Raw genomic sequence first — 112362 nt, 5'->3', positions numbered from 1 at the left:
GCCGCATTGCCCGGCATGGTGCCGGGCCGCGATGATCGCCCGTCCGGGTGCCTGTTCGCGCCGCGCTGCAAGTACGTCGTCGACGATTGCCGCAAGGCGCGGCCGGCGCTCGACACGCTGGTGCCGGCCAACGATGCGATGCGCGCACGCTGCATCAAGCCGCTCAACGTTTCCAACCTCGACCTGACGGGAGGTGCACGATGAATGCAGTCAATCAAACGCCTCGCGTGGCGCACGACGAGGAAGCCGTGCTGGTGGCCGACGGCCTCGCGAAGCACTATTCGGTGAAGCGCGGGATGTTCGGGCAGGGCACGGTGAAGGCGCTGAACGGCGTGTCGTTTTCGCTCAAGCGCGGCAAGACGCTCGCCGTCGTCGGCGAATCGGGCTGCGGGAAGTCGACGCTCGCCCGCCAGCTGACGATGATCGAGACGCCCACCTCGGGCAGCCTGACGATCGACGGCAAGAACGTGGCCGGCGCGAGCCGCGAGACGGTGGCCGACCTGCGCCGCCGTGTGCAGATGGTGTTCCAGAACCCGTTCGCGTCGCTGAATCCGCGCAAAACCGTCGAGCAGACGCTGTCCGAGCCGCTCGAGATCAACGCGAACCTGACCGCCGCCGAACGCGCGCAGCGCATCGCGCAGATCATGCGCACGGTCGGCCTGCGGCCCGAGCACGCGAAGCGTTATCCGCACATGTTCTCGGGCGGCCAGCGCCAGCGTGTCGCGATCGCGCGCGCGATGATCCTCGATCCGCGCATCGTCGTGGCCGACGAGCCGGTGTCCGCGCTCGACGTGTCGATCCAGGCGCAGATCCTGAACCTGTTCATGGATCTGCAGGAACAGTTCAAGACGAGCTACGTGTTCATCTCGCACAACCTGTCGGTGGTCGAGCACGTCGCGGACGACGTGATGGTGATGTACTTCGGCAGCGTCGCGGAGCTGGGCGACAAGGCGACGATCTACGCACGGCCGCGCCATCCGTACACGCGCGCGCTGATGTCGGCGACGCCGGCGATCTTCGAGGAAGACCGCCGCGTGCAGATCAAGCTGCAGGGCGAACTGCCGTCGCCGCTCAATCCGCCGTCGGGCTGCGCGTTCCATCAGCGCTGCCCGTATGCGGTCGAGCGCTGCCGGGTGGAGGAGCCGCAGCTGCGCGAGGTCGACGGCCGGCGCGTGGCCTGCCATCGGGCCGAGGAGGTCGGGGAGGAGAATGCCTGAAGCGTTGGCGGCGCGCGCGTCCGGCGTGCGCCGTGCGGGGGCAAGCAGCGCGCGCGTGATGCGCGCGTACCGCTACGCGCGGCGCTGGAGCGTGCGTACCGTCACGGGCGCGGCGCTGGCCGGCGCGTGCGTGGCGGCCAGCCTCGTGGTTCCCGTCGAATCCGCGCGCGCCGAAGGGCGCGCGCCGGCCACTTCACCGATCCATCCGTCGCAGGTCCCGCCGCCCGGCATGAGCCTGCCGGGCTTCCACGCGCCTGCCGTGTCGAACGGCACGGTTTCAAGCGGCTCCGTGCGGGTACAGCCCGCGCGCATGCCGTTCTATGTCGCGACCAAGGGCAAGGTCACGCTCTACGTGCTCGGCACGCTGCATACCGGCGACCCGTCCGACTACCCGAGCGCGCAGCCGTTCCGGCCGCGCATCCTCGCGGCGCTCGCCGCGTCGCCCACCCTGGCGCTCGAACTGTCGCCCGACGATCTGCTCGAATCGCAGGACGACGTGTCGAAGTACGGCGTCTGCCGCTACCCGTGCCTGCAGCGCCTGCTGCCCGAGCCGCTGTGGCAGCGGCTCGCGGCGCGCCTGCGCGGCAACCCGGCGGCGCTCGTCGAGATCCGCAAGATGCGGCCGTGGCTCGCGGCGCTCGTCGTCGAGACCTACGATTCGCTGTCGGCCGGCCTGCAGACGGAATACGGCACCGAGGCGCAGCTGCAGAACGTGTTCCTGAAGAAGAAGGGCGGCCGCGTGATCGGGCTCGAGACGCTCGCCGAACAGATGCGCGCGTTCACCGGGCTGACGCTCGCCGAGCAGCGCGAGATGCTCGCGCAGGACATGGTGCAGACGCCCGCGCAGAACGCCGACGACATCAAGGCGCTGCATCGACTGTGGCGAATTGGCGACGCCGACGCGATCTCGGCATGGGCGGTCGCGAAGAGCGAACGGCTCGCGCGTTCGAAGGCATTGTCGGACGCGATCGACAACAAGATCGTGTACGAGCGTAACCGGCGCTTCGTTGCACGGATGACGACAATCGCCGCCCCGAACCGGCCGCTGTTCGTCGCGATCGGCGCGCTGCACCTGGGCGGCCCGCGCGGCGTGCTCGAATTGTTGCGTCAACAAGGTTACAGCGTCGACGCGAACTGATCGCCGTCACCGCGCCCGAACCGATCCTCCCCTGTTTGATCGACGCCGTGCGAGCGGCTCGAACGCCTGGTTGGGCATGCGATTCGATAAGGAAAACCCTCGAATCGTCAGAAAATAGCGTTTCAAACGATTGACATCCCGATCTGCCAATATCTATTCTTCGATCCACAAGTTGAAAAAATGAAAAGAATAGAAAAAGTTCTACGGGGTAGCAGAAAATAAAGCGCGGGGTTAGCGCGTTGCCGGCACGTGGTGCACGTGCCGGCCGCGGAAGTGTCTGCATGTACGGCGGGGCCAATCATCGTCGGACAACAACAAGGCATGCAGGCCGACTTGCGGGATAAGCAACGTTCCGTCGTCCCACCGGGGAAAGGCAGTGATCGGGCGGCGGCGGACGTTTTTTAATCCGGAATAGTTTTCCGGTCACCGTCGCAAGACGGTTTCGGGGGGCGAATCGACAGACGGCGAAGCCGCAGCGATTGCGCCAACGGAAAAGCGCCACGAGGGCGCTTTTTTCTTTGGTGCGACGGATCGTGTGTGCGCCGGCGCGATCGGCCGGATCAGGCGCGTTCGTCGGCCTGCAGCATGCCGGGCGCGACCACGTCGACACCCACCGCCTCGAGCGCGGCGCGAATCCGTTTCGCGAAGACCAGCGCGTGCGGCCCGTCGCCGTGCAGGCAGACGGTCTGCGCATTGAGCATCACCCATTCGCCGCCGATCGCCCGCACCTGCCGGCTGCGCACCATGTCCAGCGTGCGCGCGATCATCGTGTCCTCGTCGTCGATCAGCGCGCCGGGCTGGTTGCGCGGCACGAGCGAGCCATCGGCGCGGTAGCCGCGATCGGCGAACACTTCCTCCACCGCGGCGAGCCCCGCGTGCCGCGCGGCCGCGACGAACACGCTGTTCGCGAGCCCGAACACCGCGAGCGACGGATCGAAATCGCGGATCGCGGACACCACCGCATCGGCGATCATCGGGTCGCGCGCGGCCTGGTTGTACAGCGCACCGTGCGGTTTCACGTGCGCGATGCGGCCGCCCTCGGCCTGCGCGATCGCCGACAGCGCGCCGAGCTGGTACAGCACGCCCGCGTAGATGTCGCTGGCCGGCAGCTGCATTTCCTTGCGGCCGAAATTCTCCGGATCGTGAAAGCTCGGATGCGCGCCGATCGCCACGCCTTTCTGCACGGCCCAGCGTACGCAGTCGCGCATCGCGTTCGCGCCGCCCGCATGCCACCCGCATGCGATGTTCGCGGACGTCACGAGGTCGAGCAGCGCCTCGTCCGAACCGCATCCTTCGCCGAGATCGGCATTCAGATCGATTTGCATGATGTTCCTCGTCCACTGGTTGCGTGGCCCGTTTTCTCTACGACGACTGCCTTCGGTACCGCTACCGCCATTGTCACGCCGCACGCGACTCGGCGCGGCGGCGCGCTTCCTCGCGCAGGTCGATCGCCACGTCGATCTGCCGCAGATACGCACGTTCCGCGGCCAGCGCGGCGCGCGCGGCGTCGGGTGTCGTGCGCACGAAGCGGATCGGCAGGTTGAGCCGCGCCTGCGCGAGTTTCCACAAGTCCGCACGGATCACCGTGCCGATCTTCGGGTAGCCGCCGGTGGTCTGCGCGTCGTGCATCAGCACGATCGGCTGGCCGTTCGGCGGCACCTGGATCGTGCCGGGCAGCACCGCGTGCGACAGCAGCTCGGCCGGCCGCTCGCGCACGAGTTCGGCACCGGCCAGCCGGTAGCCCATGCGGTTGCTGTTCGCCGTGACCAGCCATTCCTCATCCCAGAACGCCTGCTGCGAATCGGCGGCGAACGACGCGTAGTCGGGGCCCGGCAGCACGCGCACCGGCATCGCCCACGGCGCATGCGCGGGGCGGTGTCGGCGCGGCGGCTCGTCGACGCGCACGAACGCGCACCACGCCGGCGCCTTGACGCCGAATTCGGGCGCGTCGGCCGCGAGGCAACCCATCCCGGCCGGAAGCACGCCGACCGGAAGCCGATCGCCGTCGCGCAGCGCGCGGCCGCCGAGGCCGCCGAAGCGCGACGCGAGATCGGTGCTGCGCGAGCCGAGCATCGGCAGCACGTCGATGCCGCCGGCGATGCACAGGTAGCCGCGCATCCCGCGTTTCGCGGCGGGCAGCACGAGCGTCTGCCCGGCCTCGACCGGCAGGCTCCACCATGAATATACGCGCTGGCCGTCGAGCGTCGCACCGAACTCGGTGCCGGTGATCGCGATGCGGGTCGCGCGCGTGAAGCGGAAAGCGGCCGGGCCGATCGTGATCTCGACGGCCGCCGCATCGGGGCGGTTGCCGACCAGCCGGTTGCCGACTTCGAGCGCGAGGCCGTCGAGCGCGCCGCCCTGCGCGACGCCGAGATGGCGCGCGCCGCGGCGCCCGAGATCCTGCACGGTGGACAGCGGGCCGGCCCGCACCACTTCGATGGTGCCCGGTACGGTGCTCTGGGTCATCGTGCGTCGACTCCGGCAATGGTGAAGCGTACGCGGTCGCCGGGCAGCAGCAGCGTCGGTTGCGGCCGCGCAGGATCGAACAGCACGTGCGACGTACGGCCGATCAGTTGCCAGCCGCCGGGCGACGTGGCCGGGTAGATGCCCGTCTGCGCGCCGCCGATGCCGACCGAGCCGGCCGGCACCTCGAGGCGCGGTGCCGCGCGGCGCGGCGTGTGCAGTGCCGTGTCGAGCCCGCCGAGATACGCGAAGCCCGGCTGGAAGCCGACGAAGAACACGACGTAGGCGCCGGCCGCGTGGCGGGCGACGACCTCGTCGACCGGCAGGCCGGTATGCGCGGCGACAGCGGGGAGATCGGGGCCGGCGGCGCCGCCGTATTCGACCGGGATCTCGACCTCGCGGCCGTCCGCGTGCTCGACGTCGGCCGTCTCCCACGCGTCGCGCAGCGCGGGCGTGAGCGACTCGGCCGTCGTGGCGAGCGCGTCGAACACGATCGTCAGGTTGTTCATGCCGGGCACGACGTCGATCACGTCGGGCCACGCGCGCGCGGCCTCGGCAACGGCCCAGACGCGGCGCTGGCAATCGAGCGTGGCGGGCGGCGGCACCTCGCAGACGAGGGCGGCATCGCCGAGCGGATAAAAGCGGGGTTGCGTCATCGGACTGGCACGGTTCGGACGGCAATGTTAGCGCACATTGTCAATAAAATATCGACAACTTCCCAATAAGCGTTTTCGCCTAGCCCGTATGTCGGGGCTTCTGGCGTACACTCGGCACACCCTGTCATCCGGCTTGCTCCGCCTTTCCATGAAGCGTCCTGCGACCAAGATCGTGTCATCCGAACACCTCGTTTCCGATTCGAGCGCGGAGCTGTCGGAGCTCGAATACGGCCTCATCATGGCAGGCAATGCTTTCAATCGGTGGATGGTGCGCTGCATGTCGGCGGCCGGCGCGAAGGACATGACGGCGGTCGAGGTGTCGCTGCTGCATCACGTCAGCCATCGCGAACGCAAGAAGAAGCTCGCCGACATCTGCTTCGTGCTCAATATCGAGGATACGCACGTCGCGACCTATGCGCTGAAAAAACTGATCGCCCGCGGCTATGTGAAGAGCGAGAAGAACGGCAAGGAAGTGTTCTTCTTCGCGACCGACGCGGGCCGCGACCTGTGCCTGAAGTACCGCGAGGTGCGCGAGCACTGCCTGATCGAGACGCTGAAGGACAGCGGGCTCACCAACGAGCAGATCGGCGACGCGGCGCAGTTGCTGCGCAACGCATCGGGCCTGTACGACACGGCCGCGCGCGCGGCGGCGTCGCTGTAAACGGTTGCGCCGCGGGTGGTGCGAGGCGGAGTGCTGACGGGCGTGCGACGATGGGTGCGGCGCCGCCCGCCGCGTCATCCGGCGGCCGGGTATAGTGCGCCGTCGGTCACGATCCAGTGCAGCGCGAGATCGTGCGCTTCGGCCGGCAGCGCATCGACGCGGCACGCTTCGTACGCAATGCCGACGGTTACGGGCAGCGCGCTGCCCGGCCACGCGGCGAGCGTGCGGTCGTAGTAGCCGCCGCCGTAGCCCAGCCGGTAGCGCTGCAGATCGAATCCCACACAGGGAATCAGCAACAGGTCGGGCACGACGACGATTCCCGACGCCGGTTCCGGAATCCGGTGATGCCCTTCGCGCATCGGCGTGTGCGCGTCCCACGCATGGAACTCGAGCGGCGTGTGCCGTTCGTCGATCACGGGCAGCGCAGCCTGCCTGCCGGCGCCGGCCGCGCACCACGCGAGCACGGCCTCGCGCGCATCGAATTCACCCGGCAGCGGCCAGTAGAACCCGACCGTGCGCGGCGCGAGCCGGTCGAGCAGCGTGCGCAGCCGCGCGTCGAGCGCGGCGTTCGCGGCGGGTTGCGACGCGGCGTCGCGACGCGCGCCGGACAGCGTTTTGCGTAGCGCAACCTTCGGGTTCGGCACAGGGTTGCGTGCTATGCTTTCGCTCACTTCGTGCTCCATTCAAAACGATGTCGAACAGCCTTTTCCGAGTATATCGCGCGGTGGCGCTCACACTTTCGGCCGCCGCGCTCGTCGCGGGTACGGCTGCGTGCGCCGCACCGAACGACGATACGGTCGCCGGGGACGACCAGACCTTCGTGCAGCTTCGTGAAGCCGCGCGTCGCAACGACGCCGCGAAAGCCGCGCAGCTCGCGTCGATGATCCCGAACTATCCGGTACCGTCCTACGTCGAGTATTTCCAGATCAAGCCGCAGCTGTTCGATTCGACGGGCCGCGCGCGCGTGGACGCGCCGGACGCGCCCGTGCAGTCGTTCCTGCAGCGCTACGACGGCCAGGCGATCGCCGACCGCCTGCGCAACGACTACCTGCTCGTGCTCGGCGCGCGCCACGACTGGCGCAACTTCGACGAGCAATACAAGCGCTTCGTGCTCGACGACGACACGCAGGTCAAGTGCTATGCGCTCGAATCGCGCGCGGCGCGCGGCGAGAACGTCGCCGAAGCGGCGCGTGCGCTGCTCGTCGAGCCGAAGAACTACGGCGACGCGTGCGTCGACCTGATCACCGCGCTCACGGTCAACCAGCAGTTCACGAGCGACGACGTGTGGCAGCAGGCGCGCCTCGCGTACGAGCAGAACTACACGACGCTCGGCGGCAAGATCGTCGATGCGCTCGGCCCGCGCCCGGTCGGCTTCGACCAGGCGACGAGCGCGCCGCCGCTGTACCTCGCGCGCGGCGTCGGCTCCGACGCAACCTCGCACCAGCTCGCACTGATCGCGCTCAGCCGCATGGCGCGCAACGATCCGGACGCCGCCGCCGGGATGCTGACCACGGTCGCGCCGTCGCTGACCAAGCAGGAGCAGGCGATCGCGTGGGGCGCGATCGGCTACCAGGGCGCGATCAAGCGCTCGCCGCTCGCGTCGGTCTGGTACGCGAAGTCGACGAATGCGCCGCTGTCGAACCCGGGCTACGAATGGCGCACGCGCGCCGCGCTGCTCGCCGGCAACTGGCCGATGGTGCGCTGGTCGATCGAGCAGATGCCGCCGTCGCTGCGCAACGATCCGGCGTGGATCTACTGGCATGCGCGCGCGCTCAAGCAGAGCGGCGACACGCTGCAGGCGAACCAGGAATTCGAGCAGGTCGCGGGCCAGTTCAACTTCTACGGGCAGCTCGCCGGCGAAGAGCTCGGCCAGCGCACGACGATCCCGCCGCGCACGAAGGTGAGCGACGCCGAGATCGACGCGATGAGCAAGATTCCGGGCTTCGCGCTCGCGCAGCGTTTCTACGCGCTGAACCTGCGCCTCGAAGGCAACCGCGAATGGAACTGGCCGCTGCGCGGGATGACCGATCGCCAGCTGCTGGCCGCGGCCGAATACGGCAAGCGCGTCGAGCTGCTCGACCGTACGGTCAACACGGCCGACCGCACGAAGGCCGAGCACGACTTCACGCTGCGCTACCCGTCGCCGTACCGCAACATCGTCGAGCGCTATGCGCAATCGACGGGCCTCGACATCGAATGGGCGTACGGGCTGATCCGCCAGGAATCGCGCTTCATCATCAGCGCGCGTTCGTCGGTGGGCGCGGGCGGCCTGATGCAGCTGATGCCGGCCACCGCGCAGATGGTCGCGAGGAAGCTCGGCATGGGCACGATCTCGCGCGCGCAGATGCACGACATCGATACCAACATCCAGCTCGGCACCTGGTATCTGGCGGACATCTACAACAACTTCGACAGCTCGCCGGTGCTCGCCACGGCCGGCTACAACGCGGGCCCGGGGCGGCCGCGCCAGTGGCGCCAGGTGTTGACGCAGCCGGTCGAAGGCGCGATCTTCGCAGAAACGATTCCGTTCAACGAGACGCGCGACTACGTGAAGAACGTGCTGTCGAACACCGTCTATTACGCGGCGCTCTTCGAGGGCAAGCCGCAGTCGTTGAAGAAACGTCTAGGCATGATCTCGCCCTGATACGCAATCTTCACACTGCCGCGCGAGACGCGGCAGTGTTCTTTTGAGGCTCACGACATGGATCGCCAGACCGTTGCTCTGCTGGGCGGCACCGGCTTCATCGGCAGCCGGCTCGTCAATGCACTGATCGAATCCGGCAAGCAGGTACGGATCGGCACGCGCCGGCGCGACCACGCGCGCCACCTGCAGATGCTGCCGGTCGAAATCGTCGAGCTCGACGCGCTCGACACGCGCACGCTTGCGCGCTTCGTCGCCGGTGCGCACGCGGCGATCAACCTGGTCGGCGTGCTGCACGGCGGCCGCGGCACGCCGTACGGGCCCGGCTTCGAGCGCGCGCACGTCACGCTGCCGGCCGCGCTCGCGACCGCCTGCACCGAGGTGGGCGTGCAGCGCGTGCTGCACATGAGCGCGCTCGGCGCCGATTCGCACGGCCCGAGCATGTACCAGCGCTCGAAGGGCGACGGCGAGGCCGCGCTGCATGCGATCGCGGCGACCGATTCGCTCGCGCTGACGATCTTCCGCCCGTCGGTCGTGTTCGGCCCCGGCGATGCGTTCCTCAACACGTTCGCGAACCTGCAGCGCTCGGTGCCCGTGCTGCCGCTCGCGATGCCCGACGCACGCTTCCAGCCGGTGTTCGTCGGCGATGTCGTGCGCGCGTTCGTCAACACGCTCGATCTCGTGGCCGCACACGGCAAGACCTACGAACTCGGCGGCCCGACCGTCTACACGCTCGAGCAGCTGGTGCGCTATTGCGGCACGCTGGTCGGCCGCCAGGCACGCATTGTGCGGCTGCCCGACGCGCTCGCGCGGCTGCAAGCAAGCGTGTTCGAATGCCTGCCCGGCGAGCCCGTGCTCACGCGCGACAATCTCGCGACGATGTCGGTGCCGAACGTGCTCGCGGGGCCGCTCGCCCCGGAACTCGGGATCTCGCCCGCGAGTCTCGAAAGCATCGCGCCCGCGTATCTCGGCCAGGCCGCGCAGCGCTCCCGGTTCGACTGGTTCCGCTCCCGCCGCTAGGCCGGCAGCGTCTTCCTTTTCACCTTCGCGTTTTCCGGATCACCGTCATGAAACTCGTCATTGGAGACAAGAACTACTCGTCATGGTCGATGCGCCCGTGGCTGCTGCTCGCGCATTTCGGCATCCCGTTCGACGAGATCGCGATCGAGCTGCGCCACGATGACACGGCCGCGCGCATCCGCGAGTATTCGCCGTCCGGCAAGGTGCCGTGCCTGATCGACGACCACGGCGTCGCGATCTGGGATTCGCTGGCGATCGCCGAGACGCTCGCCGAACGCTATCCGCAGTTTCCGATGTGGCCGGCCGATCCGCTCGAGCGCGCGCATGCGCGCTGCGTCGCGGCCGAGATGCATTCGGGCTTCGCGGCGCTGCGCACGCAGATGGGCATGAACGTGCGCGCGTCGATGCCGGGGCGCGGCGCCACACCCGACGCGCTCGCCGATGTCGCGCGCATCGATGCGCTGTGGAGCGCGTGTCTCGAGGCGTCGGGCGGCCCGTTCCTGTTCGGCGAATTCGGCATCGCCGATGCGATGTACGCGCCCGTCGTGATGCGCTTCAACACGTACGCGCCGGGCCTGTCGCCGGAAGCGGCCGGCTATGCGGCGCGCGTGACGGCGCTGCCGGCCGTGCAGCGCTGGATCGACGCCGCGCGCCGCGAAACGAACGTGATCGCCGAATACGAGCCGCAGCCATGAACATCTACGCAGTAGGCGGCGCCATCCGCGACGAACTGCTCGGCGTGCCCGTGCAGGACCGCGACTACGTGGTGGTGGGCGCGACCCCCGAGCAGATGGCCGCGCAGGGGTTCCGGCCGGTCGGCAAGGATTTCCCGGTATTCCTGCATCCGCGCACGCAGGAGGAGTACGCGCTCGCGCGCACCGAGCGCAAGACGGCGGCCGGCTATCACGGCTTCCAGTTCCACTACGCGCCGGACGTGACGCTCGACGAGGATCTCGCGCGGCGCGACCTGACGATCAACGCGATGGCGCGCGAGGTGAGCCCCGAGGGCGACCTGGTCGGGCCCGTGATCGATCCGTTCGACGGGCAGGCCGACCTGCGCGCGCGCGTGTTCCGGCACGTGAGCGACGCGTTCGTCGAGGATCCGGTGCGGATCCTGCGCATCGCGCGCTTCGCCGCGCGGTTCGCGGATTTCACGGTCGCGGACGAAACGCTCGCGCTGATGCGGCGGATGGTCGACGCGGGCGAGGTCGACGCGCTCGTGCCCGAGCGCGTGTGGCAGGAAATCGCGCGCGGGCTGATGGAAGCGAAGCCGTCGCGGATGTTCGCGGTGCTGCGCGAGTGCGGCGCGCTCGCGCGCATCCTGCCGGAAGTCGATGCGTTGTGGGGCGTGCCGCAGCGCGCCGACTACCACCCGGAGGTCGACACGGGCGTGCACGTGATGATGGTCGTCGACTATGCGGCGAAGCAGGGGTATTCGCTGCCGGTGCGCTTCGCGGCGCTCACGCACGATCTCGGCAAGGCGACGACGCCGGCCGACGTGCTGCCGCGCCACGTTGGCCACGAGGGCCGCAGCGTCGACCTGCTCAAGCCGTTGTGCGAGCGGTTGCGCGTGCCGAACGAATGCCGCGATCTCGCGCTGGTCGTCGCGCGCGAGCACGGCAACCTGCATCGCGTGATGGAGATGGGCGCGGCCGCGCTGGTGCGGCTGTTCGAGCGCAGCGACGCGCTGCGCAAGCCGGCGCGTTTCGCCGAGATGCTGCAGGCGTGCGAATCGGATGCGCGCGGGCGGCTCGGGCTCGACACCCAGCCGTATCCGCAGGCCGAGCGGCTGCGCGTCGCGCTCGCGGCCGCGCGCAGCGTCGATGCCGGCGCAATCGCGCGCGGCATCGGCAACGATACGGAGAAGATCAAGGACGCCGTGCATCGCGCACGGATCGCGGCCGTCGCGCAGGCGCTCGAGATCGGCGAATAGGGCCGGCGAATAGGGCGGCGGGATGGGCGCACGCCTTGCGTCCGCCGCCCGGCAACCGTTACGACTTCTTCTTGCGCGCCGGCTTCGCGGCCGCCGGGCGTTTGCCGGCGGATGCGCGCGGCTCGGCCGCGGCCTTCTTGTCCTTTCCCGCCGCGCCGGCGTCGCGATCGCGCTTCGCCCGCCCGGGCGCCGGCCCGCGGCGGCTCACGCGCGGCTCGCCCGGCGTCGCACGCGCGGCGGGTGCCGGTTTCCCGACGTCCATCGTCGCCGACACGAACCCCGTGCCACGGTCGTCGAACAGCGGCAGCGTGCCGACCGTGATCACCTCGGCCGGCCCGTCGCCCACGTTGGCGACCCGATGCCGCTTGCGCGCGTCGAAGTGCAGCGAGTCGCCGGGCGACAGCGGGTAATCCTTCTTGCCGACCGTGTAGCAGATCCGGCCGGCCAGCACGTACACGAATTCGTCGCCGCCGTGCGCGACCCATTCCGAGCGGTAGCCTTCCATCATCTGCACCTTGACCGCATTGATCTGGCTGCCGTCGAACGTGGTGGAAAGGCGTTCGTACCACTGCGACCTGGCGTCGAGTGCGTACGGCTTGCGGCGGCCCTCGTACGAATCGGGCTGGGCCTGGCGCGGCTGGTCGATCAGCGCGCCGAGCGGCACGCCGAGTGCCTTCGCGACGTTGACGAGCGACGACAGCGAGATGCCCGTGAGGTGGCGCTCGACCTGGGACAGGAACCCGACCGACAGCTTCGCCTCGGTCGCGACTTCCAGCAGCGTCTTCTTCGCTTCCCGGCGCAGGCGGCGAATGCGCTGGCCGATACGCATGATGTCTGAATCCATGAATCTCTTTCGTGACAACGAGTCGGGAGGCGAGCGGACGGGCGGTGCAGTCGCCGGACGGTGATTTCCGCGCCTCGCACGAAGCACGGCCGTCGGGACGGCGATGCCGGCGCATTGTACCGCGCCGTGTCGCCGGGCGAATTCATGCGGCGTTGTGCCGGGATACGCAGGTGCCGCGCCGATTTTAGCCCTACGAAAATTTTAGCTTGACCTCAATTTCGGCGTGCTCTAGATTCTGTCGCGCGTATCAAAAAAAGTTAAGTGGGACGAAAATTTTTTCAAGGACTGCTGCCGGAACGGCACGGCGGTCCGGCGCCGTGCCGCGCCGGGCCGAACGTCCACCTGCAGCGGCGCCGTGCCGCATCAGGCCTGCCCCGGGCCTGCACTCCGCTGCGTCACCGCCGGCCGCCGACAACAATGCATAACGGGCTTCCGATGATCGATCGACTGAAATACAGCTTCTCCGACCTTCCCCCGTACGACGCATCCGTCGTCGACACGCAGGCGGGCCTGTCGCGCCTGCTCGACGCGGCGCGGCTCGACGCGGTGCTGGTCACGTCGCAGGACGAATACGTGACCGAGTACCTGCCGCTCGCCAACAATCCGCGCTATGCGGTGTCGGGTTTCAACGGCTCGGCCGGCTGCGGGATCTTCCTGAGCGCGGCGACCGCGCAGGCGCTCGATCTGCCCCCGTTCGTGCTGTTCGTCGATGGCCGCTATCACCTGCAGGCCGAGCAGCAGTGCGATCCGGCGCGCGTGCGCATCGAGAAGCTCGGGATGAACGTGACGATCTGGCAGGCGATGGCCGACTGGCTGGTCGCGCACGGCAGCCGGCTCGCACGGGTCGGCTACGACGCGCGGCGGATCAGCGTCGCGCAGCGCGATCGGCTGTTCGAACGGACGCAGGCCGCGTCGCTCGACTGGACGAGCCTCGTCGACCGCGAGATCGATCGCGCGATCGCGCTGCCTGGCTGGGTCGTCGAGCGGCCGATCTTCGAAGTGCCGGAATCGGCGACCGGCCTGAGCGTCGCGCAGAACCTCGACACGCTGAACCGCCAGCTCGCCGCGCATACCGGCGCGCCGGACGGCAAAACCGCGTTCTTCACCTGCGCATCGGACGATCTCGCGTATCTGCTGAACAGCCGCGGCTATCACATTCCGAATGCGTCGTCGCACCTCGGCTTCCTGTTCGTGGTCGGCGGCGAGGTGGCGTTGTTCCTGCCGGAAGGCTGCGACCGCTGCGAGGTCACGCTCGCGTCGTATCCGGCGCTGCACGTGATCCGGCGCGATGTCGCGGCGCTCGAACGCTTTCTCGCGCAGTTCGACGTCGAGCACGTGTGCTACGGCTTCGAATCGGTGAACTGCGCGCTCGTCGACGCGGTGAAGCGGGTGTGGCCGCACGCGCGGCAGGCCGACTTCAACCCGGTCGAGGCGATGCGGGCCAGCAAGACGCCGGCGGTGCTCGACCAGTTCCGCGACGCGTTCGCGCGCAGCTCCGCGGCGATCGCCGAGACGATGCGCTGGGCGAAGGCCGGCGAGCCGGGCGCGCGCCACACCGAATACGATCTGGCGCGCAGGATCAACGACGCGTACGGCGCACGCTCGGCGGTGGCGCTGACGTTTCCGTCGATCGCGGCGAACGGCGCGAACAGCGCGTTCGCGCATTACACGGCGGCGAGCGCCGACGTCGCGCTGACGGAGGGCGAACTCGTGCTGCTCGACAGCGGCGCGTACTACGAAGCCGGCTTCGCGACGGACTGCACCCGTGTGGTGCTGCGCCGGACCCGGCCGGAAACGGTCGCGCAGCCGTGGCAGCGCGAGATCTACACGGTCGCGCTGAAGGCCTGCATCAAGGGGCTCGTCACGCGCTTCCCGAGCACCGCGAAGGGCGGCGACGTCGATGCGCTCGTGCGGCAGGTGTGCCGCGACCACGGCCACGATTTCGGCCACGGCACCGGGCACGGCGTCGGGATTCACGTGCACGAGGGCGGCGTGCGGTTCGCGCCGGGCGCGCAGTACGGGCTCGTGCCGAATGCGGTGATTTCGGTCGAGCCGGGCATCTACGTGCCGGGCAAGGGCGGCGTGCGGATCGAGAACATCGTGATCATCCACCGGGACGACGCGCAGCCGGACACCGTCACGTTCGAGAACATCGTGACGGTCGGCTACGACTGGGACCTGATCGATCTCGACCTGCTGGACGACGACGAGCGCGCGTACCTGCGCGACTACGAGCGGCTGTGCGTGGAGCGCGGCACGCAGGTCACCGCGTGTCCGCTGCTGTAGGCACGGCCGGGCGCGCCGCTCAGTTCAGCAGGCGTGCGCGCACGAACGGCGCGATCCGCTCGGCGAGCCACGCGTGCGTGCGCGTGGTCGGGTGCAGCGTGTCCCAGAACACGAAGCGCGCCGGATCGCGGCAGTCCGCACGCGGCGTCTGCGCGCTCAGGTAGGTGAGCGACGTCGGCTTCGGGATGTCGAGGCATGAACGCTTCGCGTCGTCGAAGCCGTACTGGGCCGGGTGGCTCAGCAGGTCGTCGAACAGCGCATACGCGTCGAATACCTCGAGCCGCAGCGTCGCGCCGTAGCGGGCGCGCAGTGCGGCGGCCGCGTCCGCGAGGCGCTGGTTGTAGTCCTTCACCTGCGCGGCGACGCTCGCGGTGTCGGTGCGGGTCGCGAACACCGGCGCGCGCGACACGTCCGGCAGCGTGACGAGCATGATCCGCGTCGCGCCGGCCGCGGCGAGCCGCTCGAGGCTGTCGCGCACCGCATTCGCCGCCTGCTCGGGCGAGCGCCCGTAGTTCACCAGGTCATTGCCGCCCGCGAACACCGCGAACAGCGTGTTGGCGGGCCGGTAGTCCGGCGCGCGATCCATGTATTCGCGCCACGAGTCGATCTGCTGCACGAGGCCCGGCACGACGAGGTACTGGTCGGTCGCCGCGCCGCCGATCGCCCAGTTGTAGAACGGCAGCCGCAGCGTGTTGGCGAGATATTCGGCCCACACCGGGCCGTTGCTGAAGCGCCCCGCATTCCAGCTCGTGCCGTTCGGCAGCTTCCACTGGCTCGCGTTGAACATGTTCTGCGTGTCGGACAGGCTGTCGCCGAACACGATCAGCTTGTTGACGCGCGCGTCCTGCTGCGCGGCGTCGATGGTCCATACCGTGTAGTTGAACGACAGCGCGTTGTTCGCCGCGACCGCCTGCACGAGCTCGGTCCTGATGCCTTTCGCGGCCAGCGTCTGGCGGCACACGTCGGCGAGCGTGTCCTGCGGCGTCGTGCTGTAGAACATGTTCTTCCACTGCGTGATGCCGTCCGCCCACCAGTAGCCGGACACGCGATACCAGTCGCCGCCGGCCGGGTTGCGCGCCCATTCGTAGGTCGCGGCCGGCTTCAGCGGGTCCGCGTCGAGCCGGTACCAGCAGCGCAGGTACGTGTAGGTGTCCGATCCGCGGCGGGACGCGCGCGGCGTGGCGCCTCGCGGGCTCGAGGCGGCCGGCGGCACGACGTCAGGGCCGGCCGGCGACAGCGACATGTCGCCCGTCGGAGTGGGCAGCGGCGCGGGGCTGGCGGCGTGGGCGGCGGGGAGCGTCAACGCGGCGCCCAGCGTGGCGACAGCGCAAACGGCAGCGACGCGGGATGAAAACGGAATGCGGACAGTTGGCATGCGGCCCTCTTCTGATTGTTGTGACGGGACGGCGCGCGGCTGCGCGACCGTGTATCGGAAGGGACCGTGGGTGCCGGGCTCGGGCCCGGTCTGTCGAAACGTGACGTGCCGCGAACGGCGGGGGAAGGTACGGTGGCGGCGCGGCCGCCGATCAGTCAGTCAGGCAGTCAGTGCTTCAGCGCGTGAGGGCCGACACGCGGCCGTCGGCGCCGTAGATGCCGGCCGGCGCGGGCGCCGAGCGCAGTACCGCGAGCGCGCGCTCGTTGTAGTCCATGCGGATCCGGATCAGCATCCCGTTGTTCGCGTTGGCCTGGCGCGCGCGTTCGGCGGACTGCTGCAGCAACTGCCAGCGGCCGGCGAGGCGGGCATCGCGCTCGGCGGCCTGGTCCATCCCCTTCTTGCCGGCCGGAAAGCCGAGTGCGGAAAGCTGGGTGTCGCGCGTGCGTTCGAGCTGCGCGAGCCGGTCGATCAGCTCGCTTTTCTTCTCGACGATCCCGGGCAGCATCTCGAGCGGCTGCGCCATCGTCAGCGCCTTTTCCTCGTACGCGAGCAGGGACGCGAACGCCTCGACCGTCGCGTGTTCGTCATTGACCGTGGCCAGCAGCTCTTCTCTCATCGCGTCATGCTCGTCGCGCCGGCGCGGGTCGCGCCGGCAAACCGGGGGGGCGGGCCTCGCGAGGCCCGCTTCAGTTGCCCGGGCGCTGCTGCTGCAGCAGCTCTCGGGCGGTATTCAATACGCCGTCGGCGATCTTGTTCGCGTCGATCGTCAGCGTGCCATTGTTCAGCGCGTCCTTGATCGACTGGACCAGGCCCGTGTCGATATCGCCGTTGCCGGACGCGGTTACCGAGCGCAACCGCCCGGACAGCCCCGACAGGTTCACGCTCGGGTCGCCGCCGGTCGACCCCGCATCGGCCGCCTGCGCGGACGAGGACGAGGCCGCGCCGGATTGCGCACGGGTCGCGCCGTTGCCGGTCGGCGCCAGGGGGCTCGGGTTCGGAGTGGAATCGATCTTCACGATGGGTTTCCTGTTCGGTTTGACCCAGATAACGGCCGGGTCGGCCCGAACTTTAGCATCGCGAGCCCGAAATGCCCCGAATAAACAATTCTTTACATTCTTGCTGGCAGATCCGTCCCTATAGCGGAATTTCCACGGTCCCGGCGTCCTTGACGATCGCCGTGACGATCTGGCCCGCCGCCATCCGCACCCGTACCGACTGGCCGGGCGCGGCATTCGCCAGCGCGCTGCCCTCGGCCGAAATCGTGAAACCGGGCCCGGCCGCGACCACCCGCACCGTCTGGCCGGCCGACACCGACGCCGCGCTCTTCAGCAGGTCCTGCCGCAGCGGCAGCCCGGCCGAGATGCGCGCGAGCGCGGTCGCGCCGATCGCCTGCGCCGGATCGGTGATCACCGCGAGCGGCAGCACCGTCAGGTCGCCGTCGCGGGCGACCAGGTCGGCTGCGGAAAGCGGCTCGCCGGGCGCGATCTGGCGCGCGGCGACGTAGTAGGTGGCCTGCACGGTGACTTTCGCCTGCAGGTAGACGGTCCACGGCCGCTCGCCCGCGCAGCGCACGCCGACCGTCGTGCGGCCCCACAGGCGCGCGCCGGTCGGCATGAACGGCTCGAGCGTCGTGCACGCGGCGAGCCCGCGCGGAAACGCGGTCGTGACCGTCGTGGTGGTCTTGCCGGGCAGGCCGGCGACCTGCTGCTGCAGGAACGCGAGGGCCGTGCGGCGGATCGACTCGGGATCCTGCTGGCCGGGCGGCGTCGCGGGCTGGGCCGCGGTGGCGGCATTGGCGGAATTGGCGGCATTGGCCGCCGGGGCCGGGTTCGCGGAAACCGGGATGGCGCGCGGCGCCGCTGCGGCTGACGCGGCGCGGGCCGCCGCCAGGCGCGCGGCCATGGCTGGCTGTGCGGTCGATCGTGCGGGAATCGACGCGGGTTCGGCCGTGCCGGCGACGACGGTCGCGATCGCGTTCGGATCGGCGGCGCGCGGCGCACCATATCCGGTTCCGGCGGTCGTGCGGGCGGCCGCGTAGACAGGGCGCGGCGCTGGGGCTGGCGCAGGAGCCTGCGGCGGGACGGTCGTCACGACCATCGTGCCGGCCGGTTGCGCTGCGTAGCCGGTGCCGGACGCGCCGGCGGCGACTTCCGCGCTCCCACCCGCGCTGCTCGCCGCACGACCCGTGTCCGGCGCCAGGCCCGAACCCGGCGCCGTCGCCGCATTCCCGCCGAACTGCCCGCCGCTTGCCGCATTGGCATGCGCGAGCGCGGTTTCGGCCGTCTCGCCGCGCCCCGGAATCACGATCATCGCGTCGTCCGCGTGCGCGGCCGGGGCGGCGATCCACAGCGCCGCGATGAGCGCGAACGGCGCAAACGCACGCCGGACGTGCGTGAGCCGCCCGTTCCTTCCGCGAAGTGCGCTGCCAGTCATCGCCGTATCCCCGATCCGTTGCTCCGCTTCGCATTCTAGGGAGCGGGGCGGTCGCGCAAACGATGAATAGAGGGGGCCTTTGCCGCGTTATTCGCCCGATTGCCGGTTGCGTCGGACGCCTACCATCGCTGTCATGGAAAAAAGCCTCTCGCGTCGCCATCCGGCATGAGGGGCGTGCAGCGCTTCATACGGAGAGACGCACACATGCTGGACAAACTCGATGCGGAATTCGCGTTCGGCCGACAGGCGCTGGACGTGCGCGCCTACCGGCAGGAACTGCTGTCGTCGAACATCGCGAACTCCGACACGCCCGGCTACCAGGCCCGCGACGTCGATTTCGCGTCGACGCTCGCGCGCTCGCTGAAGCAGGCGGGCGGCGGCCTCGCGCCGAGCAACGCGGCGCAACTGCCGATGGCCCAGCCGGCCGGCGTGACGAACGGGATGTCGATGGTGTCGACGGCGGCGGGCCACATGGCCGGCACCGCGAAGCTGATCCCGACGGGCGGCCCGTCGGACGACTACGGCCGTGCGCAGTACCGGATGCCGCTGCAGCCGTCGCTCGACGGCAACACGGTCGATCTCGACGTCGAGCGCGTGCAGTTCGCGAACAACGCGCTGCACTACCAGACCGGGATGACCGTGATGACCCAGCAGATCAAGGCGATGATCGCCGCGATCACGTCGAACCAGTGACGGCGCGCACCGCCGCCGAATCCGAGCAAAAGGAGCTTCCATGCCTTCGTTGATGAACATCTTCGGCGTCGCCGGCTCGGCGCTGTCCGCGCAGTCGCAGCGCCTGAACGTCACCGCGTCGAACCTCGCGAACGCCGACAGCGCGACCGGCCCCGACGGCAAGCCGTACAAGGCCAAGCAGGTCGTGTTCGCGACCGACCCGATCGGCGGCGCGCGCACCGCGTCCGGCCAGGGCGTGGGCGGCGTGCGCGTGACGAAGGTGATGGACGACCCGTCGCCGATGAAGTCGACCTACGACCCGTCGAACCCGGCCGCCGATTCGAACGGCTACGTGCAGATGCCGAACGTCGACCCGGTGCAGGAGATGGTGAACATGATCTCGGCATCGCGCTCGTACCAGGCCAACGTCGAGACGCTGAACACCGCGAAGACGCTGATGCTCAAGACGCTGACGATCGGCTCGTAAGCCGCGCGTCGCCCGATCTTACCGACCCGACAGTTCCGACAGAAGGCCACCCAGGATGACTTCCTCCAGCACGACGATCGGCAGCAACGGCACCAACATGTCGACGCTGCCGACCGACACGATGAACACCAACAACGTGTCGTCGACCAACGGCACGTCGGCGAGCGACCTGCAGGCGACGTTCCTGAAGCTGCTCGTCACGCAGCTGCAGAACCAGGATCCGACCAGCCCGGTCGACAGCTCGCAGATGACGTCGCAGCTCGCGCAGATCAACACGGTGAGCGGCATCGCGCAGCTGAACACGTCGCTCACGTCGCTGTCCTCGCAGCTCACGGCCGGCCAGCAGACGCAGGCCGCGCTGCTGATCGGCACGAACGTGCTCGCGCCGGGCAACGCGGTCGCGGTGAAGAGCGGCGCGGCGTCGCCGTTCGGCGTGTCGCTCGCGAGTTCGGTGTCGAACCTGACGATCACCGTGAAGAACGCGGCGGGCACCGTGGTGAACACGATCAACGCGGGCGCGCAGTCGGCCGGCACCGTGCCGTTCAACTGGACGCCGACCGACGCGGCGGGCAACGCACTGCCGGACGGCAAGTACACCGTCAGCGCGTCGTACACCGACAGCAACGGCACGCCGCAGCCGGCCACGACGCTCGCGGCGTCGACCGTGCAGAGCGTGATCAAGCAGGCGGACGGCACGGCGGGGCTCGTGCTGTCGAACGGCACGACCGTGGGGCTGACCCAGGTCGCGTCGATTTTCCCGAACACCACGTCGTCCGCGTCGAATTCGTCCGGCAGCGGCACCTCCTCCAACTGATACTGATCGAGCAATCTCGAAACGGAGACCGAAATGGGTTATCAACAGGGTCTGAGCGGCCTCGCGGGTGCATCGAACGCGCTCGACGTGATCGGCAACAACATCGCGAACGCGAACACGGTCGGCTTCAAGTCGAGCACCGCGCAGTTCGCCGACATGTATGCGAACTCGGTCGCGACGTCGACCAACACGCAGATCGGTATCGGCACGTCGCTGAACGCCGTGCAGCAGAACTTCGGCCAGGGCACGATCAACACGACGAGTTCCTCGCTCGACGTCGCGATCAACGGCAACGGCTTCTTCCAGATGTCGAACAACGGCGTGACGACCTACTCGCGCGACGGCACGTTCCAGCGCGACAAGAACGGCTTCATCGTCGATTCGCAAGGCCGTAACCTGATGGGCTATGCGGCCAACGCGGGCGGCGTGATCAACACCGCGCAGACCGTGCCGCTGCAGGCGCCGACGACCAACATCGCGCCGACCGCGACGACCAAGATCGGCGCGCAGTTCAACCTGAATTCGCAGGACGCGGTGCCGGCCAAGACGCCGTTCAGCGCGACCGACAACACGACCTACAACTACTCGACGTCGATCCAGGTGTACGACTCGCTCGGCGGTTCGCAGGCGGTCAACATGTACTTCGTGAAGTCGGCGGCCGGCACGTGGGAAGCGTACGCGGGCGTGCAGGGCGGCGCCACGGCGGATCTCGGCACGGTCACGTTCGACGCGTCGGGCGCGATCAAGAGCACGACGACGGGCACGCCGCCCACGCCGACCACGTCGGTCGGCCAGTTCCAGTTCACGGTGCCGAACACCGACGGCTCGGCGACGCCGCAGAACCTCACGCTCGACCTGACCGGCACGACGCAGTACGGCGGCAAGAACGGCGTGAACAACCTCACGCAGGACGGCTACGCGAGCGGCACGCTGACGACCTACACGATCGGCACCGACGGCAAGCTGACCGGCAACTACTCGAACGGCCAGACCGCCGTGCTCGGCCAGATCGCGCTCGCGAACTTCAACAACCCGAACGGGCTGGTGAGTCTCGGCGGCAACCAGTACGCGGAAAGCTCCGCGTCGGGCGTGCCGCAGATCTCGGCGCCGGGCAGCACGAACCACGGCAAGCTGCAGGGCAGCGCGCTGGAAAACTCGAACGTCGACCTCACGTCGCAGCTCGTCAACCTGATCACCGCGCAGCGCAACTACCAGGCGAACGCGCAGACGATCAAGACGCAGCAGGCTGTCGACCAAACGATCATCAACCTGTAAGCGCGGATAACGGGCAGCCATGGACCGACTGATCTACACGGCGATGACGGGTGCGTCGCAGTCGCTCGACCAGCAGGCGGTGGTCGCGAACAACCTCGCGAACGCGTCGACGACGGGCTTTCGCGCGCAGCTCGCGACGTATCGCGCGGTGCCGATGAATTTCGGCGACGGCAGCACGAGCGACCCGACGACGACGCGCACCTACGTGCTCGCGTCGACGCCGGGCGCCGACTACACGCCGGGTCCGATCACGCGCACCGGCAACCCGCTCGACGTCGCCGTGCAGGGCGCGGGCTGGCTGGCGGTGCAGGCGGCCGACGGCAGCGAGGCGTACACGCGCGCCGGCAACCTGCACGTCGACGAGAACGGCCAGCTCGTCAACGCGAGCAACCTGCCGGTGGTCGGCAACGGCGGCCCGATCTCGGTGCCGCCGAACGCGGAAGTGACGATCGGCAAGGACGGCACGATTTCCGCGCTGATGCCGGGCGACCCGCCGACGGCGGTCGCGATCGTCGACCAGATGAAGCTCGTGAACCCCGACCCGGCCACGCTCACGCGCGGCAACGACGGGCTGTTCCGCACCGCCGACGGCAATCCGGCCGACGCCGACCCGAACGTGGTCGTCACGCCGAATTCGCTCGAAGGCAGCAACGTCAACCCGGTGACCGCGATGGTCGCGATGATCGACAACGCGCGTGCGTTCCAGCTGCAGTCGAAGCTGATCCAGACGGCCGACCAGAACGAGCAGACGGCGAACCAGCTGCTCAATTTCAGCTGAGCGCCCGCGCCAGCCTAGCAGGAGAACTGACAAATGAACCGTTCGCTCTACATTGCCGCCACCGGCATGAATGCGCAGCAGGCGCAGATGGACGTGATTTCGAACAACCTCGCGAACACCAGCACGAACGGCTTCAAGGCGTCGCGCGCGGTGTTCGAGGATCTGCTGTACCAGACCATTCGCCAGCCGGGCGCGAACTCGACGCAGCAGACGGAACTGCCGTCGGGCCTGCAGCTCGGCACCGGCGTGCAGCAGGTCGCGACCGAGCGCCGGTACACGCAGGGCGGCCTCACGCAGACCGGCAACGCGAAGGACGTCGCGATCAACGGCGCGGGCTTCTTCCAGGTGCTGATGCCGGACGGCACGAACGCGTACACGCGCGACGGCGCGTTCCAGACCAACGCGCAGGGCCAGCTCGTCACGTCGAGCGGCTACCAGGTCCTGCCGGCGATCACGATCCCGCAGAACGCGACGTCGCTGACGATCGGCAAGGACGGCGTCGTGACGGTCACGCAGGCGGGCTCGACCAATTCGGTGCAGATCGGCTCGCTGCAGGTCGCGACCTTCATCAACCCGGCCGGCCTCGAGGCGCGCGGCGAGAACCTGTTCTCCGAGACGACGTCGTCGGGCGCGCCGAACGTGTCGCAACCGGGGCTGAACGGCGCGGGCACGCTCAACCAGAACTACGTCGAAGCGTCGAACGTGAACGTCGTGCAGGAGCTCGTCAACATGATCCAGACGCAGCGTGCCTACGAGATCAACAGCAAGGCCGTGACGACGTCCGACCAGATGCTGCAGACCGTCACGCAGATGAAGAGCTAACCGGAACACCCGTCGTCGCCATGAAGCAGGTTCGCCTCCTCCCGTCAGCCACCGTCCGCGCCGCATGCGCGGTCGCGGTGGCGGCGCTCGCCGCCGGCTGCGCGCAGATTCCGCGCGATCCGATCATCCAGCAGCCGATGACGGCGCAGCCGCCGACGCCGATGTCGATGCAGGCGCCCGGCTCGATCTACAACCCCGGCTACGCGGGGCGGCCGCTCTTCGAGGATCAGCGTCCGCGCAACGTCGGCGACATCCTGACGATCATGATCGCGGAGAACATCAACGCGACCAAGTCGTCGGGCGCGAACACGAACCGGCAGGGCAACACCGACTTCAACGTGCCGACGGCCGGCTTCCTCGGCGGCCTGTTCGCGAAGGCGAACCTGTCGGCGACCGGCAACAACAAGTTCGCGGCGACCGGCGGCGCCAGCGCGGCGAACACGTTCAACGGCACGATTACGGTGACCGTCACCAACGTGCTGCCGAACGGCAACCTCGTGGTCAGCGGCGAGAAGCAGATGCTGATCAACCAGGGCAACGAATTCGTGCGCTTCTCGGGTGTCGTGAACCCGAACACGATCTCGGGCGCGAACTCCGTCTACTCGACGCAGGTCGCCGACGCGAAGATCGAATACTCGGCGAAGGGCTACATCAACGAAGCCGAGACGATGGGCTGGCTGCAGCGCTTCTTCCTCAACATCGCGCCGTGGTGATGACGATGCAGAAGACGCTTCTCGACCGCCTGTCTGCCCGCGCGCACGCCGCCGCGCGGCTCGCCGTCGCGCTCGTGGCGATGGCCTGCGCATTCGGCGCGGCGCCCGCGCACGCGGAACGCCTGAAGGATCTCGCGCAGATCCAGGGCGTGCGCGACAACCCGCTGATCGGCTATGGCCTCGTCGTCGGCCTCGACGGCACGGGCGACCAGACGATGCAGACGCCGTTCACCACGCAGACGCTCGCGAACATGCTCGCGAACCTCGGCATCTCGATCAACAACGGGTCGGCCAACGGCGGTGCGTCGCAGCTGAGCAACATGCAGCTGAAGAACGTCGCGGCCGTGATGGTGACCGCCACGCTGCCGCCGTTCGCGCGGCCGGGCGAGGCGCTCGACGTCACCGTGTCGTCGCTCGGCAACGCGAAGAGCCTGCGCGGCGGCACGCTGCTGCTGACGCCGCTGAAAGGCGCGGACGGCCAGGTCTATGCGCTCGCGCAGGGCAACATGGCGGTCGGCGGCGCCGGCGCCAGCGCGAACGGCAGCCGCGTGCAGGTGAACCAGCTCGCGGCCGGCCGGATCGTCGGCGGCGCGATCGTCGAGCGTTCGGTGCCGAACGCGATCGCGCAGATGAACGGCGTGCTGCAGCTGCAACTGAACGACATGGACTACGGCACCGCGCAGCGGATCGTGTCCGCGGTCAACTCGAGCTTCGGCCCGGGCACCGCGACGGCGCTCGACGGGCGCACGATCCAGCTCGCCGCGCCCGCTGATTCGGCGCAGCAGGTCGCGTTCATGGCGCGGCTGCAGAACCTCGACGTCAGCCCGGACAAGGCCGCGGCGAAGGTGATCCTGAACGCGCGCACCGGCTCGATCGTGATGAACCAGATGGTCACGCTGCAGAGCTGCGCGGTCGCGCACGGCAACCTGTCGGTCGTCGTCAACACGCAGCCGGTGGTGTCGCAGCCGGGGCCGTTCTCGAACGGGCAGACGGTGGTGGCGCAGCAGTCGCAGATCCAGCTGAAGCAGGACAACGGCGCGCTGAAAATGGTGACGGCCGGCGCGAATCTCGCCGACGTCGTGAAGGCGCTGAACACGCTCGGCGCGACGCCCGCGGACCTGATGTCGATCCTGCAGGCGATGAAGGCCGCCGGCGCGCTGCGCGCCGACCTGGAGATCATCTAAATGGCAGCCAGTCTCCCGAACGCGAACGACCTCACGCAGCGCTTTGCGCTCGACGTGCAGGGTTTCGACGCCCTGCGCGAGCAGGCCAGGCAATCGCCTCGGGCCGGCGCGAAGGCGGTCGCCGGCCAGTTCGACGCGATGTTCACGCAGATGATGCTCAAGAGCATGCGCGACGCGTCGCCCGACGGCGGGCTGTTCGATTCGCATACGTCGAAGATGTACACGTCGATGCTCGACCAGCAGCTCGCGCAGCAGATGTCGACGCGCGGGATCGGCGTGGCCGATGCGCTGATGAAGCAGCTGCTGCGCAATGCGGGGCAGGGCGCGGGCAGCGATTCGGCAGCCGGCGTTGGCGCGGCCGGGCTGGGCGCGGACGGCTTCGGCGCGTCCGGCAACGAAGGCGGCCTCGCCGCGATGAACGCGATGGCGAAGGCCTACGCGAACTCGGCCAACAACGGCGGGCTCGCCGGCACGCGCGGCTATTCGGCCGGCAGCGCGCTGACGCCGCCGCTGAAGGGCGCGAGCGGCGTGCAGGACGCCGACGCGTTCGTCGACCGGCTCGCAGGCCCCGCGCAGGCGGCCAGCGCATCGACCGGCATCCCGGCGCGCTTCATCGTCGGCCAGGCCGCGCTCGAATCGGGCTGGGGCAAGCGCGAGATCCGCGCGACCGACGGCTCGACGAGCTACAACGTGTTCGGCATCAAGGCGACCAAGGGCTGGACCGGCCGCACGGTGTCGGCGCTGACCACGGAATACGTGAACGGCACGCCGCGCCGCGTGGTCGCGAAATTCCGCGCGTACGATTCGTATGAACACGCGATGACCGATTACGCGAACCTGCTGAAGAACAACCCGCGCTACTCGGGCGTGCTGAGCGCGAGCCGCAGCGTCGAAGGCTTCGCGCACGGGATGCAGAAGGCCGGCTACGCGACCGACCCGAACTACGCGAAAAAGCTGATCTCGATCATGCAGCAGATCGGCTGACGGCCCCCGTCGGCTCCCGCCTGTTGCACCCTCTGGACCGCGCCCGGCCGCCCGCCGCGCGCGGTTTCAACGTTTGCGCGAAAAAAATCCCCAATTCGATCTAAACTTTCGGTCAGCACTGCCGCTAAGTGTGAGAGACCTGCGACCGGGCCCCCGTTCTGGCCCGGTTTTATTGCGCACCGGTTGCCCGGGCGCCCATGACAAGAATGACCGGCTAGCCATGAATATCGAAACGTCGACGGACCCCAGCCTGGATGCAGGCCACTCCGGGCCCGACTATGCCCGCCGCAATCCGCTGGAAATCGGCGTGCAGCTGCGCAACCTCGTCAACCGCGGCGATTTCCTGACCGTCCAGTACCCGGGCGGCCAGCTCGTCACGCGCCTGCTCGAGGTGGATGTCGGCGCGCGGACGTTTACGTTCGACTGGGGTGCGCTGGCGGAGCAGAACGCCGGCATCCTCGGCGCGTCGCACTGCACGTTCGCGGCCGCGCCGGAGGGCGTGCGCGTCGAATTCTCCACGGGCACGCCGCGCGAGACGCGCTACGAGGGGCTGCCCGCGTTCGTCGCCGATTTCCCCGACGTGCTGATGTGCATCCAGCGGCGTGAATATTTCCGCGTCGATGCGCCGATCGTCGATCCGTTCCTGTGCCGCGGCAAGCTGCCGGACGGCGAAAGCTTCCTGTTCGAGGTGCACAACCTGTCGCTCGGCGGCGTGGGGCTGCGCACGGCCGACGAACGCGTCGAGGCGCTCGAGGTCGGCACGCTGCTGCCCGACGTCGAGCTCGAGCTGACCGGCCACGGCAAGCTGTCGCTCGACCTGCAGCTCGTGTCGCAGCGTTCGACGCAGATGCCGAACGGGTCGCGGCGCTTCCAGCTCGGCTTCCGCTACATGTCGTTGCCGGGCAGCGCGGAAAACACGCTGCAGCGGCTGATTACGCAGCTCGAGATGAAGCGCCGCTCGCTCGCGCGGGCCTGACGCGCAAGCGGCGGCCGGCCCCGCCCGGGGCGGCCCGCACGGTGTTTGCGGCCCCTCGGCCGCACGCCTGAACCGGCGACGCGCACGTGCGCGTCGCGCGCGCATTTTTTCCTCAATTTTTTCGATCGGCGGCCGTTATACCGGGAGTCACGCAACCCGGCGGCCGCGACGCGCGGCCGGCTCATCAGGATCGCGCATGTCCAACACACTCATGAACCTCGGCGTCAGCGGCCTGAATGCCGCGCTCTGGGGCCTCACGACGACCAGCAACAACATCAGCAACGCGGCGACGCCCGGCTATTCGGTCCAGCGGCCCGTGTATGCGGAAGCGAGCAGCCAATACTCGGGCAGCGGTTACATGCCGCAAGGCGTGAACACCGTCACTGTGCAGCGGCAGTACAGCCAGTACCTGAGCGACCAGCTGAACACCGCGCAGACGCAAGGCGGCGCGCTGTCGACGTGGTACACGCTCGTCGCGCAGCTGAACAACTACATCGGCAGCCCGACGGCGGGGGTCTCGACCGGGATCACGAACTACTTCACCGGGCTGCAGAACGTCGCGAACAACGCGTCCGACCCGTCGGTGCGGCAGACCGCGATCAGCAACGCGCAGACGCTGGCCAACCAGCTCAACGCGGCCGGCCAGCAGTACGACGCGCTGCGCCAGAGCGTGAACACGCAGCTCACCAGCACCGTGTCGCAGATCAACACGTACACCGCGCAGATCGCGCAGTTGAACCAGCAGATCGCGGCGGCGAGCAGCCAGGGGCAGCCGCCGAACCAGCTGCTGGACCAGCGCGACCTCGCGGTGTCGAACCTGTCGGGCCTGGCCGGTATCCAGGTCGTGCGCAACGACAGCGGTTACAGCGTGTTCATGTCGGGTGGCCAACCGCTCGTCGTCGCCGACAAGAGCTACCAGCTTGCGGCCGTCACGTCGCCGTCGGATCCGAGCGAACTGACCGTCGTGTCGCAGGGGATCGCCGGCGCGAAGCCGCAGGGGCCGAACCAGCCGTTGCCCGATTCGTCGCTGTCGGGCGGCACGCTCGGCGGCCTGCTCGCGTTCCGCAGCCAGACGCTCGACCCCGCCCAGGCCCAGCTCGGCGCGATCGCGACCAGCTTCGCCGCGCAGGTCAACGCGCAGAACGCGCTCGGCATCGACCTGTCGGGCAACAAGGGCGGCAACCTGTTCACGACGCCGTCGCCGACCGTGTACGCGAACCAGGGCAATACCGGCAACGCGTCGCTGTCCGTGTCGTTCGCGAACGCGTCGCAGCCGACCACGAGCGACTACACGCTGTCCTTCGACGGCACGAAATACACGCTGACCGACCGCGCGAGCGGTGCGGTGGTCGACCAGAAGGCGGGGCCGATGCCGGTTTCGCTCGGCGGGCTGAATTTCTCGACCCCGTCGGGCTCGATGAGTGCCGGTGACAAGTTCACCGTGCTGCCGACGCGCGGCGCGCTGAACGGCTTCGGCCTCGCCACGACGAGCGCGTTGGCGATCGCGGCAGCCTCGCCGGCCGTCACGTCGGCGGCGAGCACCAACACCGGCACGGGCAAGATCACGCTGGGCGGCGTCACCGCGGGCTATCAAGTGCCGACGACCAAGCTGACCTATGACGCGACGGCGAAGACGCTGACGGGTTTCCCGGTCGGCACCACGGTGACGATCGGCACCACGCCGCCGACGTCGGTCACGATCAACAACCCGACGGACACCGTCCCGTACGACCCGGCGGCCGGCGCGACGATGACGATGTCGGGAACGGCCGCGGGCGCGCTCAACGGCGTGAGCGTCACGCTGTCCGGCGCACCGGCGACCGGCGACTCGTTCACGATCGGGCCGTATGCGGGCGGCACCAGCGACGGCTCCAACGCGCTCGCGCTGTCGAAGCTGGTCAACTCGAAGGCGTTCGGCAACGGCACGACGACGCTCACCGGCGCGTATGCGAGCTACGTGAACGGCATCGGCAACACGACGACCCAGCTGAAATCGTCGAGCGCCGCGCAGACCGGGCTGATCGGCCAGATCACCCAGGCGCAGCAGTCGGTGTCGGGCGTGAGCACGAACGAGGAAGCGGCCAACCTGATGCAGTACCAACAGTTCTACCAGGCGAACGCGAAGGTGATCCAGACGGCGGCGACGCTGTTCCAGACCGTGCTCGGCCTGTTCAATTGACCGGATTCGAGGGATAGAAGCGATGCGGATTTCCAGCGCCCAGTTCTTCCAGCTGAACGTTTCACAAATGAACGATCAGCAGGCCCAGCTTGCGCAGCTGTATCAGCAGATCTCGAGCGGTGTGAGCCTGCAGACCGCGGCGGACAATCCGGCCGGCGCGGCGCAGGCCGTGCAGCTGTCGATGACGTCGGCGACGCTGTCGCAGTACGCGACCAACCAGACCGCGGCGCTCGCGTCGCTGCAGGCCGAGGACCAGACGCTGCAGAACGTGAGCACCGTGCTGACGAACACGCAGTCGCTGCTCGTGCGCGCCGGCGACGGTTCGATGTCCGACAGCGACCGCTCGGCGCTCGCCACGCAGTTGCAGGGTTACCGCGACCAGTTGATGACGCTCGCGAACACCAACGACGGCGCGGGCAACTACCTGTTCGCCGGCACGAAGAATTCGGCTGCGCCGTTTTCGACGACGCCGAGCGGCAGCGTCGCCTATGTCGGCGACACCGGCACGCGCCAGGTGCAGATCGCCGATTCGAGCACCGTGTCGCAGGGCGACACGGGCGCGGCCGTCTTCATGTCGGTGCCGGCGATCGGCAGCTCGCCGGTGCCGTCGGCCGGCGCCAGCAACACGGGCACCGGCACGATCGGCGCGGTCACGGTGACGAACCCGGCGATCGCGACGAACGGCCATCAGTTCTCGATCACCTTTGGCGGCACGGCCGCCGCGCCGACCTACACCGTGACCGACAACTCGGTCAGCCCGCCCACCACCACGCCGGCGCAGGCTTATTCGTCGGGCTCGGCGATCTCGCTCGGCGGCGGAATGACGGTGGCGGTGTCGGGCACGCCGGCCGCCGGCGACACGTTTGCCGTTGCGCCGGCGCCGCAGGCGAGCGGCGGCTCGGACGTGTTCTCGACGCTCGACGCGATGATCGCGGCGCTGAAGACGCCCGTGACGGGCAACGCGGTGGCGGGCGCGGCGCTGAAGAACGCGTTGATGACGGGCTCGACCAAGCTGGGCAACACGATGCGCAACGTCACGACGATCCAGGCATCGGTCGGTGGCCGCGAGCAGGAAGTCAAGGCGATGCAGGCCGTCAACCAGACTGCGTCGCTTCAGGTCACCAGCAACCTGTCCGACCTGACGAGCACCAACATGGTGACGACGATCAGCCAGTTCCTGCAGATGCAGAACGCGCTGACGGGCTCGCAGAAGGCGTACGCGCAGTTGCAGAACCTGTCGCTGTTCCAGTACATCAACCCCTGATGTCCGCCGCGCCGGCCGCGATGTGAGCGCACGCTTGCGTTGCGGCGGGCGTCGATCGCCGCCCGCGCAGGTTCCCGCGCGGGCGGGCGCTTCGCCGGGGCGTGCCATCGTGCCCCGTTTCGCACACGCGGCAAGCCGCGCAACGTGCTCGCTGGCCCCACTCGGCGGCCCGCTTTTCCGCCCTGTTGTCGGCCTGCTTGCCAGCCCCATTTCCGCTCCGTAAACTCGCGCCAGATTCCAGACCGGCGCATCCTCCGCAGCCGGCGACCGACAGGAGCCCTTTTCCCCATGTCCGATTCCTACTTCCCGCGCTGGCGGGTGCAATCGACCGGCGCGGCCTCGCGCGTGGTCGGCCCCGACGAGCGCCTCGCGTGGCCGCAGATGGTCGCGATGGGTGTGCAGCACGTCGTCGCGATGTTCGGCTCGACCGTGCTCGCGCCGCTGCTGATGGGCTTCGACCCGAACCTGTGCATCTTCATGTCGGGCGTCGGCACGCTGCTGTTCTTCGTGCTGGTCGGCGGCCGCGTGCCGAGCTACCTCGGCTCCAGCTTCGCGTTCATCGGCCTGGTGATCGCGGTGACCGGCTACGGCGGCAGCGGCCCGAACCCGAACATCCCGGTCGCGCTCGGCGGCATCGTCGCGTGCGGCGTCGTGTACGTCGCGCTCGGCCTGCTGGTGCAGGCGATCGGCACGCGCTGGATCGAGACGCTGATGCCGCCCGTCGTGACCGGCGCGGTGGTCGCGGTGATCGGGCTGAACCTCGCGCCGATCGCGGTCAAGGGCGTGTCGGGGTCGACCTTCGAATCGGTGATGGCGCTCGTCACGGTGCTGTGCGTCGGCGGCGTCGCGGTGTTCTCGCGCGGCATGGTGCAGCGCCTGCTGATCCTGGTCGGGCTCGTGATCGCCTACGCGATCTACGCGGTCGCGACCAACGGGATGGGGCTCGGCAAGCCGATCGATTTCTCGATCGTCGGGCAGGCGGCCTGGTTCGGGGTGCCGAGCTTCCGCGCGCCGGTGTTCGATCCGCACGCGATGCTGATGCTCGCGCCGATCGCGGTGATCCTGGTCGCCGAAAACCTCGGCCACATCAAGGCCGTCAGCGCGATGACGGGTACCAGCCTCGATCGCTACGTGGGCCGCGCATTCATCGGCGACGGGCTCGCGACGATCGTGTCGGGCAGCGTCGGCGGCACGGGCGTGACGACCTACGCGGAGAACATCGGCGTGATGGCCGTCACGCGGATCTACTCGACGCTGGTGTTCGCGCTCGCCGCGGTGATCGCGATCGTGCTCGGCTTCTCGCCGAAGTTCGGTGCGGTGATCCAGACGATTCCGGGCCCGGTGCTCGGCGGCGTGTCGATCGTCGTGTTCGGGCTGATCGCGGTGACGGGCGCGCGGATCTGGGTCGTCAACAAGGTCGACTTCTCCGACAACCGCAACCTGATTGTCGCGGCCGTCACGCTGGTGCTCGGCGCCGGCGATTTCTCGCTGAAGATCGGCGGCTTCGGGCTCGGCGGGATCGGCACCGCGACGTTCGGCGCGATCATCCTGTACGCGATCCTGCGCAAGGAAAAGGAACCGGGCCCGGTGGTCTGAGCTTCCGGCGGGCGGTGCGCTGCCGCCCGCGTCATCTTGTGCGTCGAACGTCGACGCGCTACGCGCCGACGTTCGACTGCGTCTGCAGCCACGCGCAGAACTGCGCGACGAGCGGATCGTCCGCCGGCGCGCGCGGCGCGATCCACCAGTAGCTGCGCGTCGCGATGCGCGGCCCTTCCAGCGGCATCACCAGCCGGCCGCTCGCGAGCTCGTCGTCGATCAGCGGCAACGGGCCGAGCGCGACGCCCAGGCCGTCGACGGCCGCCTGCAGCGCCAGGTAGAAGTGGTCGAACGACTGCCGCTTGCGCCCCTTCATCGCCACGCCGGCCGCCGCGAACCAGTCGCGCCAGCCTTCCGGCCGCGTATCCGAATGCAGCAGCACATGGCGCGCGAGATCGTCCGCGCGCGCGATCGGCGCGCGCTTGAGCAGCGCGGGGCTGCAGACGGGAATCACGCTTTCGTCGAGGAAGTGGCCGCTCGTGCAGTTCGGCCAGTGGCCGGGGCCGCGGCGGATCGCGACATCGAAGCCGTCGAGCGTATCGAGCGGCGCATTCGACGTCGACAGCTTCAGCTCGACGTTCGGCACGTCGCGCTGGAACCGCGACAGGCGCGGCAGCAGCCATTTCATCGCGAAGGTGGGTAGCGCATTGATGCGCAGCACGCGTGCCGCGCCCGTGTTGCGCAGCTGCTCGGTCGCGAGCGCGATGCTGTCGAACGCCGCGCGCACGGTGTCGAGGTAGCGGCGGCCTTCGTCGGTGAGCTTCACGCGCTTGCCGTAGCGGTGGAACACCGGCTTGCCGAGCCAGGCCTCGAACCCGGCGATCTGCCGGCTGATGGCACCGTGAGTCACATGCAGCTCGTCGCCGGCGGCGCTGAAGCTTTCATGTCGTGCCGCGGCTTCAAAGGCCCGAAGCGCGGAAAAGGGTGGGAGATCGCGTGCCATGCTTGTGATTCTAGATCACAAGGGCGCGCCGATAAAATCGTTTTGCCGGTATGCCGAACGGCGGTAACCTCGGGTCACCGTTTGATAAGGAACCCCATGCAATCCGCTTCTCCGCCGGCCGCCCCGCCGCCGGCCGCCTCACCCCGCGGCGTCGGCCTCGCCGAGCTGTTCACCGGTTTCCTGTCGCTGGGCCTCATGTCGTTCGGCGGCGCGCTGCCGTTCGCGCGGCGCACCATCGTCGAAGAGCGCCAGTGGCTCTCCGCCGATGAATTCACCGATCTGCTCGGGCTGTGCCAGTTCCTGCCGGGCGGCAACGTGATCAACCTGTCGGTGGCCGTCGGCATGCGCTTTCGCGGCGTCGCCGGTGCGTTCGCCGGCATTCTCGGGCTGATCGCGGGCCCGACGCTCGTCGTCGTCGCGCTCGGCGTGCTGTACGCGAAGACGCAGAACGATCCGCGCGTGCAGCATCTCTTTGCGGGGCTGGCGGCGGCGGCGGCCGGGCTGCTCGTCGCGATGGCCGTGAAGGTCCTGAAGCCGCTGCGGCATGCGCGCGCGGCGGCCGGCATCGCGGCGCTCGCGTTCGTCGCGATCGCGGTGCTGCGCATTCCGTTGCTGACCACGATGCTCGTGCTGACGCCCGTCAGCGTGTGGCTCGCGTCGCGCCGTCGCGACGCAGGCACGCCGCAGCCGGCGCCGGCCGCCGCACGCGACACGCAGCGAGGGGGCCGACCATGAACGACACGCTGATCGCCATCGCGACGATCTTCAGCCAGTTGTCGCTGCTCGCGTTCGGCGGCGGCAACACGATCCTGCCGGAGATGCAGCGGCAGGTCGTCGACGTCCATCACTGGATGAGCGCGCACGCGTTCACCGCGCTGTTCGCGCTGGCCCAGGCGGCGCCCGGGCCGAACATGATGATCGTGTCGCTGGTGGGCTGGCACGTGGCCGGCTGGAGCGGGCTGCTGGTCGCGTCGCTCGCGAAGTTCGGGCCGTCGTCGATCGTCACCGTGCTCGCGCTGCATGCGTGGGAGCGCTTTCGCGACCGGCCGTGGCGCCGCCATGTGCAGCAGGGGATGATGCCGGTCACCGCCGGGCTCGTTGCGGCCAGCGCGGTGCTGATCTCCGAGGCATCGAACCGCACCGCGATCCAGTGGGGCATCACGGCCGCGTGCGCGGTGCTCGCGTGGCGCACGCGCATCCATCCGCTGTGGCTGCTCGCGGGCGGCGCGCTGATCGGGCTCACCGGCATCGGGCAGTGACCGGCGCACGTTGACCGCTCGTGCGCCATACTGGCGCGAATCTTCACGGGAGGCTCGATGGATCTCGACGGCGCCAGCCGCAATCTCACCGTCGCCGCGTTGCTGACGCTGTCCGGCGGCTACCTCGACGCGTACACGTATGTCGGCCACGGCCACGTGTTCGCGAACACGATGACCGGCAACGTCGCGCTGCTCGGCATCAACCTGTCGGCCGGCGACTGGGCCGCCGCGCTGCATCACGTGCCGCCGCTCGTCGGCTTCACGATCGCGGTGTTCGTCGCGCACCTGCTCGGGCTTGCCGCGCAGCGCGGCTGGATGAAGCACACGGCGTTCGCGAGCCTGCTCGTCGAGATCGCTTTTCTCGGCGTCGCCGCGAGCGGCCTCGTCGGCGCGTCGAGCGCGTGGCTGATTCCGGGCATCTCGTTCGTTGCAACGCTGCAGACGCTGTCGTTCACCCATCTCGAGGAGTTGTCGTACACGTCGGTGATGACCACCGGCAACCTGCGGCGCGCCGCGCAGAAGCTGTTCGTCGGGCTGATCCCGCGCTACGACGCGGGAGCGCTGCACGACTCGGCGCTGCTCGCGACGATCAGCTTCTGCTTCCTGGCCGGCGCGGTGGTCGGCGGCCTCGTCACGCGGCTCGCGCCGGAGGTCGCGCTGTGGGGCGCCGTGCTGCTGCTCGTCGGCGCGTTCGCGGAAATCGTGCGGCGCGCGTGGCGCCGGCACTCGGCCGACGGCGGGCCGGCGACGGCGTGACCGCGCATCCCGCGGGCGCGCCTCCGCGCGTGCCCGTTGCGCGGCACCTGCTGCGTGATCCTTACAGATCCGACGTGCCGTAAGCCGCGCGCGGTCGCTGCCGTGCGGCACCCGCCGCCCGCCGGGCAAGCCTCGCGCGCCGCAACGTTGTGCGCGGACGACAGTTCCGGCGTTACCGCGCATTTCAATTTCTTTCGGCGATTGCACTCGTCATATGATTCAGCCCACATCGCGCGCGCCAAGAACGTGAGCGATCGCCACCCGGCTGCGCACGCGGCCGGCCATGAATGGAGACACCTACAAAAGGGAAAGCTCATGAAGCAGACCACCCGACTCGCAGCCATCGCAGGGTGCGCCGCGCTCGCATTTGCCAGCCAGTATGCGGCCGCACAAAGCTCGGTCACGCTCTGGGGCGTCGCCGACGCCAGCATCCGCTACCTGACCAACGCCAACGCCAAGAACGACGGCCTGCTGTCGATGACCAACGGCGCGATCACGAACAGCCGCTTCGGCATCTACGGCACGGAAGACCTCGGCGGCGGCCTGAAGGCCGTGTTCAACCTCGAGAGCGGCGTGAACCTGCAGAACGGCGCGTTCGCCGACAGCGGCCGCCTGTTCAACCGTGCAGCCTACGTCGGCCTGCAGAGCCCGTACGGCACGGTGACCCTCGGCCGCCAGAAGACGCCGCTGTTCGACCTGCTGTCGGATACCTACGATCCGCTGACGGTCGGCAACTACCTCGAAAACGCGTGGCTGCCGGTCGCACTCGGCGGCGGCCTGTATGCGGACAACCAGATCAAGTACACCGGCAAGTTCGACGGGCTGACCGCGAAGGCGATGTACTCGACCGGCACCAACTACGAATCGACCGGCGCGGGCGGCTTCTCGGGCCAGATCCCGGGTTCGCTCGGCAAGGGCAATGCGTGGGGCGTGTCGCTGTCGTACGTGATGGGTCCGCTCAGCATCGCGGCCGGCGCGCAGCAGAACAGCGACAACTCGGCGCGCAAGCAGACGATCTACCACGCGAACGTCGTGTACGCGTTCAGCAAGGCGAAGATCTACGCGGGCTACCTGCGCTCGAAGGACGACACGGGCTTCGTCGACAGCCTGCTCGCACAGCAGACGATTCCGGTCGCGAAGGGCACCGGCCGGATCGACGACGGTCCGTTCGCGGGCGTGAGCTGGCAGGTCAGCGCGCCGCTGACGCTGACGGGCGCGTTCTACTACGACCACATGCGCAATGCGATGACCACCAACGGCACGCTCGCGAGCGGCAACCGCTGCGCGATCGTCGGCATCGCCGAGTACGCGCTCAGCAAGCGCACGGAAGTCTACGGCACCGTCGACTTCAACAAGACGAACGGCGCGGCGAATGTCGAGCTGCCGGGTCGCAGCAACCAGACCGGCATCGCGATCGGCCTGCGCAATATCTTCTGACGAACGTCGGAACGCATCGGCCGGCAGTCGTCCGGCCTGCATCGAAGGGGCGCCGCGAGGCGCCTCTTTTTTTTCGTCACGCGACCTTCATACGCGCGCACGACTATTCGGCGAATGCTTCATCACGAGACCCCCGCGCCGTAAGGGTTTCGTCGGCAATCCAGAACATACTTTTACAGTGCGCGCGCATGCTTTCCGCTACGCTGCGTGCATCGCCCGTTGCGTGCCGCCCGGCGCGCGCGTGCGTCGTTCCGGTTGCGCTCGGCGAGTGCGGCCGGCCTGGTGCGTAACTTGTGTATCCGGTGATGACAATCGCGGTCTGCCGGTTTTTTTCGTGGGACGATGCGCTCACGATTTTCTTGAAAGGGGATGACGATGGGTATCCTGAACACCGTGGGTGAAATCGCTGGCGCAGTCGCCGCTGTCGAAGGCGCGGAAAAGCTGGATCCGGATGCGGGCCTGCTGACCAAGGCGGCCGCCGCCGTCGCCGGCTTCAAGGGTGCGGAAGCGATCGAAGGCATGCTCGAGAAGAAAAAGGAAGACCAGCCCGAACAGGCTGCGGACGACACGCAGGCGACGGACGGCAGCGACACGTCGCAGGCATGAGCATGGCGGCCGGTCCGGCCGTGGGCGCGCCCCTCGCGCGCCCGTCGGACCGGTGCTGCGCAGCCGGCAGGTCGGGCATGCGGTCGATCGGTGACGCATGACACACCCGGCAGCTGGTTTGACCGGCGAGAGGCAACGTCTCTCGCCGTTTTTTATGGGGCGCGCGCCGGGCTGCACCGTGCGCCGCAAGCATCCCGGAATCTTGCTATCGTGCCGTCATCCGAACTGCGATGAGGGAATGCGATGGATTTCGACTACGACCTGTTCGTCATCGGCGCCGGCTCGGGCGGCGTGCGGCTCGCACGCATGTCCGCGTCATACGGCGCGCGTGTCGGCATAGCGGAAGAAGAGCAGATCGGCGGCACCTGCGTGCTGCGCGGCTGCATTCCGAAGAAGCTGCTCGTCTATGCATCGCACTACCCGCATGAAGTCGAGGACGCGAAGGGCTTCGGCTGGACCTTCGGCGCCGGCACGCTCGACTGGCCCGCGCTGATCGCCGCGAAGGATCGCGAGATCAACCGGCTCAGCGACATCTACATCAACCTGCTGCGGCAATCGGGCGTCGAGATGCACGCGGGGCGCGCGACGCTCGTCGATGCGCATACGGTCGCGATCGGCGAGCGCACGATCCGCGCGCGCCACATCGCGATCGCGACCGGCTCGCGCCCGGCGATGCCGGCGCGGCCCGGCATCGAGCATGCGATCACGTCGCGCGAGGCGCTGTCGCTTGCCGCGCTGCCAAAACGCATCGCGGTGGTCGGCGGCGGCTATATCGCGGTCGAGTTCGCGGGCATCTTCAACGGCTTCGGCAGCCACGTCGACCTGTTCTATCGCGGCGAGAAAATCCTGCGCGGCTTCGACGACGACGTGCGCCAGTTCCTGACCGACGAGATGACGAAGCAGGGCGTCACGATCCATGCACGCTCGGTGATCGAGTCGATCGAGCGCGCGGACGACGGCACGTTGAGCGTACGCGTCGGCGCTGCGCGGCACGGGCCGTACGACCAGGTGCTGTATGCGACCGGCCGCGTGCCGAACGTCGACGGCCTCGGGCTCGAGCAGGCGGGCGTGATGCTCGACGCGCGTGGCGCGATCGCCGTCGATGCGTATTCGGCGACGTCGGTGCCGTCGATCCATGCGATCGGCGACGTCACGTCGCGGCCGCAGCTCACGCCGGTCGCGACGCGCGACGGCGGGTTGCTTGCCCGCACGCTGTTCGGCGGGTCGCGCGTCGCGGCCGATCACGAATGGGTGCCGTCGGCGGTGTTCAGCCAGCCCGAGGTCGCGACGGTCGGGTTGACCGAGTCGACCGCGCGCGACCTGTACGACGGCGACGTCGATATCTACCGCACGTCGTTCAAGGCGCTGCGCCACACGCTGTCGGGCCGCGACGAGCGCACGCTGATGAAGCTGGTCGTCGCGCGCGACAGCCAGCGCGTGGTCGGCGCGCACATGGTCGGCCGCGATGCGGGCGAGATCATCCAGGGCATCGCGATCGCGATTCGCGCGGGTGCGACCAAGGCGCAGTTCGACGACACGATCGGCATTCACCCGACCGCGGCCGAGGAGTTCGTGACGATGCGGCAGAAGGTGGCGGATTAGCGGGGGGCGTCAGCGCACGGCGACAACGGAACGGCTGCGTGTCGGCGCGGCCGTTTGTCGTCGATGTGACCCGCTCAATGCACGCCGAACGCGTCGAGCAGCCGGTACCAGCTCATCGCGAGCACGAGCGCCGGCGTGCGCAATGCCTCGCCGCCGGGGAAGTCGCGATGGCGGATCTTGTCGAACAGGTCGAAGCGGCTTGCCTGTCCGTTGATCGCCTCGGCGATCAGCTTGCCCGCGAGCGCGGTCGTGTTCACGCCGTGCCCCGAGAACCCCTGCGCGAAATACATCGTCGGCGCGATGCGGCCGAAGTGCGGCGCGCGGTTCATCGTGATGTCGACGAAGCCGCCCCACGCGTAGTCGACCTTCACGTCCGCCAACTGCGGGAACGTCTTCAGCATGTCCGCGCGCATCGCCGCCGCGAGATCGCGCGGCTCCCGCGTCGAATAGCTGACCTTGCCGCCCCACACGAGCCGCGTGTCGGGCGCCGGCCGGAAATAGTCGAGCACGAAGCGGCTGTCGCAGATCGCCGCGCGAGCAGGCATCAGCGCGGCGGCGCGCGCGTCGCCGAGCGGCTCGGTCGCGATCACGTAGGTGCCGACCGGCATGATCTTCTTCGACAGCGCGGGCGCGAGCGTGCCGACGAAGGTGTTGCACGCGAGCACGACGAAGCGCGCGCGCACGTTGCCGCCGCTCGTCTCGACGACATGGCCGCCGGCGACGTCGCGCACGCGGGTCACGCAGCTGTCCTCGTGGATGCGCACGCCCGCGTCGGTCGCCGCGCGGGCGAGGCCGAGCGTGTAGTTCAGCGGATGGAGGTGGCCGCTGTCCGGGTCGTACAGGCCGCCGCAATAGCGCTCGGACTGCACGTAGTCGCCGAGTTCGTCGGCTTCGACGAAATGGAAGCGGTCGTAGCCGAAGCGCTTCGCGGCTTCATCGCGCCAGCGCTTCAGGCCGTCGGCGTCGCGCTCGGTGTTCGCGGCGGTCAGGTAGCCGGGCACCAGCGCGCAGTCGATGTCGTGCTGCGCGATGCGCGACTTCACGAGCGACAGCGTTTCGAGCCCCATGTCCCAGATGCGCTTCACGTCGCCTTCCGGCATGAACTGCCCGAACGTGTCGATGTCGCACGCGAACCCGCCGATCAGCTGGCCGCCGTTGCGGCCGCTCGCCGCCCATCCGACCCGCGACGCTTCGAGCACGGTCACCGAATGGCCGCGCTCGGCGAGGTTGAGCGCGGCGGACAGGCCCGTGAGGCCCGCGCCGATCACGCACACGTCGGCATCGATCGTGCCGGCGAGCGGCGCGTGGCGGGTCGTATCGTTGGCGGTCGCCGCGTAGTAGGACGCGACGTGCGGCTGGTTGGCGAATGTCTGCATGGTCAGGATAACGGAGGAGTTTGACTCAGAATAGCTCGCGCACGCGGTGATACAGCATCCCGAGTTCGAGCGCGGGTTGCCGCCACGCGTCGCCGCCGGGGAAGCGCCGGTGACGCATGCGCGCGAACAGGTCGAACGCACGCGTGTCGCCCGCGATCGCGCCGGCGACCGCGCGCCCGGCGATGCCGGTGAGCGCGACGCCGTGACCGCTGAAGCCCTGGACGTAGAAGAAGTTCGGATCGAGCGCGCCGAAATCCGGCGCGCGGTTGCGCGTGACGTCGACGAAGCCGCCCCACGCATGGTCGACGCGCACGTCGCCGAGTTGCGGGAACACGCCGACCATGCGGCGCCGGATCGTCTCGGCGAGCGTGGCGGGCGACGCGCCGGCCGAATTCGCGCGGCCGCCGAACAGCATCCGGTGGTCGGCCGACAGCCGGAAATAGTCGAGGAAGAAGTTGTTGTCGCACACGGCATCGCGCTGCGCGATCAGCGCGTCGGCGCGCGCCTGGCCGAGCGGCTCGGTCGCGATGATGTACGACGCGATCGGTGCGATGCGGGCGGCCGTCGCGGCCGGCAGCACGCCGCCGGGGCCGGCGTTGCAGCACGACACGACGAAGCGGCAGCGCACGTCGCCCGATGGCGTGCGCACGACGGGTCGCTCGCCGCGCACGACGTCGAGCGCGGGCGTATGCGCGTACAGCGCGACGCCTTCACGGCGCGCGGCATCGGCCAGGCCGAGGCAGTACTTGAGCGGATGCAGGTGGCCCGACAGCGGATCGTATACGCCCGCGAGATAGCGCGTCGATGCGATGCGCGCGCGGATCTCGCCGGTGTCGAGCCATGACAGCGACGGGTGACCCCAGCGCTGCGTTGCGGCGTCCATCCATGCGTGCAGGTCGTCGATGCGGCGCGGTTTCGTCGCGACCGTCAGGTAGCCGCGCGTGAAGTCGCAGTCGATCCCGTAGCGCGCGATCCGCTCGGCGATCAGCGCGACACCGTCGAGCGACAGCGACCACGCGGCGCGCGCGCCGTCGGCGCCGAGCTGCCGCTCGATCTCCTCGTCCTTCGCGAAGCCGGTGATCGCCTGGCCGCCGTTGCGGCCCGACGCACCCCAGCCGGGCCGGTGCGCGTCGATCACCGCGACGGACAGCCCGCGCGCGCGGCAGTCGAGCGCCGTCGACAGGCCCGCGAAGCCGGCGCCGATCACGCAGACGTCGACGTCGATCGTCCCGTCGAGCACGGGGTCGTCCACGGCGGGGCGCACGGCCGTCGCTTCGTAGTACGAGTCGCGCGCGAGCGCATCGGCGCGGCGGGTGAAAGACTGCGTCATGAATCCGGCTCCTTCGTTGCAGCCGGCGGCGGTGCATCGCGCACCGTCATCCGGCCGGTAAAAACGGCGCGGGACGCCGTGCGCGCGGCACGGCGTCCCGCGCGGGCTGCGTCAGAACGAATAGATGAACTGCGTCGCGAGCAGGTCGTTGGACTTGCCGTACGACCCGTCGTTGCGCAGGAACACCTTGTTGTTCGCCCAGTCGTGGCGGTATTCGACCTTCACGGTGATCTGCTGGGTCGGGTAGAACAGCAGGTCGAGCGCGACGTCCTGGCGCACCGCGCCCTTGCACTCGAAGCCCAGGCCGCCATTTGCCTGCGACGTTGCGAGGCAGTCTGCATCGACGCCGAAGCCGTTGGACGTATCCATCCCGCGGCCGTTCAGCGCGATACCGCCACCGCCGCCGCCGTTCTTCGAGTTGGCGAGCAGGTCGTAGCGCAGCGTCACGCCCATGCGGCCGACCACCGGCGCGTTGAACTTGCGGTGCGCGAGCAGCGACAGGCCGTACCACTGCGCGAGGCCGCCGTTGAACGCCGCATGCTGCTGACGGCCGTAGTCGACTTCCGCGTTGTACTGAATGTCGGCGAGCGTGTAGGTCGCGTCGAGTTCACCGAAGAAGAACGAGCCGTAGCCGCTCGGTGCCGCTCCGCCCGGGCCGTAGTGGACCGCGCCGGTGGTTGGGTCGATCGCACTCGCAAGCGTCTGGCGGCCGATGTTGAACGAACCGCCGAGATCGAGCGCGCTCGACCACGTGTAGTCCGCGCGTGCGGTGAAGGTCGGCACCTTGTTGCTGGTGGTGATCGGATCGCCGAGCGCGTTGGTGCCCGTCGTCGTGACCGAGCCGTACGTACGGTACTGCTCGTTGCCGAGGAAGAACTTCCACGCCCAGTTGCCCTTCGTGTAGTTCGCGCCGATCCCGACGTAGCTGCCCGGATCCGAGAAATCGTACAGCAGGTTGTGCGTGAGCGTGAGCATCTGGTTCGACTGCTGCACCTCGTAGCCGCCGAAGCTCGGGATCAGGCCGGCGACCAGCGTCGTCTCGGCGGTGATCGGCACGTTGATGACCGCGGTGTTCAGCAGGTTGTCGGTGATCGAGCCGCGCGAGTTCTGCAGCAGCGTGATGCCGTTGCCGCGGTTCGGCATCAGCGTGATTTCCGCCGACGGCGCCATCGGGCCGACACCGAACGTCTTCTTGATGTCGAGGTAGAGATCGCCGAACGTGCTGTTGAAGTAGTTGTACGCGTTCTCGTGGTTCGCGAACAGGAACGACGACGTGCCGGCCGCGCGGTTGTAGATGTAGGTCGGATCGATGTAGCCGGTGACCGACAGGCCGGCGAGCGGGCCCGTGTTGGCCGCGTCCGTCAGCGAGTCGACCTTCAGCTGCTGGTTCGCGATCTGCTGCTTCATTTCGCCGACCTCGTCGTTGGTCAGCGTGGCCTGCGCCTTGCCGTAGTCCGGCGAGCCCGGGTCGACGGCCACCGCGGCCGGCGCGGCGCCCACCCCTGCCTTCGTGCCGGCCTGGGCGGTCGCGGGGCCGCCCTTCGCCGACAGTTGCGCCTGCATCGCCTTCATCTGTTTCTGCAGCGCCGCGACCTGCGCCTGCAGCGCCTTGATCTCGGCGGATGTCGAGTCGGCCAGCGCGATGCCCGGTAACGCGCCGGCCACCAGCAGGCAGATCAGTTTCTTCTTCATTGCGGATTCTCCTTGTCGTGCGCCTGTCAAATCGGAATCGAATCGCGCGCCCCCCCTGGGGCAGCGCGGGTTGCTTGTCTGCAGTGCTTGTTATCTTTGAGGCCGGAAGCGGGGCGTCACGCCACCGCGAACGCCGCCTTCATGTCGGCGATACGGCGCCGCTCACGCGCGATCATCATCCGGTTCACGACGATCACGCCGATCGTCACCGCTGTGATGAACAGCGTCGCCAGCGCGTTCATCTCCGGGTTCAGCCCCAGCCGCACGCGCGAGAACACCACCAGCGGCAGCGTCGTCGAGCCCGGCCCGGACAGGAACGCCGACAGCACCAGATCGTCGATCGACAGCGTGAACGACAGCAGCCACCCCGACAGCAGCGCCTGCGAGATCAGCGGCAGCGTCACCACGAAGAACACCTTCAGCGGCGTCGCACCGAGATCCAGCGCGGCCTCTTCCAGCGACTTGTTCATCTCCTTCACGCGCGACTGCACGATGATCGCCACGTACGACACGCACAGCATCACGTGACCGATCCAGATCGTCACCATCCCGCGCCCCTTCGGCCAGCCGAACATCTGCTCCAGCGCAACGAACAGCAACAGCAGCGAGATGCCTTGGATCACTTCCGGGATCACCAGCGGCGCGTTGATCATCCCCGTGTACAGCGTGAAGCCCTTGAAGCGGCCGAAGCGCGCGAGCACGAAGCCCGCCCACGTGCCGATCACGACTGACGCGGTGGCCGTCAAGAGGCCGATCTTCAGCGACAGCCACGCGGCGGTCAGCAGCTCGTCGTCGTCCAGCAGCGCGGAGTACCACTTCAGCGAGAAGCCCGACCACACCGTCACCAGCTTCGACTCGTTGAACGAGTACACGACCAGGCTGATGATCGGGATGTACAGGAACAGGAAGCCGAAGGCGAGGACGCCCGTCGACAGTGGTTTGCTCGGCTTGATCATTTCGCGTCCTCCAGTTCCTTGACCTGGTAGTACTGGAACAGCGCCATCGGCACCAGCAGCAGCATCACCATCGCGACCGTCACCGCAGACGCCATCGGCCAGTCCATGTTGTTGAAGAATTCATCCCACATCACGCGGCCGATCATCAGCGTGTCGGCGCCGCCGAGCAGCTCCGGGATCACGTACTCGCCCACCGCCGGGATGAACACCAGCAGGCTGCCGGCGATGATCCCGTTCTTCGACAGCGGCAGCGTGATCCGCGTGAACGCGACCCACGGTTTCGCGCCGAGGTCGTACGCGGCTTCGAGCAGCGTGAGGTCCATCTTCACGAGGTGCGCGTACAGCGGCATCACCATGAACGGCAGGTACGAATAGACCATCCCGATGTAGACGCCCGCGTCGCTGTGGTAGAGGCGCAGCGGCGTGTGGATGATGCCGAGCGCGATCAGCGTGTGGTTCAGCAAGCCATCGTCCTTCAGGATGCCGATCCATGCGTACACGCGGATCAGGAACGACGTCCAGAACGGCAGCATCACGGCCATCATCAGCACGTTGCGGCGGTTCGGTTCCGAGCGGGCGATGTAGTACGCCATCGGGTACCCGATCAGCAGGCACAGCACCGTCGACACGGCGGCCATCTTCAGCGAGCTGAGGTAGGTCGCGATGTACAGGTCGTCCTGCAGCAGGAACGCGTAGTGCGACAGCTGCAGCGCGAAGTGCACGACGCCGTCCTTGATCTCGACGAGCGACGTGTACGGCGGGATGCCCATCACCTGGTCGGCGAAGCTGATCTTCAGCACCAGCACGAACGGCAGCGCGAAGAACACGGCCAGCCACACGAACGGCACGCCGATCGCGACGCTGCGGCCCGACGGCAGGAAGCGCGACAGCGCGGCAAGGCGGCCCGGGCGGGCGCGGCCGGCGCCGGCACTCGCGGTGCCGGTCGGCACCGGCGCGGACGGATTGGAGGCGGAGGTTCTCATCGTGGCGTCCTCACTGCGTCAGCACGACGCCGCTGGCGGGCGACCACGACACGAACACGTCGTCGTTCCACGCCGGTGCGTTGTCGTTCATCAGGTGCGAGCTCGACAGGTTCGACACCACCGTCTTGCCGCTCGGCAGGCGCACGTGGTACAGCGAGTAGCTGCCCATGTACGCGATGTCGGTCACGACGCCGCGCGCCCAGTTGTGTTTCGAGCCGGGTTTCTCGCGCGACACGTGGATGCGTTCGGGGCGCACCGAGATGCCCACCGGCATGCCGAGCGGGCCCGTGATGCCGTGGCTCACGTACATGCGCGCTTCGAGGTCGTCGCTCTCGACGAAGATGTGATCGGGCTCGTCTTCCACCACGCGCCCTTCGAACAGGTTGGTCGAGCCGATGAATTCGGCCGAGAAGCGGCTGTTCGGGAATTCGTACACCTCGCCCGGCGCGCCGATCTGCACGATCTTGCCTTCGCTCATCACCGCGAGGCGGCTGGCCATCGTCATCGCCTCTTCCTGGTCGTGCGTGACCATCACGCAGGTCACGTCGACCTTCTCGATGATGTTCACGAGTTCGAGCTGGGTCTTCTGGCGGATCTTCTTGTCGAGCGCGGACATCGGCTCGTCGAGCAAGAGCAGCTTCGGGCGCTTGACCAGCGAGCGCGCGAGCGCGACGCGCTGTTGCTGGCCGCCGGAGAGCTGGTGCGGCTTGCGCTGCGCGTACTTGCTCATCTGCACGAGCGCGAGCGCATCGGCCACGCGCTCCTTGATCTCGTTCTTCGGCGTGCCTTCCTGCTTCAGGCCGAACGCGACGTTCGATTCGACCGTCATGTGCGGGAACAGCGCGTACGACTGGAACATCATGTTCACCGGGCGGCGGTACGGTGGCAGCGATGCGAGGTCCTCGCCGTCGACGAAGATCTTGCCCGAGGTGGCCGTCTCGAGCCCGGCGAGCATGCGCAGCAACGTCGACTTGCCGCAGCCCGAGCTGCCGAGCAGCGCGAACAGCTCGTTCTTCGCGATCGTCAGGTTCACGTTGTCGACGGCGGTGCTGTCGCCGAATTTCTTCACGACGTTTTCGATGCGCACGAAGGCGTCGTTTTGCGTACGGGCCGCGGGGGCCGGTTGGGTCTGTCGTGCAGCAGCGGAAGAGGGTATCGATTGCATGGGATTCACCATTCGTTCTTCACGGATTGCAGGCGTGAGGGTCCCCGCGCGAGGTGCATGACGCGACTCACGGGCGACGGCTCGTGCCGGATGGAACAGTGCGCGCGGCGCGCGCGGGCGGACGGAGGTCCGCGGATCTCAGGCGGGCAGGCGAGAAGCGCCGCCTGCGCCGCCGGCATTCAGGTCGATCAGTGGCCGGTCTTCAATTGGGCCCACAGACGGTTCTCGAGGCGCAGGATGTCGGCCGGCATCGGCTTCATCAGCACCATCTTCTTCAGCACGTCTTCAGGCGGGTAGACGGTCGGGTCCTGCGCGACGGCCGGCGTGACGAACTGGTGCGCAGCCTTGTTCGCGGTCGGGTAGAACACCGTGTTGGTGATCGCCGCGTTGACCTTCGGATCGGACACGTAGTTGATCCACTTCAGTGCGGCCTCGGGGTGCGGCGCATCCTTCGGGATCACCATCACGTCGAACCACAGCAGGCCGCCTTCCTTCGGGTTCGAGAACTTGATGTCGTACGAACGCTTCGCTTCCGACGAGCGGCGGTGCGCGATGCCGACGTCGCCCGACCAGCCGAGCGCGACGCACACGTCGTTGTTCGCGAGGTCGTTGATGTAGCCGGACGAGTTGAACTGGGTGATGTACGGGCGGACTTTCTTCAGGACTTCGAATGCAGCCTGGTAGTCGCCGGGATTCTTGCTGTTCGGGTCCTTGCCCATGTATTGCAGCGTGGCGGCAAACACGTCCACGGCCTGGTCGAGGAACGACACGCCGCAGCCCTTCAGCTTTTCCATGTTGGCCGGGTCGAACACCAGTGCCCAGCTGTCGACCGGCGCCTTGTCGCCGAGCGCCTTCTTCACCGCCTGCACGTTGTAGCCGATGCCGTCCGTGCCGTAGGCCCAGGGCACACCGTACTGGTTGCCCGGATCGGCGTCCGAGATCATCTTCATCAGCAGCGGGTCGAGGTTCGCGAGGTTCGGCAGCTTCGACTTGTCGAGCTTCTGGTACACGCCGGCCTGGATCTGCTTGGCCATGTAGTTCGACGTCGGCACGACGATGTCGTAGCCCGAACTGCCGGCCAGCAGCTTCGCCTGAAGCGTGTCGTCGCTGTCGTAGTTGTCGTACTTGACGTGGATACCCGTCTGCTTCTGGAAGTTCGGGATCGTGTCGGGTGCGATGTAGTCGGACCAGTTGTAGACGTTCAGCTCGTCGGCCGCGTGTGCCGTCGGGCTGGCGACCGACGTGAACGCGGCCGCGGCGGCAAGGGCGGCAACGGAACAGGCTTGGCGAAGAAGGCAGGCACGCATGGTGGAATTCCCCTGGTTATGGCGGCGTGCGGCGCCCGCCGCACGCCTGTAGGCAAAAACCGTTACGAAATACCCAGTTGCTGGGCGGTTGCATCGACTGCTTTTTTCGCCTTCGATACGAGTTCATCGATTTCCGGACGCGAGATCACGAGCGGCGGCGACAGCAGCATCCGGTCGCCGGTCGCGCGCATGATCAGGTTGCCGTTGAAGCAGAAGTCGCGGCAGATCGTGCCGACGTCGCCGCCGTTCGCGAAGCGGCGGCGTTCGGCCGGCGCTTCGGCGAGCTGCAGGCTCGCGACGAGGCCGTGGCCATGCACTTCGCCGACGATCGGGTGACGCGCGAAGGTTTCGCGCATCAGCGCCTGGAAGTACGGGCCCGTGTCGTTCTTCACGCGCTCGACGATCCCTTCGTCGCGCAGCAGCTTCAGGTTCGCGACCGCGACGGCCGCCGCGACCGGGTGGCCCGAGTACGTGAGGCCGTGGTTGAATTCGCCGTTGTCGATGATCGGCCGCGCCACGCGCTCGTGAATGCCGACCGCTCCCATCGGCACGTAGCCCGACGTGAGGCCCTTGGCCATCGTGATGAGATCGGGCTCGAAACCGAAGTGCTGGTGGGCGAACCATTCGCCGGTGCGGCCGAAGCCGCCGATCACTTCGTCGGCCACCAGCAGGATGTCGTACTTGCGGCAGATCCGCTGGATTTCCGGCCAGTACGTCGACGGCGGGAAGATCACGCCGCCCGCGCCCTGGAACGGCTCGCCGATGAACGCGGCGACGTTCTCCGCGCCGAGTTCGAGGATCTTCGCTTCGAGCTGCTGCGCACGCGCCAGGCCGAACGCTTCCGGCGTTTCGCCGGCCGCTGCTTCGCCGAAGAAATACGGCTGGTCGATGTGCACGATGTGCTCGACCTTCGACGGCATCTGCTCGTGCATGTAGCCCATCCCGCCGAGCGTGCCGCCGGCGATCGTCGAGCCGTGATAGCCGTTCTTGCGCGAGATCACGTACTTCTTCTGCGGCTGGCCCTGCACGCGCCAGTACTGGTGCACGAGGCGCAGCACGGTGTCGTTGCCTTCCGAGCCGCTGTTGCAATAGAAGAAGTGGTTGAAGCCGGCAGGCGTGACTTCCGCGAGCATCGCGGAAAGCTCGATCACCGGCGGGTGCGTGGTCTTGAAGAACGTGTTGTAGAACGGCAGTTCCTGGATCTGGCGATACGCGGCGTCGGCGAGTTCCTTGCGGCCGTAGCCGACGTTCACGCACCAGAGGCCGGCCATCCCGTCGATCACCTTGTTGCCGTCCGAGTCCCACAGATAGACGCCGTCGGCCTTCACGATCACGCGGCTGCCGGCGCGGTTCAGCGCGCCCATGTCCGAGAACGGGTGGATGTGGTGCGCGGCGTCGAGCGCGCGGTATTCGGCGGTCGTGCGCGCCTGCGTCGCGCGCGGTGCGGCCGCCGTGGCGCTCGGTGCGGCCGGCTGGACCCAGGCTGATTCGTTGCGATACGTCATGTTTCCTCCGTGATTCCGTATTCGGTCGGGTGCACGCTCAGACGTGCAGCAGCAGATGGCGGCGTTCCCACGAGCTGATCACGCGGAAGAACGCTTCGTATTCGGTTTCCTTCAGTGCGAAATACGCCTTCAGGAACTTGTGGCCGAGGATCTCGCCGAGCGGCTCGCAGGCGGCCATCAGCGTCAGCCCTTCCTCGAGGTTGCGCGGCAGCTGGTACGGCAGCTCGTAGCCGTCGCTGACGAGCGGCTCGGTCGGCTCCAGGCGCTGCGTCATGCCGAGATAGCCGGCCGCGAGCGTCGCGGCGAGCGCGAGGTACGGGTTGCAGTCGACGCCCGGGATGCGGTTCTCGATACGGCGTGCCGACGGGCCCGAGTGCGGGATGCGGAAGCCGACCGTGCGGTTGTCGTAGCCCCACTGCACGTTGATCGGCGCAGCCATGAAGCGCGACAGGCGGCGATACGAGTTGATGTACGGCGCGAAGATCGGCATCAGTGCCGGCGTGTATTTCTGCAGCCCCGCGAGGTAGTTGTAGAACATCGACGTCGCGCCGCCGGTTTCCGGCGACGTGAACAGGTTCTGGCCGGTTTCCTCGTCGACGATGCTTTGGTGCACGTGCATCGCCGAACCGGGCTCGTCTTCCATCGGCTTGGCCATGAACGTCGCGTACATGTTGTGACGCAGCGCGGCCTCGCGCACCGTGCGCTTGAACAGGAACACCTGGTCGGCCAGCGACAGCGCGTCGCCGTGCATGAAGTTGATCTCCATCTGCGCGGCGCCGACTTCGTGGATCAGCGTGTCGATGTCGAGGTTCTGCGCTTCGCAGTACTCGTAGATGTCCTCGAACAGCGGGTCGAACTCGTTGACGGCCTCGATCGAATACGACTGGCGGCCCGTTTCGGGGCGACCCGTGCGGCCGACCGGCGGGCGCAGCGGCAGGTCGGGGTCCTTGTTCATGTCGACCAGGTAGAACTCGAGTTCCGGCGCGACGACGGGCTTCCAGCCCTTCGCCTTGTACAGGTCGAGCACGCGGCGCAGCACGTAGCGCGGCGAGATCTCGACCGGCGAGCCGTCGAAGTGCACGCAGTCGTGGATCACCTGCGCGGTCGGGTCGACGGCCCACGGAATCAGGCGGATCGTCGACGTGTCGGGCACGCACACCATGTCGGGGTCGGTCACGCCGGTCAGCGAGCCGTCTTCCGGATATTCGCCGGTGACGGTCTGCACCATCACGGCTTGCGGCAGGCGCATCGATTCGCCGGACGTGAACTTGTTGCGCGGCGTGATCTTGCCGCGCGCGATGCCGGCCATGTCGGGGATGATCGCTTCGACTTCGGTAATCCGGTGCTGCTTCAGAAAATCTTCGATGTCTTGCATGTCTGTTCTCGTTGGTTGGGTCGGCGCTCAGGCGAGCGCGGCGGCCGTGGCACGCGTGCGGGCAGCGCGGCGGGCGCGGCAGGCATCGCCGAAGGCGCGGAAGATCGCGCTCGACAGCGGATCCTGCGCATGGCGCCATTCCGGATGCCACTGCACGGCGAGGGCGAAAGCCGGTGCATCGACGACGCTCACGGCTTCGATCAGCCCGTCCGGCGCGACGGCTTCGACGGCGAGGCCGGAGCCGAGCTGGGCGATGCCCTGCTTGTGCAGCGAGTTCACGTGCACTTCGTCGCGGCCGCCGGCAAGTGCGTGCAGCGTGCCGCCGGGCGTCAGGCGCACGACGTGCGCGGGGCCGTACTGCGTGTCCATCGGCGCGTCGTCGTCCTCGCGGTGATCGGCGAGGCCCGGCACTTCGTGCACGCGCTGGTGCAGCGTGCCGCCGCAGACGACGTTCAGCTCCTGGAAGCCGCGGCAGACGGCCAGCACGGGCACGCCCGCGGCGATCGCCGCGCGCAGCAGCGGCAGCGTGGTCGCGTCGCGGGCCGGGTCGTGCTTCGTGCCCGGCGCGCTCGGTTCGCCGCCGTACCGATGCGGCTCGACGTTCGAGTAGCTGCCGGTAAACAGCAGGCCGTCGACCGTGTCGAGTACGTCGTCGACCGACTGGCGCTCGCCGAGCGCGGGCAGCACCATCGCGAACGCTTGCGCGCCGTCGACGATCGCGGCGACGTATTTGTCGCCGACCGTATGCGACGCGTGTGCGCCGATTTGCGTGTGGTCGGCGGTGATGCCGACGAGAGGTTTCCTTCTATCCATGACGTCAATCAGTTATCCGGAGGGTCGTTGCGTCTTGCTTGCCGGATGTGGCGAAACGCCGGCGTGCAACGGCCCCGCAGCCTTGCGCAAGAGGCAAGGCCGCTGGTGAATGGGCGCAACGGGATGGCGTGGCGATCCGCGCTGCGCGCGACGATCAGGCCGTCGTTCGTTTCATTGCGACACGCGACGCGGCAACGCATGCGCGAACGCGTTCCGTCACCGCACGGACGATGCGGTTGGCGAATCAGCAGACGAAACGAACGACGTAAAGAAAGGAGAGGCGCTACGGCAGCAGCGACGCCACTTCGTCGGTGTCGACGGCGACGAATGCGCGTGCGGAAACGGCGTTGTGACGCCGAACGGAACGACGGGACAGGATGGTGTAGATCGACAGGTGAAGCAGGCGAGGACTATGCCAGCCGCAACTGCCGTCGTCGGAAGCGGACGCCGCGCTGCGCAAACTTCGCACATCGCCTCGATCCCACCTCACCAGAGGGCCACGGACTCTCACGATTACACTCGACTGGGTTGTTGAAAGTATTGAACACCTGACCGTTTCGACGCGCTGGGCGTTTAAAATAATCAAGGCGCCGGTTACGCGTTATTTACATTGATGGGCATCAATTTTTGCGTTGCAATAACGTTTTTTGCTGCCGATGAATGCTTGATGACGCTAACCTGAGAGCCAGCATATACGAGCCAAAAACGGCGTCAAATGTTTTTTAACGGTGTTGCATCAGGGCTTTCCCGAGCAGTGCGAACAAAAGATTCGTAAAAGGAATAATCGGCGCGGTGTTCATTATTTCGAACGCCTTTCAGGGTTTTCCCCGCTGATGCGCGGCATAAAGTGATTAGAATATTCAACGGCTGTCCACCGCGTCGTTTCACTTTGTCATCGCACTTATCGTGTCCGAAACCGAATCGATGTCCACCGAAGTCGCCGAGCGCCTGCGTTTCGTGCGCAACAAGCATGGCCTGTCGCAGCGCGAACTCGCGAAGCGGGCCGGCGTGACCAATGGCACGATCTCGCTGATCGAACAGGGCCGCGTGAGCCCGTCGGTCGGTTCGTTGAAGAAGCTGCTCGAATGCATCCCGATGAGTCTCGCGGAGTTCTTCACGTTCGAGCTGATCGAATCGCGCTCGGTCGTGTCGCGTCGCGACGAGATGCCCAACCTCGGCAACGACACGCTCGCGTTTCATCTGGTCGGCGCGAGCATGAAGGATCGCAACATGTGCATCCTGCGCGAGATCTATCAGCCGCAGGCCGACACGGGGCCCGAGATGCTCGTGCACGCGGGGCACGAGGGCGGGGTCGTCGTGTCGGGCCGGCTCGAGCTGACCGTCGACGGCGCGACGTGGCTGCTCGACCCCGGAGACGGCTACTACTTCGAGAGCCGTTTGCCGCACCGTTTTCGCAATCCCAGCGCGGACCTGATCTGCGAGGTCGTCTCGGCCAATTCGCCGGCGACCTTCTGACCTTTCCCCGCGCGTCACTGCATTCGCTGCCGGCCGGCTGCGCGTCATGCGCAGCGGCGTGTCGCATCGCGAATGCCCAAAAACTGAGGCATCCTGATGAACAAGTTGACTTTGGCTGACTGGCAGGACAAGGCGGCGTCGCTCAAGATCGAAGGGCGCGCATTCATCGACGGCGCGTCGCGCGACGCGCACGGCGGCAAGACGTTCGACTGCGTGAGCCCGATCGACGGCCGCGTGCTCGCGAAGGTCGCCGATTGCGGCGAAGCCGACGTGAACGCGGCTGTGGCCGCCGCGCGCCGCGCGTTCGACGCGGGCGTGTGGGCCGGGCTGAACCCGCGTGCACGCAAGGCCGTGCTGCTGCGCTGGGCCGCGCTGATGCGCGAGCATCTCGACGAGCTGTCGCTGCTCGAAACGCTCGACGCCGGCAAGCCGATCGGCGACACGACGACGGTCGACGTGCCGGGCGCCGCGTACTGCGTCGAATGGTTTGCGGAAGCGATCGACAAGGTGGGCGGCGAAGTCGCGCCGGCCGATCATCATCTCGTCGGTCTCGTCACGCGCGAGCCGGTCGGCGTGGTGGCCGCCGTCGTGCCGTGGAACTTCCCGATCCTGATGGCCGCGTGGAAATTCGGCCCGGCGCTCGCGGCCGGCAACAGCGTGGTGCTGAAACCGTCGGAGAAATCGCCGCTGACCGCGATCCGCGTCGCGCAACTCGCGTATGAGGCCGGCATTCCCGCCGGCGTGTTCAACGTCGTGCCGGGCGCGGGCGAGCCGGGCAAGCTGCTCGCGCTGCATCGCGACGTCGACTGCATCGCATTCACGGGCTCGACGGCGGTCGGCAAGCTGATCATGCAGTACGCCGCGCAGTCGAACCTGAAGCGTGCGTGGCTCGAACTCGGCGGCAAGTCGCCGAACATCGTGCTGCCCGATTGTCCCGATCTCGACCGCGCGGCACAGGCGGCTGCCGGTGCGATCTTCTACAACATGGGCGAGATGTGCACGGCAGGCTCGCGCCTCCTCGTGCATCGCGACATCAAGGACGCGTTCATCGAGAAGCTCGTCGCGGCCGCACGCGCGTACGTGCCCGGCAATCCGCTCGATCCCGCGGTGTCGATGGGCGCGATCGTCGACGGCATCCAGCTCGAGCGCGTGCTCGGCTATATCGAGGCCGGGCGCAGCGAAGGCAGGCTCGTCACGGGCGGTGCGCGCGTGAAGGAGGAAACGGGCGGTTTCTACGTGGAGCCGACGGTGTTCGAGGTGAAGCCGGATGCGAAGATCGCGCGCGAGGAGATCTTCGGGCCCGTGCTGTCGGTGATCGTGTTCGACGATGTCGACGAAGCGGTGCGGATCGCGAACGACACCGAATACGGGCTGGCGGCGGCCGTGTGGACGTCGAACCTGACGACCGCGCACGACGTGTCGCGCCGGCTGCGTGCGGGCACCGTCTGGGTGAACTGCTACGACGAAGGCGGCGACATGAACTTCCCGTTCGGCGGCTACAAGCAGTCGGGCAACGGCCGCGACAAGTCGCTGCATGCGCTCGAGAAATACACCGAGCTGAAGTCGACGCTGATCCGGCTGCGCTGACGCGCAATCGGGCGCGGGCGCAGCGCCGGTTGGCGGTGTGCCCGCGGGTCGCGGCGCGCGGGCGTTATGCGGCGCGCAGCGCGGGGTGGAAGCCGGCGGCTTCGATGATCGACCGCACGCGCTCGGCGCCTTGCGCCGATTCGACCTTGACGATCTTCGCCGCGACGTCGATGTCGAGCTTCGCGGCGGGATCGGCGGCCGTCACCGCGCGCGTGATGGCGTTGGCGCAGCCGCCGCAGGTCATGTCCTGGACTTCGAATTCCATCGTGTTCTCCTGAGTTGACGATTGACAAGCATCGACAGCATGAAGCTTGCCACGGTGGGAAGGTCAAGCGTACGCGTGTTGCCGGAAATCCGTGTCGCGGCCTCGCTGCAGCGTCAGACGGTTGTAAACATGAAGTCTGATGAATCGCGAGCGTGCCTTTGACGTCATTCCGAATTTATCCCGATTGACGGCGAAGCGTGCTGGCGCACACGGGGCGGATGCCTTGCCGGGCAACGCGCGACGACGATCCGTGAAGCGTGATCACCATGTTGCCAGTAAGGGTACGCGAGTTGAAAATGCGAATCGATCTTAGTATCGGTTCCCTTCGATATTTCAATTCGTTACTGTCATGAACCGTTTTGCTTTCGGCTTCGCGCTGGCCCTGCTGGGCGCATCGGCCACGTCCGCATTCGCGGCCGACGATGTCGTCAACCTGACCCTGAAGGACCACAAGTTTTCGCCCGATGGCGTGACGATCCCGGCCGGCAAGAAGGTGAAGTTCGTCGTGAAGAACCTCGACGCGACGCCCGCAGAATTCGAGAGCGACGACTTCAAGGCGGAGAAGGTCATCCCGGCCGGCAAGTCGGTGGAAATCATGGTCGGGCCGCTGAAGGCCGGCACGTACGAATTCCACGACGAGTATCACGAAGCGCAGTCGAAGACGCACCTGACCGTCAAATAAGCCGATATCGCCATGTTGTCTACTGCCCTGATCGTCTTTCGTGAAGTGCTCGAGGCCGCGCTGGTGGTGTCGATCGTGATGGCCGCCACCAAGGGCGTGCCGCGGCGCGGCTGGTGGGTCGGCGGCGGGCTGGTGGGCGGCGTGATCGGCGCGGGTCTGATTGCCGCGTTCGCCGACGTGATTTCGCAGTGGGCGTCCGGCATGGGGCAGGAGGTGTTCAACGCGGGCGTGATGTTCGTCGCGACGCTGATGCTCGCGTGGCACAGCATCTGGATGAGCCGGCACGGCCGCGAGATGGCGATGCAGATGACCGAGGTCGGACGTGCCGTCGCGGCCGGCAGCAAGCCGCTGACGGGGCTGGCGATCGTGGTCGGCGTTGCCGTGCTGCGCGAAGGCTCCGAGGCCGTGCTGTTCCTGTACGGCATCGCGGCGGGCGATCCGGGGCAGACGCCGCAGATGATCGTCGGCGGCCTGCTCGGCGTGCTGGGCGGCGCCGGGCTCGGCTACGGGATGTATGCGGGCCTGCTGCAGATTCCGCTGAAGCGCCTGTTCTCCGTCACCAACTGGCTGATCGTGCTGCTCGCGGCGGGGATGGCGAGCCAGTGCGTCGGCTTCCTGCTCGCGGCGGGCCTCGTGCCGTCGTGGGGCGACGTGATCTGGGATACGTCGTGGCTGCTCAAGGAAACCAGTATCGTCGGCAAGGCGCTGCATACGCTGATCGGCTATACCGCGCGACCGGCGGGCATCCAGATCGTCGCGTACCTTGCGACACTGGCCACCATCGTCGGGCTGGCACGGCTCGTCGGCCGGCCGCAGGCGGCCATGCGGCCGCCACGGCCGGTGGCCTGAGTTGTCCGGGTGCGAATAAAAAAGGGGCGTTCATCACGGACGCCCCTTTTTTCATGTGCGGTTCGCGGCCGGCCCGTGCGCGGCCTCCACAGCCGCGTGCGGGTGGCGCACGCCGCGTTTGCTCAGCGGTGGCTGTCGATCCAGGCGCGAGCCCATTCGAGCCCCGCGTCGCGCGCGTCGTCCTCGGTGTCGAACACGCCGAGCACGCCGGATGCCTCGACCAGCTTGTTGTTCTGCGTGATCGTGCCGCTCGCCGCGAAGCGCTCGGGTTGCAGGATCTCGTCCTGCTGCAGGATCGCGTGCCCCCAGATCTGGTAGCCGTGATAGGTTTGCGCTTCCATTATCGAGCTACCTCCGCGGAGCGGCCGTGCGTGCCGACCTGCAGCACGTTGCCGTCCGGCGTGTATTGACGCGGGATGTTGGCGTAATTCAGTGCGTGCGGCGCATCGGGCGCAGCCGGCTGCATCACCGTCAGGCGTCCCGGTGCGGGCTGCGCAACGGGGCGCGGAGCGGCCGGCGTCCCGGCCGCGGGCGGACGGTGCGAATCGGTTTTCACGGCCTGCGCGACGCGGCGCTTGTGCGGTTTCGCCGCGGCTTTCGGGGTGGCGTTCGCGTGCTTCTCCGCGCTCTTGCCGGCGCGTGCGTCGGCGCCCGTGTGCGTGGCCGCGGTACGGGCATCCGGGGTACGGACTTCCGGCGCGTGGGCTGCCGGCTTCCGTGCTTCGGGCGGGTTCCAGACCTCGACGTAATGCTCGGCGGCCCAGCCCGTCGACGCGAACGTCAGCGCCAGTACACCGCATCCAATCAGTCTTACCATTGTCTCTCCGTCTGTCTCGGCGGCGCACACGTTGCTGGTGCGCCGACCGGTGCCCTGCCTTACTCCACCGTCACCGACTTCGCGAGGTTCCGCGGCTTGTCGACGTCGGTGCCGCGCGCGCACGCGGTGTGATACGCGAGCAATTGCAGCGGCACGACGTGCAGGATCGGCGACAGTTGCCCATAGTGCTCCGGCATCCGGATCACGTGCAGGCCGTCGTCGTTGACGATCTGCGTGTCGGCATCGGCGAACACGTACAGCTCGCCGCCGCGCGCACGCACTTCCTGCATGTTCGACTTCAGCTTCTCGAGCAGCGTGTCGTTCGGCGCGACCGTGACGACCGGCATCGCTTCCGTGACGAGCGCGAGCGGCCCGTGCTTCAGCTCGCCGGCCGGATAGGCCTCGGCGTGGATGTACGAGATTTCCTTCAGCTTCAACGCGCCTTCGAGCGCGATCGGGTAGTGCAGCCCGCGGCCGAGGAACAGCGCGTTTTCCTTGCGCGCGAATTCCTCCGACCACGCGATGATCTGCGGCTCCAGCGCGAGCACGCTGTTCAGCGCGGCCGGCAGGTGGCGCAGCTGCTTCAGGAATTCGGCTTCCTGCGCGGCATCGACGTGCCCGCGCAGCTTGCCGAGCGTGGCCGCCAGCACGAACAGCGCGACGAGCTGCGTCGTGAACGCCTTCGTCGACGCGACGCCGATCTCGGTGCCCGCGTGCGTCAGGAACTGCATTTCGGTGAGGCGCACCATCGCGCTCGTCGCGACGTTGCAGACGGCGAGCGTATGCGTATGGCCGAGCGACTGCGCGTGCTTGAGCGCGGCGAGCGTGTCGGCCGTCTCGCCCGATTGCGAGATCACCAGCACGAGCTGGCGCGGGTTCGGCACCGATTCGCGGTAGCGGTATTCGCTCGCGATCTCGACCTGGGTCGGAATCTTCGCAATCGATTCGAGCCAGTACTTCGCGGTGAGGCCCGAGTAGTAGCTCGTGCCGCACGCGAGGATCAGCAGGCTGTCGATGCCAGCGAACGCGGCGGGCGCGGCGTCGCCGAACAGCGTCGCGTCGAACGCGTCCGCCTGCGGCACGGTATCGCTGATCGCGCGCGGCTGCTCGAAGATCTCTTTCTGCATGAAGTGGCGATACGGCCCGAGTTCGACCGCGCCGCCGTACGCGCTGACCACGCGGATCTCGCGCTGCGCGGTGGCGCCGTTGCGGTCGACGATCTTCACGCCGTCGAGCGACAGCTCGCACACGTCGCCTTCCTCGAGGAACGTGAAGTGGTCGGTGCTGCCCGCGAGCGCGAGCGCGTCGGACGCGAGGAAGTTCTCGCCGTCGCCGTGGCCGACCACGAGCGGCGAACCCTGGCGTGCGCCGACGACGGTGTGCGGCTGGTCCTTGTGGATCACGGCGATCGCATATGCGCCGTGCAGCTGGCCCACCGCTTCACGCACCGCGTCGAACAGGTTGCCGCGATACAGGCTGTGCACGAGGTGGGCGATGACTTCGGTGTCGGTCTGCGACACGAATTCGTAGCCCTTCGCGCGCAGCGCTTCGCGCAGCGATTCGAAGTTCTCGATGATGCCGTTGTGGACGAGCGCGAGCGCGTTCGACGAGAAGATCGGGTGCGCGTTGTGCGTGACGGGCGCGCCATGCGTCGCCCAGCGGGTGTGCGCGACGCCGGTGGTGCCTTCGAGGTTTGACTCGCGCACCTGCGCGTCGAGATCGGCGACGCGTGCGACGCTGCGCGCGCGCTTCGGTGCGTCCGGCTCGAGCACGGCGACGCCGCACGAGTCGTAGCCACGGTATTCGAGGCGCCGCAAACCTTCGATCAGCACCGGAACGATATTACGCTGCGCAACTGCGCCGACAATGCCGCACATGAAATCTACCTTCCATAGGGAAGCGGGCGCCGTACGGCACCCGCGTGATGTTAACTTTTCTTCTTGACCGGGCGGACGTAGCCGCTCTTCGCGGTCTGGGTCTTCTCGTTCAACGCGAGCAGGCCGTCGGCCACGTCCTTCCAGATCGTCGTGCCGGCGGCGATCGTCACGCCGCGGCCGACACGCACGGGTGCGACGAGCTGCGTATCGGAGCCGACGAACACGTCGTCCTCGATCACGGTGCGGAACTTGTTCGCGCCGTCGTAGTTGCAGGTGATCGTGCCCGCGCCGATGTTCACGCGCGCGCCGATGTCGGCGTCGCCGATGTACGTGAGGTGGTTCGCCTTCGAGCCGTGGCCGATCACCGCGTTCTTCACCTCGACGAAGTTGCCGACGTGCGCTTCGTCCGCGAGTTGCGCGCCGGGGCGCAGCCGCGCGTACGGGCCGATCACGGTGTGCGCGCCGAGCTCGGCGCCGTCGATGTGCGTGAACGCGTCGATGCGCGTGCCCGCGCCGACCGACGCATTGCGGATCACGCAGTTCGCGCCGATCGTCACGTTGTCCGCGAGCGTCACGTTGCCTTCGAACACGCAGTTCACGTCGATCGACACGTCGCGGCCGCAGCGCAGCGTGCCGCGCACGTCGACGCGCGCCGGATCGGCGAGCGTGACGCCCGCGACGAGCAGCGCGTCGGCGATGGTGCGCTGGTGGATGCGTTCGAGCTCGGCGAGCTGCGCCTTGCTGTTCACGCCGAGCGTTTCCCATTCCTCGTCGGGCTGCGCGGTGACGACCTCGAAACCGGCCTCGATCGCGAGTTCGACGACGTCGGTCAGGTAGTACTCGCCCTGCGCGTTCTCGTTCTTCAGCGCGCCGAGCCACATCGACAGCTGGGCCGTGGGTGTGACGATGATGCCGGTGTTGATCTCGGCGATCTTCAGCTGTTCGGGCGACGCGTCCTTCTGTTCGACGATGCGCGTGACGAAGCCGGCCGCGTCGCGCACGATGCGGCCGTAGCCGGTCGGATCGTCGAGCGTGACCGTCAGAATCCCGTAGCGGCCTTCGCGCGCGGCGTCGACGAGGCGCTGCAGGGTCGACGCGCGCGTGAGCGGCACGTCGCCGTACAGCACGAGCGTCGGTTGCGCGGGATCGAGGAGCGGCAGCGCCTGGCGCACCGCGTGGCCGGTGCCGAGCTGTTCGGCCTGCACCGCGAACTGGACGTCGGGCGCGGCGACGGCGGCCTGGACCTGCTCGGCGCCATGACCGACGACGACGACGAGCCGGGACGGCTGCAGCGTACGCGCGGTGTCGATGACGTGGGAGAGGAGCGGCCTGCCGGCCAGGGGGTGAAGCACTTTCGGCAGCGCGGAACGCATGCGCTTGCCGGTGCCTGCCGCCAAAATCACGATATTCATGGCGCGCGCTTGGGTCAGAGTTCGAAGCCGTCCATTTTAGCATGCGGCCCCTGTCGCTCCGGGCCTGTCGCGGCGGGGCGACAGCGCCGGAAAGCGGCCTTGCGGCCCCGTTCCGGCGGGTGTTCCGGCCCTGCTTACAGGTCGTCGAACTGGACGATCGAGATCGGTTGGGCGCCGCCCGGCGCCGGGCTGTCGTCGCCCGACGCGCACGGTTCCTCGTCGAACGCGATGTCGCCCTGCGGATCGGCCTCGCCGGTCGCGCGCAGCGACTGGAACGGGTACAGCGTCGTGTCCATCAGGTGCGACGGCACGACCTTCGCGAGCGCGTTGAACATGTTCTCGACGCGGCCCGGGAAGCGCTTGTCCCATTCGCGGATCAGCGCCTTCATTTCCGCGCGCTTCAGGTTCGGCTGGCTGCCGCACAGGTTGCACGGGATGATCGGGAATTCGCGCAGCTCCGCATATTTCTCCAGATCGGTTTCCTTCACGTACGCGAGCGGGCGGATCACGATGTTCTTGCCGTCGTCCGACTGCAGCTTCGGCGGCATCCCCTTCAGCTTGCCGCCGTAGAACATGTTGAGCAGCAGCGTCTGCACGATGTCGTCGCGGTGGTGGCCGAGCGCGATCTTGGTCGCGCCGAGCTCGCCGGCCACGCGGTACAGGATCCCGCGGCGCAGCCGCGAGCACAGCGAGCAGGTCGTCTTGCCTTCGGGCACGAGGCGCTTGACGATGCTGTAGGTGTCCTGGTTCTCGATGTGGAACGGCACGCCGACCTGCTTCAGGTATTCCGGCAGCACGTGCTCCGGGAAGCCCGGCTGCTTCTGGTCGAGGTTCACCGCGACGATGTCGAAATCGATCGGCGCGCGCTCGCGCAGGCGCAGCAGCACGTCGAGCATCGCATAGCTGTCCTTGCCGCCCGACAGGCACACCATCACCTTGTCGCCTTGCTCGATCATGTTGAAGTCGCCGATCGCCTGGCCGACCTGGCGCACGATCCGCTTGAACAGCTTGTTGTTCTCGTACGCGTCCTTCTGTTCGCGGCGCGTCAGCGCCGGGCGGCCGGCCGGGGCGGCGGGCGTGTCGAGGGTGGCGGCATCGGCCGCCGTGTCATTCATGTGGGGGGCGTTCATGCGCGCTCCTCGTCCTTGATGCGAAAGACTTCGACGCCGACGGCGTCGCAGTCCGGATAAGCGTCCGGTTTCTCGGTACGGACGCGTACCGCGCGCACGGCATCGTGCGCCAGCAGGCGCGCGGCGATCGCGTCGCACAGCGTTTCCTGCAGGTGGATGTGGCCGCGCGCCAGGCATTGCGTGACGCTCTGCTTCATCAGATCGTAGTCGACGATTTCATGCAGCCGGTCGTCGACGGGGGTGGACAGCGCGAGCGGCACGAACAGGTCGACATTGATGACGACGCGCTGCTCGCCGCGCTTCTCGTGTTCGAAGGCACCGATGTTGATGTGCACTTCGTAGTCGCGCAGGTAGAGCCTGCGGCAGTCCGCGAGGCGGGGGTGCAGGAGAGCGGAAAACATGGTCGTCCCAGTCAAATTGGCGTGCGCGCACGCAAAGCGGCGCGGGCGGCGGCGCTCAGGCCGCGCGTTTCCGCGCAGTTCATTCATTCGGGCCGGCGGCGGGCGGCACGAGGTGCTCGCCGCCGTCGACGGTCAGCGTCGCGCCGGTGACGCCCGGCGCGCTCGCGAGATAGCAGGCGGCCGCCGCGATGTCGTCCGCGTGCGGCGCGTGGCCGCGCACGAGCGCCGCGACCCGCACCTTCGGCGCGAGCGCCAGTGCGAGCGCCGACGTCGCGCGGTTCAGCGCGGCCTGCATCAGCGCGTGCGACAGCTGCGCCGGTGCCGGGTGAAACAGGGCCTGATCCAGCACGTGGATCGCGCAGGCGCGCAGCGCCTCGTGCTCGCGCGCGGCGTCGGGCGTCGCATCGGCGAGCGCGCGGGCCAGTGCGAGCGGCGCCGTCACGTTGCGCGCGAGGGCGCCGGCGAGCGACGCGCCGTCGACCGTGTGCGCGTCGTCGGCGCCGGCGCTGGCGCTCACGAACACCGCGCACGCGGGCCGGCCGAGCGCCGCGCCGCACGCGGCGACGAGTCCGGCGGCGTCGGCTTCCAGGGCCAGATCGGCGTCGAGCACGACCGCGCGGCGGCCGAGCGCCGCGACTTCGGCGACGAGTGCGTCGGTTGCCGCATGCGGCGCGCCGTGGCTGCGCTGCAGCGCGACGTCCCAGCCGCGCCGGGCGAATCCGGTCGCGAGCGCACGACCGATCGACGCGGCGTCGGCTGCGCTGCCCAGGGCACCCGTGATGAGCGCCACGCGCTGGGTCGACGTATCGGCTGAAACGGTCATTTACAATGCCGGGATGAACCCGAAAGCTCACGAACCCACTAGTTTACCTGCTCCCGGCCCTGACGCGCTCGCGCAGTCCGAAACCCTCGCCGCGCAACTGCGCGACGAGATCGCGGCGGCCGGCGGCTGGCTGCCGTTCGACCGCTTCATGGAGCGTGCGCTGTATGCGCCCGGCCTCGGTTATTACAGCGGCGGCGCGCGCAAGTTCGGGCGCCGCGCCGACGACGGCAGCGACTTCGTCACCGCGCCCGAGCTGTCGCCGCTGTTCGCGCAGACGCTCGCGCAGCCGGTCGCGGAAGCGCTCGCGGCGAGCGGCACGCGCAGCGTGATGGAATTCGGCGCCGGCACGGGCAAGCTCGCGGCCGGGCTGCTCGCGGCGCTCGACGCGTTGGGCGTCGAACTCGACGCCTACCTGATCGTCGATCTCTCGGGTGAGCTGCGCGAGCGGCAGCGCGACACGATCACGGCCGCCGCCCCGGCGCTCGCCGCCAAGGTGCGCTGGCTCGACGCGCTGCCCGAGCGGTTCGACGGCGTCGTGGTCGGCAACGAGGTGCTCGATGCGATGCCGGTGCGCCTGTTCGCGAAGGCGGGCGGCGCATGGCACGAGCGCGGTGTTGCGCTCGACGCGCGGCAGGCGTTCGTGTTCGAGGACCGTCCGGCCGCACCGGCCGGCCTGCCGCCGGTGCTCGCGGGCCTTGACGATGCGGCGGACGGTTACGTGACCGAGACGCACGAGGCCGCGCTGGCGTTCACGCGCACCGTCTGCACGATGCTCGGGCGCGGCGCGGTGCTGCTGGTCGACTACGGCTTTCCCGCGCACGAGTACTACCACCCGCAGCGCGACCGCGGCACGCTGATGTGCCACTACCGTCACCATGCGCACGACGATCCGTTCCTGTACCCGGGGCTGCAGGACATCACCGCGCACGTCGAATTCACCGGCATCTACGACGCGGCCGTCGCGACCGGCGCCGATTTGCTCGGCTACACGTCGCAGGCGCGCTTCCTGCTGAACGCGGGCATCACCGACGCGTTGTCGGCGATCGATCCGTCGGACATCCACGCGTTCCTGCCTGCCGCGAACGCGGTGCAGAAGCTGATTTCCGAAGCCGAAATGGGCGAGCTGTTCAAGGTGATCGCGTTCTCGCGCGGCATCGACGGCACGCTCGACGCGTTCGCGCGCGGCGACCGCTCGCACGCACTCTGACCGGAGCCGACATGCTGCGCTGGCTGATGACGTCGTTCGTCGCGGTGATGGTCCTGACGCGCTGCTGGCCGTGGCTCGGCAAGCTCGGCATCGGACGGATGCCGGGCGACGTCACGCTGACGCTCGGCGGGCGGCGCTACCCGTTCCCGTTCATGTCGACGCTGGTGCTGACGATGCTGCTGTCGATGGTGGCGCGGCTGCTCTGAGCCGCGCCGAAAAGAGCGGCGGCGCGCTACAGCTCGATTTCGCCGAGGATCCGGTGTGCGAGCGCCTTTGCCTCTTCGAAGGCTTCCTCCTCGCTGGGGCTCGTCGAGTGGACGTCGTAGCGCGTGTTCTCGGTGTCGTCCCCGTCATCCCGCGCGAGGATCACGTAACCCTGGAACTGCCCGTTGCCCGCATGCTGGGTATGCGCCTTGGCCGTGTAGATGCCCTTCGTGAACGTGTTGGTGTCCATGGTGCTCTCCCGCAAAAGGACACTTCATCGTAGCACTGCGGCGCAGCATGTACAGCGCGGCTTATCGGTGACCGAACGGGGTCCGGCTGCCATCCTCCCGTCATCGTTCGATCAGTGCGACGACCTCGTCGAGCGTCGGCGCGTGCGCGCCCGTATGCCGGCAGGCCGCGGCGCCCGCCGCCAGCGCGAACACGAGGTGCTCGCGCCAGGTTCGCTGCGGCGCGGCCATCAGGCTGAACAGCATGCCGCCGATCGACGCGTCGCCCGCGCCGACGGTGTCGGCCACCTCGACGCGCGGCGGGCTCGCTTCATGCACGTCGCCGTCCGCGTAGAGCGTCGCTGCCTGCGCGCCGCGCGTGACGAGCACGGCCGCGCGCGGGTTCAGCGCGCGCACCGCGCCGATCGCGTCGGGGCCGTCGCCGCCGAACAGGTGCCGCAGGTCCTCGTCGGACACCTTGATCAGGTCGGCGAGCGCGGCCATCTTCTCGAGCGTCGGCCGGAATGCGGCCGTCATCAGGTTGCGGACGTTCGGGTCGAAGCTGATCTTCACGCCGCGCGCGTGCAGGTCGGCCGCGAGCGCGGCCAGCGTGCCGGCGAGCGGTTCGCGCACGAGGCTGATGCAGCCGAAGTGCGCCCATTTCACGTGATCGGTCCAGCCCGCCGGCAGCCGCGCCGGATCGAACGCGAGGTCGGCACTCGCTTCGCCGATGAAGAAGTACGCGGGCGGGCGGGTCTCGTGGACGATCGCGAGCAGCGGCGGCCGCGCGACGCGCTGCAGGAAGCGCAGGTCGAGCCCGGCCGCTTCGCTCGTGCGCCACAGCACGTCGGAGAAGCAGTCTTCGCCGATCGAGCCCGCGAGCGCGCTCGGCACGCCGAGCCGCGCAACCGCGCGCGCGACGTTCCAGCCGGCGCCGCCCGGCACCGAGGTCCATTGCGCGTCGCCCGCGCGCACCATGTCGGTCAGGATGTCGCCCGCCGACACGAAAGCCGGAAACGTGCCGCCGCTCATTGTGTCGGCTCGCTGCGTTGCGCGCGCGCGAGGGTCGCGAGCACGTCGTAGCACGCGCCCATCGTGTGATAGTCGGTCTTGCCGGCCGGGCTCTTCTCGTCGCTGTACTTGCGGTTGTCGCAGGTGAGGATGCGGTACCACGCGCCGTAGCGGTGATCGACGAAGTGCGCCCAGCTGTAGCGCCAGATCTCGTCGTACCAGTCCCAGAAGCGCTCGCTGCCGGTGCGCGCGCCGAGCATCGCGGCGGCGGCGAAGGTTTCCGCCTGCACCCAGAAATACTTGTTGTGGTCGCAGATTGTGAAGTCGGGGCCGAAGCCGTAGCACAGGCCGCCGTGATCGGCGTCCCACGCGTGCGTGAGCGCCGCGTCGAACAGCTCGGCCGCGCGCGGCACGAGCCAGTCGAGCGGGCGGTGCCGCTCGAGGATCAGCAGCAGCTTCGCCCATTCGGTCTGGTGCCCGGGCTGGAAGCCCCACGGGCGGAAGATGTTCGAGCTGTCTTCCTTGTTGTAATCCCAGTCGACCGACCAGTCCGCATGGTAGTGCTCCCACACGAGCCCGCCCGACAACGCGGCCTGGCGCTGCGTGATGTGGGACGCGAGCTTTTCCGCGCGATCGAGGTACGTGAGGTGGCCGGTCGCCTCGTACGCCGCGAGCAGCGCCTCCGTCATGTGCATGTTCGCGTTCTGGCCTCGGTACGACGACACGATCCAGTTCGGCGTCGCGTCGTCCGCATAGAGGCCCGCGGCCGCATCCCAGAAACGGTGCTCGGCGAGCTCGAAGGTCGCCGCGATCAGCGGGCGGGCCTCGTCGAGGCCGGCCATCGTCGCGTGCGCGGCCGCGAGCAGCACGAACGCGAGCCCGTAGCAGTGGCGCGTGCCGTCGAGCGTCGCGCGCTTCGCGCCGTCGCGCCAGTCGAGCTCCCAGTCGTAGCCCTGCAGTGCGTCGTCCCAGTGCGCGTCGCGCAGGAAGCGCAGGCCGTGGCGCGCATATTCCAGGTGGCGCGGATCGCCGAAATGCCGGTACGCCATTGCGTAGTTGAAGACGAACCGGCAACTGCTGACGAGGTGGCGCGACGTGCGGTTGTAGATGCTGCCGTCGTCGCGGAAGTAGTGGTAAAAGCCGCCCGTCGGGTCGAACGCGTTCGTCGCGTAGAAGCGCAGCGTGTCCTCGACGTGCGACAGCAGGAACGACGGATCGCGGAAACTCGCGACGAACGGCGCAGCTTGCGTGTGGGCGGCCGGCGCGGCCGTGCAGGGTTGGACCGGGGGCATGTTCATGATTCGGTGACCGTGGCGGTATCGAGTGCCGGGGAGCCGGCGGGCTGGCTGCTGGCCCGCACGATCAGCTCGACGGGCAGGGAAATCTCGGTGCGCTCGGGCGCCTCCGCGAGCAGCAGCTCGACGCCGCGGCGGCCGAGCGCCTCCTTGTCGACCGCGAGCGTCGTGAGCGGCGGGCTCGCATGCGCGGCGGCCGGGATGTTGTCGAAGCCGACGATCGCGATGTCGTCGGGAATGCGCAGCCCGCGCGCGGTGCAGACGCGCTGCGCGGCGAGCGCGGCCGCGTCGTTGTACGCGAACACGGCTTCCGGGCGCGGGCCCGGCGCGTCGAGCAGCTGCTCCATCGCCCGCGCGGCGCCGGTGTCGGGATCGAGCCCCGCATCGATCGTCACTTCGTACGCGGGATCGAACAGCCGCCCGGCCTCGAAGAACGCACGCCGGTAGCCGATTGCGCGCTGCGCGATGCTGTAGTGCGCGGGCGAGCCGCCGATGAACGCGATCCGCGTGCGGCCGGTGGCGAGCAGGTGGCGCATCGCGAGCGCCGCGCCCGTCGCGTTGTCGATGTTCACCGAGCGCAGCCCGGGCGCCCACAGGTCGATCAGCACGAGCGGGCGGCCGGTCGCGGCGAGCGCCTCGATCGTCTCGGGCTCGATGAAGCCGGCTACCGCGATCGCGTCAGGCGCGTGCGGGCGCATCTGGCGCAGCACGTCGTCGTTCGGCCCGACCGTGAGCAGCGTCGGCACGATGCCGCGCTCGCGGCACGCGTCCTCGACGCCGTGCAGCACGTGCGAGAAGAACGGGCTGGCCGGAAAGCGGTTGTGCTGGCGATGCAGCAGGAAAGTGAGCCGGCGGATGCGCGGCCGCAGTTGCGCGGGATCGTAGCCGAGCCGCTGCGCGATCTCGACGATGCGCGCACGCGTCGCTTCGGACAGGCCGGGCTGGTTTTTCAGCGCGCGGGAGACGGTGCCGATCGAAACCTCTGCCGCCCGCGCCACATCGCGAATGGTCGTACCCATCGTTCAGGGTCCGGTTTGTTTAGGGTGGAAGCGATTGTATAGTAAAACGTATTGCGGAATTCGGGCCGGATAGCCGGGGAATACCCGCAAATTCCCGGGTTTTAAGCGCTAATCTGCGAAAACACCGTTACTAAAAATACTAAACAAAACGCGAAAAAGGCAAGGTGGAGAGGCGGGCGTGTCGCGAGCGGGAAACGGGCGGCAAGCGGGCGGCAAGCGGGCTGGCTTCATCCGTTCACGGCAGCGGTGCCCGATCGCCGCCCGCGGGCCACCGCGAAGTCAGTGTGCCACTCACGGTCTGGCTGCCTGGCGGATGAGTGTCCGCCGTCGCCGCACCAGGCGCCGCCGTGTCTGCAAACGACGGTCGCCCGCCGTTCAGCGGATTGCCACGGCCGGCGGCTCGCCGCGATGGCGCAGCGCGGCGCGGCCCGCATCGAGGTCGACGACCGCGAGCCCATCCGGCTGCTGTTTTGCGCGCCGTTTCGCGAGCGCGGCGACCGACGCGATCTCGTCGCTGCCGTAGCGTTTCGCGCCGTGCGCGCCGGCCGCCACGCCGACCGCGCCGATCGCCATCGTCACGAAGCCGAAGAACGCCGGGTTGCCGTGGCGGTCCTCGCCGTGCAGCCCGCCCGCCTGCCGGTCGGCCTGCGTGTAGAAGAGCTGCGCGCCTGCGTTGAAGCGGGCGATCGCGTCGGCGGCGCGTTCGCGCCAGTCGTCGCGCTGGAACAGCACGAGGAAATCGTCGCCGCCGACGTGCCCGAGAAAGTCGCGCTGCGGGTCGCACACGCCGGCCAGCACCGTCGCCGCGAACTTCAGCACCTCGTCGCCCTGCCAGTAGCCGTACTGATCGTTGAATGGCTTGAACTGGTTCAGGTCGACGTAGCACGCATGAAAGCCGGCGTCGCGCTGCAGCAGGCGGTCGATATGCGCGCTGATCGGGATGTTGCCGGGCAGGAACGTCAGCGGATTCGCGTAGCGCGCGGCCTCGATGCGCATCTCGGTCACCGCGCGCACCAGGCTCTCGCCGGTGCCGAGCCCGACGTAGCGGCCGTGTTCGGTGATCACGAAGCCGTCCGCGAGATAGCGCTGGTCGTGGCTCGCGAGCAGCATCGCGAGCTGCTCGAAGGTCGTCGCGTTGTCGATCATCAGCGGCGCGTCGTTCGCGAACTGCAGGCACGGCTTCTTCCCGAACACCTCGCGGTGATACGGCAGCGCGAAGCGGTCGATGAAGCCGCGGCGATTCACGAGCGCGACGGGCCGCCCGCGTTCGACGAGCGCGACCGCATGCAGGTCGGGCATCCGGTTGAACAGGTCGAGCACGTCGTTGCTGGTCGCGTCGCGCGGCAGCGCCGGCGCGGGCACCAGCATCTTCCCGGCGATCGTGCCGGCCGGCCGCACCGAGCGCGTCGCGCCGGGAAACACCGCGATGTGCGGCGCGCGGATCGCATCGCGCGCGGCCGGCGCGACGACCCGCGACGGCTGCGCGTTCGGCCGGCCGAGCAGGAAGCCCTGTACGCAGCAGATGCCCATGTCGCGCACGACGATCAGGTCGCACTCGTTCTCGATGCCTTCCGCGATCAGTTTCGCGCCGCTCGCCTGCGCGAAGTGCTGCATTGCCTTCACGGCCTCGAACTTCAGCGGGTCGCGGGCGATGTCGTGGATGAAGAAGCGATCGATCTTCACGACGTCGGGATGCAGGCGCAGCCACAGGTTCATGCTCGCGTTCGCGGTGCCGTAGTCGTCCAGCGCGAACTGGATGCCGGCGTCGCGCAGCGACGCGACCGCCGGGCCGATCTGGGCGACATCGGGAATCGCATTCTGCTCGGTCAGCTCGATCACGATGCGCTCGGCGCCGATTCGCGCGCGGACGAGGAGCTGGCGTGCCCGCTCGCGTTCGCTGGCGAGCTTCAGGATCGTCCCGGCGCTGAAGTTGAGGAACAGCTTGCCGTCGCAGCCGAGTGCCGCGAATGCGTCGAGGCAGGTGCGCGCGGCGGCCTGTTCGAGCGCGATCGTTTCGCCTTCGCGCGCGGCCTGTGCGAACAGCGCGACGGGCGGTTCGAGGTCGGTGCCGCGCGGGCCGCGTATCAGGCCCTCGTAGCCGACGACCGTCCCCGACCCGAGATCGACGATCGGCTGGAAGACGGCGGCGAGCGCGCGATCCGCGATCAGGCGCGTGATGCTGACGGCAGCGGAGTCGGGGTGGGGCGCGGGCATGGGCGAGGGCAGCCGAATCGACAGGACGCCCGACTTAACGGCATCGCTCGCGGAGAATTGAATGAAGATTTCGTGACGCGATGGGCGTTGGTGGTGCATCGCGCCTGGGGTGCATCGGGAAGGGCGGTGCGGCGGTGCGGCGGTGCGGCGGTGCGGCGGAAAGGCGGAAAGGCGGAAAGGCGGAAAGGCGGAAAGGCGGAAAGCGGGAAGCGGGAAGCGGGAAGCGAGAACGTCGGGACGGCACCACTCAAGGGCCGTCCCGCCGCCCGGCCCGTCAGCGCTTGCCCGCGCTCAGCGCGCCGGACGCCGATGCCGCGTCGCCCTCGTCGTGCTCGCCGCTCATGTCGCGCGCCCCCCAGCGCTGCGCGAGCGCCGCGCACGCCATCAGCTGGATCTGGTGGAACAGCATCAACGGCAGCACGATCGCGCCGACCGCGTTCGCCGAGAAGATCACCTTCGCCATCGGCACGCCGGCCGCGAGGCTCTTCTTCGACCCGCAGAAGATGATCGTGATCTGGTCGGCGCGGTTGAAGCCGAGCCGCTTGCTGACGAACGCGGTCAGCAGCAACGCGATCGCGAGCAGCACGAGGTTGACGACGAGCAGGCCGCCAAGCGCGCGCGGCGGGATCTGGTGCCACAGGCCTTCGTTGACGGCCTCGCTGAAGGCGACGTAGACGACCAGCAGGATCGAGCCCTGGTCGACGAAGCGCAACACGCCGCGGTTGCGGTCGATCCAGCCGCCGATCACGGGCCGCAGCAACTGGCCGGCGAGGAACGGCACGAGCAGCTGCATCACGATGCTGCCGACGGTGCTCCACGGCGACGCGGCGGCCGCCGACTGCGACGTGATCATCAGTCCGACGAGCGCCGGCGTGACGAAGATCCCGAGCAGGCTCGACGCGGATGCCGCGCACACGGCGGCCGGCACGTTGCCCTTCGCGATCGACGTGAACGCGATCGACGACTGGACCGTCGACGGCAGCGTGCACAGGAACAGCACGCCCGCGTACAGCGTCGGCGTGACGAGCGGCTGCAGCACGGGCTTCAGCGCGAGGCCGAGCAGCGGGAACAGCGCGAACGTGCTGAGCAGCACGACCGCGTGCAGCCGCCAGTGAGTCGCACCCGCGACCACGGCTTCGCGCGACAGCTTCGCGCCGTGCAGGAAGAACAGCAGGCCGACGGCGATGTTGGTCGCCCAGTTGAACGCATGGGCGGCCGGGCCGCGGCACGGCAGGAAGCTCGCGAGCACGACGGTGCCGACGAGCGCGAGCGTGAAGTTGTCGGGAAGAAAACGGGGACGGGCCATCGGGAACTCGATTCGGAAACGACGAAGGCGCGCGTCGCGCGCGCGGATGGCGCCATTGTCCCGGTCCGCGATTCACTACACAAATGCATTGTGGGAATCGATTGATGAGCCAGTCTCATGCAACAGCGCCCGCGGCACCGGCCCGGCCGTGCGCAAAACGGCAGAAGAATGTTCTGTCGCGGTCGCGCCCGGAAGTGAAAAAACCTAGCAGTAACATGGTGTTACACCGATGCCGGCGACATAACACTTTTTGGCTCGACACGCTTTCGGCCCGCTCATAAATTACTGCTGAAAGCCTTGGGTCGGCCGAAAGGAGCCGGCGGCGGGCGTGGACAGGCACTGAACGATGACGGAACGGGTGAAACGGAAGATCGGACGATGGGTGGCAGGCGTGCTCGGCGCGCTGCTGTTGCCGCTCGCGCTCGCGCAACCGCCCCACGGCGGCGGTCATGCGTTCGGCGGCCACGGCTTCGGTGGCGGCGACATGCGCGCGTACGGTCAGCCGGCTGGTGGCGGCCCCGTCTGGCGCCGCGTGGCGCCCCTGGCCGGCGCACGCGCCGGCGGCGTGAACGGCTCCGGCTCCCGCTGGGGGCTGCGGCCGACGCCGTCGTATGGCCACTACGCCGCGCAAAGCCCGTATCGTCCGATCAGCGCCGACGTGCGCCAGGTGCCGCGCCCGCCGGGCGGCGGCAACGTGCCGCTGCGCGCCGGTTCGATCCGCGCCGACGTCGCGCGCTACAACGAGGAGCGCGGCGGACGTCCGATGCCGCCGCCCCGCTCGCAGGAAGAGCCTGCGCACTCGCCGTATTTCTCCCCGTTCTACCGAAACTGAGCGCCCCCGCGCGCGTCCCTCCGCCGGCTGATGCGAATTCGCCACAGTCGCGCACAGATTTCCGCTGATTTTCCCGTCGCATTGCGCTATCTTTCGCGCCCGGCTCGCGTGTGCCCCGCTGCCGTCCCGCCGCGCGACCGCGTTCGTGCGGGGCCGCCGGCAGGCGCCCGGCCATGTATCCATTCCGCGAAGTTAATGCTGGCGCTATACCAGCAATAAGTGTGCGCAATTTTGGCCGGACGAATGATCCGTAAAGATGGCTGCGCCCCATACGACGCAAGCACTCGGCTCCAAAAAACAACGCTCGCGCCACTTATCGACCATTCGACAAAATCTGGAGATCCAATGAAAGCATTTGCTCGCCGTGCGTCGCGCACGTCCGTCAAGCTGATCGCCGCGGCCGCCTGCGTGGCGGCTGCCGCTCCCGTCCATGCGCAGTCGAGCGTGTCGCTCTACGGTCAGGTCGACGAATGGGTCGGCGCAACCAAGTTCCCGGGCGGCAACCGTGCGTGGAACGTGAGCGGCGGCGGGATGTCGACGTCGTACTGGGGCCTGCACGGCGCCGAGGATCTCGGTAACGGCTACAAGGCAATCTTCACGCTGGAAAGCTTCTTCCGCGCACAGAACGGCCAGTTCGGCCGCTTCCAGGGCGACACGTTCTTCGCCCGCAACGCGTACGTCGGCATCGATTCGCCGTACGGCACGGTGACGGCCGGCCGCCTGACGACGCACCTGTTCCTGTCGACGATCCTGTTCAACCCGTTCTACGACTCGTACACCTTCTCGCCGATGGTGTACCACGTGTTCCTCGGCCTCGGCACGTTCCCGACCTACCCGAGCGACCAGGGTGCCGTCGGTGATTCGGGCTGGAACAACGCGCTGTCGTACACGTCGCCTTCGTTCGGTGGCCTGAATTTCGGCGCGATGTACGCACTCGGCAACCAGGCCGGCGACAACGGCTCGAAGAAGTGGAGCGCGCAGTTCAACTACGCGAACGGCCCGTTCGCGGCGACCGCGGTCTACCAGTACGTGAACTTCAACAACGGCCCGCGCGACCTGAGCGCGCTGGTGGCCGGCATGAAGAGCCAGGGCATCGCGCAAGTCGGCGCGACCTACGACCTGAAGTTCGTGAAGCTGTTCGGCCAGTACATGTACACGAAGAACGACCAGGTCGCGGGCAGCTGGCACGTGAACACCGCGCAGGGCGGCGTGTCGGTGCCGCTCGGCGTGGGCAACGCGATGGCGTCGTATGCGTACTCGCGCGATTCGGGCGGCCTCGACCAGACGCGCCAGACCTGGGCCGTCGGCTACGACTATCCGCTGTCCAAGCGCACGGACGTCTACGCCGCGTACATGAACGACCACATCAGCGGCCTGTCGACCGGCAACACGTTCGGCGCCGGCATCCGCGCGAAGTTCTGACGCGCACGCGTGACCGGTGCGCCGGACGCGCGCGAAAAGCGCGTCCGGACTGCATGTTTTCCCGCCAAAACGGCGCTGCGACCCCGCGGCGCCGTTTTGCCTTTCTTGACCTTTCTGTTTCTCCGCCTTTGTTACCCTATCTCGTAATTGGACCATTCCCCGTCATTACGAGCTAGTTCGATGGATACCCTCGTCAGCATGAATGTGTTTCGCTACGTCGTCGAAGTGGGCAGCTTCGTCGGCGCGGCCGAGCGCATGCAGATGTCGGCTGCGATGGCGAGCAAGCACGTGATGCATCTCGAGCAGCAGCTCGGCGCACGGCTGCTGCATCGCACGACACGACGCGTCGCCCCTACCGAGGCGGGACGCGAATACTATGAGCGCCTCGTGCAGGCGCTATCCGAACTCGACGAAGCCGGGCAGGCCGTCGGCGCCGCGAGCGTGGTGCCGCAAGGCCGGCTGCGCGTGACGTCGCTATCGGCGTTCGGGCTGCGGCACGTGATGCAGGCCGTCACCGATTACGCGGGCCGGTTCCCGGACGTGACCGTCGACATGACGCTGTCCGATCGCGTGGTCGACCTGATCGAGGAAGGCTACGACGTCGCGGTGCGCGCGGCGCCGAACGGATTGAAATCGTCGTCGCTGGTCGCGCGGCAGATCGCGACCGCGCACATCCTGCTGGTCGCGTCGCCCGAGTATCTCGAGAAGCACGGCACGCCCGCGACGATCGGCGATCTCGCGCACCACAACTACCTGCGGCGCGACTCGAATTCGACGATGCTCGACTCGCTGGTGATCGACGCGGCCGCCGCGTCGCGCGTGAACCTCAACGGCAACCTGATCGTGAACCATCTCGAAGGGCTGCGTGCGGCCGTGCTCGCGGGCGCGGGCATCGCGCTGCTCGGCACCGAGGTGGTCGGCGACGACATCGAGTCCGGCCGGCTCGTGCCGGTGCTGCTCGATGCGGTGCCGCCGCACGAGGCGCCGATCTACGCGGTCTACGCGAGCCGTCGTCACGTCTCCGCGAAGGTGCGTTCGTTCGTCGACTTCCTGGCGGCGCGTTTCGAAGGGCAGTCGCTGTGCCCGTCGATCGAATCGCGCCTGCGCGTGCTGCCGATCACGCGGATGAAGCGCGCGGTCTGAGCCGCCGCGTGCCCCGTTACAGCGGGGCGATGAAAAAAGCGCGAACCGCAGCGGTTCGCGTTTTTGTTTTGTCCGACGGCATGCGCGCCGATGGCGGCCGTCATGGCCGCCGCATCCGTCAGCGCGGAATGCCGAGTCGCGCCTTCGCGTCGTCGTATTCGCGCTTCAGGCGCTCGACGAGCGCGCCCACGCTCGGCAGGTCGTCCATCAGGCCGACGCCCTGGCCGGCGCCCCAGATATCCTTCCACGCCTTCGTCTTGTCGCTGCCGAAATTCATCTTGGTCTTGTCGGATTCCGGCAGTGCGTCCGGATCGAGGCCGGCCTTCTCGATGCTCTCGCGAATGTAGTTGCCGTGCACGCCGGTGAAGAGGTTCGTGTAGATGATGTCCGACGATTTCGCGTTCACGATCGCGTGCTTGTAGTCGTCGATCGCGTGCGCTTCCTGCGTCGCGATGAAGCGCGTGCCCATGTACGCGAAGTCCGCGCCCATCGCTTGCGCCGCGAGGATCGAGCCGCCGTTCGCGATCGCGCCCGACAGCACGATCGGGCCGTCGAAGATCTTGCGGACTTCGCCGACGAGCGCGAACGGCGACGTCGTGCCCGCATGGCCGCCTGCGCCGGCCGCGACGAGGATCAGCCCGTCGACACCGGCTTCGAGCGCCTTCTGCGCGTGGCGCAGGTTGATCACGTCGTGCAGCACGATGCCGCCGTAGCTGTGCACCGCGTCGACGATCTCGCGCGCCGGGGCGCGCAGGCTCGTGATGAAGATCGGCACCTTGTGCTCCACGCACACGCGCACGTCGTGCTCGAGCCGCGCATTCGACTGATGGACGATCTGGTTGACCGCGATCGGGCCGATCACCGCGCCGGGATTTTTTGCCTGGTGGTCGGCGAGCTCGGACTGGATCTGCGTGAGCCATTCGTCGAGCAGTTCGGCCGGACGGGCGTTGAGCGCGGGGAACGAACCGACGATGCCCGCCTTGCATTGCGCGAGCACGAGTTCGGGGTAGCTGACGATGAACATCGGCGACGCGATGACGGGCAGCGTCAGGTTCTGCAGGACGGTGGGCAATGCCATGTGATGTCTCCAGTCTCCAGGGGCGCCCGCGCGGTTGCGCCGGCGCCATGCTTTGCGGTCGAACGGTGATTCGAGTGTAGCTGCGAAACGATGTCGTCCTTATTAATACGAACGATCGTGCGATTCTACGCGAGCTTAACAAAATGCGCGGTGTGCCGGCAATCGAGTGAGTGTTCTCTTTCTACGGATTCTGGCTGTTGCCCCGCTGTGCAGAGGCACAAGCGCTCATAAAATAGCCGCCATAACAAACCAACGAGAAATAAACCATGTCGTTTGAGGCGTTTGCACCGTTTCGCGTGACGGTGCAGGACACCGACATCTTCGGTGTCAAAGGCGGCGCGGGTCCGCCGCTCCTGTTGCTGCACGGACATCCGCAAACCCACATGATCTGGCATCGCGTGGCCGCGACGCTCGCGAATCATTTCACGGTGATCGCCACCGACCTGCGCGGCTACGGCGCGTCGGGCAAGCCGCCGAGCGACGCGCAGCACGTGCCGTATTCGAAACGGGCGATGGCGGCCGACCAGGTCGCCGTGATGCGGCATTTCGGCTTCGAGCACTTCCATGTGTGCGCGCACGATCGCGGCGCGCGGGTCGCGCACCGGCTCGCGCTCGATCATCCGGACGCGGTCGAACGGATGATGTTGCTCGACATCGCACCGACGCTCGCGATGTACGAGAAAACCGATCGCGCGTTCGCGACCGCGTATTTCCACTGGTTCTTCCTGATCCAGCCGGCGCCGCTGCCCGAGACGCTGGTCGGCGCGCATACCGATGCGTACATCGAGCGCGTGATGGGCAACCGGTCCGCCGGGCTCGCGCCGTTCGCGCCCGAGGCGCTCGCCGCGTACCGCGCCGCGCTCGCGCAGCCGGGCGCCGTGCATGCAATGTGCGAGGACTACCGCGCGTCCGCGACGATCGATCTCGAGCACGACCGTGCGGATCTCGAGCGCGGCAACAAGGTCGCGTGCCCGCTGCGCGTGCTGTGGGGCGAGAACGGAATCGTCGGCCGCTGCTTCGATCCGCTCGACGAATGGCGCCGTGTCGCGCGCGACGTCAGCGGCCGCGCGCTCGAGTGCGGGCACTACATTCCGGAAGAGGCGCCCGTCGCGCTGATCGACGAACTGCTGGCGTTCTTCGACGCGCGCGACGCGGCTGCATGACGGTACGCGTGGGCACGTCGGCGGGGCGGCCGCGTACCGGCTCGTTCAGCGGTGCGCGCCGTCGTCCTCGACGAGCGGCGGCAGCCGGCGCGGCACCGGTGTCGACTTCACGATCGCGGTGCTCGTCTCGGCGCGCTCCGTCACTTTCGACAGGATGTCGTCGAGGTGCGCGATCGTGCGCAGGTAGAGCCGGCAGATGAAGCAGTCGTCGCCGGTCACCTTGTCGCACTCCACGAATTCGGGAATCCGCCGCAGCATCTCTTCGACGAGATGCAGCTGGCCGGGCAGCGGTTTCACGCGGACGATCGCCTGCAGCGTGTAGCCGAGCGCGCGCGGATCGAGCTCGACGGTGAACGCGGCGATCACGCCTTGCGCCTCGAGCCGTCGCACGCGGTCGGCGGTCGCGGGTGCCGACAACCCGATCTGCCGGGCGAGTTCGCTGGTGGCGATGCGCGCGTCGTCGGCCAGCGCCGCGAGGATCGCGCGGTCGGTCGCGTCGAGCGACGCGACGGCGGGCGGGGAAAGGCGTTTCGGCATGATCGCTTTGCTTTCGAAGGTGAATCGGTCGATTCACTTCAGTTTAGCCGTGGCTGCCGCGAAAGCAAGTTTCTAGAATCGAAGTCATCCACTCTTCTGAACGGAGTTCACGATGGCTTCGAATGAAATTCGCCGCGGCGCCGCCGAGATGGTCGTCGCGATGATGATGTCCGGTACGATCGGCTGGCTCGTGATGTCGTCGCGGCAGCCGCTGACGAACGTCGTGTTTTTCCGCTGCCTGTTCGGCGCCGCGACGCTCGCGATCGTCTGCGCGGCGTTCGGGTTCCTGCGCCGCGCGCTGTTCTCGCCGCGGATGCTCGCGCTGGCGACCCTCGGCAGCGTCGCGATCGTCGCGAACTGGCTGCTGCTGTTCGCCGCCTATTCGCGCGCGTCGATCTCGATGGCGACCGCCGTCTACAACACGCAGCCGTTCATGCTCGTCGCGCTCGGCGCGATCGTGTTCCGCGAGCGGATCACCGCGTCGACGCTCGCGTGGCTCGCGCTCGCCTTCGTCGGGCTCGTCGCCGTGGTGCGCGTCGAGCCGGCCGTGCTCGCGGTGCCGGGCGAATATCTGGAAGGCGTCGCGCTGTCGCTCGGCGCGGCGTTCCTGTATGCGATCTCGTCGATCGTCACGAAGCACCTGAAGGGCACGCCGCCGCACCTGCTCGCGTTGCTGCAGGCCGGCCTCGGCGTCCTGCTGCTCGCGCCGTTCGCGCACTTCGGCACGTTGCCGGCGACCGCCGGGCAGTGGCTCGACCTCGTCGTGCTCGGCGTCGTGAACACCGGCCTGATGTATGTGCTGCTGTACGGCGCGATCCAGAAGCTGCCGACCGCGATGACCGGCGCGCTGTCGTTCGTCTATCCGGTCGTCGCGATCGTCGTCGATCACGTCGCGTTCGGGCAGACGCTCGCGTGGACGCAGGTGGTCGGCGCGCTGCTGATCCTGCTCGCGGCGGCCGGCGTGAATCTCGGCTGGCGCATCGTGCCGGCCCGTCGTGCGGCCGTCGGTCACTGAAACGGTCGTGCGATTCGGCGCGCCGCCGCGGAGCCGCGCAGCAGCGCGTCGAATGCGTATTTCAGGGGCGCGTATTGCGCGGAGAGGGCGCGTGCGTGACGAGCAAAAGCCGTGCGCGCGCACGGGTCCGGGACGCTGTAAGAAGTTGTAGGGAAACACCCGATGCGATGCGGCCGCGTCGCTCGTATGATGCGGGCTGTGACGTTGATCACGTTCACAGGATTCCGATCTCATGCCGTTCGCCTGTCAGGCTGAACGGCTTTTTTTTATGCGCCGCTTCTCGCCAGCAGACGCCGCCGCGCATCGAGCCGCGCGAGCAACGCGCGCCGCGCGTCGTCGTCCGACGCACGCCATCCCTTGATCTCGTCGCGCGTGCGCAGGCAGCCCGCGCACCAGTCGGTGCGCGGATCGATCCGGCATACGTCGGTGCACGGCGATGCGACCGTGGCGACCGGCACCGTCACCGGCACGTCGCTCATGCGGGCTCCCGCAACGCGACGTCCGCGACCGGCGCGCCCGTCAGCGACACGAGTTCGTTCGGCGACAGGTTGAACACCGCGTGCGGATGGCCGGCGGCCGCCCACAGGCTGTCGAGCGCGAGCAGGTCGGCGTCGATCAGCGTGACGGGTTCGACGAGATGGCCGATCGGGCAGACGCCGCCGATCGCATAGCCGGTGTTGTCGCGCACGAACTTCGCGTCCGCGCGGCCGACCGCGCCGACTTGCGCGGCGACCTTCTTCTCGTCGACGCGATTCACGCCGCTCGCGACCACGAGCACCGGCGCGCCGTCCGACTGGCGGCGAAACAGGATCGACTTCGCGATCTGCGCGACCGAGCAGCCGAGCCCGGCCGCGGCTTCGGCCGAGGTCTTGCCGGTTTCGGCGAGCATCACGATGCCTTTCGCATGGCCGCGCTCGCGCAGCAGCAGCGCGACGCGTCGCGCGGAGTCGGGGAGGGAATCGAATGAAGCAGGTGTCGTCATGTTGAGGAATCCATCGAATACCGGGGTCATACGCAGTTCGCGGCGTCGGCCGCGCTCTGCGCCTTGGCGAGCAGGGCGCGACCGGCGCGTGACACGTTCGCGCGGCCGATCGCGTTCGAGATGAAGTCGCCGGCGGCGACGACCTGCGCGAGGTCGATGCCGGTGTCGATGCCGAGGCCCTGCATCAGGTACAGCACGTCCTCGGTCGCGACGTTGCCGGTCGCGCCCTTCGCGTACGGGCAGCCGCCCAGGCCCGCGACCGACGCATGGAAGATCTCGATCCCTTCGAACAGCGCCGCGTAGATGTTCGCGAGCGCCTGGCCGTAGGTGTCGTGGAAGTGGCCCGACAGGCGTTCGCGCGGGAACACGCGCGTGACGGCCGCGAGCACTTCGCGCGTGCGCTTCGGCGTGCCGACGCCGATCGTGTCGGCGATGTCGATCTCGTCGCAGCCGAGCGCCGCGAAGCGTTCGACGACGTCGACGACCGATGCGACCGGCACGTCGCCCTGGTACGGGCAGCCGAGCGTGCACGACACGCTGCCGCGCAGCCGCAGGCCCGCATCCTTCGCCGCCTTCGCGACGGGCTCGAAGCGCGCGATGCTCTCGGCGATGCTGCAGTTGATGTTCCGCTGCGAGAACGCCTCGCTCGCCGCGCCGAAGATCACGACTTCGTCCGCGCGCGCCGCGACCGCGTTCTCGAAGCCCTTCAGGTTCGGCGTGAGCACCGAGTACACGGTGCCCGCGCGGCGCTCGATGCCGGCCATCACGTCGGCGCCGTCGGCCATCTGCGGCACCCATTTCGGCGACACGAACGACGCGGCCTCGACGTTGCGGAAGCCGGCGTGCGACAGGCGGTCGACGAGCGCGATCTTCACGTCGGTCGGCACGAAGGTCTTCTCGTTCTGCAGCCCGTCGCGCGGGCCGACTTCGACGATCTTGACGGCGGTGGGGAACGTCATGGTTGTCTCCTGGTGTGCTTGTAGGTTCAGTAGCCGCGTGCGTAGTCGACGATGCCGCCGACACGCTCGCCGCGCTCGAGCGCGCGGATCTTGCCGGCGATCTGGGCGACGGCCTCGTCGCGCAGCGTCTCGGCCGAGCTGTGCGGCGTGATCGTGATGCGCGGCGCGTGCCAGAACGGGTGGTCCTCCGGCAGCGGCTCGCGATGGAACACGTCGAGCGTCGCGGCGGCGATCTGGCCGCTCGCGAGCGCGTCGAGCAGGTCGGCTTCGACGAGATGCGCGCCGCGTGCGACGTTGACGACATACGCGCCGGGCGCGAGCCGTGCGAACGTGCGCGCCGCGAGGATGCCGTCGGTGTCGGGCGTGCTCGGCAACAGGTTGACGAGCACCTTCGCGCCGTCGATGCACGCATCGAATGCGCCGTCGCCGGCGAAAGTCGTCACGCCGTCGAGCTGCTTCGCGCTGCGGCTGTAGCCGCGCACGGGCAGGCCGAGGGCGGCGAGCGCGCGCGCGACTTGCGCGCCTAGCACGCCGAGGCCGAGCACGGCGACGGTGAAGCTGGCGCGCGTATGCGGTTCGAGCGGTTGCCAGCGGCGCTCGCGCTGCAGCACTTCGTATTCGTCGAAGCGGCGCAGGTAGCGCAGCACCGCGTGCGTCACGTATTCGACCATCTGCTGCGCCATGCCCGAATCTTCGAGCCGCACGAGCGGCACGTGCCGCGGCAGCGTGCCCGGATGCGCGTGCTCGAGCGCGAGCAGCGCGTCGACGCCGGCGCCGAGGTTGAAAATCGCGCGCAGGCCGTCGCGCGGGGCGAAGAATTCGCGCGGCGCGCGCCAGACGAGCGCGTAGTCGGCGGCGGCCGTGTCGCCCGGCTGCCACGCGCGCAGTTCGGCTTCCGGCAGCGCATGCGCGATCGCGTCGCGCCACGCGGCGGCTTCCTGGTGCGGGGAATGGAACAGGATCTTCATTGGATGACGGCGCGCGCGCCGGCGAGGCGCGTCACGGGAACGGCGAGCGGGGCCGGGCGCGGCGCGCCGGCGGGCGTAGCGGACATCGGGCGTCTCCTGACGACCGGGCACCCGGCGCGTCGGCGCCCGGCCCCGGTTCCGTGTGAAGCTGACGGGAAGCCCACATTCTACGGTCTCGCGGCGCATCGCGCGCCGGTGCACGGGGCGGGCGGACGCCCCCGATGGCCCGCCCCCGGATGGCCGGCCCACTTAAAAGCAAAGCACAAAATATTGGTTCGGCCGCCGCGGACGCCGCGCCACAATCGAATCCCGTCTTCAAGCAAGCGAGGGCAATCATGCGCGCATGCAGCAAATCGGCGTGGCCGCCGCGGCTCGTCACCGTTCCGGGCCTGCACGGCAGCGAAGGCGCTCACTGGCAGACCTGGCTCGAACGGCAGTTCCCGCGCTCGCTGCGCGTCGAACAGGACGACTGGGATGCGCCCGATCTCGCGCGCTGGGCGCAATCGGTGCGCGCGTTGCTCGACCGCGAACGCGGCCCGTTCGTGCTGGCCGCACACAGCTTCGGCTGCCTCGCGGCCGCGCATGCGCTTGCTCAGTGGCCGCATACGGGCGATGTCGCGGGCGTGCTGCTCGTCGCGCCCGCCAGTCCGAAGAAATTCACGTTTGCCGGGCCGTTCGACGCGCGCCGGCTCGCCGTGCCGTCGATCGTGATCGGCAGCGAAACCGATCCGTGGATGCCGCTCGCCGACGCGCGCACGCTCGCGCAGCATCTGGGCAGCGCGTTCGTGAACCTCGGCGACGCGGGGCACATCAATACCGCGGCCGGCTTCGGGCCGTGGCCGCGCGCGAAGTACTTCATCGACACGCTCGTCCACTGCGCGGCACCGCTGCGCTTTCGCGACGCGGACGACGGCTTCGAAACCGCGCTCGTCGACCGCGCGCTTGCGCACGCCGTCTGACGCGCCGGGCGGCGCGGCGCGTGCCGCGCGGCGGCTGTCGCGGCATCGCGCGCCGTTGCGCTCGCGGCGCGCGCACGGGCCTGACGCCGGCCGGATCCGAATCGCTCGGCCGACCGGGCTCGGCGTGGCCCGCGAGGTGGCGCGACGTCATGCCGTTTGCGCCACCGCCGACCGTGACGTCATGTCAGCGACGCCTCCCAACGAAATCCCACCGCTCGCCCCGAGCGGGTCCGACTCACATCACGTGGTGACGGGATCAGCCCGGTGACGACACTGCCGCGCTGGACGCGGCTGCATTCGCGGCGGGCTTCGCATCGTCGTCGTCATCGGGCGGGTAATGCACGACGGGCGGCGCGAGCGGCGCGGCATCGGACGCGGCGGTATTCGCGCGCGCGTCGCTGTTGAACGCGCTGGCGGCGCCGCTCGATGCGCCGCCGGCCTGCTGCGCGGCGTCGGTCGCGTTGGCGTCGTGCGGCGCGTCGTCGCTGCAGGCGGCGACGAAAACGGCGGCACACAGAACGACGGCGACGAAAACGCGACGCATGACTTCTCTCCTGGCAGGCTGATCGGGAAACGTTTTCGAGTATGCCGCCGCGATGCGACGTTTCGGTGAATCGTTTGCGATGCGAGTGCAATCGCGACCTGTTTTCGTCAGGCTGACGGAACGCCTTCGCGGCGATCCGCCACCATGCGTGGCGGAATTTCCCGGCAGAGACGGATGCTGCGCGCATTTACACGGCGCGCAATGACGCGACCCGGCCCCGGCGACGCGAGCGCCATGCGCGCCGTGGTACATGCACCCGGCAACTTGCGACCGATGTGTGGCCGGATGCACCGGAAAACCGGGCGTTATTGCCGCTTCGCCAGCGAACGGCCAGCCGCGCGCCAGCGTGCTGTCATGAAGGCAGGGTCAGCGGCAACGTGTTCCGTCTGCCACCCGGCGCGCGTCGCGCACGGATGACCGGCGCGGCACAGCGGCGTTGCCCCGCCGTTTCGCGGCACCGGAATTGCTCAATGCAGACGCGCGTGCCGACCGCGCCGCCATCCGGGCGCGGGCGGCACATCCGCGTCCGTCAACCATGGAGCGAGCAGAAGTCATGTCCAGCGATCGATCCGAATCTCCGTCTGCCGAACCGGCGCGCGATGCCGCCCCGTCGCCGCGCGGGCCCGGCCATTCAGCGGCGCCGCGGTTGCCGCACGATACGCCGTCCAGTGCCGCGCGGCGCCACTTCCTGCAATCCGCGGCGGCTGCCGCGACCGTCAGCGCCGCATCGCACGTTCATCCGCAGCCGTCGCACGCGGCATCCACGCCGGCCGCGCCCCGCCGCGATACGGTGCCGGCGCAGCCCGTGCGTTTCGACATCAACGGGCGCGCGTACACGCTGCAGCTCGAACCGCGCGTCACGCTGCTCGACGCACTGCGCGAATACGCCGGGCTCACGGGCACGAAGAAGGGCTGCGATCGCGGGCAGTGCGGCGCATGCACGGTGCTCGTCGACGGGCGGCGCATCAACGCATGCCTGACGCTCGCGGTGATGCACGAAGGCGCGCGGATCACGACCGTCGAAGGGCTCGCGCGCGCCGGCGTGCTGAGCCCGGTGCAGCGCGCATTCGTCGAATGCGATGCGTTCCAGTGCGGCTACTGCACGTCCGGCCAGCTTTGCTCGGCGACCGCGCTGCTCGACGAGTTCGCGGCGGGGGCCGGGAGCGCCGCCACCGACGACGTGCGGCGCCGTCCCGCGCAGCTGTCGGACGACGAGATCCGCGAGCGCATGAGCGGCAACCTGTGCCGCTGCGGCGCGTACCCGAACATCGTCGCCGCCGTGCGCGCCGCGCACGCGGCGCGCGGCTAGCCGACGGAGGGCACCGCAATGGAAGCGATCTCCTACGAACGCGCGACCGACGTCGCCGGCGCCGTGCGCGCGGCGCAGCGGTCCGGCGCCGCCTTCATCGGCGGCGGCACGAACCTGCTGGACCTGATGAAGGGCGGCGTCGCGCGGCCCGTCACGCTCATCGACATCACGCGGATCGCGGGCCTGGATACGGTCGATGCGCTGCCCGGCGGCGGCGTGCGCATCGGCGCGCTCGTGCGCAACAGCGATGCGGCCGATCATCCGCGCCTGCGCGCCGACTATCCGCTGCTGTCGCAGGCGCTGCTCGCCGGCGCGTCCGCGCAATTGCGCAACATGGCGACCGTCGGCGGCAACCTGATGCAGCGCACGCGCTGCCCGTATTTCTACGATCCCGCGTTCGCGCAGTGCAACAAGCGCGAGCCGGGCAGCGGCTGTGCGGCGATCGGCGGCCACAACCGGATGCACGCGATCCTCGGCGCCAGCCCCCAGTGCGTGGCGGTGAACCCGTCGGACATGAGCGTCGCGCTCGCCGCGCTCGACGCCGTCGTGCAGGTGAGCGGCCCGCGCGGCGCGCGGCAGATTCCGATCGCATCGTTTCACCGCTTGCCGGGAGATCGTCCCGACCTCGACACGACGCTCGAGCCGGGCGAGCTGATCACCGCGGTGGACTTGCCGCCGCCGCGCTTCGCCGACCATGCGCACTATCTGAAAGTGCGCGATCGCGCGAGCTACGCGTTCGCGCTGGTGTCGGTCGCGGCTGCGCTGCGGATGAACGGCCCGCGTGTCGCCGACGCACGGATCGCGCTCGGCGGCGTCGCGCACAAGCCGTGGCGGGCGATGGAGGCGGAAGCGCATCTCGCGGGCCGCACACCGACCGACGCGACGTTGCGCGAGGCGGCCGCGCTGGCGTTGCGCGACGCGCGTCCGCTCGACGGTAACGGCTTCAAGGTCGCGCTCGCGCAGCGGGCGATCGTCCGTGCGGTCGAAACGGCAGCCGCCATGCCGGGAGGTGCAGCATGAACACGATGACGGGACAACCGCTGGACCGTGTCGACGGCGTGCTCAAGGTGACGGGCGGCGCACACTACGCGGCCGAATTCTCCGATGCGCGGCTCGCGCACGCGGTGCTCGTGACGAGCACGATCGCATCCGGGCGGATCGAGTCGATCGATGCGGCGCGCGCCCGCGCGATGCCGGGCGTGCTGATCGTGATCACGCACGAGAACGCGATGCGGCTGCCCGACGGCGGCCGGCCGCCGCTGTCGCCGCCCGCCGGGCGCCGGCTCACGTTGCTGCAGGACGACACGGTGCGCTACAGCAACGAACCCGTCGCGGTCGTCGTCGCCGAAACGCTCGAGCAGGCGACCGACGCCGCGCATGCCGTACACGTGCGCTATCGCGCGAGCGATGCCGTGGCGGATTTCGCGCAGGCGTTGCGCGACGCGCGCGTGCCGCCGAAGCAGCAGGGCCGCCCGATGGATACGCAGCGCGGCGACGTCGATGCGGGTCTGCGCGAAGGCGCGGTGCGCATCGACGCGACCTATACGACGCCGATGCAGCATCACAACCCGATCGAGCCGCATGCGACGCTGGCGCGCTGGGACGGCCCGACGCTCACGCTGCACGATGCGACACAGGGCGTGTCGGGCGCGAGCACGGCGGTGGCCGCGGTCTTCGGCATCGCGCCGGACCACGTGCGCGTGATTTCACCGTTCCTCGGCGGCGGCTTCGGCTGCAAGGGTTCGTCGTGGTCGCACGTGTCGTTGTGCGCGATGGCCGCGAAGCAGGTCGGGCGCCCGGTTCGTCTCGCGCTGACGCGGCCGCAGATGTTCGGCCCGGTCGGCGGGCGGCCGTTCACCGAACAGCGCGTCGTGCTGGCCGCCCGCCAGGACGGCACGTTGACGGCGATGCGCCACGACACGATCGCCACCACGTCGATGTTCGAGGACTGGATGGAGATGTGCGGGATGCCGTCGCGGATCATGTACGCGGTGCCCAACCACGCGACTACGCACCGGATCGTGTCGCTGAACGTCGGCACGCCGACGTTCATGCGCGCGCCCGGCGAGGCGTCGGGCTCGTTCGCACTGGAATCGGCGATGGACGAACTCGCGTGGCGGCTCGGCATGGACCCGGTCGCGCTGCGGCTCGCGAATTACGCGGCGGTCGATCCGCAGGACGGCAAGCCATGGTCGAGCAACAAGCTGCGCGAATGCTACGAGGTCGGCGCGCGGCGCTTCGGCTGGTCGCGCCGCACCGGCGCGCCGCGCACGATGCGCGACGGCGACACCCTGATCGGCCTCGGGATGGCGGCCGCCACGTATCCGGCGAACCGCAGCGAAGCGTCGGCGCGGGCGCGCATCTTGCCGGACGGCACGGCCGAAGTCGCGTCGGGCACGCAGGACATCGGCACCGGCACCTACACGGTGATGACGCAGGTCGCGGCCGATGCGCTCGGTTTCTCGCCGCAGAACGTGCGCTTCGCGCTCGGCGATTCCAGCCTGCCGCGTGCGCCCGTATCGGGCGGCTCGCAGTCGGCGGCGAGCGTGGCGCCGGCCGTGCGCGAGGCCGCGCTGCAGGCGCGCGCGAAGCTGGTCGCGCTGGCGGTCGCCGCCCCCGGATCGCCGCTGCACGGTGCCGCGGCCGACGACGTGACGGTCGATAACGGCTGGGTCGTGCATCGCGGCGACCCTTCGCGGCGCGATCCGGCCGCGGCGGTGATCGCGCGCGCGGGCGGTCAGCCGATCGACGCGCAGGCGACGACGAAGCCGGGCGACGAGAAGTCGCGCTATGCGTCTCATTCGTTCGGCGCGGTGTTTGCCGAAGTGCACGTCGATGCCGAACTCGGCACGATTCGCGTACCGCGCATCGTCGGCGTCTACAGCGTCGGCAGCCTGCTCAACGCGAAAACGGCACGCAGCCAGTTGATCGGCGGGATGGTGTGGGGGTTCGGCACCGCGCTCGAGGAAGGCTCGCATCTCGACGTGCGGCACGGCCGCTTCACGAATGCGAATCTCGCTGAATATCACGTGCCCGTGAACGCGGACATCGGCGAGCTGGATGTAAGTTTCGTCGACGAGCGCGACACGCATTTCAATCCGCTCGGCATTCGCGGCATCGGCGAGATCGGCATCACCGGTGTGCCGGCCGCGATCGCCAATGCGGTCTATCACGCGACCGGCGTGCGGGTGCGGGATCTGCCGATCACGCTCGACAAGGTGGCGATGCCGATGCGGGCGTGAGCGCCGGCGTCAGCGCCGCGGCGTCCTGCGCCGCACCTCGCTGCGCAGCCAGTCGAGCCACGTGCGGATCGCCGCTTCGTGCGGATGGCCGGGGCGCCACACGACGTAGTGCGCATACACGTCGGTGATGCGCACCGTCGACACGCGCACGAGCGTGCCATTCGCGAGCTCGGGCTCGATCAGCGAGCGGCGCGCGAGGGCGACGCCGCGCCCCTTCAGCGTCGCGTCGATCAGCGCGTTCGGATCGGTGAAACGCGGCGCGCGTGCGGATTCGGTGAGGTCGAGCCGCGCGGCCTGGAGCCACGGTTCCCACGGTTGGGCGGGATGACGCAGCAGCGTCGCGCGCACGAGATCGGCCGGCACGCGCGGCGCGACGCCGTCGCGATTGCGGTACGCGGGGCTCGCGACCGGAAAGATCGTCTCGTTCATCAGCTTCTCGGCGACGACGCCCGGCCACGTGCCGGGCCCGTAGCGCAGCGCGACGTCGATGCGGTCGCGCTTGCGCAGCGGTGCGAGCGCCACGTCCGGGTGCAGCACGATCGCGATGCGCGGATGCGCCGCCGCGAAGCGCGGCAGGCGCGGCGCGAGCCAGCGCTCGGCGACGCTCGGCAGCACGCTGACGTTCAGCGTGACGTCGCAGGTGCGCGGGCGACTGCGCACGGTGAGCGCCGGCTCGAACGCGCGCTCGAGCACGCTGAGGCCCTGGCGCACCTGCAGTGCGAGCGCGTGCGCGGCGTGCGTCGGCGTCGCGCCGTTACGTTCGCGCGTGAAGAGCGGATAGCCGAGCTGCGCCTCGAGCGCGCGGATGTGCTGGCTGACAGCGCCTTGCGTGAGCGCCAGTTCATCGGCCGCACGCGTGAAGCTCTGCAGCCGCACGGCGGTCTCGAACGCGCGCAGCGTCTGCAGCGGAGGAAGGTGGATGCGTCGCATGCGGGTATTAGTAACACTAATGTCCGAGCACGACAATTCATCGTTTGCGGCGGGCGGGCACGCGTTCCTACACTCGGTTCCGTCTTCCACCTCCCCGTCGGGCCCCACCACCATGAACGCCTATCGTCTCTATCTTTCGCCGGGCGCCTGCTCGCTTGCCGTCCACATCGCCCTGGAGGAAACCGGCGCGCCGTTCGACGTCGAGATCGTCTCCGTGCAGAAGCAGCAAAACCTCGAGGCGCGCTATCTCGCGATCAACGCGAAGGCGCGCGTGCCGGTGCTCGCGATTCCGGGCGAGCCGCACGTGCTGACCGAAACGCCGGCGATCCTCACGTATCTCGCGCGCCGTTATCCCGAGGCGCAATTGCTGCCGTTTGGGGACCCGCTGCGCGAGGCACGGTGCGACGAATGGCTCGCGTGGCTGGTCGGCTGGGTGCATGGCGTCGGCTATGGCGCGCTGTGGCGGCCGGGCCGCTTCATCGGCGATCCGGCCCTGCATGGCGAGGTCCGTGCGCATGGCCGACGCACGATCGAAGCCGCGAACGAAACGATCGAAGCCGCGCTCGCCGACGGCCGCACGTGGGCGGAGCCGGGCGCGCATTCGATCGTCGATCCGTTCCTGTTCGTGCTGTATCGCTGGGGCGTCGCGATCGGGCTCGACATGACGCGGCATGCGGCTTGGACTGCCCACGCGCAGCGCGAGGCCGAGCGGCCGGCGTCGCGGCGTGCGCTGGCGCGCGAGGCGGCCTGATGGATTGCGCGGGCGTCGTGGCGTGCGCGGCGACGCCCGCGTGAGACGGGCGGCTGCTATTTCACGGCGAACAGCGGATAGGTCGCGCCGGCGACCAGCGCGGCCGCGAGCCACACCACGCTCCACGAACTGACCGCGAGCAGCGGTGGAATCGCGAGGGGCGTCGCGAACAGCCCGAGGTAGACGATCGTATTGGCCATCCCGAGTGCGGTGCCCGCCTGATTCGCGCCTGCGAGCGTCGCGAGCTCCGTGTACGCGACGCCGTGCCACGCGGACACGCAGATGCCGGCGAAGACGAGAATCGCGACGATCGCGGCGAGCGGCACGTGCGCATGGCCAGCCGTTGCGGCTGCGAGCAGCGCGAACGAGCCGGCCGCGACGAATACCGATCCGCGCAGATACGCGCGCCGGTTGCCGTGCCGGTCGGTATGACGGCCGCTCCACACGCGCATCACCATCGCGCCCAGCTGCAGCGCGACCATCGCCGCACTGATGCCGGCGAGGCCGAGCCGGCCGAAGTCGTGCAGGAACACCGTCGCGAACGTGAGCACCGCGAACTGCGGCGCGCACAGCAGGCCGATGCCGAGCACGATGCGCCACACGGGGCCGCTCGCGAGCGGGTTGCGCCCCTGCCGCGCGGATGGCTGCCGCTCGACGGGGCGATGCGTGGCCGGGTGCGCGACGGCCGGTTCGGCCGGCGGCTCGTGCAGCCAGCGCCAGGTGAGCGCGGCCGATCCCGCGCACAGCAGCATCAGCGCGCCGAATACCGCGGCAAAGCCGATATGCGACGCGAGCGACGGCAGCAGCGCCGCGCCGATGCCGCCGCCGAGCGGCACGGCCGTCTGGCGGATGCTCATCGCGAGCCCGCGTTCACGCTCGCCGAACCAGCGCATCACCGCGCGCCCGCTCGACCCGTTCACGCTGCCGCCGAGCAGGCCGACGCAGCACATCGCCGCGACGACGCGCATCAGCGGCGGCACGCCGTGCGCGGTCGGGACGATCGTGCACACCATCAGCGCGAACATCGCGGCCGTCGCGACGAGCCCGGCGAGCAGCACGCGGCGGTCGCCGAAGCGGTCGGCGGCCATTCCCCACGGCAGCTCGGACAGCGCGACGCCGAAGCCGAGCGCGCCGAGCACGAGGCCGAGCGCGCCGTTGTCGAGGTGATAGGCCGTGCGCATCCACACGGCCGTGGTCGGAATGCCGGCCGCCGCGGCCGAAAAGCTCATGTTCGCGGCGACGCCGGCCGCCAGCACGCGCCAGCGATGAGCCGCGCCGCGCACGTCGCGGGCGGGCGAGGAGGGGGAAGCGATGCACGAGGTATCCATGACGGCAGGCCCGGGTGGAAATTGACATCCACAGTCTGGCGACCTACATTCATCCTGAAAATCGGAAAGTTCTTGATGAATCGTTCGATAAAACAGGATGGTTGAGATGTCCGGACATGACATTCCACACGACGACGGCGAGTCGCTCGCGCTGGCCGATGCCACGCTGGCCCGGCCCAACTTCGACGTGGCGGCGCTGCGCAGCCTCGTCGCCGGGGTGGATCTCGGCAGTTTTGCGAAGGCGGCCGACCGCGTCGCGCGCTCGTCGTCGGCGGTGAGTGCGCAGATCCGCAAGCTCGAGGAGCAGGCCGGCACGCCGCTGTTCGTGAAGGCCGGGCGCGGGCTGGCGCTGACCGATGCCGGCGACGCGATGCTGCGCTACGCGCGGCGGATGATCGAGCTGAACGACGAGGCGGCCGCGGCCGTGCGCGGCATGAATCTCGACGGCTGGGTGCGGGTCGGGCTGCAGGAGGATTTCGGCGAGGCGATTCTGCCCGACGTGCTCGGGCGGTTCGCGCGTGCGCATCCGAAGGTGCGGATCGAGGCGCGCGTGGCGCGCAATGCCGACTTGCTCGACCGGCTCGACGCGAACCAGCTCGATCTCGCGCTGGTGTGGGGAGACCCGGCGTCGGCGGCGCTGGTGGCGCGCGCGGGGATCGATAGCGAAGCGATCGCGCAGGTGCCGATGCAGTGGGTCGGGGCGGCGGGTTCGGTCGCGGGAGGCTTCGGCATGCCGGGCGGTGGTGCGCAGGAGGACGGCGGCGCGGTCGAAACGGGCGACCGTGCGGTGCGGGAGCCCGGCGAGCCGCTGCCGCTCGTCGTGTTCGACCGGCCGTGCCGGTTCTTCGGCGCGGCGACCGGCGCGCTCGATCGCGCGGGCGTGCCGTGGCGCGTTGCGTTCACGACACCGAGTCTCGCCGGGCTATGGGCCGCGGCGGCGGCCGGCCTCGGGCTGACGGTGCGCTCGCAGTACGGGCTGCCCGCGTCGGTGCGCGTGCTCGATGCGGCTTCGTGCGGGCTGCCGGCCCTGCCGAGTTTGCCGCTGATCTTGCTGCGGCGCACGTCGTCGGCGACGCCGACCGTCGATCGGCTCGCGCGGATCGTGAAGCAGGCGGTGCGGGATGCGACGGAGGGGACGGGGGTGGCGCTGGCGGCGTGACGAAATGCTCGATTGCCGCTGCGGGTTGCGATTCGGCTGTCCCTCTGCCGATCGGTCGAATGGATCGATCAGGTGAACCTGACTACAGTGATGATCACTTGAAACGGAGGTCATCATGCAAAACGCGAATACGCCCGGTACCAATGCGGTCGATCCGGCCCAAAGGGCAGATGCCACGATCCGCGGTGACGGAACGTCAACTGATCGACTCGTGCCCGGCGATCCGCCTGTTCGGTTCGGTGTCCTGCAAGGGCAGGCGTGGATCGCGGACGATTTCGATGCCCCGCTGCCTGATTACCTGCTGGATGCCTTCGAAGGGCGCTGATGCGGCTGTTGCTCGATACGCACATCTTTTTGTGGATCGTGACCAATGACCCCAGGCTGAGCGCAAGGGCGCGCCGACTGATCTCGGCCGCCGACGTACGTTTCGTCAGCAGCGCGAGTATCTGGGAGGCCGCCATCAAGGCCGGCCTGGGGAAGCTCGACATCGACGTCGACAAGCTGATTCGTGCGATCGGCGCGAGCGGGATTCGCGAGCTACCCGTTCGGGCCGTGCATGGTGCCGCGGTCCGGGATCTGCCGCACCACCATCGTGATCCATTCGATCGCTTGCTGGTCGCGCAGGCCCGTCACGAGCCGCTTCAGCTCGTGACGGCCGATGCCTGTCTCGCGCGGTACGACCTGTCTCTCGTTCTGACAGTTTGAAGCAATCTGTCGGGGCGAAATCCATCGGTCGCCTGCACGTCATGTGGCGTCGCGGTTCATGCTGCCGCGACGTCCGGCTCGATTTCGTCCAGTTCCGCACAAATGGCCGCCAGCCGCTCCTTCAACCCTTCACTCGCCGGCACGAACGGCAGCCGCAACCCGTCCTCGCACCAGCCTTGCGCGGCCAGCACGGCCTTCACCGGCGCCGGGTTCGGCTCCGCGAACAGCGCCGCGACGAGCGGCTGCAGCGCGACCGCCAGGCGCCGCGCATCGGCGAGCCGGCCGTCGCGCAGCAGCGTATGGATGCGCACATGCCATTCGGGCAGCACGTGCGCGCTGCTCGCGATCGCGCCGTGCGCACCGGTGCACATCGCCGCGAAGTTCTGGTTGTCGTCGCCGGACAGGATCGCGAGCGGCGTGTCGTGCACGAGCCGGCTCATCCGGTCGAGCGTGCCGCCGCATTCCTTGATGCCGGCGACGCGCGGGTCGCGCGCGAGCGCCTGCAGCGTGTCCAGTTCGACGTTCACGCCGGTGCGGTACGGGATGTTGTAGACGAGCACCGGCAGGTCGGCCGCGTCGACGATCGCTTCGACGTGGCGTCGGATGCCGTCCTGCGTCGGCCGCACGTAGACGGGCGGCGTGACGAGCAGCCCGTCGGGTTGCAGCGCCGCGAGTTCGCGCGCACGGGCCGCCGCGAAATGCGTCGCGCTCGCGGTCAGCCCGACGACGATCGGCAGCCCCGGCGCCGCGTCGCGCAGCGTCGCGAATACGGCGTCCTGTTCGCGTGCGTCGAGCAGCACGCCTTCACCGGTCGTCGCGCCCGCGACGAAGCCCGCGAGGCCCGCGGCTGCATAGTGGCGCGCGAGTCGCGCGAGCGCGGCATGGTCGACTTCGCCGTGGTGGAACGGCGTGATGATCGGCAGCCAGATACCTTCGAAACGTGTGTTCATGCAAAGCCTCAGGATGGAAACGGAGTGGGAAGGAACCGTTCCGCCGGCGAAGAGCCGGAGCGAGGCGTGCGAGCAAGGAGAAAGAAACGACCTGCGGGCATCCCGTCCGGCATTCGCCTGACGGGACGCGACGTCCCCGTCAGTCGAGGAGTCGTTTTTTCAGTTTCAGCCCGGCTGCGCGCGCACCTGCCGCGACGGCGGCAAGGATCGGAAGCGAGCGCAGGGCAGCGGACATGGAGGAACCGGGAAAATGGGCTGAGCGGCGATCTTAACATCGGATCCGATCCGCGCGCGAGGGCACGCCATCGTTTAGCAGGATTCGAGATTTGCTTTCCACGACTGATTGGAAAGGGCGCCGCGCCCGGCCGCTAGAATGCCCGCTTACGTTTCGATGACAGCGCGTACGCGTGCCGTCACGCACATTCACCACCACTGGAAACGGGGCATATCACGATGGCAAGCATGAAGGGGATCGGCCGCTGGCTGCACACGGGCGCGGCGGCGGCGCTGGTCGTGGCGGCAACGGCCGCGCACGCGGATACGTCGATCCTGAACGTGTCGTACGACGTGACGCGCGAACTGTACAAGGACATCAACGCGGGTTTCGCCGCTGCCTACAAGCAGAAGACCGGCGAGACGGTCGCGATCAAGCAGTCGCACGGCGCGTCGAGCGCGCAGGCGTTGTCGGTGCTGCAAGGGCTGCAGGCCGACGTCGTGACGATGAACCAGCCGAACGACATCGACCTGCTCGCCGAGCGCGGCCAGCTGCTGCCGAAGGATTGGCGCGCGCGTTTCCCTGACAACAGCTCGCCGTACTCGACCACGATGGTGTTCCTGGTGCGCAAGGGCAACCCGAAGGCGATCAAGGACTGGAGCGATCTCGCGAAGCCGGGTGTCCAGGTGATCATCGCGAACCCGAAGACGTCGGGCAACGGCCGCTATGCGTATCTTGCCGCGTGGGGCTTCCAGAAGCAGAAGGGCGCGACCGACCAGCAGGCGATCGACTTCGAGAAGGCGATCTTCCGCAACGTGCCGGTGCTCGACTCCGGCGGCCGCGGCGCGACGACCACGTTCACGCAGCGCGGCATCGGCGACGTGTTGGTCACGTTCGAGAACGAAGTCGCGCTGATGGACACCGGCGCATCGGGCGCGCAGTTCGACGCGGTGTATCCGTCGGCGAGCATTCTCGCGGAGCCGCCCGTCGCCGTCGTCGACAAGGTCGTCGACAAGAAGGGCACGCGCAAGGTCGCGCAGGCGTATCTCGACTACCTGTACACGCCGGAAGCGCAGGAAATCATCGCGCAACACCATCTGCGACCGCGCGACGCGAACGTGCTGAAGAAGCATGCGGCCGAATTCAAGTCGTTGAAGACGTTCAGCGTCGAGCAGGTCTTCGGCAGCTGGGCGAACGCGCAGAAGACGCACTTCGCGGACGGCGGCACGTTCGACCAGGTGATCGTCGACCGCAAGTGAGCGTCGACCGCAGGTGAGCGCCGCGCGCTCGCCCACACGCCGACGACGCAGCCGGCCGCTTCCGCGGCCGGCTTTTTTTGCGCCGCGCGGCCGGTAGCGCGACGGATTTCCATTCCGAACCGGCACGCATACCCGACCGCCGTCGCGCGTGCTACGCTCATCGCCTCCCAGCTTTCGGCACCGCGCGATGAACGTCGATTCGTCCTCCCCAGCCTCCCGCGGCCGTGGCCGCAAGCTCTGGTCGGGCACTCGCCCGGTGATCGCGTACGGGATGCCGCCGCTCGGCTGGCGCGACCTCTATCACCGCGCGCTGACGGTGAGCTGGCCCGTATTCTTCCTGTCGCTCGCCGTGCTGTTCCTGCTGCTCAACGGCGCCTTTGCGACGCTCTACCTGCTTGGCCATGCGCCGATCGCGAACCAGTCGCCGGCCGGCTTCGGTGGCGCGTTCTTCTTCAGCGTCGAGACCCTTGCGACCGTCGGCTACGGCGACATGCATCCGCAGACCGTCTATGCGCACCTGGTCGCGACGTTCGAGATCTTCGTCGGGATGTCGGGCATTGCGATGGCCACCGGGCTCGTGTTCGCGCGGTTTTCGCGGCCGCAGGCGAAGATCCTGTTCGCACGCTACGCGATCGTCCGGCCGTTGAACGGCAGGATGACGCTGATGGTGCGCGCCGCGAATGCGCGCCAGAACGTGATTGCCGAGGCGCAGGCGAAACTGCGGCTGATGCGCGTCGAAGGCACGCACGAGGGCTATACGCTGCGCAAGATCCACGACCTGGCGCTCGTGCGCAGCGAGCATCCGATCTTCCTGCTCGGCTGGAACCTGATGCACGTGATCGACGAATCGAGTGCGCTATTCGGCGAGACACCCGAGTCGCTCGCCGCGCGCGACGCGTCGTTGCTGATCACGATCGAAGGCTCGGACGAGACGACCGCACAGGTGATGCAGGCGCGTCATTCCTGGGAGCATGACGAGATCCGCTGGCGTCACCGCTATGTCGACCTGATGCACGACGAAGACGGCATCACGCACATCGACTACACGCATTTTCATGAGGTGGTGCCGGTCGACGCCGATACCGACGAGCGCGGCTCGCCGGGCGCGGTGGTCAATGCCGGTGCCGCGACGTCGGGCCCTGCCACGTAGGCATGCTCGCGGGCGGCGGGTAGCGCCGTCCACGTGCTGCACATCGACACATCACGCATGCAGCAGGCGCGCCGCTTCGCGCTGTTCGATCGCGACCGCGCGGCGGAATGCGTCGCGGTTCTCGGCGCGCGCGACGTAGTCGCCGAGCACGCCTTCGTGCGGCAGCAGATGCGCGTCGAACGCGATCTTCAGCGTGCTGGCGAGCAGCAGGTCGGCCGCGGTGAAGCGGTCGCCGACGAGCCACGGAGCATGGGCGAGCGCTTGCGCGAGTGCGCGCTGCACGCGCGTGATGTTGCCCCAGCCGAACGCGACCGGATTGCCCGACGCGCCGGTGAATTTTTCGGCCATCGCCGGTTCGAGGCAGGTCGGCGTGAAGAACATCCATTGGAGGAAACGGCCGCGCAGCGGATCGTCGGGCGCGACGCCGAGCCCGGCGCCCGGGCAGCGGTCGGCAAGATAGAGCAGCACGGCGCCCGATTCGGCGAACGGCATGCTGCCGTCGTCGAGCGCGGGCAGCTTGGCCATCGGGTTGACCTGCACGAACGCGTCGCTGCCCTGTTCGTGCGAACGCAGGTCGATCGGCACGAGTTCGTACACCACGCCGAGTTCTTCAAGCATCCACAATGCCCGGAATGCCCGGGTCTTCGGCCAGTAGTAGAGCTTCATCGTGCCTCCGCGTTGGGGTGCAGCTGTCGGTCCGGTGGATGCTCCAGCGTACCCGAGCAGCGGCGGTTCGGACAGGGGCGCCCGACTAGGGGCGCTAGCTGCGTGTGATGGCCAGATGCGTTGTGTGTCGAGCGTGAATCAGGCAAAAGACCGGGCAAAGCCTTATGGCACAAGGAGATATTTCAATAACTAGTTATATTTAAACTAGTTATAAATGTTACGGAAAAGCCCGGTGCAGGCCGGCATCCTGCACACGGCATCACGGAGCCCGCAGCATCTGTGCACACGCCAACACGGGCATTGCTCCGCAACCGCCGATGCATCGAGAAACAGGGAAATCATGGGAGACAACTCACGCATGGCAAACGACGATCGCACCACGATCATTGCGAGAAGAACGCCGGAATCGGCGGCGATGGTGGCCGAGGTCAAGCGGGCGATGTCGATCGCCGCGCGGATCAATCGCCTGACGTTCGACGATGTTGCCGAAGTTCGCACATTATTCGGAGAACTGATCGGCACGCAGGTGGACGACGGCTTCGTGTTGATCCCGCCGTTCCATGCGACAGGCGGCACCGGCATGAAGCTCGGGCGCAATGTGTTCATCAACCAGAACTGCACGTTCTACGATCTCGGCGGGCTCGAGATCGGCGATGACGTGATGATCGGGCCGAACGTCAGCCTCATCACGTCCGGCCATCCCGTCGAACCTTCGCGGCGGCGGGACTTCGTCGTCGCGAAGCCGATCGTGATCGAACGGAACGTCTGGATCGGCGCCGGCGCGACGATCATCGGCGGTGTGACGGTGGGGGAGAACTCGGTGGTGGCTGCCGGGGCCGTCGCCACACGGAATGTTCCGCCGAATGTGCTGGTCGGCGGTAATCCGGCAGCGGTCATCCGGTCGATTGCCGAGTAATGCGGCTTGAGGGCGCGTGCCCGTTCGAGGCAGCCGGGATGGGCGGATGTGGATAACCCACTCCCGAGGCGACTCGAAACACTGTGCATTTGAACGGTGAGCGCGCCGCCGAGGCAGTCTGGATGGAGCTTTCCGGTAAATGCCCGATAACCGTCGGCGGATGCGCGGGCCGTTCCGGTCGACGGTCGGACGAAAGCCGCGCCGCGCGATCGGTTGTGGATATCCTCACGCCGAAACGACTCGGCACCCTGTGCATTTCACAGGTGAGGGTCACCGGATGATACGGAATGCTTGAAGCGGGTTGTGGACAACTCGCCCGCGAAACGACGCGAAATGCTGTGGAATTCGACGGTGAGGGCGGCGTCCGATCGGGCGATGCGCCTTTCCTGGCGCGGTTTTCCGGTCTTTGCGTGGTTCGAGGCGTCGCGCATTCTAGCCGAACGCGCGCATGCTTGGCGGAACCGCGCGTGTGCGGCGACGTGGAGATCCGGTTCCGGCTGTCACCCGGAAGGCCGTGCATTTTAACGGCGAGTGCGGGTGCGTGGTCTGCAACGTGCAGATTTCGCTGCGCCTTGCCGCGTTCGCAAACGACTCGAAGCACTGCGCAATGCAGCGGCAAGCGCGAATACGCGATCGTTGGTCGGCGCGGCAAGACGCGATCGTTTTGGCCAGCGGCTCCGTCCGACGTGGCGTGCATGTCCGGTTCGGACGCGAGCGCGCGAGCGGGGCCAACGCGAGCCCCCGTGTGGATATCCGATCACCGAAACGACTCGCGACACTGTGCATTTCAACGGTGAGTGGCAGTACTCGATCGGCCGATGAGCCTTTGCCAGCAAGGATTGCCGGCCGGTCGCACCTTCCGCGGCGCGCATCCGCCATCGCATTGGTCGATGCGCATGCATGTGGATATCCTGCGTCGCGGACCACTCGACGCGCTGTGGTTTTCAACGGTGAGGGTGCCCGCGGGGATGGTCGGTAATGCCGGATCGGGCGGGGATAACCGCTGTTGCAGACACTCGAAGCCCTGTGTATTTCAACGGTGAGCGCGAGCCCGCGATTGTGCCGCATGCGCGTTGTGGCGTACATGTCCGGCCGATAAACCTGCTCGTGCCGCAGTGTGTACTTCTGCGGAGTGCGTGAATCCGCGATTGCGCAGCATGCGGGTTCCAGCGTGCCTTTCCGGCCGACAAACCCCCGCGCGATCCGGTGTATTTCCACGGTGAGTGTGAGTCCGCGATTGTGCGGCATGCGTGTACCTCGGCGCCCGTCCGGCGGATCGTCCGGCTCGCGACCCAGGGCGTTTCCACGGTGAGCACAGGCCCGTGATTGCGCAGTATGCGTGTTTCAGCGTGCCTTTCCGGCTGATAAACCCGCTCGCGACCCAACGTACTTCCACGTTGAGTGCGCGCTCGCGATTGTGCAGCATGGGGGATTCGGCACGCCTGTCCGGCCAATAAGCCGGCTCGCGATCCAGTGTATTTCCACGATGAGTGCCCGACCGCGATTGTGCGGCATGCGGGTTCCGGCATGCCTGTTCAGCTGATAAACCCGCTCGCGACCCAACGTACTCCCATCATGAGCGCGAGTCTGCAATTGCCCGGCATGCGTGTTTCTGCACGCTATTCCAGTCCACAAACTCACTCACGACCCTGAGCATTCGAACGTTGAAGGCGAGCCGCCGATCGACGCAACATACCTTCGCCGATGTGGATATCCGCAGCCGAAACCCACTCGCCGCGCTGTGAATTTCAATGGTGAGCCTCGAGGCAAGCGCCGAATTCATGCCGCCAACGATGTGGACATCCCGGCCACCAAGCCACTCGAAACGCTGTGCAATCGAACGGTGAGCGCGCGAGCCCGGCCGGCCGAGGGACGCGGCGTTGTGGACATCCAGCGTCGCCAACCAATCGCAACCCTGTGCATTTCAATGGTGAGGGTCACCGCCGAGAGGTGCCGAAACCCTTGTCAGACGGGGCGCGAGCGCCACCCGCCCCCTACCCGGAGCCGCCGTCGGGCAGCCACGCGTTTCCCGGCAAACAACCCGCCCGCCCCGACGCGTCGCCCATCCCGCCGACCGCCGTGCGCGAAAACTCTCTCAAATCCCGGCAAAAAGCTGCGCAGTTTTTCTCACGAAGGGTCCACTCGAGCAAGATGAGAAAAAACATTCTCGGCTGCGCACGAAAAAATAGAGCCATTCGCTGCCGCCAGTCCCGCGTCGCCCGACGCCCTGCCGAGCAGCCCAGAACAGCACAATCCGGAGACATCCCCCATGACTGCCCGCTTGCCCGTCGACGGCACGCCTGCCCTGTCCGACTACCGCCTGACCGACAACCTGACCGCGACGCGCGGCCGGATCTTCCTGACCGGCACGCAGGCGCTGGTTCGCCTGCTGCTGATGCAGCGCACGGTCGACGCCGAACAGGGGCTCAACACGGCCGGCTTCGTCAGCGGCTATCGCGGCTCGCCGCTCGGCATGGTCGACCAGCAGCTGTGGAAGGCGAAGAAGCTGCTCGACGCCGGCGGCGTGCGCTTCCTGCCCGCGATCAACGAGGAACTCGGCGGCACGGCCGTGCTCGGCACGCAGCGGGTCGAGGCCGATCCCGAGCGCACGGTCGAGGGCGTCTATGCGATGTGGTACGGCAAGGGCCCGGGCGTCGATCGCGCCGGCGACGCGCTGAAGCACGGCAACGCGTACGGCTCGTCGCCGCATGGCGGCGTGCTCGTCGTCGCGGGCGACGACCACGGCTGCGTGTCGTCGTCGATGCCGCACCAGAGCGACTTCGCGATGATCGCGTGGCACATGCCGGTCGTGAACCCGGCGAACATCGCCGACATGCTCGAATTCGGCCTGTACGGCTGGGCGCTGTCGCGCTACTCGGGCGCGTGGGTCGGTTTCAAGGCGATCTCGGAAACGGTCGAGTCGGGCTCGACCGTCGACCTCGACGCGCTGCAGACGCAGTGGCCGGCGCCAGACGGCTTCGCACCGCCGGCGGGCGGCCTGCACAACCGCTGGCCCGACCTGCCGAGCCTCACGATCGAGGCGCGCCTCGCCGCGAAGCTCGACGCGGTGCGCCATTTCGCGCGCACCAACAGCATCGACAAGTGGATCGCGCCGAGCGCGCAGGCGAACGTCGGCATCGTGACCTGCGGCAAGGCGCACCTCGACCTGATGGAAGCGCTGCGCCGCCTCGACCTGACGGTGGCCGATCTCGACGCGGCCGGCGTGCGGATCTACAAGGTCGGCCTGTCGTATCCGCTCGAGATGACGCGCGTCGAAACCTTCGTCGACGGCCTGGCCGAAGTGCTCGTGATCGAGGAGAAGGGCCCCGTCATCGAGCAGCAGATCAAGGACTACCTGTACAACCGCACGGAAGGCGCGCGCCCGCGGGTGCTCGGCAAGCACGATGCCGCCGGCGCCTGCCTGCTGTCCGAGCTCGGCGAGCTGCGCCCGTCGCGCATCCTGCCGGTGTTCGCCGACTGGCTCGCGCGCCACAAGCCGGCGCTCGACCGTCGCGAACGCGTGGTCGATCTCGTCGCGCCGCAGATCCTGTCGAACGAGGCGGACGCGGTGAAGCGCACGCCGTATTTCTGCTCGGGCTGCCCGCACAACACGTCGACGAAGGTGCCGGAAGGCTCGATCGCGCAGGCCGGTATCGGCTGCCACTTCATGGCGTCGTGGATGGAGCGCGACACGACGGGGCTGATCCAGATGGGCGGCGAGGGCGTCGACTGGGCCGCGCACGCGATGTTCACCAACACGAAGCACGTGTTCCAGAACCTCGGCGACGGCACCTACTTCCACTCGGGCATCCTCGCGATCCGCCAGGCCGTGGCCGCGAAAGCGAACATCACGTACAAGATCCTCTATAACGACGCGGTCGCGATGACGGGCGGCCAGCCGGTCGACGGCAGCATCTCGGTGCCGCAGATCGCGCGGCAGGTCGAGGCGGAAGGCGTGTCGCGCTTCGTGGTCGTGTCCGACGAGCCGGAGAAGTACGACGGTCATCACGGCCAGTTCCCGACGGGCACGACGTTCCATCACCGCAGCGAACTCGACACCGTGCAGCGCGAGCTGCGCGAGACGCCGGGCGTCACCGTGCTGATCTACGACCAGACCTGCGCGGCCGAGAAGCGCCGCCGCCGCAAGAAGGGCGAATTCCCCGACCCGGACAAGCGCCTGTTCATCAACGACGCGGTGTGTGAAGGCTGCGGCGATTGCGGCGTGCAGTCGAACTGCCTGTCGGTCGAGCCGCTCGAAACACCGCTCGGCCGCAAGCGTCGCATCGACCAGTCGTCGTGCAACAAGGACTACTCGTGCGTGAACGGCTTCTGCCCGAGTTTCGTGACGGTCGAAGGCGCGGCGCTGAAGAAGGCCGCCGGTGCCGCATTCGACGAAGCCGCGCTCGCCGCGCGCGTCGATGCGCTGCCGGTGCCGGCGACCCATCTCGACGCGGCACCGTTCGACATGCTCGTGACGGGCGTCGGCGGCACGGGTGTCGTGACGGTCGGCGCGCTGATCAGCATGGCCGCGCACCTCGAAGGCAAGAGCGCGTCGGTGCTCGACTTCATGGGCTTCGCGCAGAAGGGCGGCTCGGTGCTGTCGTTCGTGCGGATCGCATCGAGCGACCGGTGGCTGAACCAGGTGCGCATCGACACGCAGCAGGCGGACGTGCTGCTCGCGTGCGACATGGTCGTCGGCGCGAGCGCCGAGGCGTTGCAGACGGTGCGTCACGAGCGTACGCGGATCGTCGTCAATACGCACCGGATCCCGAACGCGTCGTTCGTGCAGAACCCCGACGCGAACCTGCATGCGGACGCGCTGCTCGAGAAAATGCGCCACGCGGCCGGCGACGGCTACCTGTCGAGCTGCGACGCGCAGGCGCTCGCCGCGAAGTTCCTCGGCGACTCGATCGGCGCGAACATCCTGATGCTCGGCTATGCATGGCAGCTCGGCCTCGTGCCGGTGTCGCTCGCGGCGCTGATGCGCGCGATCGAGCTGAACAACGTCGCGGTGCCGATGAACAAGCTCGCATTCTCGATCGGCCGGATGGCGGCCGGCGACGCGGCGGGCCTCGATGCGTTGTGGAACGCGCGTCACACGGTGGCCGCGCACGCCGCGCCGGAGACGCTCGCCGAGCTGATCGCCGATCGCGAAGCGCGTCTCGATGCTTACGGCGGCGCACGCTATGTCGAGCGCTACCGTGCGCTCGTGAGTGCGGCGCGTGCGAAGGGCGACGACGCGCTGACGCGCGCGGTCGCGACGACGTTCTACCGGCTGCTCGCGGTGAAGGACGAATACGAGGTCGCGCGGCTGTACACGGACGACGCGTTCCGCACGGCGCTCGAAGCGCAGTTCGAAGGCGTGCCGGGGCAGGCCTATCGCGTGAAGTTCAACCTGGCGCCGCCGACGGTCGCGAAGGCCGGCCGCGACGGCAGCGCACCGAAGAAGCGCGTGTTCGGCCAGTGGATGTGGCCGGTGTTCGGCATGCTGGCGCGCGTGCGCAGCCTGCGCGGCACGTGGCTCGATCCGTTCGGCCGCACGGTCGAGCGCAAGATGGAGCGTGCGCTCGCCGACGACTACGAGACGACGCTCACGCGTGCGCTCGCCGCGATGACGGCCGGCAATACGGCGCAGGTCACGCAGCTGGCCGACCTGCACGCCCGCGTGCGCGGCTTCGGTCACGTGAAGGTGCGCAATCTTGCCGGCGTGAAGCGCGCGGAGCGCGAGCTCGCATTGCAGCTCGGCATCGAAGCGGCGACGAGCGCGGCCGTGCAGCACGCGCTCGACGAGATGAAGGGCGCGGGGATGCTGAAGGGGATTCCGGTCGTCGTCGCGAAGTAGCGCGAACGCGGGCGGATGTGAATACGGCGACGCATGTGCGTCGCCGTTTTTTCTTGGGCCGCGGCGGCTGCGTACCGGCAGCGGCCGGCCCGTTAGAGAATGCCTTTCTTGCGCGTCGACAGCGCGGTTTCCGACAGGTCGATCTCGCGGAGCAGCTTCGTCAGCGTCTCGTCGGAAATCTTGCTCTCGCTGCGCAGCCGGTACAGCGCGGAGCGTTCCGCGCGCACGGCCGCGATCCGCATCTGCAGTTCCATCGTTTCGGCCTGCTTCGCTTCCGCGCGCGGCGTGGGGCCGTCCTCGGCGAGCGTCGCGAGGCGGCGGCGGTACTGGTCCATCACGCGTGCCGAGATATCCGCGCAGCGTGCGGCGCCCGATTCGTCGAGATCGACCGAGATCGCATCGTGCGACGAGTCGATCGCGCGGATCGCCGCCTGCGCGGCGGCCGCGCGCGCGGCGCGTTCCTCGTCGCCGAGCGGGCTGCGCGACGAACGCACGCCGCGCAGCAGCAGCGGCAGGCCGACCACCGCGACGACGAGCGAGCCGAGGATCACGGCCGACGCGACGAAGATCGCCGTGTCGCGGCCCGGCAGCGGCACGCCGTCGGACAGCGCGACCGGAATCGACAGCACGCCGGCGAGCGTGACCGCGCCGCGCACGCCGCCGACCGTCATCACCGCGATCGTGCGCACGCCGGCCATCGTGCCCGCGAGGCCGTGGCGGGCGGCGCGACGGCTCGCGAACCAGCGCAGCAGCCAGACCCACAGGAAGCGGATCGCATACAGCGCGAGCATCATCGCGCAGACGTTGAAGATCATCCGGCCGACGAGCGCGTCGCTCGTGTGGTGCGCGTCGACGAGCGTGCGGCCGATGATGTGCGGCAGCTGCAGCCCGAGCATGATGAACACCATGCCGTTGAACACGAACTCGATCATCGCCCACGTGCTTTCGGCGCGCACGCGCGACGCGACGGTGCTTTTACGCGAGAAGCTCGTGTAATTCATCATCATCCCGGCCGACACGGCCGCCAGCACGCCCGACAGGTCGAGGTGCTCGGCGAACAGGTAGGCCGCGAACGGCACGAGCAGCGTCATCACGATGCCGGGGGCCGGATCGCCTTCCTGCTCGGCGTTCAGGAAGCGCGTCGACAGCGCGCTGAACGCCCACGACACGATCGCGCCCGTCGCGAGCCCGCCGGCCGCGACGATCACGAACGTGACCGATGCGTCGCGCAGCGAGAACATGCCCGTCAGCGCGGCCGCGATCGCGAATTTCAGCGCGACGAGGCCCGACGCGTCGTTCATCAGCGCCTCGCCTTCGAGGATGTGCATCAGTTGCGGCGGGATCCGGCCCTTTCCGGCGATGCCCGACAGCGCGACCGCGTCGGTCGGCGACAGCACGGCCGCGAGCGCGAACGCGATCGGCAGCGGCAACTCGGGTATCAGCCAGTGCGCGAAGTAGCCCACTGCGAGTACCGTCATGAACACGAGCCCGAATGCGAGCATCAGGATCGCGCGGCGCTGCAGGTACAGCTCGCGCTTCGGAATCCGCCAGCCGTCCGCGAACAGCAGCGGCGGAATGAACAGCAGCATGAAGATTTCGGGATCGAACGTGACGTGCAGGTTCAGCTTCGGCCACGCGAGCATTGCGCCGAACGCGATCTGCATCAGCGGCAACGGCAGTTGGAACGGCAGGAGGCGTGTGACGGCGCCGGATAGCGCGACGGTCAGCAGCAGGATCAGGACGGTGAAGACGATTTCCATCGATACGGCGAATACGGGGAATGAAACGATCGTACGGAGTGTAGCGTGCTGGCGTGACGGCTGCGCTCGAGCGGCCGGTGCGCGTGCACGAAAACGGTGCGTGTGACCTGCGCCGGGATGGTGCGGCAACCCGGCGCGAGCCATGCGGCGCACGGACGGTCGGCGCCTTGCACGGAGCTTGCTTGAGGTTCGGCAGCCGTCCGGCGTCGACCGGGCAACCGAGGGTCCAACCAATGACATTGCACGCGCCGCTCGCTTCGTCGGACGCCGCGTTCGAAGGCAATACCAGGAGGAAGGCATGACGATCGTGCAACAGGAGCGTCCGGCCGCCGCGTCGCCGTACCGGTTCGAGCGGGAGGTGAGTTCCGGCTTCGAACGTCTGGCGACGCAGCACCGCGACATGACGCTCACGACCGTATTCCAGCCGATTTTCAGCCTGTCGCACCAGCGGGCGGTGGGCTACGAGGCGCTGCTGCGCGCGCACGATGCGCTCGATCGCGCCGTGTCGCCGCTCGACGTGTTCGGCGAAGCCGCGCGCCGGGGCGAGCTGCTGCAGCTCGACCGGCTCGCGCAGGCGCTGCATCTCGAGAACTTCGCGCTGCTCGGCGCCGAGCGCGAGTGGCTGTTCCTCAACGTGCATCCGGGCGTGCTCACCGACCCGTTCCAGGCGGCCGCGCTGCTCGCGAACCTGAAGCGGCTCGGCATGCCGCCGCGCCGCGTCGTGCTCGAAGTGCTCGAGCAGCGCGCGGAAGACGTCGAGCGGCTCGCCGAGGCCGTGCGCGAATTCCGCACGCACGGCTTCCTGATCGCGCTCGACGATTTCGGCGCGGGCCATTCGAACCTCGAGCGGATCTGGCAGCTGAACCCGGACATCGTGAAGCTCGACCGGATCATGCTGTCGCATGCGGCGCACCGCACCGGGCTCACCGCGATCCTGCACGGGCTCGTGACGCTGTTGCACGAGGCCGGCAAGCTGGTGCTCGTCGAGGGCATCGAGACCGAGCACGAGGCGCAGATCGCGCTGTCGTGCGAGGCCGATTTCGTGCAGGGCTACTACTTCGGCCGGCCGGCGCCGGGGCTGCCGGACAGCGCGGCCGCGACGGGCTGCATCGGCGAGCTGACCGAGCGCTTCCGGCAGCAGACCGACGCGCGCGAACGGCGCGATGCGCAGCGGCTCGCGCCGTACCTGCGCGCGTTCGAACGTGCGGCCGAGCGTCTCGCGGCCGGCGAGCCGCTCGACGAGGTGTGCTGGAACTTCCTCGCGCTCGACGCGGCCGCGCGCTGCTTCCTGCTCGACGCGCACGGCCGCCAGTCGGGCCGCAACGTCGTGCTGCGCGCCGACCGCGCGCTCGCCGAGGCGCGCTTCTCGCCGCTGGCGGACGCGCAGGGCGCGAACTGGCTGCGCCGGCCGTATTTCCGCTCGGCGATCGCCGAGCCGGGGCGCGTGCAGGTCACGCGGCCGTACCTGTCGATCAACGAGGCGCAGCCGTGCGTGACGCTGTCGGTGGCCGTGCGCATCGGCGACGCGCAGCGCGTGCTGTGCGGCGATATCGACTGGCGCGACGACGAAGCGGACGCCGGCTAGCGCCGCGCGCATCGCGGGCGAGGCAAGCGGAGCGGGCCCGCCGTTGCGTTCGCCCCGCGCTTCCCCGACAATGGCTCGACCGCGGCGATCGTGACCGCGCGCGCCGTCCCGGGGGCCACCATGGCGGCGAATAACAAGGAAAACACAATGAAAAGACCGATTTCGCTGACCATTCTCGCGTGGATCATCATCGTGACCAACGCGATCACGTGCGTCTATACGCCGTTCTCGATCGGCATGCCGACCGCCCAGGCGCTGCTGTCGCACTACCTGCTGCCCGTCTGGGCGACGCTCGGCATCAGCGTGATCCTCGAAGCCGTGAACGTCGTGATCGGCATCGCGATCCTGAAAGGCCGCGAGTGGTCGCGCAAGGCCTACATCGTGACGTTCGTGATCGGCATTGCGTTCTCGTTCGTCAACATGCCGGCGTCGATGTATGCGGTGCTGATTCCTGGCGTCCTGCTGTTCGCGCTGTTCGTCTACCTGCTGTTCCGGCGCCCCGCGACCGCGTATTTCCGACAGGCCGTCGCGTGAGCGTCGTGCGTAACGCGCTGGCGATCGTGCTGTTCTCGATCGCCGGCTTCTGCGTGATCGCCGCCCAAATGGCGGCGTTCATGAAAGTCGGCCACGCGGGCGCGACCGTCCTATTCGTCGCCGTGCTGTTCGCGGTATCGGCCGTGCTGCTCGCTGCGGGCGCGTTTGCCGGCGCATTCCGGCCGCGTGCGCGCGGCGCGGGCATCGTGCTGCTCGTCGCGGCCGCGACCACCGCGCTCGGGATGGTGGGCTGGGGGACGCTCGTGCTCACACCGGCGATCGTCGACGTGATGCAGCAGCAGGGCGCGTACTTCAACGCGCGCATGTTCCGCTTCGTGCCCGGCACCGGCGTGACGGCGTTGTCCGCGCTCGTCGGCGTCTGGCTCATGCGGCGCGGCTGACGTACCCGGCTGAAATACGCCGCTGAAGTACGTGGTGGCCGGCACGCTGGCGTCCGTCACGCGGCTCGGCTAGGATGCGCGAATTGTCCTGACGATTCGCGGGCCGCCCATGAACCGAAACGCCGCCTCCTCCGTTCTCCTCGAAGTGATCGCCACGACCGTCGGCGATGCGAAGGCCGCCGCCCGCGCGGGCGCCGACCGCCTCGAACTCGTGACCGCGATCACCGAAGGCGGGCTGACGCCGAGCGTCGGCCTGATCGAAGCCGTCGTGGCCGCCGTGCCGATTCCCGTCAACGTGATCGTGCGACCGCACAGCCGGTCGTTCGTCTATGACGCCGACGATCTCCGCGTGATCGAACGCGACGTGCGTGCAGCCGTCGCGGCCGGTGCGAACGGCGTCGTGTTCGGCGCGCTCGACGCACGCGGCGACGTCGATCTCGACGCACTGGCCCGCATCGCGGCCGCGGCGGACGGCCGCGCACTGACTTTCCACCGCGCGTTCGACGTGTCGCGCGACCTCAATGCCGCGTTCGACGCGCTGCTGCGCGTGCCGGCCGTCACGTCGGTGCTGACGTCGGGCGGCCATCCGTCGGTGCTCGACGCGGTCGCGACGATCACGCGGCTCGCGCGGCAGGCGGCAGGCTCGACCTGCACGGTGCTGGCCGGCTCGGGGCTCACGGTCGACGCGGTCGGCGATTTCGTCCGCGCGACCGGCGTGCGCGCGGTGCATTTCGGCTCGGGCGTGCGGCCGCGCGGCGAGGTGCTGGCGCCGGTCGATCAATCACTCGTCGAGCGCGTGCGCGCGGCGATCGACGGCGCGGCGGCACACGTGTGATGCACACGGTGTACGGTCGCGGGCAGCGGCCGTGTGCGCCGATACGACACACCGGTGCGTCATCCGGAAGGGCGGGCCACATGACGGGCGTGTCACCCGCCACGCAGGACGGCGCAGATGACAGCGCACGCGTCTATCCGGTGCAGGCGCTGGCGCGCATGCTGCAGCCGCGCGCCAGCGAGTATGCGGTCGACGGCCTCGACGGCCTGCGCCGGCCGGGGCGGGAAGACCGTGATCCGCTACGCGCAGGGCAACGCGGTACAGACGATCTGGCGACGCACGGCGGCGCGCAGGCGTCCCGTCACGTATTGCGTACGAACCAGGTCCGCTTGGCCGTGCCCAGCAGCGCGCGATAGACCACCCACGACACGACGAACGTCGCGGGCGCCGACAGCGATGCGGCGAGCCCCGTCGCCTGGTTCAGCGCGAGCCCGACGAATGCGCCGGCGAACCAGGCAGTCAGCCCGCCCGGGTTGAAGGTCGGTACATGGGCGTCGCGGCATTCGACGTCGTCGCCGACCAGTTTACCGTAGCGATCCGACAGGATGTGCGCGAGCGCGACGCCGACCCATGCGACGACGAAGATCCCCTGGTACGCAAGCGCCTGCAGGATCCGCGAGAAGATGTCCGCCATCATCAGCGCATAGACGACCGCGCCCACCACGAGCGCCCACACGAATTTCGGCGCGCGCAGGCCGGCCACCTTCAGGAAGAACGCCTGCATGTTGACGGTAGCGAGGTAGTAGTTCGCGGTGTTGATCCGCGATTGCGTGACCCACACGAACAGCAATCCCCATACGCCCATCAGCTTCAGCAGCGCGAGCACCACGGATACTTCGGAGAGCGTACCGAGCCCCGGAATCGTGCTGACTAGATAGATGCCGGCCGCGCCGTTGACGAGAAACGTGACGAGGTAGAACGGCATCCCGAAGTTGAAGCGGCCGTGATAACCCGCGTCTTCCTTGCGGCCGAAGCGCGCGTAGTCGAACGTGAACATCATCAGCACCCACACGCCCATGTAGTAGACGAAGCAGTGCCACCAGCCGCCGGCCGGCACGGCGCCCGTCGGCCCGAAATCGAGCCACGCCGCGTGGTAGCCGTATTCGGCCGTCGCGAGCCCGACCGCCGCGAGCAGCCCGAGCAGGTAGAACGGCAGCAGCACGCCGTTGAACTTGTCGAGCCAGTGCTGCACGCTGCCGAACACGAGCGGCACGCTGTAGCAGACGACGATCAGCGCGGCCCATTTGTAATCGAGCCCGGGAAACTGGTGATGCGCGGCGACCGCGATCACCGAACCCTCGAACACCGCGTAGTAGATCGCCGTCGCGAAGAAGATCAGCGTCGCGAGCGCCGCCCCCGCGCTGCCGAACAGCACGCGCGAGAACAGCGCGACCGAGAGTCCCGTGCGGATCGCATAGCGGCTGATGATCGTGTTGACGAGGCCGTACGACACGACCGACAGCGCCATTCCGATCAGCGCGTTGCGCGCGCCATAGGTGAGCGCGAGCGTGGCGCCCACGACGATGTAGAACACCGCGCTGCACACGGCCCACCACGCCATCGTCAGCGAAAAGGGCGGCATGCGCGCGTGGTCGGGAACGGCGAGCGTCGACAGGTCGAGATCCTCGTCGGGGCGAGCCTGAGCCAGGTTGGCCATGATCGTGCTCCTTGATGAGCGGAAACTGCGAACGACGTCTCGGCCGCGGCACATGCGATCCGCAGGGTTGCCCCGACGTCGGGCGGGCAACCGGTTCGGCAGGAACGGAAACAGCGCGCAAGCGTCCCCGCCGCGCGGCGCACGGCCGCGCGGTCGGGAAACGACAGCGGAACAGGAACGAGACGGCGTCAGGCGCCCGGCACGCGCGCCGGGCGCCCGGAGCTCAGTCCCGCAGCACGGCGCGTAGCAGCGCGAGGCGCCGCTGGTACTCGCGGCGCGCGGCGAGCGCGTCGGCCATCGTCACGCGCACGAAGCGCGCGCGGTGGTTGGGCTGCATCTGGCCGATCAGGTCCATGTCGGCGCTGATGACCGTGCCGATCGTCGCGTAGCCGCCGCCCGACACCGCGTCGCGGTGCAGGATGATCGGTTCGAGCCCGGCCGGCACCTGGATCGAGCCGATCGGGTAGCACGCATCGACGATGTTGGACGGATCGGCGCCTGCGCCGAATGGCTGCTCGCGAGGCCGGAACTGCAGCGCGCGGCCGTTCTTGTAGCGGTAGCCGATGCGGTCGGCTTCGGGCGCGACCGTCCATTCGTCGTCGAAGAAGGTGCGCGCCGATTCGTCGGTGAGCCGGTGGTGGTACAGGCCCGTCAGCACGCGCAGCTCGACCGGGTTGTCGAGCGGCCGGCTCACGGCCGCCGGCAGCTCGCGTCCTTCGCGGTGCGTGCCGGCGGGGGCACCGATCGGCAGCCGGTCGCCTTTCTGCAGGCGCCGGCCCGCGTGGCCGCCGATCGCGCCGAGCGTGTAGGTCGAGCGGCTGCCGAGCACGACCGGCACGTCGATGCCGCCCGCGACGGCGAGATACGCGCGCGCACCGGCCTTCACGTAATGGAACGACAGCACGCTACCCGCGCGGATTCGCAGCGCGACGTTGCAGCGCTGCCCGATGCCGTCGATCTTCGGCGTCATCTCGGCGCCGGTGACGGCGATCAGCGCATCCGTATGGAACATCAGCTCGGGGCCGAGCAGCGTGCATTCGAGCACGGCGGCTTCCTCGGGGTTGCCGACCAGCAGGTTCGCCGCACGCGATGCGTACTGGTCGAGCGAGCCCGACGGCGGAATGCCGACGTGATAGTAGCCTTGCCGGCCCATGTCCTGGACCGACGTCGCGAGGCCGGGTTTCACGACTTCGATCAGGTTGTGCGCGTCAGTTTGCATGCAGCACCTCGACGAGAGAGCGGTTATACGCATCGGGATCGCGCAGGAACGCGTCGAGCGAGAATTTCACCGGGCGCACGCGCAGCGAGAAGGTGCCGGCCTCGACGGCCGCCACTGCCGCGTCGTACGCGTCGCGATCGATCGGCTGGAATTTCACGATGTCGCCGGGCCGGAAGAACACCATGAACTCGCGCAGGTAGTCGAGCCGCTGCTCGGGGTCGAAGATCGGCGCCGGCGTCACGCCGAACATCTGGTAGCCGCCCGCGCCGCGCACCGAGTAGATGCAGCCGAAACAGCCGCCGTGGCCGACCGTCAGCTTCGGCGTGTCGGTGCGCGGCCGCAGGTACTTCGGCACTTCGAGCTGGCGTTCGCGCTCGACCATCTGGTACATGAACGGCAGGCCGGCGACGAAGCCGACCATCGACACGAACCACGGCGAGCCCGAGTGCGCGGCGATGAATGCGTCGACGTCGCGCTTGCCGTTGATGCGTGCCGCGTATTCGAGATCGGTCGATGACGGGTCCTGGTGACGCTCGCGAAACCGCATCAGCGTCTCGTGCGTCCACGGATCGTTGTAGAGCACCGGCACCTCGACGATGCGCGTGTCGAGTTCGAGCGGCGCGTCGCCGACTTCGGCCTCGATCGTCTTCAACAGCGCGACGAGCGCATCGGGCTCGATCACGTCCGGGTCGTAGCGCACCTGGTAGGACGCATTCGCCGGGCAGATCTCGGTGATGCCGGGCACCGCGCGGCGCTGCAGTTCGCGCGTGATCGCCGTGCCCTTGAAGAACGCGTCGAGCGACATCGATTCGCTGATTTCGACGAACACGAACTCGTCGCCGCCGAACGTATAACGGGTCGTCACATCGCCTCCCCGACGCGCACGGCGTCTGCATTGTCGGCTGCGTGTTGCTGCGCGGCGGCGGTGGCGGCTTCGCGCCATCGCGGCATCCACGCCTCGAGGAAATTCGTGTGATAGCGCCCGGCGCGCAAGTCGTCGTCTGCGAGCAGCGCGACGTGCAGCGGCGCG

The 112362-nt window shown here is 68.5% G+C and carries 106 protein-coding genes (2 of these 106 running past the window's edge); 55 read left to right on the top strand and 51 right to left on the bottom strand.

Translation table 11 applies throughout. The annotated features are described in order from the left end of the window. The 3 genes in view from CFB47_RS17355 to CFB47_RS17345 are tightly spaced (each overlapping or abutting the next) and all read left to right on the top strand, a layout consistent with a single transcriptional unit that may run on beyond the window. Positions 1-204 carry the 3' portion of an ABC transporter ATP-binding protein gene (locus CFB47_RS17355; RefSeq protein ID WP_089441226.1) on the top strand. 792 nt of this gene lie to the left of the window's left edge, so 204 of the gene's 996 nt are visible here — the last part of the coding sequence; its start codon lies off the left edge, out of view; its stop codon occupies positions 202-204. After that, positions 201-1217, top strand: a complete 1017-nt coding sequence (locus tag CFB47_RS17350) for a peptide ABC transporter ATP-binding protein (RefSeq protein WP_089441225.1) — start codon at positions 201-203, stop codon at positions 1215-1217. Before CFB47_RS17355 ends, CFB47_RS17350 begins: the two co-directional genes overlap by 4 nt. Then, a complete protein-coding gene (locus CFB47_RS17345; protein ID WP_089461759.1) occupies positions 1210-2355 on the top strand; it encodes a TraB/GumN family protein in 1146 nt (381 codons plus the stop codon). The genes CFB47_RS17350 and CFB47_RS17345 overlap by 8 nt, the downstream gene beginning before the upstream one ends. A 560-nt stretch (positions 2356-2915) precedes the next feature. On the opposite strand, the gene pxpA is transcribed toward CFB47_RS17345, so the two are convergent. From pxpA to pxpB, 3 genes are all read right to left on the bottom strand, one after another. Further along, positions 2916-3680: a 5-oxoprolinase subunit PxpA gene (pxpA, locus tag CFB47_RS17340; protein ID WP_011353486.1), complete on the bottom strand. Its 765-nt coding sequence runs from the start codon at positions 3678-3680 to the stop codon at positions 2916-2918. A gap of 73 nt (positions 3681-3753) precedes the next feature. Beyond that, positions 3754-4821 carry a biotin-dependent carboxyltransferase family protein gene (locus CFB47_RS17335; RefSeq protein WP_089441222.1) on the bottom strand — a complete coding sequence of 356 codons (1068 nt, stop codon included), beginning with the start codon at positions 4819-4821 and terminating at the stop codon, positions 3754-3756. Next, complete coding sequence (pxpB, locus tag CFB47_RS17330; protein ID WP_089461758.1) at positions 4818-5474, bottom strand: 5-oxoprolinase subunit PxpB; 657 nt, start codon at positions 5472-5474, stop codon at positions 4818-4820. Before pxpB ends, CFB47_RS17335 begins: the two co-directional genes overlap by 4 nt. A 148-nt stretch (positions 5475-5622) precedes the next feature. On the opposite strand from pxpB, the gene CFB47_RS17325 reads away from it, so the two are divergent. Continuing rightward, a complete protein-coding gene (locus CFB47_RS17325) occupies positions 5623-6135 on the top strand; it encodes a winged helix DNA-binding protein (RefSeq protein ID WP_027788908.1) in 513 nt (170 codons plus the stop codon). A 74-nt stretch (positions 6136-6209) separates the two neighbouring features. Here CFB47_RS17325 and CFB47_RS17320 read toward each other — a convergent pair whose 3' ends face one another. Further along, positions 6210-6818 carry a 5-formyltetrahydrofolate cyclo-ligase gene (locus CFB47_RS17320; RefSeq protein WP_089461757.1) on the bottom strand — a complete coding sequence of 203 codons (609 nt, stop codon included), beginning with the start codon at positions 6816-6818 and terminating at the stop codon, positions 6210-6212. An 8-nt stretch (positions 6819-6826) separates the two neighbouring features. Here CFB47_RS17320 and CFB47_RS17315 point away from each other — a divergent pair, with 8 nt between their 5' ends. Genes CFB47_RS17315 through CFB47_RS17300 form a run of 4 tightly spaced genes read left to right on the top strand, consistent with a single transcriptional unit; the run spans position 6827 to position 11729 of the window. Then, a complete protein-coding gene (locus CFB47_RS17315) occupies positions 6827-8779 on the top strand; it encodes a lytic transglycosylase domain-containing protein (protein WP_089457078.1) in 1953 nt (650 codons plus the stop codon). A gap of 57 nt (positions 8780-8836) precedes the next feature. After that, positions 8837-9796, top strand: a complete 960-nt coding sequence (locus CFB47_RS17310; RefSeq protein WP_089461756.1) for a complex I NDUFA9 subunit family protein — start codon at positions 8837-8839, stop codon at positions 9794-9796. A 47-nt stretch (positions 9797-9843) separates the two neighbouring features. Further along, complete coding sequence (locus tag CFB47_RS17305; RefSeq protein ID WP_089441217.1) at positions 9844-10491, top strand: glutathione S-transferase family protein; 648 nt, start codon at positions 9844-9846, stop codon at positions 10489-10491. Then, a complete protein-coding gene (locus tag CFB47_RS17300) occupies positions 10488-11729 on the top strand; it encodes a multifunctional CCA addition/repair protein (RefSeq protein WP_089441216.1) in 1242 nt (413 codons plus the stop codon). The genes CFB47_RS17305 and CFB47_RS17300 overlap by 4 nt, the downstream gene beginning before the upstream one ends. A 58-nt stretch (positions 11730-11787) precedes the next feature. Here the strand turns inward: CFB47_RS17300 and CFB47_RS17295 are convergent, their stop codons facing one another. Beyond that, positions 11788-12573, bottom strand: coding sequence for a helix-turn-helix domain-containing protein (locus CFB47_RS17295; RefSeq protein ID WP_089461755.1), 786 nt, complete (start codon positions 12571-12573; stop codon positions 11788-11790). Positions 12574-13008: 435 nt separating this feature from the next. On the opposite strand from CFB47_RS17295, the gene CFB47_RS17290 reads away from it, so the two are divergent. After that, positions 13009-14859 carry a M24 family metallopeptidase gene (locus CFB47_RS17290; RefSeq protein WP_089461841.1) on the top strand — a complete coding sequence of 617 codons (1851 nt, stop codon included), beginning with the start codon at positions 13009-13011 and terminating at the stop codon, positions 14857-14859. Between the two features lie 19 nt (positions 14860-14878). Here the strand turns inward: CFB47_RS17290 and CFB47_RS17285 are convergent, their stop codons facing one another. The 4 genes from CFB47_RS17285 to flgA all read right to left on the bottom strand — a co-directional run bounded on the left by CFB47_RS17285 (position 14879) and on the right by flgA (position 18667). Next, a complete protein-coding gene (locus tag CFB47_RS17285; RefSeq protein WP_089461754.1) occupies positions 14879-16234 on the bottom strand; it encodes an SGNH/GDSL hydrolase family protein in 1356 nt (451 codons plus the stop codon). A 175-nt stretch (positions 16235-16409) separates the two neighbouring features. After that, complete coding sequence (locus CFB47_RS17280) at positions 16410-16850, bottom strand: flagella synthesis protein FlgN (RefSeq protein WP_089431819.1); 441 nt, start codon at positions 16848-16850, stop codon at positions 16410-16412. Between the two features lie 70 nt (positions 16851-16920). Then, positions 16921-17250, bottom strand: coding sequence for a flagellar biosynthesis anti-sigma factor FlgM (flgM, locus tag CFB47_RS17275; protein WP_089441212.1), 330 nt, complete (start codon positions 17248-17250; stop codon positions 16921-16923). A 118-nt stretch (positions 17251-17368) separates the two neighbouring features. Then, the gene (flgA, locus tag CFB47_RS17270; protein ID WP_089461753.1) at positions 17369-18667 is read right to left on the bottom strand and encodes a flagellar basal body P-ring formation chaperone FlgA; all 1299 of its coding nucleotides are present in this window, start codon (positions 18665-18667) and stop codon (positions 17369-17371) included. 204 nt (positions 18668-18871) lie between these two features. Between flgA and flgB the strand changes: the two genes are divergently transcribed. The 13 genes from flgB to CFB47_RS17205 all read left to right on the top strand — a co-directional run bounded on the left by flgB (position 18872) and on the right by CFB47_RS17205 (position 32411). Continuing rightward, on the top strand, positions 18872-19360 hold the full coding sequence (gene flgB, locus CFB47_RS17265) for a flagellar basal body rod protein FlgB (protein WP_069249073.1): 489 nt from the start codon (positions 18872-18874) through the stop codon (positions 19358-19360). 40 nt (positions 19361-19400) lie between these two features. Then, on the top strand, positions 19401-19826 hold the full coding sequence (gene flgC / locus CFB47_RS17260; RefSeq protein ID WP_011353470.1) for a flagellar basal body rod protein FlgC: 426 nt from the start codon (positions 19401-19403) through the stop codon (positions 19824-19826). Positions 19827-19881: 55 nt separating this feature from the next. Beyond that, positions 19882-20640 carry a flagellar hook assembly protein FlgD gene (locus tag CFB47_RS17255; RefSeq protein ID WP_089461752.1) on the top strand — a complete coding sequence of 253 codons (759 nt, stop codon included), beginning with the start codon at positions 19882-19884 and terminating at the stop codon, positions 20638-20640. Positions 20641-20673: 33 nt separating this feature from the next. Beyond that, positions 20674-21915 (top strand): flagellar hook protein FlgE, encoded by a 1242-nt coding sequence (flgE, locus tag CFB47_RS17250; protein WP_089461751.1) that lies wholly within the window; start codon positions 20674-20676, stop codon positions 21913-21915. A 19-nt stretch (positions 21916-21934) separates the two neighbouring features. Further along, positions 21935-22693, top strand: coding sequence for a flagellar basal-body rod protein FlgF (gene flgF, locus CFB47_RS17245; RefSeq protein WP_089426515.1), 759 nt, complete (start codon positions 21935-21937; stop codon positions 22691-22693). Positions 22694-22726: 33 nt separating this feature from the next. Continuing rightward, the gene (gene flgG / locus CFB47_RS17240; RefSeq protein ID WP_069249069.1) at positions 22727-23515 is read left to right on the top strand and encodes a flagellar basal-body rod protein FlgG; all 789 of its coding nucleotides are present in this window, start codon (positions 22727-22729) and stop codon (positions 23513-23515) included. 20 nt (positions 23516-23535) lie between these two features. Then, positions 23536-24228 carry a flagellar basal body L-ring protein FlgH gene (gene flgH / locus CFB47_RS17235; protein WP_089441206.1) on the top strand — a complete coding sequence of 231 codons (693 nt, stop codon included), beginning with the start codon at positions 23536-23538 and terminating at the stop codon, positions 24226-24228. A gap of 5 nt (positions 24229-24233) precedes the next feature. Then, entirely contained in the window at positions 24234-25412 is a 1179-nt protein-coding gene (locus CFB47_RS17230) for a flagellar basal body P-ring protein FlgI (RefSeq protein WP_089426671.1), read from the top strand. Continuing rightward, positions 25413-26396 carry a flagellar assembly peptidoglycan hydrolase FlgJ gene (gene flgJ, locus CFB47_RS17225; RefSeq protein ID WP_089461750.1) on the top strand — a complete coding sequence of 328 codons (984 nt, stop codon included), beginning with the start codon at positions 25413-25415 and terminating at the stop codon, positions 26394-26396. A gap of 220 nt (positions 26397-26616) precedes the next feature. Continuing rightward, a complete protein-coding gene (locus tag CFB47_RS17220) occupies positions 26617-27372 on the top strand; it encodes a flagellar brake protein (protein WP_039369150.1) in 756 nt (251 codons plus the stop codon). 196 nt (positions 27373-27568) lie between these two features. Then, on the top strand, positions 27569-29551 hold the full coding sequence (gene flgK / locus CFB47_RS17215; RefSeq protein ID WP_089461749.1) for a flagellar hook-associated protein FlgK: 1983 nt from the start codon (positions 27569-27571) through the stop codon (positions 29549-29551). Positions 29552-29573: 22 nt separating this feature from the next. Beyond that, a complete protein-coding gene (gene flgL, locus CFB47_RS17210; RefSeq protein ID WP_089457069.1) occupies positions 29574-30815 on the top strand; it encodes a flagellar hook-associated protein FlgL in 1242 nt (413 codons plus the stop codon). Between the two features lie 288 nt (positions 30816-31103). Beyond that, on the top strand, positions 31104-32411 hold the full coding sequence (locus tag CFB47_RS17205; protein ID WP_089441202.1) for a solute carrier family 23 protein: 1308 nt from the start codon (positions 31104-31106) through the stop codon (positions 32409-32411). A 58-nt stretch (positions 32412-32469) separates the two neighbouring features. Here the strand turns inward: CFB47_RS17205 and CFB47_RS17200 are convergent, their stop codons facing one another. Beyond that, complete coding sequence (locus tag CFB47_RS17200; protein ID WP_069249062.1) at positions 32470-33354, bottom strand: transcriptional regulator GcvA; 885 nt, start codon at positions 33352-33354, stop codon at positions 32470-32472. 96 nt (positions 33355-33450) lie between these two features. On the opposite strand from CFB47_RS17200, the gene CFB47_RS17195 reads away from it, so the two are divergent. The 6 genes from CFB47_RS17195 (at position 33451) to gor (ending at position 39014) form a co-directional block, all read left to right on the top strand. Next, complete coding sequence (locus tag CFB47_RS17195) at positions 33451-34089, top strand: chromate transporter (protein ID WP_089461748.1); 639 nt, start codon at positions 33451-33453, stop codon at positions 34087-34089. Beyond that, entirely contained in the window at positions 34086-34613 is a 528-nt protein-coding gene (locus tag CFB47_RS17190) for a chromate transporter (RefSeq protein ID WP_089461747.1), read from the top strand. Before CFB47_RS17195 ends, CFB47_RS17190 begins: the two co-directional genes overlap by 4 nt. A 57-nt stretch (positions 34614-34670) precedes the next feature. Then, positions 34671-35369 (top strand): YoaK family protein, encoded by a 699-nt coding sequence (locus tag CFB47_RS17185; RefSeq protein WP_089461746.1) that lies wholly within the window; start codon positions 34671-34673, stop codon positions 35367-35369. A gap of 315 nt (positions 35370-35684) precedes the next feature. Beyond that, positions 35685-36806: a porin gene (locus CFB47_RS17180; RefSeq protein WP_089461745.1), complete on the top strand. Its 1122-nt coding sequence runs from the start codon at positions 35685-35687 to the stop codon at positions 36804-36806. A gap of 375 nt (positions 36807-37181) precedes the next feature. Beyond that, entirely contained in the window at positions 37182-37412 is a 231-nt protein-coding gene (locus CFB47_RS17175) for a hypothetical protein (RefSeq protein WP_069249385.1), read from the top strand. A gap of 243 nt (positions 37413-37655) precedes the next feature. Then, complete coding sequence (gor, locus tag CFB47_RS17170) at positions 37656-39014, top strand: glutathione-disulfide reductase (protein WP_089461744.1); 1359 nt, start codon at positions 37656-37658, stop codon at positions 39012-39014. Positions 39015-39088: 74 nt separating this feature from the next. On the opposite strand, the gene CFB47_RS17165 is transcribed toward gor, so the two are convergent. The 11 genes from CFB47_RS17165 to CFB47_RS41760 form a co-directional block, all read right to left on the bottom strand. Beyond that, positions 39089-40390 carry an FAD-binding oxidoreductase gene (locus tag CFB47_RS17165; RefSeq protein ID WP_089461743.1) on the bottom strand — a complete coding sequence of 434 codons (1302 nt, stop codon included), beginning with the start codon at positions 40388-40390 and terminating at the stop codon, positions 39089-39091. Between the two features lie 25 nt (positions 40391-40415). Further along, on the bottom strand, positions 40416-41720 hold the full coding sequence (locus tag CFB47_RS17160; protein ID WP_089461742.1) for an FAD-binding oxidoreductase: 1305 nt from the start codon (positions 41718-41720) through the stop codon (positions 40416-40418). 111 nt (positions 41721-41831) lie between these two features. Next, on the bottom strand, positions 41832-43412 hold the full coding sequence (locus CFB47_RS17155; protein ID WP_089461741.1) for a DUF3138 family protein: 1581 nt from the start codon (positions 43410-43412) through the stop codon (positions 41832-41834). Between the two features lie 116 nt (positions 43413-43528). Further along, positions 43529-44368 (bottom strand): ABC transporter permease subunit, encoded by an 840-nt coding sequence (locus CFB47_RS17150; protein ID WP_011353448.1) that lies wholly within the window; start codon positions 44366-44368, stop codon positions 43529-43531. After that, positions 44365-45351, bottom strand: a complete 987-nt coding sequence (locus CFB47_RS17145; RefSeq protein ID WP_089461740.1) for an ABC transporter permease subunit — start codon at positions 45349-45351, stop codon at positions 44365-44367. The genes CFB47_RS17150 and CFB47_RS17145 overlap by 4 nt, the downstream gene beginning before the upstream one ends. Before the next feature lie 10 nt (positions 45352-45361). Further along, positions 45362-46516, bottom strand: coding sequence for an ABC transporter ATP-binding protein (locus tag CFB47_RS17140; protein ID WP_089441194.1), 1155 nt, complete (start codon positions 46514-46516; stop codon positions 45362-45364). Between the two features lie 188 nt (positions 46517-46704). After that, complete coding sequence (locus CFB47_RS17135; RefSeq protein ID WP_089461739.1) at positions 46705-47823, bottom strand: polyamine ABC transporter substrate-binding protein; 1119 nt, start codon at positions 47821-47823, stop codon at positions 46705-46707. 62 nt (positions 47824-47885) lie between these two features. Continuing rightward, complete coding sequence (locus tag CFB47_RS17130; RefSeq protein WP_089457055.1) at positions 47886-49328, bottom strand: aspartate aminotransferase family protein; 1443 nt, start codon at positions 49326-49328, stop codon at positions 47886-47888. A 37-nt stretch (positions 49329-49365) separates the two neighbouring features. Further along, on the bottom strand, positions 49366-50703 hold the full coding sequence (locus tag CFB47_RS17125; protein WP_089441191.1) for a glutamine synthetase family protein: 1338 nt from the start codon (positions 50701-50703) through the stop codon (positions 49366-49368). Positions 50704-50730: 27 nt separating this feature from the next. Continuing rightward, positions 50731-51516, bottom strand: coding sequence for a gamma-glutamyl-gamma-aminobutyrate hydrolase family protein (locus tag CFB47_RS17120; protein WP_089441190.1), 786 nt, complete (start codon positions 51514-51516; stop codon positions 50731-50733). Between the two features lie 283 nt (positions 51517-51799). Further along, positions 51800-51985 carry a hypothetical protein gene (locus tag CFB47_RS41760; protein ID WP_043184603.1) on the bottom strand — a complete coding sequence of 62 codons (186 nt, stop codon included), beginning with the start codon at positions 51983-51985 and terminating at the stop codon, positions 51800-51802. 455 nt (positions 51986-52440) lie between these two features. Between CFB47_RS41760 and CFB47_RS17110 the strand changes: the two genes are divergently transcribed. Further along, complete coding sequence (locus CFB47_RS17110) at positions 52441-52992, top strand: cupin domain-containing protein (protein ID WP_089441340.1); 552 nt, start codon at positions 52441-52443, stop codon at positions 52990-52992. A gap of 96 nt (positions 52993-53088) precedes the next feature. Then, positions 53089-54579: an aldehyde dehydrogenase gene (locus CFB47_RS17105; RefSeq protein ID WP_089457054.1), complete on the top strand. Its 1491-nt coding sequence runs from the start codon at positions 53089-53091 to the stop codon at positions 54577-54579. 64 nt (positions 54580-54643) lie between these two features. On the opposite strand, the gene CFB47_RS17100 is transcribed toward CFB47_RS17105, so the two are convergent. Further along, entirely contained in the window at positions 54644-54844 is a 201-nt protein-coding gene (locus CFB47_RS17100) for a heavy-metal-associated domain-containing protein (protein ID WP_089461738.1), read from the bottom strand. Between the two features lie 349 nt (positions 54845-55193). On the opposite strand from CFB47_RS17100, the gene CFB47_RS17095 reads away from it, so the two are divergent. Further along, on the top strand, positions 55194-55526 hold the full coding sequence (locus CFB47_RS17095) for a cupredoxin domain-containing protein (RefSeq protein ID WP_089441187.1): 333 nt from the start codon (positions 55194-55196) through the stop codon (positions 55524-55526). Positions 55527-55538: 12 nt separating this feature from the next. After that, on the top strand, positions 55539-56375 hold the full coding sequence (locus tag CFB47_RS17090) for an FTR1 family protein (RefSeq protein ID WP_089441186.1): 837 nt from the start codon (positions 55539-55541) through the stop codon (positions 56373-56375). Positions 56376-56497: 122 nt separating this feature from the next. On the opposite strand, the gene CFB47_RS17085 is transcribed toward CFB47_RS17090, so the two are convergent. The 7 genes from CFB47_RS17085 to CFB47_RS17055 all read right to left on the bottom strand — a co-directional run bounded on the left by CFB47_RS17085 (position 56498) and on the right by CFB47_RS17055 (position 62835). Further along, entirely contained in the window at positions 56498-56716 is a 219-nt protein-coding gene (locus tag CFB47_RS17085) for a hypothetical protein (protein ID WP_011353435.1), read from the bottom strand. After that, positions 56716-57192, bottom strand: coding sequence for a hypothetical protein (locus CFB47_RS17080; RefSeq protein WP_089461737.1), 477 nt, complete (start codon positions 57190-57192; stop codon positions 56716-56718). The genes CFB47_RS17085 and CFB47_RS17080 overlap by 1 nt, the downstream gene beginning before the upstream one ends. Before the next feature lie 59 nt (positions 57193-57251). Further along, on the bottom strand, positions 57252-59069 hold the full coding sequence (gene glmS, locus CFB47_RS17075) for a glutamine--fructose-6-phosphate transaminase (isomerizing) (protein ID WP_089457051.1): 1818 nt from the start codon (positions 59067-59069) through the stop codon (positions 57252-57254). Positions 59070-59119: 50 nt separating this feature from the next. Beyond that, positions 59120-60481, bottom strand: coding sequence for a bifunctional UDP-N-acetylglucosamine diphosphorylase/glucosamine-1-phosphate N-acetyltransferase GlmU (gene glmU / locus CFB47_RS17070; RefSeq protein ID WP_089461736.1), 1362 nt, complete (start codon positions 60479-60481; stop codon positions 59120-59122). A 134-nt stretch (positions 60482-60615) separates the two neighbouring features. Further along, entirely contained in the window at positions 60616-61611 is a 996-nt protein-coding gene (gene ttcA / locus CFB47_RS17065; protein ID WP_089461735.1) for a tRNA 2-thiocytidine(32) synthetase TtcA, read from the bottom strand. After that, positions 61608-62012, bottom strand: coding sequence for a dihydroneopterin aldolase (locus CFB47_RS17060; protein WP_089457048.1), 405 nt, complete (start codon positions 62010-62012; stop codon positions 61608-61610). Before CFB47_RS17060 ends, ttcA begins: the two co-directional genes overlap by 4 nt. 79 nt (positions 62013-62091) lie before the next feature. Next, positions 62092-62835 (bottom strand): SDR family oxidoreductase, encoded by a 744-nt coding sequence (locus tag CFB47_RS17055; RefSeq protein ID WP_089457047.1) that lies wholly within the window; start codon positions 62833-62835, stop codon positions 62092-62094. Between the two features lie 13 nt (positions 62836-62848). On the opposite strand from CFB47_RS17055, the gene CFB47_RS17050 reads away from it, so the two are divergent. Next, a complete protein-coding gene (locus tag CFB47_RS17050) occupies positions 62849-64042 on the top strand; it encodes a class I SAM-dependent methyltransferase (RefSeq protein WP_089461840.1) in 1194 nt (397 codons plus the stop codon). An 11-nt stretch (positions 64043-64053) separates the two neighbouring features. Beyond that, on the top strand, positions 64054-64248 hold the full coding sequence (locus tag CFB47_RS17045) for a DUF2905 domain-containing protein (protein WP_089461734.1): 195 nt from the start codon (positions 64054-64056) through the stop codon (positions 64246-64248). Between the two features lie 26 nt (positions 64249-64274). Here the strand turns inward: CFB47_RS17045 and CFB47_RS17040 are convergent, their stop codons facing one another. The 6 genes from CFB47_RS17040 to CFB47_RS17015 all read right to left on the bottom strand — a co-directional run bounded on the left by CFB47_RS17040 (position 64275) and on the right by CFB47_RS17015 (position 71318). Beyond that, positions 64275-64496 (bottom strand): hypothetical protein, encoded by a 222-nt coding sequence (locus CFB47_RS17040; RefSeq protein ID WP_069249042.1) that lies wholly within the window; start codon positions 64494-64496, stop codon positions 64275-64277. 100 nt (positions 64497-64596) lie between these two features. Further along, positions 64597-65505: a carbohydrate kinase gene (locus tag CFB47_RS17035; protein WP_089457046.1), complete on the bottom strand. Its 909-nt coding sequence runs from the start codon at positions 65503-65505 to the stop codon at positions 64597-64599. Next, positions 65502-66782 carry an AGE family epimerase/isomerase gene (locus CFB47_RS17030; RefSeq protein ID WP_089461733.1) on the bottom strand — a complete coding sequence of 427 codons (1281 nt, stop codon included), beginning with the start codon at positions 66780-66782 and terminating at the stop codon, positions 65502-65504. Before CFB47_RS17030 ends, CFB47_RS17035 begins: the two co-directional genes overlap by 4 nt. Continuing rightward, positions 66779-67798, bottom strand: a complete 1020-nt coding sequence (locus tag CFB47_RS17025; RefSeq protein ID WP_039355370.1) for a LacI family DNA-binding transcriptional regulator — start codon at positions 67796-67798, stop codon at positions 66779-66781. Before CFB47_RS17025 ends, CFB47_RS17030 begins: the two co-directional genes overlap by 4 nt. Before the next feature lie 375 nt (positions 67799-68173). Beyond that, the gene (locus CFB47_RS17020) at positions 68174-70012 is read right to left on the bottom strand and encodes a phosphodiesterase (protein WP_089461732.1); all 1839 of its coding nucleotides are present in this window, start codon (positions 70010-70012) and stop codon (positions 68174-68176) included. A gap of 274 nt (positions 70013-70286) precedes the next feature. Further along, positions 70287-71318, bottom strand: a complete 1032-nt coding sequence (locus tag CFB47_RS17015; RefSeq protein WP_089441178.1) for a bile acid:sodium symporter family protein — start codon at positions 71316-71318, stop codon at positions 70287-70289. A gap of 346 nt (positions 71319-71664) precedes the next feature. Here CFB47_RS17015 and CFB47_RS17010 point away from each other — a divergent pair, with 346 nt between their 5' ends. The 3 genes from CFB47_RS17010 to CFB47_RS17000 all read left to right on the top strand — a co-directional run bounded on the left by CFB47_RS17010 (position 71665) and on the right by CFB47_RS17000 (position 74715). Beyond that, the gene (locus tag CFB47_RS17010) at positions 71665-72150 is read left to right on the top strand and encodes a peptide-binding protein (protein ID WP_089441177.1); all 486 of its coding nucleotides are present in this window, start codon (positions 71665-71667) and stop codon (positions 72148-72150) included. A gap of 345 nt (positions 72151-72495) precedes the next feature. Further along, positions 72496-73572: a porin gene (locus CFB47_RS17005; RefSeq protein ID WP_089441176.1), complete on the top strand. Its 1077-nt coding sequence runs from the start codon at positions 72496-72498 to the stop codon at positions 73570-73572. Between the two features lie 180 nt (positions 73573-73752). Then, entirely contained in the window at positions 73753-74715 is a 963-nt protein-coding gene (locus tag CFB47_RS17000) for a LysR family transcriptional regulator (RefSeq protein ID WP_039346485.1), read from the top strand. Positions 74716-74833: 118 nt separating this feature from the next. Here CFB47_RS17000 and CFB47_RS16995 read toward each other — a convergent pair whose 3' ends face one another. After that, positions 74834-75793, bottom strand: coding sequence for a nitronate monooxygenase family protein (locus CFB47_RS16995; protein ID WP_089461731.1), 960 nt, complete (start codon positions 75791-75793; stop codon positions 74834-74836). A gap of 266 nt (positions 75794-76059) precedes the next feature. On the opposite strand from CFB47_RS16995, the gene CFB47_RS16990 reads away from it, so the two are divergent. Beyond that, entirely contained in the window at positions 76060-76956 is an 897-nt protein-coding gene (locus CFB47_RS16990) for an alpha/beta fold hydrolase (protein ID WP_089441174.1), read from the top strand. Between the two features lie 45 nt (positions 76957-77001). Here the strand turns inward: CFB47_RS16990 and CFB47_RS16985 are convergent, their stop codons facing one another. After that, positions 77002-77493 carry an Lrp/AsnC family transcriptional regulator gene (locus CFB47_RS16985; protein ID WP_011353413.1) on the bottom strand — a complete coding sequence of 164 codons (492 nt, stop codon included), beginning with the start codon at positions 77491-77493 and terminating at the stop codon, positions 77002-77004. 112 nt (positions 77494-77605) lie between these two features. On the opposite strand from CFB47_RS16985, the gene CFB47_RS16980 reads away from it, so the two are divergent. Next, positions 77606-78508, top strand: a complete 903-nt coding sequence (locus CFB47_RS16980) for a DMT family transporter (RefSeq protein WP_089461730.1) — start codon at positions 77606-77608, stop codon at positions 78506-78508. Between the two features lie 266 nt (positions 78509-78774). On the opposite strand, the gene CFB47_RS16975 is transcribed toward CFB47_RS16980, so the two are convergent. The 4 genes from CFB47_RS16975 to CFB47_RS16960 are packed head-to-tail and all read right to left on the bottom strand — an operon-like array spanning position 78775 to position 81417. Then, positions 78775-78987: a DUF1289 domain-containing protein gene (locus CFB47_RS16975; RefSeq protein WP_089441172.1), complete on the bottom strand. Its 213-nt coding sequence runs from the start codon at positions 78985-78987 to the stop codon at positions 78775-78777. Further along, positions 78984-79490: a YbaK/EbsC family protein gene (locus tag CFB47_RS16970; RefSeq protein WP_089441171.1), complete on the bottom strand. Its 507-nt coding sequence runs from the start codon at positions 79488-79490 to the stop codon at positions 78984-78986. The genes CFB47_RS16975 and CFB47_RS16970 overlap by 4 nt, the downstream gene beginning before the upstream one ends. Before the next feature lie 26 nt (positions 79491-79516). Continuing rightward, positions 79517-80449 carry a hydroxymethylglutaryl-CoA lyase gene (locus tag CFB47_RS16965; RefSeq protein WP_089426474.1) on the bottom strand — a complete coding sequence of 311 codons (933 nt, stop codon included), beginning with the start codon at positions 80447-80449 and terminating at the stop codon, positions 79517-79519. A 26-nt stretch (positions 80450-80475) separates the two neighbouring features. Continuing rightward, on the bottom strand, positions 80476-81417 hold the full coding sequence (locus tag CFB47_RS16960; RefSeq protein ID WP_089461729.1) for a glyoxylate/hydroxypyruvate reductase A: 942 nt from the start codon (positions 81415-81417) through the stop codon (positions 80476-80478). Positions 81418-81752: 335 nt separating this feature from the next. Here CFB47_RS16960 and CFB47_RS16955 point away from each other — a divergent pair, with 335 nt between their 5' ends. Continuing rightward, positions 81753-82376, top strand: coding sequence for an alpha/beta hydrolase (locus CFB47_RS16955; protein ID WP_089457037.1), 624 nt, complete (start codon positions 81753-81755; stop codon positions 82374-82376). Between the two features lie 256 nt (positions 82377-82632). On the opposite strand, the gene CFB47_RS16950 is transcribed toward CFB47_RS16955, so the two are convergent. Continuing rightward, positions 82633-82920 carry a hypothetical protein gene (locus CFB47_RS16950; RefSeq protein ID WP_089461728.1) on the bottom strand — a complete coding sequence of 96 codons (288 nt, stop codon included), beginning with the start codon at positions 82918-82920 and terminating at the stop codon, positions 82633-82635. Between the two features lie 553 nt (positions 82921-83473). Between CFB47_RS16950 and CFB47_RS16945 the strand changes: the two genes are divergently transcribed. The 3 genes from CFB47_RS16945 to CFB47_RS16935 are packed head-to-tail and all read left to right on the top strand — an operon-like array spanning position 83474 to position 87471. Beyond that, positions 83474-84229, top strand: a complete 756-nt coding sequence (locus CFB47_RS16945; protein WP_089461727.1) for a (2Fe-2S)-binding protein — start codon at positions 83474-83476, stop codon at positions 84227-84229. A gap of 18 nt (positions 84230-84247) precedes the next feature. Beyond that, positions 84248-85249, top strand: coding sequence for a xanthine dehydrogenase family protein subunit M (locus CFB47_RS16940; protein ID WP_089461726.1), 1002 nt, complete (start codon positions 84248-84250; stop codon positions 85247-85249). Beyond that, the gene (locus CFB47_RS16935; protein ID WP_089461725.1) at positions 85246-87471 is read left to right on the top strand and encodes a xanthine dehydrogenase family protein molybdopterin-binding subunit; all 2226 of its coding nucleotides are present in this window, start codon (positions 85246-85248) and stop codon (positions 87469-87471) included. Before CFB47_RS16940 ends, CFB47_RS16935 begins: the two co-directional genes overlap by 4 nt. Before the next feature lie 9 nt (positions 87472-87480). Here the strand turns inward: CFB47_RS16935 and CFB47_RS16930 are convergent, their stop codons facing one another. After that, positions 87481-88401, bottom strand: a complete 921-nt coding sequence (locus CFB47_RS16930; RefSeq protein WP_089457034.1) for a LysR substrate-binding domain-containing protein — start codon at positions 88399-88401, stop codon at positions 87481-87483. 112 nt (positions 88402-88513) lie between these two features. On the opposite strand from CFB47_RS16930, the gene CFB47_RS16925 reads away from it, so the two are divergent. Then, a complete protein-coding gene (locus CFB47_RS16925; protein WP_089461724.1) occupies positions 88514-89152 on the top strand; it encodes a glutathione S-transferase family protein in 639 nt (212 codons plus the stop codon). A gap of 56 nt (positions 89153-89208) precedes the next feature. On the opposite strand, the gene CFB47_RS16920 is transcribed toward CFB47_RS16925, so the two are convergent. Beyond that, positions 89209-90480, bottom strand: a complete 1272-nt coding sequence (locus tag CFB47_RS16920) for an MFS transporter (protein WP_089461723.1) — start codon at positions 90478-90480, stop codon at positions 89209-89211. A 106-nt stretch (positions 90481-90586) separates the two neighbouring features. On the opposite strand from CFB47_RS16920, the gene CFB47_RS16915 reads away from it, so the two are divergent. The 3 genes from CFB47_RS16915 to CFB47_RS16905 all read left to right on the top strand — a co-directional run bounded on the left by CFB47_RS16915 (position 90587) and on the right by CFB47_RS16905 (position 92344). Next, the gene (locus CFB47_RS16915) at positions 90587-91639 is read left to right on the top strand and encodes a LysR substrate-binding domain-containing protein (RefSeq protein WP_089461839.1); all 1053 of its coding nucleotides are present in this window, start codon (positions 90587-90589) and stop codon (positions 91637-91639) included. A gap of 115 nt (positions 91640-91754) precedes the next feature. Beyond that, positions 91755-91964, top strand: coding sequence for a hypothetical protein (locus CFB47_RS16910; RefSeq protein ID WP_089426463.1), 210 nt, complete (start codon positions 91755-91757; stop codon positions 91962-91964). Continuing rightward, positions 91964-92344, top strand: coding sequence for a type II toxin-antitoxin system VapC family toxin (locus CFB47_RS16905; RefSeq protein ID WP_089457031.1), 381 nt, complete (start codon positions 91964-91966; stop codon positions 92342-92344). The genes CFB47_RS16910 and CFB47_RS16905 overlap by 1 nt, the downstream gene beginning before the upstream one ends. 56 nt (positions 92345-92400) lie before the next feature. On the opposite strand, the gene dapA is transcribed toward CFB47_RS16905, so the two are convergent. Further along, entirely contained in the window at positions 92401-93294 is an 894-nt protein-coding gene (gene dapA / locus CFB47_RS16900) for a 4-hydroxy-tetrahydrodipicolinate synthase (RefSeq protein ID WP_089461722.1), read from the bottom strand. A 453-nt stretch (positions 93295-93747) separates the two neighbouring features. Between dapA and CFB47_RS16890 the strand changes: the two genes are divergently transcribed. Together CFB47_RS16890 and CFB47_RS16885 are read left to right on the top strand one after the other, a co-directional pair. Continuing rightward, positions 93748-94767: a sulfate ABC transporter substrate-binding protein gene (locus CFB47_RS16890; RefSeq protein ID WP_069249019.1), complete on the top strand. Its 1020-nt coding sequence runs from the start codon at positions 93748-93750 to the stop codon at positions 94765-94767. Positions 94768-94954: 187 nt separating this feature from the next. Beyond that, positions 94955-95917, top strand: coding sequence for an ion channel (locus tag CFB47_RS16885; protein ID WP_089461721.1), 963 nt, complete (start codon positions 94955-94957; stop codon positions 95915-95917). A 51-nt stretch (positions 95918-95968) separates the two neighbouring features. Here CFB47_RS16885 and CFB47_RS16880 read toward each other — a convergent pair whose 3' ends face one another. Beyond that, on the bottom strand, positions 95969-96583 hold the full coding sequence (locus tag CFB47_RS16880) for a glutathione S-transferase family protein (RefSeq protein WP_089461720.1): 615 nt from the start codon (positions 96581-96583) through the stop codon (positions 95969-95971). 358 nt (positions 96584-96941) lie between these two features. Here CFB47_RS16880 and CFB47_RS16875 point away from each other — a divergent pair, with 358 nt between their 5' ends. Continuing rightward, positions 96942-97499, top strand: coding sequence for a sugar O-acetyltransferase (locus CFB47_RS16875; RefSeq protein WP_089461719.1), 558 nt, complete (start codon positions 96942-96944; stop codon positions 97497-97499). Positions 97500-99768: 2269 nt separating this feature from the next. After that, a complete protein-coding gene (locus CFB47_RS16870) occupies positions 99769-103341 on the top strand; it encodes an indolepyruvate ferredoxin oxidoreductase family protein (RefSeq protein ID WP_089461718.1) in 3573 nt (1190 codons plus the stop codon). A 92-nt stretch (positions 103342-103433) separates the two neighbouring features. On the opposite strand, the gene CFB47_RS16865 is transcribed toward CFB47_RS16870, so the two are convergent. Further along, entirely contained in the window at positions 103434-105101 is a 1668-nt protein-coding gene (locus tag CFB47_RS16865; RefSeq protein ID WP_089441153.1) for a Na+/H+ antiporter, read from the bottom strand. A 298-nt stretch (positions 105102-105399) separates the two neighbouring features. Between CFB47_RS16865 and CFB47_RS16860 the strand changes: the two genes are divergently transcribed. From CFB47_RS16860 to CFB47_RS16845, 4 genes are all read left to right on the top strand, one after another. Then, the gene (locus CFB47_RS16860) at positions 105400-106686 is read left to right on the top strand and encodes an EAL domain-containing protein (protein ID WP_089426455.1); all 1287 of its coding nucleotides are present in this window, start codon (positions 105400-105402) and stop codon (positions 106684-106686) included. A gap of 147 nt (positions 106687-106833) precedes the next feature. Further along, complete coding sequence (locus CFB47_RS16855; protein ID WP_089441152.1) at positions 106834-107220, top strand: hypothetical protein; 387 nt, start codon at positions 106834-106836, stop codon at positions 107218-107220. Continuing rightward, positions 107217-107621 (top strand): hypothetical protein, encoded by a 405-nt coding sequence (locus tag CFB47_RS16850; RefSeq protein ID WP_089461717.1) that lies wholly within the window; start codon positions 107217-107219, stop codon positions 107619-107621. The genes CFB47_RS16855 and CFB47_RS16850 overlap by 4 nt, the downstream gene beginning before the upstream one ends. Positions 107622-107730: 109 nt before the next feature. Next, on the top strand, positions 107731-108456 hold the full coding sequence (locus CFB47_RS16845) for a copper homeostasis protein CutC (protein ID WP_089461716.1): 726 nt from the start codon (positions 107731-107733) through the stop codon (positions 108454-108456). Between the two features lie 301 nt (positions 108457-108757). Here CFB47_RS16845 and CFB47_RS16840 read toward each other — a convergent pair whose 3' ends face one another. The 4 genes from CFB47_RS16840 to CFB47_RS16825 all read right to left on the bottom strand — a co-directional run. After that, entirely contained in the window at positions 108758-110113 is a 1356-nt protein-coding gene (locus CFB47_RS16840; RefSeq protein WP_089461715.1) for a cytosine permease, read from the bottom strand. A gap of 223 nt (positions 110114-110336) precedes the next feature. Then, positions 110337-111332, bottom strand: coding sequence for a biotin-dependent carboxyltransferase family protein (locus CFB47_RS16835; RefSeq protein WP_089457023.1), 996 nt, complete (start codon positions 111330-111332; stop codon positions 110337-110339). After that, positions 111322-112197 (bottom strand): allophanate hydrolase subunit 1, encoded by an 876-nt coding sequence (locus tag CFB47_RS16830; RefSeq protein WP_069249007.1) that lies wholly within the window; start codon positions 112195-112197, stop codon positions 111322-111324. The genes CFB47_RS16835 and CFB47_RS16830 overlap by 11 nt, the downstream gene beginning before the upstream one ends. After that, a protein-coding gene (locus CFB47_RS16825) for an acetyl-CoA carboxylase biotin carboxylase subunit (protein WP_089461714.1) crosses the window boundary here: on the bottom strand, positions 112194-112362 show its 3' end. The gene runs 1295 nt beyond the window's last position; the window shows 169 of its 1464 coding nt (coding positions 1296-1464); its start codon lies off the right edge, out of view; it ends in the stop codon at positions 112194-112196. The genes CFB47_RS16830 and CFB47_RS16825 overlap by 4 nt, the downstream gene beginning before the upstream one ends.

It is taken from the genome of Burkholderia sp. AU27893, assembly GCF_002223205.1.
GTDB lineage: Bacteria > Pseudomonadota > Gammaproteobacteria > Burkholderiales > Burkholderiaceae > Burkholderia.
Note: the sequence above shows the minus strand (reverse complement) of the source record. Positions and strands in the feature narration are given on the sequence as shown.

Bases quoted from the DNA above. Each gene is read 5' to 3' on its own strand.
- CFB47_RS17350 (WP_089441225.1), top strand. From the start codon at position 201: ATGAATGCAGTCAATCAAACGCCTCGCGTGGCGCACGACGAGGAAGCC.
- CFB47_RS17345 (WP_089461759.1), top strand. From the start codon at position 1,210: ATGCCTGAAGCGTTGGCGGCGCGCGCGTCCGGCGTGCGCCGTGCGGGG.
- pxpA (WP_011353486.1), bottom strand. From the start codon at position 3,680: ATGCAAATCGATCTGAATGCCGATCTCGGCGAAGGATGCGGTTCGGAC.
- CFB47_RS17335 (WP_089441222.1), bottom strand. From the start codon at position 4,821: ATGACCCAGAGCACCGTACCGGGCACCATCGAAGTGGTGCGGGCCGGC.
- pxpB (WP_089461758.1), bottom strand. From the start codon at position 5,474: ATGACGCAACCCCGCTTTTATCCGCTCGGCGATGCCGCCCTCGTCTGC.
- CFB47_RS17325 (WP_027788908.1), top strand. From the start codon at position 5,623: ATGAAGCGTCCTGCGACCAAGATCGTGTCATCCGAACACCTCGTTTCC.
- CFB47_RS17320 (WP_089461757.1), bottom strand. From the start codon at position 6,818: ATGGAGCACGAAGTGAGCGAAAGCATAGCACGCAACCCTGTGCCGAAC.
- CFB47_RS17315 (WP_089457078.1), top strand. From the start codon at position 6,827: ATGTCGAACAGCCTTTTCCGAGTATATCGCGCGGTGGCGCTCACACTT.
- CFB47_RS17310 (WP_089461756.1), top strand. From the start codon at position 8,837: ATGGATCGCCAGACCGTTGCTCTGCTGGGCGGCACCGGCTTCATCGGC.
- CFB47_RS17305 (WP_089441217.1), top strand. From the start codon at position 9,844: ATGAAACTCGTCATTGGAGACAAGAACTACTCGTCATGGTCGATGCGC.
- CFB47_RS17300 (WP_089441216.1), top strand. From the start codon at position 10,488: ATGAACATCTACGCAGTAGGCGGCGCCATCCGCGACGAACTGCTCGGC.
- CFB47_RS17295 (WP_089461755.1), bottom strand. From the start codon at position 12,573: ATGGATTCAGACATCATGCGTATCGGCCAGCGCATTCGCCGCCTGCGC.
- CFB47_RS17290 (WP_089461841.1), top strand. From the start codon at position 13,009: ATGATCGATCGACTGAAATACAGCTTCTCCGACCTTCCCCCGTACGAC.
- CFB47_RS17285 (WP_089461754.1), bottom strand. From the start codon at position 16,234: ATGCCAACTGTCCGCATTCCGTTTTCATCCCGCGTCGCTGCCGTTTGC.
- CFB47_RS17280 (WP_089431819.1), bottom strand. From the start codon at position 16,850: ATGAGAGAAGAGCTGCTGGCCACGGTCAATGACGAACACGCGACGGTC.
- flgA (WP_089461753.1), bottom strand. From the start codon at position 18,667: ATGACTGGCAGCGCACTTCGCGGAAGGAACGGGCGGCTCACGCACGTC.
- flgB (WP_069249073.1), top strand. From the start codon at position 18,872: ATGCTGGACAAACTCGATGCGGAATTCGCGTTCGGCCGACAGGCGCTG.
- flgC (WP_011353470.1), top strand. From the start codon at position 19,401: ATGCCTTCGTTGATGAACATCTTCGGCGTCGCCGGCTCGGCGCTGTCC.
- CFB47_RS17255 (WP_089461752.1), top strand. From the start codon at position 19,882: ATGACTTCCTCCAGCACGACGATCGGCAGCAACGGCACCAACATGTCG.
- flgE (WP_089461751.1), top strand. From the start codon at position 20,674: ATGGGTTATCAACAGGGTCTGAGCGGCCTCGCGGGTGCATCGAACGCG.
- flgF (WP_089426515.1), top strand. From the start codon at position 21,935: ATGGACCGACTGATCTACACGGCGATGACGGGTGCGTCGCAGTCGCTC.
- flgG (WP_069249069.1), top strand. From the start codon at position 22,727: ATGAACCGTTCGCTCTACATTGCCGCCACCGGCATGAATGCGCAGCAG.
- flgH (WP_089441206.1), top strand. From the start codon at position 23,536: ATGAAGCAGGTTCGCCTCCTCCCGTCAGCCACCGTCCGCGCCGCATGC.
- CFB47_RS17230 (WP_089426671.1), top strand. From the start codon at position 24,234: ATGCAGAAGACGCTTCTCGACCGCCTGTCTGCCCGCGCGCACGCCGCC.
- flgJ (WP_089461750.1), top strand. From the start codon at position 25,413: ATGGCAGCCAGTCTCCCGAACGCGAACGACCTCACGCAGCGCTTTGCG.
- CFB47_RS17220 (WP_039369150.1), top strand. From the start codon at position 26,617: ATGAATATCGAAACGTCGACGGACCCCAGCCTGGATGCAGGCCACTCC.
- flgK (WP_089461749.1), top strand. From the start codon at position 27,569: ATGTCCAACACACTCATGAACCTCGGCGTCAGCGGCCTGAATGCCGCG.
- flgL (WP_089457069.1), top strand. From the start codon at position 29,574: ATGCGGATTTCCAGCGCCCAGTTCTTCCAGCTGAACGTTTCACAAATG.
- CFB47_RS17205 (WP_089441202.1), top strand. From the start codon at position 31,104: ATGTCCGATTCCTACTTCCCGCGCTGGCGGGTGCAATCGACCGGCGCG.
- CFB47_RS17200 (WP_069249062.1), bottom strand. From the start codon at position 33,354: ATGGCACGCGATCTCCCACCCTTTTCCGCGCTTCGGGCCTTTGAAGCC.
- CFB47_RS17195 (WP_089461748.1), top strand. From the start codon at position 33,451: ATGCAATCCGCTTCTCCGCCGGCCGCCCCGCCGCCGGCCGCCTCACCC.
- CFB47_RS17190 (WP_089461747.1), top strand. From the start codon at position 34,086: ATGAACGACACGCTGATCGCCATCGCGACGATCTTCAGCCAGTTGTCG.
- CFB47_RS17185 (WP_089461746.1), top strand. From the start codon at position 34,671: ATGGATCTCGACGGCGCCAGCCGCAATCTCACCGTCGCCGCGTTGCTG.
- CFB47_RS17180 (WP_089461745.1), top strand. From the start codon at position 35,685: ATGAAGCAGACCACCCGACTCGCAGCCATCGCAGGGTGCGCCGCGCTC.
- CFB47_RS17175 (WP_069249385.1), top strand. From the start codon at position 37,182: ATGGGTATCCTGAACACCGTGGGTGAAATCGCTGGCGCAGTCGCCGCT.
- gor (WP_089461744.1), top strand. From the start codon at position 37,656: ATGGATTTCGACTACGACCTGTTCGTCATCGGCGCCGGCTCGGGCGGC.
- CFB47_RS17165 (WP_089461743.1), bottom strand. From the start codon at position 40,390: ATGCAGACATTCGCCAACCAGCCGCACGTCGCGTCCTACTACGCGGCG.
- CFB47_RS17160 (WP_089461742.1), bottom strand. From the start codon at position 41,720: ATGACGCAGTCTTTCACCCGCCGCGCCGATGCGCTCGCGCGCGACTCG.
- CFB47_RS17155 (WP_089461741.1), bottom strand. From the start codon at position 43,412: ATGAAGAAGAAACTGATCTGCCTGCTGGTGGCCGGCGCGTTACCGGGC.
- CFB47_RS17150 (WP_011353448.1), bottom strand. From the start codon at position 44,368: ATGATCAAGCCGAGCAAACCACTGTCGACGGGCGTCCTCGCCTTCGGC.
- CFB47_RS17145 (WP_089461740.1), bottom strand. From the start codon at position 45,351: ATGAGAACCTCCGCCTCCAATCCGTCCGCGCCGGTGCCGACCGGCACC.
- CFB47_RS17140 (WP_089441194.1), bottom strand. From the start codon at position 46,516: ATGCAATCGATACCCTCTTCCGCTGCTGCACGACAGACCCAACCGGCC.
- CFB47_RS17135 (WP_089461739.1), bottom strand. From the start codon at position 47,823: ATGCGTGCCTGCCTTCTTCGCCAAGCCTGTTCCGTTGCCGCCCTTGCC.
- CFB47_RS17130 (WP_089457055.1), bottom strand. From the start codon at position 49,328: ATGACGTATCGCAACGAATCAGCCTGGGTCCAGCCGGCCGCACCGAGC.
- CFB47_RS17125 (WP_089441191.1), bottom strand. From the start codon at position 50,703: ATGCAAGACATCGAAGATTTTCTGAAGCAGCACCGGATTACCGAAGTC.
- CFB47_RS17120 (WP_089441190.1), bottom strand. From the start codon at position 51,516: ATGGATAGAAGGAAACCTCTCGTCGGCATCACCGCCGACCACACGCAA.
- CFB47_RS17110 (WP_089441340.1), top strand. From the start codon at position 52,441: ATGTCCACCGAAGTCGCCGAGCGCCTGCGTTTCGTGCGCAACAAGCAT.
- CFB47_RS17105 (WP_089457054.1), top strand. From the start codon at position 53,089: ATGAACAAGTTGACTTTGGCTGACTGGCAGGACAAGGCGGCGTCGCTC.
- CFB47_RS17100 (WP_089461738.1), bottom strand. From the start codon at position 54,844: ATGGAATTCGAAGTCCAGGACATGACCTGCGGCGGCTGCGCCAACGCC.
- CFB47_RS17095 (WP_089441187.1), top strand. From the start codon at position 55,194: ATGAACCGTTTTGCTTTCGGCTTCGCGCTGGCCCTGCTGGGCGCATCG.
- CFB47_RS17090 (WP_089441186.1), top strand. From the start codon at position 55,539: ATGTTGTCTACTGCCCTGATCGTCTTTCGTGAAGTGCTCGAGGCCGCG.
- CFB47_RS17085 (WP_011353435.1), bottom strand. From the start codon at position 56,716: ATGGAAGCGCAAACCTATCACGGCTACCAGATCTGGGGGCACGCGATC.
- CFB47_RS17080 (WP_089461737.1), bottom strand. From the start codon at position 57,192: ATGGTAAGACTGATTGGATGCGGTGTACTGGCGCTGACGTTCGCGTCG.
- glmS (WP_089457051.1), bottom strand. From the start codon at position 59,069: ATGTGCGGCATTGTCGGCGCAGTTGCGCAGCGTAATATCGTTCCGGTG.
- glmU (WP_089461736.1), bottom strand. From the start codon at position 60,481: ATGAATATCGTGATTTTGGCGGCAGGCACCGGCAAGCGCATGCGTTCC.
- ttcA (WP_089461735.1), bottom strand. From the start codon at position 61,611: ATGAACGCCCCCCACATGAATGACACGGCGGCCGATGCCGCCACCCTC.
- CFB47_RS17060 (WP_089457048.1), bottom strand. From the start codon at position 62,012: ATGTTTTCCGCTCTCCTGCACCCCCGCCTCGCGGACTGCCGCAGGCTC.
- CFB47_RS17055 (WP_089457047.1), bottom strand. From the start codon at position 62,835: ATGACCGTTTCAGCCGATACGTCGACCCAGCGCGTGGCGCTCATCACG.
- CFB47_RS17050 (WP_089461840.1), top strand. From the start codon at position 62,849: ATGAACCCGAAAGCTCACGAACCCACTAGTTTACCTGCTCCCGGCCCT.
- CFB47_RS17045 (WP_089461734.1), top strand. From the start codon at position 64,054: ATGCTGCGCTGGCTGATGACGTCGTTCGTCGCGGTGATGGTCCTGACG.
- CFB47_RS17040 (WP_069249042.1), bottom strand. From the start codon at position 64,496: ATGGACACCAACACGTTCACGAAGGGCATCTACACGGCCAAGGCGCAT.
- CFB47_RS17035 (WP_089457046.1), bottom strand. From the start codon at position 65,505: ATGAGCGGCGGCACGTTTCCGGCTTTCGTGTCGGCGGGCGACATCCTG.
- CFB47_RS17030 (WP_089461733.1), bottom strand. From the start codon at position 66,782: ATGAACATGCCCCCGGTCCAACCCTGCACGGCCGCGCCGGCCGCCCAC.
- CFB47_RS17025 (WP_039355370.1), bottom strand. From the start codon at position 67,798: ATGGGTACGACCATTCGCGATGTGGCGCGGGCGGCAGAGGTTTCGATC.
- CFB47_RS17020 (WP_089461732.1), bottom strand. From the start codon at position 70,012: ATGCCCGCGCCCCACCCCGACTCCGCTGCCGTCAGCATCACGCGCCTG.
- CFB47_RS17015 (WP_089441178.1), bottom strand. From the start codon at position 71,318: ATGGCCCGTCCCCGTTTTCTTCCCGACAACTTCACGCTCGCGCTCGTC.
- CFB47_RS17010 (WP_089441177.1), top strand. From the start codon at position 71,665: ATGACGGAACGGGTGAAACGGAAGATCGGACGATGGGTGGCAGGCGTG.
- CFB47_RS17005 (WP_089441176.1), top strand. From the start codon at position 72,496: ATGAAAGCATTTGCTCGCCGTGCGTCGCGCACGTCCGTCAAGCTGATC.
- CFB47_RS17000 (WP_039346485.1), top strand. From the start codon at position 73,753: ATGGATACCCTCGTCAGCATGAATGTGTTTCGCTACGTCGTCGAAGTG.
- CFB47_RS16995 (WP_089461731.1), bottom strand. From the start codon at position 75,793: ATGGCATTGCCCACCGTCCTGCAGAACCTGACGCTGCCCGTCATCGCG.
- CFB47_RS16990 (WP_089441174.1), top strand. From the start codon at position 76,060: ATGTCGTTTGAGGCGTTTGCACCGTTTCGCGTGACGGTGCAGGACACC.
- CFB47_RS16985 (WP_011353413.1), bottom strand. From the start codon at position 77,493: ATGCCGAAACGCCTTTCCCCGCCCGCCGTCGCGTCGCTCGACGCGACC.
- CFB47_RS16980 (WP_089461730.1), top strand. From the start codon at position 77,606: ATGGCTTCGAATGAAATTCGCCGCGGCGCCGCCGAGATGGTCGTCGCG.
- CFB47_RS16975 (WP_089441172.1), bottom strand. From the start codon at position 78,987: ATGAGCGACGTGCCGGTGACGGTGCCGGTCGCCACGGTCGCATCGCCG.
- CFB47_RS16970 (WP_089441171.1), bottom strand. From the start codon at position 79,490: ATGACGACACCTGCTTCATTCGATTCCCTCCCCGACTCCGCGCGACGC.
- CFB47_RS16965 (WP_089426474.1), bottom strand. From the start codon at position 80,449: ATGACGTTCCCCACCGCCGTCAAGATCGTCGAAGTCGGCCCGCGCGAC.
- CFB47_RS16960 (WP_089461729.1), bottom strand. From the start codon at position 81,417: ATGAAGATCCTGTTCCATTCCCCGCACCAGGAAGCCGCCGCGTGGCGC.
- CFB47_RS16955 (WP_089457037.1), top strand. From the start codon at position 81,753: ATGCGCGCATGCAGCAAATCGGCGTGGCCGCCGCGGCTCGTCACCGTT.
- CFB47_RS16950 (WP_089461728.1), bottom strand. From the start codon at position 82,920: ATGCGTCGCGTTTTCGTCGCCGTCGTTCTGTGTGCCGCCGTTTTCGTC.
- CFB47_RS16945 (WP_089461727.1), top strand. From the start codon at position 83,474: ATGTCCAGCGATCGATCCGAATCTCCGTCTGCCGAACCGGCGCGCGAT.
- CFB47_RS16940 (WP_089461726.1), top strand. From the start codon at position 84,248: ATGGAAGCGATCTCCTACGAACGCGCGACCGACGTCGCCGGCGCCGTG.
- CFB47_RS16935 (WP_089461725.1), top strand. From the start codon at position 85,246: ATGAACACGATGACGGGACAACCGCTGGACCGTGTCGACGGCGTGCTC.
- CFB47_RS16930 (WP_089457034.1), bottom strand. From the start codon at position 88,401: ATGCGACGCATCCACCTTCCTCCGCTGCAGACGCTGCGCGCGTTCGAG.
- CFB47_RS16925 (WP_089461724.1), top strand. From the start codon at position 88,514: ATGAACGCCTATCGTCTCTATCTTTCGCCGGGCGCCTGCTCGCTTGCC.
- CFB47_RS16920 (WP_089461723.1), bottom strand. From the start codon at position 90,480: ATGGATACCTCGTGCATCGCTTCCCCCTCCTCGCCCGCCCGCGACGTG.
- CFB47_RS16915 (WP_089461839.1), top strand. From the start codon at position 90,587: ATGTCCGGACATGACATTCCACACGACGACGGCGAGTCGCTCGCGCTG.
- CFB47_RS16910 (WP_089426463.1), top strand. From the start codon at position 91,755: ATGCAAAACGCGAATACGCCCGGTACCAATGCGGTCGATCCGGCCCAA.
- CFB47_RS16905 (WP_089457031.1), top strand. From the start codon at position 91,964: ATGCGGCTGTTGCTCGATACGCACATCTTTTTGTGGATCGTGACCAAT.
- dapA (WP_089461722.1), bottom strand. From the start codon at position 93,294: ATGAACACACGTTTCGAAGGTATCTGGCTGCCGATCATCACGCCGTTC.
- CFB47_RS16890 (WP_069249019.1), top strand. From the start codon at position 93,748: ATGGCAAGCATGAAGGGGATCGGCCGCTGGCTGCACACGGGCGCGGCG.
- CFB47_RS16885 (WP_089461721.1), top strand. From the start codon at position 94,955: ATGAACGTCGATTCGTCCTCCCCAGCCTCCCGCGGCCGTGGCCGCAAG.
- CFB47_RS16880 (WP_089461720.1), bottom strand. From the start codon at position 96,583: ATGAAGCTCTACTACTGGCCGAAGACCCGGGCATTCCGGGCATTGTGG.
- CFB47_RS16875 (WP_089461719.1), top strand. From the start codon at position 96,942: ATGGCAAACGACGATCGCACCACGATCATTGCGAGAAGAACGCCGGAA.
- CFB47_RS16870 (WP_089461718.1), top strand. From the start codon at position 99,769: ATGACTGCCCGCTTGCCCGTCGACGGCACGCCTGCCCTGTCCGACTAC.
- CFB47_RS16865 (WP_089441153.1), bottom strand. From the start codon at position 105,101: ATGGAAATCGTCTTCACCGTCCTGATCCTGCTGCTGACCGTCGCGCTA.
- CFB47_RS16860 (WP_089426455.1), top strand. From the start codon at position 105,400: ATGACGATCGTGCAACAGGAGCGTCCGGCCGCCGCGTCGCCGTACCGG.
- CFB47_RS16855 (WP_089441152.1), top strand. From the start codon at position 106,834: ATGAAAAGACCGATTTCGCTGACCATTCTCGCGTGGATCATCATCGTG.
- CFB47_RS16845 (WP_089461716.1), top strand. From the start codon at position 107,731: ATGAACCGAAACGCCGCCTCCTCCGTTCTCCTCGAAGTGATCGCCACG.
- CFB47_RS16840 (WP_089461715.1), bottom strand. From the start codon at position 110,113: ATGGCCAACCTGGCTCAGGCTCGCCCCGACGAGGATCTCGACCTGTCG.
- CFB47_RS16835 (WP_089457023.1), bottom strand. From the start codon at position 111,332: ATGCAAACTGACGCGCACAACCTGATCGAAGTCGTGAAACCCGGCCTC.